Genomic DNA, 115,343 nt, shown 5'->3' on the forward strand with positions numbered 1-115,343 from the left:
ATGCAGGTGCAAGTACGACAGGCCGGTGTTCCAAAATTGCAATAATTTCCGAATATACAGGCCATAAGGTAGCGGCCCGCTCCGTACATCCGGCAGCGGCACGCATGGCATTTATTATCACATCGTTCAAAAGTGACTTATTAATGATCCCGTTTAATCATCCCTACCTTACCGGCAACGAAATAGTCAATATTCAGAAAGTGCTGGAAAACCGGAAAATTTCCGGCGATGGCGAGTTCACGAAGAAGTGCCAGGCCATGTTCGAGCACAAACTCGCCATGCGCAAGAGCTTGCTGACCACCTCGTGCACGGATGCGCTGGAAATGTCGGCCATCCTGCTCAATATCGGCCCCGGCGATGAAGTCATCCTGCCCTCGTACACCTTCGTCTCGACGGCAAACGCCTTCGCACTGCGGGGTGCAACACTGGTGTTTGCCGACAGCCAAGCCGACCAGCCGAATATTTGCCCCGCCGACATCGAGCGCCTGATCACGCCACGTACCCGGGCCATCGTCGTCGTGCATTACGCTGGCGTGGCCTGCGACATGGACCGCATCCTGGCATTGGCCACGTCGCGCGGCATCGCCATCGTCGAAGATGCGGCGCAAGCCGTCGACTCGTTCCACAACGGGCGCCCGCTGGGCACCATCGGCGACCTGTCGGCATTCTCCTTCCATGAAACCAAGAATATCCAGTGCGGCGAAGGTGGTTTGCTGGTAATCAACAAGCCGGAATACGATGTGCGCGCCGAAATCATTCGCGAGAAAGGCACCAACCGCTCGTCCTTCTTCCGCGGCGAAGTCGACAAATATGGCTGGGTAGACATCGGTTCGTCCTTCCTGCCATCGGATTTGCTGGCTGCCTTCCTGTATGCGCAGATCGACTCGCTCGAAGCCATACAGGCGCAGCGGCGCCGGGTTTGGTCGCGCTATGCGGCCAACCTGACCCAGGGCCTGCAAGGCGACTGGTTCACCTTGCCCGTCATTCCTGACTACGCCAGCAACAATGCGCACATGTTCTACCTCGTCTGCCGCAACCTTGATGAACGCTCACGCCTGATCGCCGCTTTGAAAGCGGCCGGCATCATGGCCGTATTCCACTACCTGTCGCTGCACAGCAGCCCGTATTTCGCCGCCACACACGGCACGCGCGCGCTGCCCAATAGCGACCGCTACACGGACTGCCTGCTACGCCTGCCCTTGTTCCCGGAATTGACGAACGAGCAGGTTGACCACATTTCGCACACCATCCTGACCTTCTATTCCTAAGCATGCGTTTCCTCAAAGTCGGCCTCCTGTTTGCCGCCTCGACTGTGAGCAAACTGGTCGCGGGATTGCTGATCGTCAAAATCGTCGCCATCTATCTAGGTGCCTCCGGCCTGGGACAGTTGGGCCAGTTCATGAGCCTGATGTCGATGATCACCTTGCTTGCCGGCGGCGGCATAGGCACGGGCATCATCAAGTATGTGGCCGAATTCGAACATGACGAGCGGCAGTTGAACGGCTACCTGCGGGCGGCAAGCCTGATCACGCTTGCCGTGTCGTTCCTGCTGGGCTTTGTCTTGCTGCTTGCCGCACCGCAAATTTCGCAATGGCTATTTAACAGCGGCGAGTATGCCGGCGTGATCCGGGTGCTGGCGGCCGCCCAGTTTGCGATTGCCTTCACGAATCTGTTGATGGGGATATTGAATGGACATAAGCGTGTGCATGCCTTTGCCCTAGTCAACTCGGTCAGCGTCGCCCTCGGCGCGGCGGGCGTAGCCCTAGGTTGCGCGCTGTACGGCATGCGGGGCGCCATGTATGGCTTGATCTGGATGCCCAGCTGCACCATCTTGCTGTTGCTGCCTTGGTATCGCCTGAGCCTGAAGTTCTCCTGGCAGCGCCTGAAACCGCAGTGGGATGGCGTCAAGGTACGGCAATTTGCAGGCTATTCGCTGATGATCGCCGTTACCGTGCTAAGCATGCAAATGTCGCAAATCGTGATCCGCTACATCATCGCCCACTACAATAGCTGGGTCGAGGTCGGCTACTGGCAAGCCGTCAGCAAAATATCCGACTCCTACCTGTTATTCATCACGGTCGTCCTGTCCAATTATTACCTGCCCCGCTTGTCGGCGCTGCGCGCGCGCGCGCAGATCGGCAGGGAAGTGGCAACCGCCTACAAAGTTGCCATGCCGCTCCTGCTGCTCATGAGCATCGGTATTTTCATCCTGCGTGACTCGATTGTACTGCTGCTGTTTTCTCCGGAATTCCTGGCGATGAAGGATTACTTCACCTGGCAACTGGCCGGCGACGCCTTCAAGGTGGCCGCCTACATCAGCGGCTACGTGGCCGTGGCCAAGGCCAACACCCGCTTGTATATCGCCGCCGAAATACTCCAGGCCAGCCTTCTGGTTTTGCTATGCTATTTCTTTGTGCAGGCATATGGCGCCATTGGCGCGACCTACGCTTACTTCACGACGTATCTGCTGTATTTCCCGCTTACCGTCGCCATCTTGAAGTATTACCTGTCCCAAAAAATCGAACCATGCACGGCCACGCCGTAAATCACCTTCACTGACTGAATAATCCTATGCCCTTCCCCGAAAAAATTCTGCTGCTCCATGGCGCCTTTAGCCTGGGCGGCATTGAAACCCATATTCTGCGTCTGGCAGAGGAATTGCATGGGCGAGGCATTCAGGTGCAGGTACTGCTGCTGACCAAGAAATATGAAGCCAGGCTACTGGCGGAACTGCGGCAATACGCGGTGGTGCAATTTGCCGCCGATATGCTGAACAATCCTGCCTCGCCCTTGCGCAATAATTTGCAATGCATGGCGGTCATGCCGCCGCGCGAGACCGAACTGGAGGAACTCCTCGCCGGTGTCGATTGCGTGCATGTGTGCGGCGTATGGAGCCTGGTGTACTACATCCGCCACGTCCTGCCACGCGCACCACGTACCAAGGTGGTATGCGGCGTATATCATCAGAACGAGTTCAACTTCCGCTCCATCCATCCGCGCTTTTTCCAGCAACAGCTTTTCCAACTCGTGGATCAATCGATTCCGGCCGATTCCATGCTGTTTTTTAATGAAAAATCGATCGATACAGCCGTCGAGTTATATGGCGAAAAATATACCGGCAGCGATGTTTTCCCGATCGGTATCAAATTCAGGCAAGATACAATAAATCCTTCGCAAAATTTCCAGTCCAGGAAAATTATCTCGGTTGGCAGGATTACCAGCTTCAAGACCTATAATTTTAGAATGGTCCTAGCGTTCCCGGAAATTTTGAAAATTGATCCGACATTTGAATACCATATCTATGGCGATGGCGAGCAATTGCTGGAACTGCGGCAATTCATCGAAGCCCGTGGCTTGCAACAATCCGTTATCTTGCATGGCTCTCTCCCTTATCAGGATTTTGAAAAGGTGATAGGCGAGGCATTTGCCTTTGTCGGCAGCGGTACGGCATTGCTGGAAGCGGCCGCCATGGGCATTCCGGCGATTATCGGCATCGAATCGGATGAAGAGGGATTAACGTATGGCTTGCTGAGCCAGCTAAAAGGCTATAGCTACCACGAAAAAGGTCTGGCCTTTCCCATGGAATCGTTTGCCACATGCATTGCGGCGCTTGCTAATGCTGGCCAGGAAGCCTATGCCGTGGTGTCCGAGCGGTGCAAAATGCGGGCGGCCGAGTTTTCCATCGGGGAGTTTGTCGATTTATATGTCCGCTATTTGAAGCAGCACGCCCTGCTTCCTGATCCACAACTGCGTATTAATATGCCAAAATATTTACTTGGAATTGTTTCCTGTTTCGCACTGGGCCGGCTGGACAAGAAAAAATTATTCAGCGCGCGGTATTGACCAAGATTGCCCTGCTTATCCGTCTGCCTTGACGCTAACCGTGATCGGCGCCAGCCTACCACTCCACCACACCGTCCTGCCATGAATATATCGATTACCGGCGCTTCAGGATTCATCGGCAAATTGCTATTGCAACAGCTTGCCGCAACGCCGCATGCGCTCGCCATCCTGAGCCGCAAGCAGGGTGGCGCCACACCCGGCATCCGTTGCGTGCAGGGCGACCTGCTGCAAGAGAATACAGCCCTGCATGTTTTCGCCGATAATAGCGATGTGATTGTCCATTGCGCCGGAGAAATCAAGGATGAACGCCTGATGCAGCAGCTGCATGTCGACGGTACCCGACACTTGTTAAACGCCGTCCGCGCCTCGATCAGAAAACATGGCAAGCCCGTGCATTGGGTGCAACTGAGCAGCGTCGGTGCCTACGGCTTGGACGGAGCAGGCGCACAGACAGGGCGCACCATCAGTGAAGCAAGCGAGGAGTTGCCGGTGGGTGTGTACGAGGTAACGAAAACGGCATCGGACCAGTTGGTGCGCGATTTTGCCGGACAGGAACCCTTGTTCAGCTATACCATCGTGCGGCCCACCATCGTCATCGGCGCCAGTATGCCCAACCAGTCGTTTCATGCCATGGCCCGCATGATCAAACGCGGCGTCTTTTTTCGCATAGGACGCCAGCCAGCCATGGCCACCTATGTGCACGTGGATGATGTGGTACGCGCCTTGCTGCAATGCATCAGTGATACGCGGGCGCGTGGCAAAGTATTCATCGTGGCAAATGATTGCCCGCTAGAGCAAGTCGTGACGTCCCTGGCCCAGGCGATGCGGGTTGCTCCGCCGCGATGGACACTGCCGGAAGCGCCGTTACGCTGGTTGCTGAAACTGACGCCGTCATGGATCAAGCTGCCACTGACGACAGCGCGTGTCGATGCGTTAACCCGCAAGACGCGCTACTCTTCCGCCCTGATCGGTAGTAGTCTGGACTTTTTTCCTGCGGAATCAATTCCAGAAAGCATTCCTCAGTTAATTCATGACTCAGCCCACCGCCTGTAGTCAACGCCAACACAGCGACAGCGCCTGTGCGGCAACTCAAGAGATACATTGAAGAGCAGATTAGAACATGAGCAGAAAAAAGATTTGTTTAATATCAACAGTACCGATACCTCTTCAGGTTTTCATGCGCGAGCACATCGAGAAGTTATCAGAGTACTACGATGTGACTTTGCTGTGCAGTGGCAATGGTAAGGAATTGCAAGGCATGCTTAATGAGCGCGTCGTCTTCCAATCTATCGCTATCGAACGCAAGATCAGTCTCATCGCTGATGTACTGGCCCTGCTGGCACTGCTGCGCGTGTTTCGCCAGGAAAAGTTCGACTGCGTGCACTCACTGATGCCCAAGGCCGGCCTCCTGTCCATGCTAGCCGCCTGGCTGGTGCACATTCCGGTACGCATCCATATTTTCACGGGGCAGGTGTGGTTCGCCAAGACAGGCCTGATACGCTCCATGCTCAAGTACATGGACCGGATCATTGCCGCGTGCGCCACCCACCTGATGGCGGACAGTCCATCGCAGCGCGATTTCCTCGTCGCCGAAAAAGTCGTCCCGTCCGCCAAAATTACCGTGCTGGGACGCGGCTCGATCAGCGGAGTCGACGTGGGACGCTTCAAATTTGACGCGCAGGCCCGCGCCAGCGTGCGTAGCGAACTGGGCATTGCCCCCAATGCCGTAGTCTTCCTGTTCCTGGCCCGCCTGACGCGCGTCAAGGGCATCCTGAACCTGACCCGCGCTTTTGCCGGTATCGAAGCGCAGATGCCGCACGCCCAGCTCCTGATCGTCGGCCCCGACGAAGAACACCTGATGCCGATGCTGGAACAGGAATGGGCAGGCTGCTCACAAAAGATTCATTGCGTCAACTACACCCAGCAGCCGGAGCGGTATATGTCGGCCGCCGATGTCTTTAGTCTGCCAAGCTATCTGGAAGGCTTCAGCTCGGCCACCATCCAAGCTGCCGGCGTGGGCTTGCCCGCCATCGTTTCGCATATCTATGGTCTGACCGATGCGGTCAAGGGTGGCGTGACGGGCATCTTCCATGCCACGGGCGATATCCAAAAAATGCAGGAAGCCATGCTGCTGCTGTATCACGATGAACATCTGCGCCGGCAAATGGGCCAGGCAGCGCAGCGCCGTGCCTATCAGGAATTCTCGCAGGAAGTCATCGTCGAAGCCATGCGAAAATATTATCAAAAAATCTTGGGTGGCGAAGTACACTCCTAGCGCCTGCCAATGGCAATACATACGCCACGCAGGTGGTCATTCAACAAAGGTAAAAGATGATTTTGCTTACCGGTGGTACCGGCTTCGTGGGCTCTGCCGTCCTGGCCAGGCTGGTTGCGGATGGCGCCATGCCAGTGCGCGCCGCCGTGCGCAGCGCTGGCGCGCACATTGCGCCCGGCATCGACACAGTGGCAGTCGGCTCACTGGCCGAGGAAACCGACTGGCGCGAGGCGCTGGCTGGCGTCAGCGCGCTCGTGCATTGTGCCGCGCGCGTCCACGTCATGGACGAGAGTGCGGCAGACCCGTTGGTAGAATTTCGCAGGGTCAACGTGCAAGGAACCCTGGCCCTGGCCAGGCAAGCGGCGGCTGCGGGCGTCAAGCGCTTTGTATTCATCAGCTCCATCAAGGTCAATGGCGAAATGACGGCGGTAGGCAAGCCCTTCACGGCCGAGGACATCCCCGCACCGGCCGATGCCTATGGCGTGTCGAAAATGGAAGCTGAGCAAGCCCTGCGCGCGTTGGAAAGCGATAGCGGCATGCAAGTAGTCATCATCCGGCCGCCGTTGGTCTATGGCAAGGGTGTCAAGGCCAACTTCGCCGCCATGATGCGCTGGCTGGCGCGCGGCATTCCCCTGCCCCTGGGCGCCATCCATAACCGGCGTAGCCTGGTAGCACTCGACAACCTGGTGGACTTGATCGTCACCTGCGTAGACCACCCGCAAGCGGCCGGCCAGACTTTTCTGGTATCCGATGGGCAAGATCCATCCACTACCGAATTATTGCAGCGCATGGGCCGCGCCATGGGCCGCCCCGCGCGCCTGATCCCGGTGCCCTCCGCCTGCCTGACATTCGGCGCCAGCCTGCTTGGCAAAGGCGCCGTGGCACAGCGCCTGTGCGGTTCGCTACAGGTCGATATCGACAAGACGCGCCGGATGCTGGATTGGACACCTCCCTTGACACTGGATCAAGGTTTACAAGAAGCTGCGAAAGGAACTGTACGTGAAACGCGCGTTTGACCTCATGCTGGTATTGCTGGCCTCCCTGATTCTGTTTATCCCCATCGTGCTCGTCGCGCTCCTGGTGCGGCTTACCTCGGCGGGACCGGCCCTGTACTGGTCCGATCGCGTGGGGAAGAACAACACGATATTCAAGATGCCCAAGTTCCGCAGCATGCGGGTAGGCACGCCGGCCGTGGCCACGCACCTGCTGGCCGATGCCCACTCGCACCTGACCCCGGTTGGCAACTTCTTGCGCAAGAGCAGCCTCGATGAGCTGCCGCAACTGTGGAGCATCATCCGTGGCGACATGAGCTTTGTCGGTCCCCGACCGGCGCTGTTCAACCAGGACGACCTGATCGCCTTGCGCACGCAATATGGCGTCGAGAAACTGCCGCCTGGCTTGACGGGCTGGGCGCAAGTCAATGGGCGCGATGAATTACCGATTCCGGAAAAGGTCAAACTGGATGTGGAATACCTGCAGCGGCAATCGCTGCCCTTCGATATCAAAATTATCGTGCTCACGTTCCTGAAGGTCGTGCGCCGCGATGGCATTACCCACTAATGTGTAGCAACAGTGCCACTGTGCCTGGCCGGCCCTGTCATTCATCGCGCTGTAACCGATCGAGCAATTATTCGCCCCAAACATGAAAATATTCCTTGGCTTTTCCCGACTGCACAAGAAACTGCTGGCCTCCACGCTGGACCTGTTCTTTTTGCCACTGACCTTTTTCCTGGCGATCGCCTTGCGCTACGATGTCCTCAATCGGGAGTTGCTCACGCAATACCTGTGGCTGATCATCGCCACGCCGCTGGTCTCGATCCCGATCTTCATCCGCCTGGGACTATACCGTGCCGTCATCCGTTTCATCGACCAGAAAATCGTCTATGTCGTCATACTCGGCGTGACCCTGTCCGTTGCGCTGCTGGTGGCCATGACGGCGTTTGCCACCCACATGCAGGGCTATTCGCGCGGCGTCTTCGGCATTTACTGGGTCAGCGCGATTACCTATGTGGTGGCCAGCCGTTTCCTCGCCAGGGGCATGCTGCTCAATTCAAACAAGGAAACGGACGTCGTGCGCGTAGCCATCTATGGCGCAGGCAAGGCCGGCAGCCAGCTGGCGAACGCCCTGCGCGCAGGCCAGGAATACCTGCCGGTGGCCTTTATCGACGACATGAAGGAACTGCATGGCGCCACCATTTCCGGCATCAAAGTCTACGCGACCACGGATCTGCAGCAAGTCATCGAGAAAAACAAGATCACAGAGATTTTCCTCGCCATGCCCTCGCTGAACAAGGGCAAGCAAAAGCATATCCTGCACATCGTTGAAAACCACAAGGTCAAGGTCAAGGTGGCGCCGCCGGTGGAAAGCCTGCTCAATGGCGAATTACGCATGCAGGACGTGCGCGACATCGAAATCGACGATTTGCTGGGGCGCGACCAGGTCACACCGGACCCGGCCCTGATCGCCCGCTGCATCACCGGCAAGGCCGTGATGGTGACGGGCGCCGGCGGTTCCATCGGTTCAGAATTGTGCCGCCAGATCATCAAGCTGCGCCCGACGCGCCTGATTCTGCTGGAAATGTCCGAGTTTGCCCTGTATTCGATCAAGCAGGAACTCAAGGACATCAAGCTGCTGCGGGGCTTGGATATCGAGCTGCTGCCATTCCTTGGCAGCGTGCTCGATACGGAAAAATGCAAGACCATCCTGGCCAGCTTCGAGGTCGAGACCCTATACCACGCCGCCGCCTACAAGCATGTGCCCCTGGTGGAATTCAATCCCATCGACGGCGTGCGCAACAACGTATTCGGCACGCTCAGTATCGCCCAGGCGGCCATGGCGGCGGGTGTCAAAAATTTTGTGCTGATCTCCACGGACAAGGCCGTGCGCCCCACCAACGTGATGGGCACCACCAAGCGCCTGGCTGAACTGATCTTGCAAGCGTTTGCGCGCGAACAAGCCAACACGCGTTTTTGCATGGTCCGTTTTGGCAACGTACTGGGTTCGTCCGGCTCGGTCGTGCCTCTGTTCCGCAAGCAGATTGAAGCGGGCGGGCCGATTACCCTGACGCACCCGGAAATCACGCGTTATTTCATGACCATCCCCGAAGCGGCACAGTTGGTCCTTCAAGCAGGCGCCATGGGCGAAGGCGGCGACGTCTTCGTGCTCGACATGGGCGATCCCGTCAAGATCATGGACCTCGCCATCCGCATGATCCATCTAAGCGGACTGGAAGTGCGCAGCAAATCGGCGCCGGACGGCATCGAGATCGAGCATGTCGGCTTGCGCTCGGGAGAAAAGCTGTATGAGGAATTACTGATTGGCAACAACGTAGAAGGCACGGAACACCCCTTGATCATGCGCGCCCAAGAGGCGGAGATCCCGTGGTCTGAACTGCGCACTATCCTAAGCGACATGCAACTGGCCTGCACGGACTTCAACTACGAAGAACTGCGCGCCCTGCTGCTACTGGCGGTGCAGGAATATGCGCCGCAATGCGGGATTGAGGATTTGATCTGGAGCAAAAAAAATCAGCTCGCGCAAGCGCAGCGAGACATCAAGGTGGTGGAGAATCCACGCTATCAACTACGCTAGGAAGAGATATCCCGCACGCCATTCACGGTGTGCCGGTGCCCTTCAAGAGGAGTGCGCCGGGGCATGACCTGCGCCGCCCTGGCGCACACGACACTGCCAGAATGACTGGCACTGGAGGCACGCACCACACGTGCCTGCATACCGACTGAAGTACTGGACACTAGAAGTTCACGCGCTCCAGCTCCACCACCAGCGGCATCTTACGCACCTGCGTATGGATGGAACCAATATATTCCCCCAGCACGCCAATGAAGAAAGCCTGGATGGCGCCAAAGAAGAAAATACCGATTAGGATGGGTGCAGTTCCCAGCTTGAACGAATCCCAGAACAGCAGCTTGGCAACAAAAAACATGAATGCCACCAGCAAGCTCATAAACGCAAGAAAGAATCCGCTCATTGCCATCAGGCGCAACGGCACCTTGGAATGGTTGGTAATCCCCAGCATGCCGATGTCATACAAAGTATAGAAGTTATTCTTTGTAATACCGCGCTGCCGGCGTGGCTGTTTGAATGGGACGGTCGCCACGGAAAAACCGATTTCACACAGCAAGCCGCGGAAATAAGGATAAGGATCATCAATTTTACGCAAGATATCGATCACTGCTCGATCAAACAGGCCGGCGCCAGTGGCATTTTGCACCAATGGCACGTCTGAGATTTTGGAGATAAGACGATAGTATGATTTACGCAGGAAGAACATCAGCGAGGATTCTTCGCTTTCGGGCTTCACTGCCAGCACCGTCTTGTAGCCCTCTTCCCACTTTTTCACGAACTCCGCGATCATTTCCGGAGGATCCTGCAAATCGGAGGCTATCAGCACGCAAGCATCGCCGTTAGACTGCAACATGCCGTAATAGGGAGATTTGATATGCCCAAAGTTCCGCGCATTGACGATTAGCTTTACTCTGTTATCCTTCGCAGCAAGCTCCTTGATGCGTTTTACCGTGCCGTCGGTCGATGCATTATCAATACAGATATGCTCATACTCATAGGGCAGGGTCGCCATCACGGCTGCGACACGCTGGTACAACTCGTCGATATTTTCTTCTTCGTTGTAACACGGTGTCACAATGCTAATTAATTTCTTTTCAGACATTACATCAATCCTTTTTATAAACCCAGTGGCTCATCAGAACCCAGCTCAATGCTATGCTAAACGGTATGCAAACAATCTGTCCAGCATATGGCCCCAATGAGAAATTTCGTGCCAGCAGCATCAAAAAACCAGCATTGACGACATAGATAGCCGAGTAAGCCAGAATGAATCGAAAAAATACATTCCAGCTGGTTCGCCCCTGAAAGACTACACGTCCAAAGCAAAAGTAATTAAAGATCACACCCGCAACAGTTGCCAGAAACAAGGCAAGCAGATAAGGCAGAGCAAGCAGCAATAAAAGCGCGTAGACAGCATAACCAAATGCCGTATTCAAGCCACCCGCGAACAGGAATCTCAGAATTTTCGGATCTTGCAACTTGGCCAGAAGGTTGGGGCCGCGGGCGTTCAAACGGCGGCCTCGCCAGGTACGGACAAGATCGCACGCGCCTCCTGCAGCACCCCCTGCAAGGAGGTCGTACTTGGACAATATCCAAAATCCGCAGCGCGCTTGTTTAATGAGTAATAATAAGGCTTGCCACCGGTAGCATTTACCGCCACGCTACTCCTGGTAATTTCATACTTCAAGTCGAATTCTTCCTGCATTGCCGCCAGCAAGGCAGGCTTGTCGACAGGTTCAAGGCTATAACAGTCAAGCGCGGCATTTTCAGGTGGCGCATTCAGAACCGCACTCACCAGTTGTGCAAAATCGGCCGCACTCATATAATCTCGAACAATATAATCAGCCGATGTCATGAGCACACTTCCATCGCGAATGGCACGCAATATATCGCTAATAAGAAAGCGCGCCGACATATCCTGCGTCCGGCTAAAATAATTAAAGACGCGAACGTCAACAATTGCATGATCCGGCAGCGCGCGATGGCGGCACTCCGCGTATAGCTTTGCCATCGCGTACCAGTCATGCGGCTGAAAATCGTTCAGCGCCACAATTGCCTGGCTGCTGCGCGTGACAGGCTCCTGAAAACTGCTGCCATAGGCTGCGCCACTGCTCAGGAAGATATAGCGGCAATGCGGATGGTTTTGTAAATAGGACAAAGCCATAGCGTCATACTTCAAGGTCACGTCAAAAATCGACGCGCCCATCTGCACGGCCTGGGCGGGATTTCCCACACCGACGAAATTGATGATCGCGTCATACTCTGCTCCCTCGTTGAAGTCTTCAAACGCAGCACTATGCAGCGCAGAAGCATCCAGCTTATTCGCTTCCAGCCAGGCAGTTATCGCCTCCGGGCGCCGCGAAAACAATGACAGTTCATGCTGACCGTCCGCCATGAATGATAGGATCAGGTCTTTTGCAATCTGGCTGGTTGCCCCCAAAATAGCAAGGTGCATTAACTCACCTCGTCACTTCGGCAAACCAGCGCCATGTTTTGTCGATAGTTTGCTCCAGCGTACAGGTCTGTATGACACCCAGGCTATTGTACGTAATGCTAATATCAGGGAACAGGTCATCCAGTTGGCCCGGCTTGGAAGGTGCTGTATTCAGCGACACCTCAGAACGCGTACCGCTGTGGCCGATGATCATGCGCGCAAGCTCCAGGTGACTAACTGGCGTCGGGCTGCCGATATTGTAAACCTGGCCATTCACGCCACTGACTAAGGCCGCCAGTGTCCACCACGCTGCATCACTGCCATACAGATAGCTGCGGCGTGCCCTGCCATCACCGTGAATACGAATCTCACCACCGGTCAGCACGTCGCGCAGGAAGCTATTGATGGCCCATGGCCGATCCAACGATTGATATGCACCAGCGAACGTGAATGGGCGAATTGTGCTCACCGGCAAACGCAGCTGGCTGCGATAAATCGCTGCAAGGCTTTCAGCCGCCCGCTTCGATTCAGCGTACACCGTATGCACCTGGCCGCAAGGACTGGGGAAATACTCATTTTCGCTCAATGCCCCCGGGCGATTCGGTGTACCGCTGACCAAGCATGAACTGACATTCAAAAACCGGTTTAAGTTATCGAGCTTGGTTGCCGCTTCCAATGCATTATTCAAACCGAGCAATGTCGTTTGCTGTACACGCAGGGGATCGGACGCGTGCACGCGATTGTTCGGGATGCCCGCCGCGTGGATCACGAAATTCGTGTTCCGCGCATACTCGAATGGCGAGCGCACATCCTGCGACACCAGACGAATCTCCGGACGGCCCGACAAATGCGGATAGCGCTGCGCCCACTCGTTGACGTTTCGAGCATACAGATCCAGAGTAATTCCCAAATCATATTCGTCATTCAGGGCTTTAATAGTTTCCGCAATCCAAGTTCCCAGAAAACCGGTACCGCCTGTGATAGCGAGATGCTGGCGCCCGAGCCGGGCGCGCAGTTCTGGTTGATGTGCACTGGCCAGGAGACAATCCTGACGAATTTCCTCAAAACGATCGGTAGCCATATTAGACTCTCTTAGCAGCATTCTGCGCGGCCAGATCCCGCGCGACCTCGATAATCAAGCTTTCCTGCCCAGCGACTGCATTTCGCTTGCCCAAACCGAAGAAGATGTCGCGCGGATCGACGTTATAGTCTTGCGCGGCACGGCCGACTGGCTTGGCGAAGCCAGAGAAGACACCGGCCAGTCCGCTAACAATCGACAACGGCGAAATACTCGGTGCGATCGGATTGAAGTCCCTCTCGGCAATGTCGGCTGCGTCAAGAATTTTATACAGGTCAATCCCTGTTTCGTAGCCCAGGCGGTCAAGAACAGCCACAAGCACTTCCAGCTGGGTATTGCCGGCGCCGGCGCCAAAGCCACGGATGGTGCCGTCTAGTATCGTTGCACCTGCCTCGATGGCCGTTACGGAGTTGATGACCGCCATGCCCAAGTTATTATGACCATGGAAACCGACGGGTATCGACAAACCATCAACCAAGGTCGAGACACGTTCCTTCACATCGCTGGGGAAATACGCACCAGCCGAATCCATGATCACGATGGCTTCCGCGCCGTACGATTCCATTTTGCGCGCTTCTTCCAGTAAAACGGCAGGCGTCGCCATATGGCTCATCATCAGCACGCCATAGGCTTCCTTACCGGCCTTGCGTACAAAATCGATATGCCGGTCGGTCACATCGGCTTCCGTGCAATGCGAGGCAATGCGGAAGACGTCGACGCCGGCTTCCAGCGCCTTGGTCAGATCGGACTTGATGGTGCAAAAACCTGGAATGACATGGATCGCCAACCGGGTATTGACCAGGTTCGCGCGCGATGCCTCGAAAATCTCGGCATCGCTGAGCAGACATTCTCCAATCAGCAGCGACGATGCGCCCAGGCCATTACCATGGCCCACCTCGATAATTGGCACACCAGCAGCTTCGGCTGCCTTGCAATACGAGACAAAGCTATCGCGGCTTAATTGATGGCGCACTGCATGGTTACCATCGCGTAACGTAGGGTCACTAATCAGAATTTTTTTCTTGGTCATATCAGACCTCCCGGGAAATTTCAGATTTGGCGATGAGCTCTGCCATCGCGATTGCAGCGCAATTAATGATATCCAGATTGCCGGCGTATTGCGGCAGATAGTCCCCCGCGCCCAGCACCTTGATGGTAGTGATTACTTTTCCACCTTCGAAGGTGGGCGGCACAATCAGCTTATAACCTGGAACATATTGCTTTAACTGGTCTACCATGGAGGCAACCGATGCCTGCAGAGCAGCGATATTCGGTTCCTTGATTTTGGCATAAATGGTGGTCTGCATATCAATCGGCGGATTGGCTGGATTCAGGATCAGGATAGCCTTGGTGCGTTTGGCACCCGAAAACTTGCGTAATGCATCCTGCGTCGTCTCGATATACTCGTCCAGGTTATAGCGCGTGGCCGGTCCCGCACTGCGGGAGGCGATACTGGAAGCGACTTCGATATATTCGATATCCGGATGCACTTGCGACAGCGCGTAGGCAATCGGAATCGACGACTGGCCGCCGCAGGTGATCATGTTGATGTTACGGGCGCCGCTACCTTCCGCGCACTCGGATGCGTTGATGGCGGGAATGCAAAACTCGCCGAGTTTGGCCGGCGTCATGTCAATGACCGTCTTGCCCAACCGCTCGAGGATTGCCCAATGCTCGACATGCGCTTGCGCCGAGGTGCAGTCGATGACCAGATCGCAAATCGATGGATCGGCAACAATAGCTTCAATGCCGCGGTCGGAAATCGGTACGCCGAGCGCATTCGCCCGCTTCATTCCCGCCGAGTTGAAATTACGGCCAGCAAACAACGTGCAGGTCAGGTTCTCCGAACGCATTACCTTGATCAGCAAATCCGTGCCAATATTTCCCGACCCGATTATTGCCAGTTTTAGTTTTTTCGATGAGGTCATCGTAATCCCATATATTCTATAAATAGTGCTGTGGCTCGTCTCAAGCAATAACTCGCTTACCAGATCAATCAAAACCTGTCGTATACCAGTATTTCCGGCCTGCGATGCTTACCACAGCATAGACAGTCGGCGCCCCGCCCCAGTGATTAGCCGAGCCTCCTCGCGCCCGCTTTGTTATGACAGTAACGCTTAACCGAGCGACTTCGACTTTTCATGCATGCCGTCGAGCATTGCACGCTCCAGCACAGCACGCGGCAGCAATGGCGACAAATCCTCCAACGGCGGCGACACGAGGCTACCATCCTCGCGCGATACCAGAGACAGTTTCGGCGAAAAGACCTGCTCGGGATGCATGAATACTTCACAAATGACAGGGCCGTCGGCTGCCTGTACTTTCTCAAGCGTCGTATCGCATTCATCCCATGTTCTGATCTGGAAGGTAGGAATATCGAATGCAGCGCCAATCTTCGAGTAATCGGGGCAAGAGACGCCGGACGACTTGTCCGTGCCGACATAACCGCTCTTGAACAGAGCATTTTGCGTATGCTTAATCATGAGATAGCCATCATTATTGAAGATAAACAACTTCACTTTCAGACGATAATGTACGATCGTTTGCAGCTCCTGCAAATTGAGCATCATGCCGCCATCACAATTCAAGCACATCACTTCACCACGATCTGTCGCGAAAGCAACGCCGATAGCAGCAGGCAATCCATAGCCCATTTCGCCAAGTCCGGTGGACGTCATCAGGCGTTGGGCGTCTTCAATATGCAAGGCCTGGTGTGCGCACAACAAAGCGGTGCCCATATCGGTCACAACAATCTGATCCTTCTTGAAGAAACCATTCAGCCGTTCCATAAAGCGGTAGGAATTCATGAACTCGCCCTGATCCGCGTGTTCAATACCAACCCAGGGGAACTGTTCCTGATAGTTGCGGCACATGGCCAACCATTCACCGTGGCTGGACATGACGCGCTCCTGCAAGCGCTCGGTGAGCATATCTATGAAATCGCTGGCATCGCAAACCAGCATCTGGATGGCGCGCGCCTGGTGCTTGCGGACTTCCTGGGCATCGATATCCACGATGTCGATACGGGCACCGCGCGCCAGTTCGGACAAGTCGTAGCCAATCTGAGGAATGGCGAGACGCGTGCCGATTGTCAACAGGTAGTCCGAGTTCTGCAAGATGAAATTGGCAGAGCGCTGCCCATACACACCTGCTCGGCCAAACACTAGCGGATGTTTCGAGTCAACCATGTCGATACCTGCCCATGAAACCAAGGCCGGAACACCTAATTGCTCCAGAAGAGGAACAATCTTGGCTTCGGCACCGGCAAGGCGTATGCCATGGCCGAGCCAGAGCAGCGGACGCTTGGCCGACAACAATGCCTCGACAACGCTGTCGACCTGCTCAGACAGCCCGGTGGACACAGGCGATTTCACGTCAGGCGCCACAAACTGGGCAGCGCTCTGTGCAGTGATGCGGCTGGACTGGATATCCATTGGGATTTCAATCCAGCAAGGACCAGGGCGCTGATCGAATGCTATATACACGGCCTTCTGGATCTCGTAGACCGCTTGCTCCGGCTGCATGACCCGCTGCGCATACTTGGTTACCTGACTCACCATCTGTACCGAATCGTAGCCTTGAACACCCCACATCCGCAGCGTATTTTCAGGCTTGGTGAAGCGGGAATTCTCGTTACCAGCAATAACAATTCCGGGAATCGAATCAGCCCAGGCGGAAACCACGCCGGTCACACCATTGGTCGACCCAGCACCGGTAGTCAGCAGCGACACGGCCAACTTACCATTTGTACGGTAATAGGTCTGCATGGCCATGCATGCGGCCTGCTCATTATGCACACAGACGATCTCGGTATAGCCGCGCCGTGAGATGGCTTCGAACAAATGCACGTTACCGGCGCCAATAATGCCGAACGCATGCTCAATCCCCAACTCTTCCAGCGCCGCAGCGATCAGTTCGCTAACCTTGATCTTTTCTACTGTTTGCTCTGCAATCACTTAGAACCCCACACCAAAAAATTCTTCCATTTTAGCAACTGTGAAATCCAGCATTTCACGGGCCAAGCCTGGGAACACGCCGATCCAGAACGTATCGTGCATCACACGGTCGGTATTGGTCAGCTCGCCCGACACGCGGAAATTACGGCCGATCATGTATGGCTGGCGGGTTAGGTTACCGGCGAACAGCAGGCGGGTACCGATCTTGTGCTGGTCAAGGTAGGTCAGCAGGTCGACACGGCTGACGTTGGCTTCTGGCTTCAAGGTCAACGGGAAACCAAACCACGATGGGTCCGAGTTTTCAGTCGCTTCAGGCAAGATCATGAATTCCGCACAGGATTGCAGACGGTCCTTCAGGTAAGCAAAGTTATCCTTGCGTGCTTGGATGAAGCTAGCCGCGCGGTCGAGCTGCGCCACGCCGCAGGCCGCCTGCATGTCGGTAATCTTGAGGTTGTAGCCCAGGTGCGAATAGGTATACTTGTGATCGTAGCCTTCTGGCAGAGTGCCCAGCTTGCAGCAGAAACGCTTGCCGCAGGTATTGTCCTTGCCCGGCGCGCAGTAGCAATCGCGCCCCCAGTCGCGGAACGATTCGGCGATTGTCTTCAGTTCGGGATCGTTCATGAACACGGCACCGCCCTCACCCATGGTGATGTGATGCGCAGGGTAGAAACTCAAGGTGCCGATGTCGCCGAAGGTGCCGACCATCTGGCCGTTATAGGTCGAACCGAGGGCATCGCAGCAATCCTCGATCAGCCACAGCTTGTATTTCTTGCACAGCGCAACGATGACTTCCAGATTGTATGGGTTACCCAGCGTATGCGCCAGCATGATGGCCTTGGTCTTCGGCGTAATGGCGGCTTCGATCAAGGAGGCATCGATATTGTAGGTACCCAGCTCCACATCCACGAAGACAGGCACGGCGCCAAACTGCAGGATCGGATTAACGGTCGTCGGGAAACCCGCCGCCACGCCGATGACTTCGTCACCTGGCTGGATTGCACGCGCGCCCAATTTTGGCGAGGTCAGCGTGTTGAACGCCACCAAGTTGGCCGAAGAACCTGAATTGACGGTGATCAGGAATTCCACACCGATGAGCTTTGCCAAGCGCTTCTCGAATTCATCGTTGAAGCGGCCGGTGGTCAGCCAGGCATCCAGTGAAGCGTCAACCATCATCTGCATTTCTTCAGCACCAACAACTTTGCCGGCGGGTGGAACAACGGTGACACCTGGCTCGAATGGGCGCGGGGCACTGGCCAGCGCACCATATTGGGCGACGAGCTCACGGATTTGTTCGCGGAGTTGTTCTTTGGTTTGTTGTGGAGCTGTCATGATAATAACCTTGCTTATATATTGATAATTATTAATTATTGATGTTCTGGTACGACTGAATTTGCGCCATGGTCAGGCTGCGCACATCCGCGCCGGCCTGCCGCTGCTTCGACCATTCAATGATCATCTGCAATGCCGCTTCCAGGCGCAGGGCTGGCTGCCAGCCAAGATGCGCACGGACTTTCGAGATATCCAGCTTCAGATAAGTCGCTTCATGCGGATGCTCGCCGCCGTCATTTTGCCACACTGCGCCTTCGCCCCACAAAGCGGTCATCTTCTCGACGATCCAGCCGACCGGCTTGGCATCATCCTCGTTCGGACCAAAGTTCCACCCCTCGGCGAAAGCGACACCATCCTGGTACAGGCGTTCGGCCAGCGCCAGGTAGCCGCGCAGCGGTTCCAGCACATGCTGCCATGGGCGCACGGAGTTGGGATTGCGTATGTTGACAGTGCGGCCTTGCTCGAATGCGGACAAGATATCGGGAATCAAACGGTCCAGCGCCCAGTCGCCGCCGCCGATGACGTTGCCGGCGCGCACGGTCGCCAGCGCAACGCCATGCTTGTCGTATTGCTGCGCATTGAAATACGAGGAGCGATAAGCCGACGTCACCAGCTCGGCGCATCCCTTGCTGCTGCTATAGGGGTCATAGCCGCCCATCGGCTCGTTTTCGCGGTAGGCCCAGACCCATTCGCGGTTTTCATAGCACTTGTCGGTCGTGATGTTTACCACCGCCTTGACGCCTGGCGACATGCGCACGGCTTCCAGCAGATTGACCGTGCCCATGACGTTGGTGGCATAGGTTTCGACCGGCTCGGCATAGGAATAGCGCACCAGCGGCTGCGCCGCCATGTGGAACACGATTTCCGGGCGATGCTCGGCAAACACCGCCTGCAAGGCAGCCAGGTCGCGGATATCGCCGATCACGCTGGTCATGCCTTCGGCGACACGCGCCTCCTCGAACAGGCTCGGCTGGGTAGGCGGCGCCAGCGCATAGCCCACCACGTTGGCCCCCATCGATTGCAGCCAGAGCGACATCCAGCTGCCTTTGAAGCCGGTATGGCCAGTCAGCAGCACGCGCTTACCGCGCCAGAAATCCACATTCATTTTTTCACCTTCCAGGGCGCCTCGCCGGACTGCCACAATTCTTCCAGATACATCTTGTCTCGCAGGGTATCCATCGGCTGCCAGAAACCATGATGCTGGTACGCGGCCAGATCGCCTTCGTTAGCCAGGCGTTCGAGCGGTTCGCGTTCCCAAAGGGTCTTGTCGCCCTCGATATAGTCGAGTACCGACGGTGACAGCACGAAGAAGCCGCCATTGATCATCGCGCCATCGCCCTTCGGCTTTTCCATGAAGCTGTTGACCTTGCTGCCGCGGATATCCAGCGCACCGAAGCGCCCCGGCGGCACGGTGGCCGTCAGCGTCGCCTTGACCTTCTGCGCTTTATGGAAAGCGATCAGTTCGCTGATATTCACGTCGCTGACGCCATCGCCGTACGTCAGGCAGAAAGCCTCCTCGTCCTTCACATAGTCCGCCACGCGCTTCAGGCGGCCACCGGTCATGGTTTCTTCGCCCGTATCGACCAGGGTTACTTTCCACGGTTCCGCATAACGCTGATGCACTTCCATCTTATTATGTTCCATGTCAAACGTCACATCCGACATATGCAGGAAATAATTAGCAAAGTATTCCTTGATAACATAGCCCTTGTAGCCACAGCAGATCACGAAATCATTCACGCCATGCGCGGAATAAGTTTTCATGATGTGCCAAAGAATAGGCTTGCCACCGATTTCAACCATTGGCTTCGGACGTACCGATGTTTCTTCACTGATCCGGGTACCGAGTCCGCCGGCGAGAATAACTGCTTTCATAAATTTTCCGTATTATATAGTTAAGAATTCGTAGAACAATGAACATTACCAACTATCGCAACCAACTTCCTAGAATCTCCACCAGAAATAATTGGCTGCGATACAGCTTCATTCGAAGCATCCAGCAACAAAATAGGTCTTTCATTGATCAGGTTAAAATGCAATTGTTCATTCCCAACAATTCTATTATTTTTATTATTCTCACTTCTAACAACTATTGTCGATGACAGTGAAATTTCAGGGCGCCATATTTTGAAATCAATCGCCTTGGTGCCAACAGGGCAAAGTATGGTGATCGGCTGGTCAGCCATCAACCAACCATCGCTCGCCCGCCCAGCAATAACCGGCTCTTTATTCTCAAAATGAAACATGGACAAATTATTATCATAAAGAATCCTCACTCCCTTTCTTGCCTCATCATAATTCCACAACATGGTATTCATTAAATTCGTCTTATCCTTGAGCACATCTGGAAACACCAAAAGCAATGGCGCCTGCGCCACAAACTGTTGCTTCCAGTTTGAAATATACTTTGATTTATTCCAATCTCGGTAATATCCGAACACGGCAAATAAGACAATAATCGCTAGGGATACGACTTTACAGACATCACGAATATCAATCCGCCTCCATTTAATCGTCGAAAACAAATAAAAACAAACAGAAACGGCCATTAGTTTCGTATGGACATTATACCATTGACCCAACGCCCCTTCAATTCCATTAGAAAAACGGAATAGGGAAATAAGTAGGATATTAGAAATGGAGTAAGCTGATATTGCCAGAAAAAACAGTCTTCCCTTCTTTGGGTCTCGTATAAAATTCTTATACAAAAAGATAGTCCAAAAAAACAAAATAAAGCCACAAAGATAATAGGGCCAGAATTGCGGCGAGGCTTCAAAAACTGCCTTACCCAGTACGCTTGCACCTGCCATTGTCAAGGCAAACTTCAGGATTGCGAAAAAATCAAACGTCTTCCCAGTCGGCTTGTTTTTTAGCAAAACACCATACTGTGTCAAAATAATTACGTACAAGGCAATACACAGCGCCAGGACGGCAAATGCCACGATAATTTTTTTATCAACCGAACGACTTTTTATCACTTGAGCCATACACATTAAACCAACTGCCCCAGCAACGCCAACTGCATAACCTCCTAGGAAAAAAATTATCGCCAGGGGCATCAACAGATAAAAATACATGCTGACATTTTTATTTACATCAAAGGAGCGGGAAAAAAAATATATCGCAAATAAAAACAAGGGGACGCCGACTGCTGCTGCCAGCGCCATTCCCCACTGCGGATTATTCGTAGTAGAAAACAACAGCAATGTCGCCACTACCAAAAAGGCACGCCCTAAATTTGTGTTCCCCAACTCAGAGTATTTCGTCGAAAAAACAAGGGCAATGCAGCAAAGAGCAAGTGAAATACCATACACGGCAGGATCAAAACCACCCCAAACATCAAATGCATAATAGTTTAATGCAAGGATTAAATTATATCCAGGAAATAAGTGCTCAGCAAAAACAGTAAAGAAGGATTTAAATGAAACATCTCCACGAATCAACTCATCAAGAAAGTCGACGTGCAAAAACTGCGACTCGAAAAATATCTCGGAAAACTGCCTTCGGAGAAATAAAAAGTAAGCAAAGGATAGACACAAGATCCATATAGGGATGGAATATTTAAAAATATCCGCAAATATTTTACTTTTTTTTCTTATCGCCACTGGACTTCGCCTTTAATATTCAAAAATAACGCCACGAACAGGAAAATTCAATCAAAAAGCTTGATTATTTCCCTGATAATAAAAAATCGATGAGTTGAATCAATAAAATTTTCTCCGCACTCAACCTCAGCGGCATAATGACATCGAATTTGCACGCCAGCTTTGGTTGCGGCTTCCATATCCGAATCCTTGTCACCCACCATGATTGACTGGTTCAAGTCAATCTGATGCGTGCGAGCCGCTCGCACCAGCATCCCCGGATTCGGCTTCCGATCCGCCGATTCACACTTATATCTTCCGACACCATGCTCCGGATGAAACGGGCAATACAGCACGTCTGTAATAGTGACACCCTCTTCGGCAAAGCGGCCAACCATCCACGTGGTCAGCACCTGGAAGTCCTCTTCCGTATAATAGCCGCGGCCGATGCCCGCCTGGTTCGTGACGACGATGATCAGATAGCCGGCCTGCTGGGCGGCACGGCACAGGTCAAAGATGCCGTCGATAAAATAAAAATCCTCGATCCGATGGGTGTAGCCAGAGTCGTGATTGATCACGCCATCGCGATCTAGGAACAGGGCGCGCCGCTGTTCCATCAAATCTCCGCCAACATGCTTTGCGCTAGGTCGTAGTCATCCGGCACACCGATATCAATAAACAGCCCCTGTGTGACGAAGCCGCCAACCGCTGTGGTTTGCACGGCAGGAATAAGGAACTCCGTTTCGAGCGAGAATGGCTGACCCAGCGCAAAGGCCTCTAGCGCAGCAGCAGGCAGCACGTAGCAGCCGGCATTGATCAAGCCAGGTCCCGCCGCACCTTTTTCAAGAAAGGCCACGATATGGTTATGCGCCAGGTCCACGCGGCCAAAACGCGCCGTGTCGTCCACTGCGCGCACGACGATCTGCACTTCGCGGGTGGCTTGCCATTGACGTTCCAGCTCAGCAACCTCCAGGTCCAGATAGGTATCGCCATTGAACACATACACGTGATCGCTACGGCAGTGGCCAATGGCGGCACGCACGGCGCCGCCCGTGTTGAGCGGCGTCGTTTCGATCTCGTACACCAATTCCATGCCGCAGAACTCACGGCCGAAATGACTGACAACCTTCTCCGCCATGAAGCCCAGCGACAAGATGACCCGGGTAAAGCCTTTGGCGGCCAGGGTCGTCAGCAGAATTTCAAGGAAAGGGCGACCGGCAACGGGTGCCATCGGCTTGGGCAGGTCCGGCACGACGGCGCGCAGCCGGGTACCGAACCCCCCCGCGAGAACGATCGCTTCCATCAGTTCGGCGCGGTGAAAATCGCGTTCTCGACAAGACCGCAAATAGTATGCCCCAGCACCAGATGGCCTTCCTGGACTTTCGGGGTATCCGGCGATGGCACCTCCAGCAAATGGTCGCACAGCTCGCGCATTGGGCCTCCGCGGTTACCGGTCAGGCCGATGCAAATCAGGCCGCGCGCGCGCGCTTCCTGGAAAGCCAACAGGATGTTCGGCGACTTGCCCGAGGTCGAGTAGCCGATGAACACATCGCCCTTGTTGCCGTGCGCTTGCACCTGGCGCGCAAACAACTTTTCATAGCCATAGTCATTGCCGATGGCAGTCAGGATAGACGTGTCGGTGGTCAGCGCGATCGCCGGCAAGCCTGGACGATCAAACATGAAGCGGCTGACAAATTCTCCAGCGATATGTTGCGCATCAGCGGCACTGCCGCCATTCCCGGCCAACAAAATACGTCCGCCGTTTTGCAGCGACGTGATGCATGCTTGCGCCGCTGCCAGCGTGGCGTCCTGCAACCGCTGATCGGCCAACATGGCTGTCATCACGCGCTGCGATTCCTCGATCTGCTTCTGAATATACTGTTTCATTAAACTCTCCATGCCTGTGTACCGTTTTTGGTGAAATGACAATTACTGACTTGGCCATCGAAACGGCTCAAGGTTCGCACCACGTCCATGCGCTTGTCAGGCGGTACGAAGAACATCATGAAACCACCGCCACCGGCACCCGACACTTTGCCAGCCAGCGCTCCTGCGGCGATGGCGGCGTTATAAATTTCTTCGATGTGGGGAGTTGATACCGTCTTGGCAGAACGCTTCTTGCTTTCCCAACCTTGCCGCATCGAATCGACAATCCCTTGGAAATCGCCACGAAGCAAACACTCCTTCATAACCAATGCCTCACGCTTGATACCATGCATGGCATCTTTTGCCTCGACAGAACCGGAGAGCACGTTCGCGCTTTGATCCGCGATAATCTTGGCAGACTCCCGCGATACCCCTGTATAGAACAGTAGCAGCGAAGCCTCCAACTCACAGATAATCCAATTCTTGATACGTAAGGGATTGACTACGGCACGCTCATCGGCATAGAACTCCATGAAATTGAAGCCACCAAAGGTGGCGGAGTATTGATCTTGCCGCCCCCCCTGCAAACCACAGTCAACGCGCTCGATGCGAAACGCCAGATGTGCGATCGCATAGTCATCCAGCGGCAGATTAAGTAATTCGGCAAAGGCACGAATCATCACAACAACCAACGTCGAGGAAGAACCCAGGCCAGAACCTGCCGGAGCATCGCAGAATGTACTGAGTTCAATTGCCATCGGCACGCCAGCGTTGTAATGCTGGATCATGTGCTTATATACGGCCATATGCAAACGCAGCTCACCATCCACAGGTAATGCCTTGCCGATCGCAAACGATACTTTTTCTTGCTGATCCGTGGCGACAAAACGAACCTGCGGCTCCTCTAACGTCTTGATCACAGCATAAGCATAACGATCAATGGTTGCGTTCAGTACATAACCTCCATGCAGATCGCAGAAGGGGGAAACATCGCTGCCACCACCAGCGAGGCCAAGACGCAAAGGTGCCCGGGCACGTATGATCATAACGCCCCCTTAATGTGCATAGAAAAAATATAAGCTACAGTGCGCGCATCAGTTATTGCAGCGCTGTCCAAAAGAAATAATGTCGTCATTAAGCTGTTAAAGATAGATAAATTTTATCAGGTTCAATTCTGAATAGCCCAGCGGTTCTGAGCTCTTATTTGACTATGAGCCGTTGGGTATGCTTGTGATACATATTATTTGGGCGCAATAGGAAAACGCGGCAAATCAATATCGTTCAGGATGCGTTCCAGGTTTGCCTCTCCTGCAGCAAGCCCCCACGATTGCTCGGAAAAAATGATTCCTGATCTTGAAATCTTATTCCATAAGGATTCATCTCTATATAAGCGAGCAATAACTTCTGCATACAGCTGCGGGTCATCTGCAACAAAAATATTTTCACCATCCGTCAAGCCCATGCCCTCCGCTCCAAGTTCCGTAGCCACAGTGGGCAAACCTGCTGCCATCGCTGTACCGATCTTCCCTTTCACGCCCGCACCATAACGCAATGGTGCAACAGCAACACGCATACGGTTTAAATAACTAGTCAAGTCCGGAATGAAGCCGGAAATTATAACATCGTCAGCTGCCAAAGCATGGATCTCCGCAGTAGGCTTACTGCCAACGATAAAGAACCGTATTCCTGGCAATAATGGACGTAACCGCGGCATGACTTCTGCAACAAAATGTTGGACAGCATCAATATTAGGCGGATGCTGAAAACCACCGACAAAGACAATATCGTTACGTTGCGAAAATGGAATATCGGTTCCCGGAATATCCAAAATCAGCGGTAATACATGCAATTTCTGATCAGGCAAGTCTGTACGCAGCATTTCCATCTCTGTTGGGCTAACCAGAATGGACGCGTCTACCGCACGCATCGCTGCCAGCTCGATTTTTTTCATCTCAAGCGCCGCGATTTTCTTGTCAGAATTATTTTGTAACGCTGCTTCGCGCAACATACGCAGATAATGCAAGTCATGTGTATAGAACAACACTTTAGCTTGAGGCGCATACTTTCGTACAGCCTGCAGGTGTTTTTGCACTACAGCAGGACGGAACAGGAACGCCAGATCATAGCGGCTGCCAGATTCAATCAAATGTTGTTCGACTGAGCTTTGATATGGATGATATAGAACCTCGATACCAACACGCTGCAACAAGGTTGTGTAGTCCGGCATATACAGGAAATTATCTTCAGGAATAAAAGTCACCTGATAGCCCATATTGCGCAGCAAGAGAAGAATGTTGAATACACTTACCGAACCAGCATCTTGATCTGGAGTTGGCGTGCAATGCTCTAGCACCAGCACACGACGCTGCGCCATTCTATCTTTTGCGTCATCTACATCAATACCATTTTCCTGATGATATGCCAAGCGATGCTTCCAGCGCTGGAACAACTTTTTGCTGTTTTCAATCTGATAGGCCTTGGCACCCTGGCCACCTGTATCCGTTCCTGATGTGATGCCCTCATAATGAATCACGACTGACATTGGTTGGTACAAAACGCTATAGCCGGCGTCACGAATTTTCAAGGCGAGGTCGGAATCTTCACAATAGGCAGGCAAATAATGTTCATCAAATCCGCCCAACTTTTCAAACAATGGGCGCGGTACCATGATGGACGCACCCGAGCAGTAGTCTACCTCACGGGCATAGTTATAAACCGGCAAAGATACATTTTGATTTCTACCGAAGTTCCAGGCACTACCATCTTTCCAAATAATGCCGCCAGCCTCCTGCAGGCTACCATCCGGGTAGATCAGTTTGGAGCCGACAAAGCCCACATTTGAGAACAGGTGGAAAGTATTAAGCAACTCATCCAACCAACCTTGAATCACTTCCGTGTCATTATTAAGAAAATATAAATATTTTCCGGTGGCTGCTTTTGCACCGATGTTGCACGAACGAATAAAACCTTGATTTTTCCCATTGAGCAGCAGGCGAATTCCACGAACCTGCTGCAGGACTTCCGCGGAACTATCCGGGGAACAATCATCCACGACAATGACTTCAAACGAAGCCCGCGGTAGTTGCGCTGCAACAGACATCAGGCAGCGCAAGGTGTAGTCGCACTTCCCATAAATAGGGATGATCACCGACACCAACGGCGCATCAAAGACTGGCAATTGGATACTGCGCGCGATTGCATCGAAATCATCCACTTCGATAGTTGCGACAGTAGACACATGCTCTACCGAAACACCGATAGTTTGATCTGCAGCAATACGGAATAATCGCGGCAAATGCTTTTGCAGCAGAAATCTGTGCTGTATGCGCGTGCTGATACTGATGGGCAAACGTGTATAACCGCGCTTGGCAAGTTGAACAGCGCCTTTGATGTAGCGTTTACCCTGTCTGACAGGCGCACTCACCCATCGCCGCGCCTCGCGCAGCGGCTTGGTCAAGCGCCAGGAATTGGTATTAACGATGTGCTTAAAGGCGTCGCGCGCCTCTTTGATCTCGGCGTCTAGCCTGAGGCCCCACTCGCCGCGACGCACGGTTTCGTCTATCAACGAAGATATGTGCTGATGACAGTATTCAAGATCATGCCTCAAATCCAGAATAGCCTGGTCGCGGCTTTGTAAAAGGGCGGCATCACTAGATCGTAGTCCCTCCAGTATGCGAGCGTTATGCGCCGCCGTAACAGCTTGGGCTTCCGCATAAATTTTATCGTGCAAGCTACGCATCAGAGCCAAGCCTTCGTCGCGCTCGGCAAGGCGTTCACGCAACTGTAGCAGAACGCTATCGCGATCGGCGAGCAGTTGACGCAGTGAATCTATACCGCTGTCACGGTCAGCAAGCATCTGGCGCAGTACGTCCAGGCTGGCCTCGCGCTCTACGACAACTTGATGCAAAGACAACATATCGCTATTCAGGTTGGCATTGGTGTCTACGTAACTCTGCAATTGCTGCTCGCATTCAGCCTGACTCGCCTGCAATTTCTTGATGAAGTCAAGATGCTCTTCGGCCTCGTGCTGAAGACGACGAACATGCCCATCGCATTCAGCCTGGCTCGCCTGCAGTTTCTTGATGAAGTCGAGATGCTCTTCAGCATCGTGCTGAAGACGACGAATATGACCATCGCGTTCTGCCACGGCCTCATCCTGCGCCTTGGCCCACTTGGCGAAACCGACATATTGTTTGACCAGATCCAGTTTCCCCGGATGAACAAACGACGTCATCCCCACACCGGCTTCCGGCAGAAGGTTTTCCGACGCAGCGCAGATGGCCAGAAAATACACGGGATCATGGATCAGGCCACTGCCATCCTGTATTTCTCCTGAATCCATGTGCCAGGTACGAAATGCATCAAGTCCGCTACTCAGCGGTTGAATCACCGAGCCCATCAGCATGCGTTGTCCAAGATAGCGCACTGCTGGAAACTGGACTTTCAGCAAAGCGTCAAATTCCGCAAAATCCAGTTCCTTGACATGAAACTCGTTATGCTCGCCGCTCTCTTCCGAATACACAGGGCGATTCGGCGAAGAAATGATCAGGATGCCTTCTGGTCGCAATACACGACGCAACTCCGACACCATTTCACTCTGCCCAGCCAGATGTTCAATCGTCTCGAATGACACCACGACATCAAAAGAAGCATCGGCGAAGGACAAGGCGGTCGCACTGCCTTCCAGGTAGCTCAAATTCGACTTGACGTAGGTCGCAGCTGCATGCTGCACGGCGTCTCTGGAGATATCCACACCGGTCACGGCAAGCGCCACATCGGCCAGCATCGACGCGCCATATCCTTCGCCACTGGCAACATCAAGCACGCGCTTGCCGACAACCATATCGCGCACCACCGCATAGCGATGGTAGTGTTCAAGCTGAATTTTTCCTTCTTCAGTGGGAATAAACCGCTCACCAGTAAACTGCATCTTATTCGACCTCCAAACTAATTCTTGTCATTGGCAAGCCAATCAAACCAAAGCACGCGGAACTGGCGTGCACGCGTACCATCAGAGCATCATGCAACCAGTGATGCTGAACATGCTCGTCCTGCGTACCGTCGGCGATAGCAGGCGAGATACTGTAGTCCCCCGACGGCAGCACAGGAAGACGAAATTCGAATCTTGCAGTCAGTTCCGCGCCCGCAGCCGCAGCCACCGGACTATTCTTATAAACGAGGAATGTGTTGTCGGCGAAAATCACTTGCCCCAACCTGTCCTTGAATTGAAAACCGATGATGGGGCGCACGATATCACTCTGGGCACGGCAGCGAATTTCCAATACCACTTCCTCGCCGCCGACTATCCAGGACAATGGCGCACTACTCGGTTCGAGCAAACGCACCGAGAAGATTTTTGCCTCGCCGGTGCCAAATCCAGCCTGATCAGGATCGAACTGGAACACCTCGATATCGTTGCGCAAGGTAGATCCATTGAAGAGAGATGCCCGCATGTCCACATGGGGCAGCTCCAGTGCCTTTGCCCGAGTTTCCACCGCGACCTCGCGTCCAGCCTTGGCTTGCGCGGCTTCAGTCGTCGACTCATACAGGGTCGCCAGATAATGCTCGATGACCTCCTTGGGCGTTCCTTCTTCCTTGAACTCGCCGCGCTCCAGCAATACCGCCTTATTACACAGATTTACGACGGCGCCCGTGTCGTGACTAACGAACAGGACGGTGCCATTCTTCATGAAATTACGCATAAAGCGCATGCACTTCTGCGTGAAAAAGGCGTCACCCACGGCAAGTGCTTCATCGACGATGAGGATATCGGCATCGACGTGGGCAATGACGGCAAATGCTAGCCGTACCATCATGCCGCTGGAGTACGTCTTGACTGGCTGTTCGATGAAGGTGCCGATATCGGCAAAACTCACGATATCATCAAAGCGCGCATCGATTTCTTCGTTACTCAGGCCCAATACAGAAGCATTCATATAGACGTTTTCACGTCCCGTAAACTCAGGATTGAATCCGGAGCCCAGCTCCAGCAATGCGGCAATGCGGCCATTTGTCTGCACAGAGCCGCTCGTGGGGCTCAAGGTTCCGCAGATCATCTGCAGCAGCGTAGACTTACCGCTACCATTGCGTCCGATAATGGCAAAGGTTTCGCCTTTCTTTACCTCGAAGGAAACATTCTTGAGTGCCCAGAATTCACGGAAATACTGCTTTTTCTTCAGGCCGGCCCCTTGCCACAGGCGAGGTAGCACAAATTGTTTGAGACGATCACGGGGGTTGTCATAAATTTCATAGCACTTGCTGAGATTTTCAACCCGAATAGCAATTTCTTCAGAGGACATCAGCAAAACCCTTTCTGGTCTTTTGAAACCAGATAAAACCAATCAAAGCAATCAGTATCGCCACCGCCGCATATGCCAGCAAGCCATACCAATCCGGCATATGCCCCCACACCAGCACATCACGCGCCTGTTCAATAATGAATGTCAGGGGGTTAGCCATGATAAGTGGCTTGAGCGACACAGGCACGGCACTGACAGGATAAAACACAGGTGCCAGAAACATCAGCACGGTGGTGATGACACCAATAAACTGGCCGACGTCGCGCAAGAACACGCCCAGTGATGCCAGGATCCAGACGATGCCGAGAGTCAATATGACCAATGGCAGCAAGACCAGCGGGATGAAGATCGCGGTCCACTGCAGATAACCATTAAAAATACCAAACGCCATCAATAAAACGACGATGCTCACCAGGCTATGAAATAGCGCGGCGCCCATATTTACCACTGGCAAAATTTCAATGGGAAATACTACTTTCTTGACATAATTGGCATTGCCAAGAATCAAGGTAGGCGCCCGATTCAGCATTTCGGAAAACAAGCCCTGAACGATCATGCCTACAAACAGCACGATGGCAAATTGGGTTTTGGTACCATCGCCACCGAGTCCGTTCCAGCGCGACTTGAAAATCTCGGAGAACACGAAGGTGTACACCAAGAGCATGAAAACCGGATTAAAAAACGACCATGCCAGACCCATTGCCGAGCCTTTGTAGCGGCCGACCACTTCGCGCTTGGTCATTTGCATGGCCAGCTGGCGATTGCGCCACAGGCTTTTTACCAAGGCGACGGGCGATGTGGGATGCGCGGCATGCGGATTAACACTCACAGGATGCTGACTCATGCAAAACACTCCGCAGCATCAAAGCTTTTTCCTACCTGATCCTTCGCCGACAACTGTGGCGCGCCATCCAGCGGCCATTCAATCGCTAGTGCAGGGTCATTCCATAACAAGGAACGCTCGAACTCAGGCGCCCAATAATTCGTTGTCTTGTAAAGAAATTCCGCGGTCTCGGAAAGCACGACAAAGCCGTGCGCAAAGCCTGGCGGTATCCAGAACATGCGCTTATTTTCCGCAGACAGTTCCAAACCGACATGCTGGCCGAACGTAGGGGAGCTGCGCCGCAAATCCACCGCGACGTCAAATACCTTGCCATGGACCACACGGACCAATTTCCCCTGTGGCTGCTGAATTTGATAATGTAGCCCGCGCAAAACATTTTTTGCCGAGCGGCTATGGTTGTCTTGGACGAAATCTACATCCAGTCCGGTCAGATCTTGAAACTGACGTTGATTGAAACTTTCGAAAAAAAACCCACGATCATCACCAAAAACTTTTGGATCAAGAATCAAAAGGTCAGGAATATGTGTGCTGATTAATTTCAATGCGGCACTCCCTCTTTCAACAAACGCAGTAAATATTGGCCATATCCATTCTTCGCCAGCGGCGCCGCCAGCTTGGCGACTTGCGCAGCGTCAATAAAACCCTTACGGTAAGCAATTTCTTCGGGGCATGCCACTTTCAGCCCTTGGCGATGTTCGATCGTGGCAATGAAATTGCTCGCTTCAATCAAACTCTCATGCGTGCCCGTGTCTAGCCAAGCATAACCACGCCCCATGATCTCGACGTTCAACTGCTTGCGCTGTAGGTAGATTCTATTGACATCGGTAATCTCAAGTTCTCCGCGGGCGGACGGCTCCAAACTTGCAGCAATATCGAGCACCTGGTTGTCATAGAAATACAGGCCCGTCACGGCATAATTGCTCTTCGGTGAAGATGGCTTTTCTTCCAGACTAGTGGCCTGGCCGTCTTCGCCAAAGTCGACCACACCATAGCGTTCCGGATCCTGGACATGATAGGCAAAGACCGTGGCGCCCCCAGTCTGCGAGGTGGCACGTTCCAGTTGGCCCTGCAGGTCATGACCATAAAAAATATTGTCTCCCAGTACAAGCGCGCAGGAATCCTTGCCGACAAAGTCCTTGCCAATAATGAACGCCTGCGCGAGCCCCTCTGGCTCTGGCTGCACGGCATACTGCAGATTGATGCCCCATGCCCGTCCATCCCCAAGCAATTGCTCGAAACGCGGCGTATCTTGCGGTGTGGAAATAATTAATATATCGCGTATTCCAGCGAGCATTAAAGTGCTCAGCGGATAATAAATCATCGGCTTGTCGTACACCGGCAACAACTGCTTCGACACGGCTTGGGTCACTGGATACAGGCGCGTCCCGGAGCCTCCGGCGAGAATAATACCTTTGCGTTTATTCATGACTATCCCTCAATTATTTCAGTAAGCATGCGCTCCACGCCTGACTGCCATCGCGGCATCAGCAAGCAGAACGCCGTTTGTAATTTGTGCGTATCGAGACGAGAATTTTTCGGCCTCGGCGCGGGCGCGGGGAAGGCCGTGCTGTCGACTGCGGTAATGGCATCCGCATGCACCTTCAATGCGACGCCCTTCTGGCGTGCAACTTCCAGCACAAAGCGTGCATAACCATGCCAAGAGGTGTGACCGCCGGCAGCGAGATGATAGATACCCGCCAGTTGCGGGTCCCGCTGCGCCGCGATAATCGCATGCGCGGTGACGTCGGCGATGAGATCAGCACCGGTGGGGGCGCCAATCTGGTCATCGACGACGGACAACTGTTCACGCTCGCTTGCCAGGCGCAGCATCGTCTTGACGAAATTGCCGCCACGTGCGGCATATACCCAACTCGTACGAAAGATCAGATAGTGGCAGCCAGAGGCCCGGATCAGTTGCTCGCCTTGCAGCTTTGTGGCTCCATAGACGCTCAGCGGACCCGTAGCATTCTCTTCCTGCCATGGGGCAGTACCGCTGCCATCAAACACATAATCGGTAGAATAATGCACGAGCAGCGCACCACAACGCTTGGCTTCTGCGGCAAGCACACCGGGTGCCGCCGCATTGATTTGCTGGCAGCTTTCGGCATCGCTCTCGGCCTTGTCGACCGCCGTGTAGGCGGCGGCATTGACAATCACGTCTGGTGCGATGGCGCGAACGGTGGCCACGATGCCATCGAGGTCACGAAAATCACCACACAATGGCTGGCTATCCGTGCCCATTATAGTCAAGCTTCCCAAGGCGGCCAGACTACGCTGCAGTTCCCAGCCTACCTGCCCACCTTTGCCAAAGAGTAAAATCTTCATGCCTGGCGTTCGGCATAATTTGCCGTTACCCAATCACGATAACTGCCAGACTGCACGTTGGCGACCCAGGATGCATTCGCTAGATACCATTGGACCGTCTTGCGGATGCCGGTGGCAAAGGTTTCTGCGGGCTTCCAGTTCAACTCACGCTCGATCTTGCTCGCATCAATAGCGTACCGGCGGTCGTGACCAAGACGATCGGTCACGTAGGTGATCTGTTCACAATAGCTCAGCCCATCCGCACGCGGACGCAATTCGTCCAACAAAGCACACACGGTATGCACGATTTCCAGGTTGGGCTTTTCATTCCAACCGCCCACGTTGTACACATCGCCCAAAGTACCTGCTTCCAGCACGCGCCGGATGGCGCTGCAATGATCTTTCACGTATAGCCAGTCTCGCACCTGCTGCCCATCGCCATAAATAGGCAGCGACTTGCCGGCCAGAGCATTGACGATCATCAGGGGGATCAATTTCTCAGGGAAATGATATGGCCCATAATTATTCGAACAATTGGTGGTTAACACAGGCAAGCCATACGTGTGATGATAGGCACGCACCAAATGGTCGCTGGCAGCCTTGCTAGCGGAATACGGGCTATTCGGCTCGTAACGATGCGTTTCCGTGAAAGCGGGCGCATCCGGAGCGAGCGAGCCATACACTTCATCGGTAGAAACATGAAGAAAACGGAATTCTGTCTTCTGCGCAGGCGGCAGAGCGCCCCAATAGGCACGCACGGCTTCAAGCAAGTTAAATGTACCAACGATATTGGTTTGAACAAACTCGCCAGGGCCCAAAATGGAACGATCCACATGGCTCTCTGCGGCAAAATTCAGTACGGCACGCGGCTGGTGCTGAGCAAACAATGCAGCGAGCAGATCGGTATCCGCAATATCACCCTTTACAAACTGATGAGAGGAATTATCTCGCAGACTACTCAAGCTTTCCAGGTTGCCCGCGTAGCTCAGCTTATCAACATTGATCACCGTTTCATCGGATTGAGCAAGCCAATCGAGAACAAAATTACTACCTATGAATCCCGCGCCACCCGTTACGATTATGCTCATTTTTATATCTTTTTAAATATTGCGGCCACGATTAAACCTAAATTACCAAATATCGTTTGACGATAAATTCCGGTTTGCCACAGCCCCCACATGCGCGGCAACAGCCAGCGATTCCGCGAAGTTGCCCAACGATCCAGCAGCAAACGGTTCTCGGGGGTCAGCCTGTCGCGTATCAGTTGCAACGAAGCGATGTGCTCATCATTCCATTGCCTGAATCGTCCTTGGAACAGCATCCGTATCCGCGCAAGCCTGGCGAGCCAACTGGAATTCATCCCCACCAGATTGCCACTATGCTGCCGATAACGCAACGAGGGATGGGCATCATAAAAGACTATGCCACCACAGCCGCTGATTACAAGATAGTTCCACCAGTCGTGCGTAAGCACCGACAAGCCATTGCATACATCACGCAGCAACTCACTCGCCGCCGCATTGAACACCATGGTATTACCACCGCCAATACTTTGTACCAGTGCATTGGCAAAATCAGGTTTTTTGGGAAACAAGGGAGACAATCCGATCTCGCAGTCATCCCCATCGACTATACGAGTGCGGGAACAATACAAGGCAGGGACACCTTCGGGCACTGTACTCAGCCACTCCAAAGCACGCTGTAGCTTATCGGCCTCCCATATATCATCCTGATCGGAATAGGCAAAGTAGTCAGCGGATATATCTGCCTTGCAAGTCAGTGAAAGAAAATTAGCGGCAAAACCTTCGGCCGGACCGGAGTGTATCGAAAGCCGACCCCCACCCCACTTCCCCCTGTACATTTCCAGAATGTCATGCGTGGCGTCCTTCGAGCCATCGTCAGACGCCCACACTTGCCAGTTAGGATGGGTTTGTGCGGCAAACGAATCAAGCTGCCCAGCAAGATAGCGCTGCCCATGGTATGTGCACAGCAAAATCGCTACCTTGGCCACAGCTGCGTTCTCACCACAAGCATCTGCCGCCACTCTGGCACAATTAATCTCTTTTTTACCAGCTGTTGCAAAGCGCTCGGCAGATCCACGGACCTTGCAAAGAGTATCGTTTGAAAGCGTCTCACTTACTGGACTCACCAACTTGCCTCCACGTTTAACATTCCAATAGGACGCCCAGAGCACGCTCAGCACGTCAAGTAGACGAAGTATCGCAGACGCAGCAACTATTTAACAAGCTTGTAACACAAGGTAACAATGAAATTTCATCGCCCACTTAAAGTAAGGTAGGCGAATTGCCCGTTACTGTTAAGGCAATTATAATTTACTGAGCGTTGGATTACCATATAAAATCTTCCAGATATCTAGGAACATTTACAAGCAAAGCAGTTTCCCAAAATATAGAGTACAGATGAAATAAAGCTATTGTCAGCAGCGATAAAGAATATACAGAAGTGCGACATTTTATGTCGCACAAGATGAAAATGCCTACAGAAAAGTAGGCGAAATAACAACAAATCTAGCGCTTCGTCAACCCACCCAGCAAGGCCGCCACCTTCTGCTTCGGCTTGACCGCGACCGGCGCCGTACTGGCGACAGCCGGGGCTGCCGCCTTGGCTGGCTCATACGGCTTCAGGAACCAGGGATCGGCCTTTTCGCGGCGTGCGCCGGGACCAAAGGCAGGGCGCGCACTACGCTCGACCGAACGGCTATCGCGACTGTCGCGGCTGTCACCAGCCGGGCGGCTCTCGGGCGCGCGCACGGGACGCGCTTCGCCACCTTCGCTGCGACGCGGCGGACGGCGTTCACTGTCGCTGCTGCGGGCGGGAGCGGGATTGAAGCCCGTCAATTCACCGCGCTTGATGCTTTGCTTGATGAGTTTTTCGATATCGGCCAGCAAGCGCTCGTCTTTATCCGAATAAATCGAAATGGCGTCGCCCGAAGCGCCGGCGCGGCCCGTGCGGCCGATGCGGTGCACATAGTCTTCGGCGTTGTAGGGCAAGTCGAAGTTGATGACGCACGGCAAGTCGGAAATATCGAGGCCACGCGCGGCCACGTCGGTAGCGACCAGCACGTCGATTTCGCCCTTCTTGAACGCTTCCAGCGCCGCCATGCGTTCCTGCTGGCTCTTGTCGCCATGAATCGCCGTGGCGCTCATGCCTTCCTGTTCCAGCACGCGGGCCAGGCGCGAGGCGCCGATCTTGGTGTTCGAGAATACGATGACCTGCTTCAGGTCGCGCTGGCGCAGCAGATGGGCAACCAGGGCATGCTTCTGGTCTTCGCTCACCTTGTAGACCACTTGCGTGACCTTGTCAGCCGTCTGGTTGCTGCGCGCCACTTCGATCGTCAGCGGATCGTTGAGGAAAGTTGCCGCCAGCTTCTTGATTTCTGGCGAGAACGTCGCCGAGAACATCAGGTTCTGGCGCTGTTTCGGCAGCAAGTTGATGATGCGCTGCAAGTCCGGCAAGAAACCCATGTCGAGCATGCGGTCCGCTTCATCCATGACCAGCATCTGCACCTGGCTCAGGCTAATGTTTTTTTGTTCGATATGATCGAGCAAGCGGCCCGGCGTGGCGATGACGATTTCCACGCCCCCGCGCAGGAGGACGGTTTGCGGTTTCATGTCCATGCCGCCGAAAACGACAGTCGAACGCAATGGCGTGTGCTTGGCGTAGGCCTTGACGTTTTCAGCCACCTGCACCGCCAGCTCTCGGGTCGGCGTGAGGATCAGCGCGCGCACCGGATGGCGCGCCGGCGACATGCTGCTGCTGGCATGCGCCATCAGCAACTGGATGATCGGCAAGGAAAAGCCGGCTGTCTTGCCGGTGCCCGTTTGCGCGGCACCCATCACATCGCGGCCTTGCAGCACCACGGGAATCGCCTGTTCCTGGATCGGTGTCGGGTGGGTGTAGCCTTGATCGGTCAGTGCGCGCTGGATTTCAGGCGCGAGGCCAAAGTCAGCAAAAGTCAGGCCAGGGGCAACGGGTGCGGCAGGTGCGGGGGCAGCGGTAACGGGCGCAGCTTCAGGGGCAATCGCCGGACTGGGCGTAGGAGTCGATTCGGTTTCAGACATAAATTTTCTGGTGTGCCTCCGCACTGCGGAAGCCATGCTTTCTCAATAAACAACATTTCGGGGCACAGGCAGCTCCGTCTTGCAAGCCATGGATCATCGTTCTTGCGGCACCTCCGTGCTCCGGGACATGCTATAGGGCGTATGCGGGAGCGTCGAAGAGATGTGCTGCGATGGCGGCGGAGATCGCGCCGGCGGAACATCGCGCGCAGAAGATACAATATCAGTGCTGTAAACGATACCCTAATTCACCGCAACTGTACACGGAAACCGTGATTTTCGAGCAAAAAGCGTTCCAGCGATGGCAAGCCCGAATACCATCGATACCAGCGCCCATGCCAACGCCGATTGAGGGCACGGCAGCAGCGCCAGCAACGGCATCCAGAAACCGCGCAAACGCGCTTAATTTAGCTTAATTTAGCTTAATTAAGCGACATTAGAAGCTTTCCCACTCATCTACTGGCGTCGTACCACGCACTGTACCGGACAATTGACGCGTTGCCACTGCCGGCGCCTTGACGCGCGCGCGCGGCACGCTCATGGCAGCATTGGCACCGTCGAGCTTGAAAATGCTCACCACGGCACTCAGGCTGGCCGCCTGCTCCTGCATGGCTTCGGCCGCCGCGGCCGCCTCTTCCACCAAGGCCGCATTTTGCTGCGTCACTTGATCCATTTGAGCGATGGCCTGGTTGACCTGCTCGATCCCGACGCTCTGCTCGCTGCTGGCAGCCGTGATCTCGCTCATGATGTCCGTCACCCGGGTAATGCTGGCAACGATGTCATCCATCGAGCGGCCCGCCTGGTCCACCAGTTTTGAGCCCGCCTCGACTTTCTCGACGGAATCACCGATCAAGACCTTGATATCCTTGGCCGCCGCTGCCGAGCGTTGCGCCAGGTTGCGCACTTCCGTGGCCACGACAGCAAAGCCGCGTCCATCCTCGCCGGCACGCGCAGCTTCGACGGCGGCATTCAGGGCCAGGATATTGGTCTGGAAAGCAATACCGTCGATGACAGCGATGATATCGACGATCTTGCGCGACGACGCATTGATCGACGCCATCGTGCCGACCACTTCGCTGACGACCTTGCCACCCTCGATGGCGATGCTCGACGAGCTCAGCGCCATGGTGTTAGCCTGGCGCGCATTGTCCGCATTCTGCTTCACGGTCGAAGTCAGCTCTTCCATCGATGAGGCCGTTTCTTCCAGGGAACTGGCCTGCTGCTCCGTGCGCGACGACAAATCCTGGTTGCCAGCGGCAATCTGGCTCGACGCCGTGGCGATGTTATCAGTGCCGCTACGCACCTGGCCTACCAGGTTCTGCAGGCTGGCATTCATGTCTTTCAGGGCTTGCATCAATTGCCCCGTTTCATCTTTCGATTGCACAACAATATGCGCCGTCAAGTCGCCGGCCGCCACCTGGCGCGCCACGCCCACGGCCGCAATCAGCGGACGCGCCACGCTGCGCGCGACCCACAGCGCCAACAATATGCCGATGACGACGGCGCCGATCAGCAAGCCGATCAGGCTGGCGCGCGAGGCCGCATACGTGGCATCGGCACTGGCAGTCGAGCGCGCGCCGCCGTCCGTATTGATGGACACCATTTTATCGAGGACCAGCATCATCTCTGTCATGACCTTGGCCGACGTCCCTACAGCCAGCGCGCGCGCGTCTTCCTTTTTCATCTCGCGCGACAGGCTCAACATGCTTGCGTGCAAGCGCATGAATTCATCGTTGAGCGCCAGGAAGCGATCAAAGATTTCTTGCTCACCCGGTTCCGAAATCAGGCGTCGATAGTTGTCACCATCGGCTTTCAACTTGGCCTGCGTTTGCGTCATGCGCGCTTCATTCAATGCCATGTCGGCATCCTGCGCGGCCAGCATATGCGCCAGTTCCCAACGGCGAAAATCGCTGACATCGCTGCGCATGGACATGGCTGCCAGCACGCTGGGCATCCAGTTGGCGGATAGATCCGTCGACGCGGTATTGATGCGTGCCATGGAAAAGATCGCCGACACGCCCAAAGCCGCCGTCAACAACAGCACGGCACCAAACGACAAAATCAGCTTGGTGGCGATTTTCAAATCAAAAAACCATTTCATGTGTTGCTTTCTTCATTAGGCGGACATACGGGACAAGACAGGCGCACACAGCGGCACAGGCGCGGGGCGGGCAGTGAGGCGACCATGGCAAGCGTCGCAGGAGGAAGCGGAAGTGGGCAAGACTGAAGAGTAGGCGCCGTATCTCCTATCGAAACGCGCGTCAAATTTCTTCGTGCCAACATTTTATCACCGTCGTCGTAGCACGCAGCGTGGTTTGCCTGCTGCCTGCGGCCTAAATTCGTGCCTGGCGCGCTGCACATCACACTTTTCGCAGCCACCGTTGTTTCCAATCGCGGAAAAATGAAAAGCCGTGCGTAGGAGTCGGATGACACGAGGCAATGTTCCTAGCCTACATAAGCACGTCGGCTCATCTGATGCCCATCCACGTCCCCGGGTCCTATAGTGAATAGCAGATTGAGCACAACGCTAGCAAGCCAGAAAAGCAGCGCCATCCAACAAGATCATAAGATGAGGCCCTACCATGTACAAAGCTTATAGCAACCTGACACCAGCAACAAATAGCCACGCCGCCGCCCAGCACAACTGGCTCGCCGCGCGGGCAACGCCGATGATCAGCATCACGGGCGCGCAACAGAACGAATTACTGCGCGCCCTGTCGCGCGCCGACTTGGAACGCCTGTTTTGCCAGTTGGAACTGGTCGCCTTACCTGCCGGCAAGCATTTATTCGATTGCGGCGGCAAGATTGAATACACGTACTTCCCTACCAATGCCATCGTTTCCCTGTTGTATGTCATGGAAGACGGCGCCACCACCGAAATCGCCGTCATCGGCCGCGAAGGCGTCGCTGGCGTGGTGCTGTACGAGGCCGAGCGCGCCACCTGTACCGCCATCGTGCAAACCGCTGGCTACGGCTATCGCCTGAAAACCACGTTCCTGCGCGAAGTGTTCAATGAAGGCGGCGCGCTGGCGCAATTGCTGATGCGCTACACCAGCGCCATGTTTGCGCAAATGGCACAGAACGTGGTGGGCGGGCGTCATTGCAGCATCGAACAGAAACTGTGCCGCTGGCTGCTGGACCGCCTTGACCGTTCCCTGTCGAACGAGCTGAAGGTCACGCAAGACACCATGGCCAATATGCTGGGTGTACGCCGCGAAAGCGTTACCGTCACGGCGCGCAAGCTGCAGGACGAAGGCTTGATCCAGTACCGCCGCGGCACGGTCGAGGTACTTGACCGGGAAGGCCTGGAAAAGGCCGCCGGCAATTGCTACAAGGCCGCCCGTGCCGGTTTCGAGCAGTTTCGCAACGGCATCAGCGCACCAAACTAAGCAGCACGAAGTACACAACTGCAGGGCGTTGCGACAGGAAAGCAACACCTTGCAACGCCAGTCTTGCCTTGCACTATTTCAGCCTCTATGATCCCCATAGAAATTGCAGCATGGAAATACTGACTTTCATCGGCTTATTTACTACGTGGTTTGACTAACAACTGGAGAGCGTCAGCATGAAACAGCCCCCTATGATTGTCGCCTTGCTGGCTGGCATATTCTGTGCAAGCCAAGCCCAGGCGGAAGTAGGCATCACGGCCGACCTGGGTACGACTGGCGTCGGCGCGCACCTCAGCGTACCACTGCCATCGAATCTGCATGCCCGTTTTGGCGTCGGCTTCCTGAACTACTCCTACAACTCCAGCACCGACGATGTCGACTACCAGCTGAAACTCAAGCTGCGAACCTTCGATGCCCTGCTCGACTACTTCCCCACGGACGGCGCCTTCCGCGTGAGCGCAGGCGTGGTGTATAACGGCAATAAAATCGATGCCAAGGGTAAACCGAACAAGACTGGCAGCTACACACTGAACGGCAACACCTACACGGCGGCCAGTGCGGGCCAGCTGGACGGCACCATCGATTTTCGTAAAGTCGCGCCCTACATTGGCATCGGCTGGGGCAATGCTGTGAAAGAGGCTGGCTGGGGTATTTCCAGCGACATCGGCGTCCTGTTCCAGGGCGCGCCCAAGACGGCGCTGAGCAACAGCGGCTGCGACCCGTTGGTGTGCGCTGCGTTGAAAACAGACGTGGCTGCTGAAAACGCCAAACTGGCCGACAAGGTCAAGGATTTCAAGGCCTACCCAGTACTGCGCATCAGCCTCAGCTATCGCTACTAAGCGGGTTCTTCGGCCTGGCATATCGGCCGCCAGGCGCGCGCTCAAGGCACGCTGCGGCGTGCTTTTTTTATATTCCGTATTCTGAAGAGCGCTGCAGGCCGGGCAGCGTCAAACGCGTGGTACTCGGGCACAAAGGCGCGCCTGGAATACGCGCAACAGCGGCAAATGGTCGATACACCGGCCGTACCCGGCCAACTGGCAAGTAGCCGGTACAATGTTGCCACCCCCCCCCCCCCTGGCGCGACGCACATCGCAAGACGCAGGCACGATGAAAGAATGAATGGAAGACATCAATTGCGAAGGCTTGCCGCATATCCGCGTATTGGCAGGAGAGAACACAAACGGCCCCGTGTATGAATCCCTGCCGGCACGCCAGATTGACGAACACGTCTACGAACTACTGGCCTCGCCCGGCCTGACCCTGAACCTGGCGCGCGGCGACATCGTCAGCATCGCCGACCCGCTCGCCCCCGCCGAAGTACTGAAGCGCGGCGGCAACTTCTGCATCCAGATCTACGCCGACGACGTGCCGCAAGAAGCGGTGGAGCAGCTCGAACGCGAGGTGCAAAGCCAGCTGGGTGGCACCATGGATGGCCAATACAATGGCAATCTCACCTTCAGCGTGCCCGGACACCACGGCATCTACAACGTCAACGGCCCCTTCGACGCCTTCCGCACGGCGACGGGCGTGGAATGGTACTTCTCCAATATCTACGCCAATCTCAATGACGACGATGATGAAACCTTGCTGTACTGGTGGGTAGATAGGTAAGCATGCTCGTGCGCCAGGCAGGACCATGGCACAAGGCTGTGCTCCTACCAGCCCCACTCAGACTGCAGCGGCTGGCCAGCGTCGCCGCCCAAGCATCCTACGATTGGCATATCTCAAGGTAGCGGCCGAGTACCTTTTCCATGCCCAGTTCCAGGCATTCCACCACCAGCGCGTGGCCGATCGACACTTCCAGGATGCCGGGTATGTCGAGGAAACGCGCCAGGTTGTGCAAATCGAGGTCGTGCCCGGCATTGACGCCCAGGCCCAGCGCCTGTGCCCGCCGCGCCGCCTGTAGATACGTGTCAAATACGGCATCGGCCTGCGCGCTGCCGTAACTCTCGGCAAACCGCTCCGTGTACAGTTCCACGCGCGCCGCCCCCACCTCGCGCGCCCACTCCAGCGCAGAATAGTCGGCATCGACAAACAGGCTGACGCGGATGCCCAGGTCGTTCAATTGCGCAATGGCGGGACGCAACAACGCCGCATGCTGTTCAATATCCCAACCGTGGTCGGACGTCAACTGGCCCGGCATGTCGGGCACCAGCGTGCATTGCGCCGGACGCGCGCTTTTCACCACATCCAAAAACTGCGCCGTCGGGTAGCCCTCCACATTCAGCTCGCGTCCCCGCTGCGCGCACAGGCGCTGCAACGGGGCAACATCGTCGTAGCGCGCATGGCGCTGATCAGGGCGTGGGTGCAGCGTGATGCCGGCGGCGCCCAGGTCGAGAAAGCGCTCGGAAAACGCGAGCAAGTCGGGGAAATTGCGGCCGCGCGAATTACGCAGCAGGGCGATTTTATTAACGTTAACGGAGAGCTGGGTCATGGGCAGGTATTGAGTGAAAGTGACGAGTCTGACAGCGATTGTAGCGGATCGCGCGCGCAGGCGATGGCCAACCGAACGCGTCGCTACGTGCTACGATGCAAGACAAATTTCCACGAATTCAACACATACCATGACCTACCAGCTATTCCTGCTTGACCTGGACGATACCCTGCTCGATTTCAAGGCTTCCGAAAAACGCTCGTTCCTGCACACCATGCACGAACTGGGGCTGCGCGACGACATCGAGGCCCTGTTCGCGCAATACCAGGCGATCAACGTCGACCTGTGGAAACGTTTCGAAACGGGCGACGTGAGCAAGGACTTCCTGAAAGTGGAGCGCTTCCGCAAAACGTTTGCACTGAGCGGCATAGACCTCGCTCCAGAACTGGCCAGCCGTCTGTATCTGGAATCGCTGCCGGACACGGTCGTACTGATCAATGGCGCCAAGCAAGTGTGCGAAACGCTGTCGCGTATCGGCGAAGTGGGCATCGTCACCAATGGCGTCGAATCCATCCAAAACCGCCGCATCGCCGCCTCCGGCCTGAGCGACTTCATCTCCTTCGTCGCCACCTCCGAAGCATGCGGCCACGCCAAGCCGGACGTGCGCTTCTTCGAGTATGCGACCAAGATGGCGCGCACCTTCAGCAAGGAAACATCGATCATCATCGGCGACAGGCTGGACGCCGACATCCTCGGTGCCAACCGCTATGGCATAGACAGTTGCTGGTTTAATCCGGATGGCCTGGCCAATACCTCAGCCGCCTTGCCCACCTATGAAGTGGCCAGCCTGCATGACATCGTGCCAGCGCTGGACATAGTGCAAGTCAAGCTCAAGCAGGCTTGATCTTGCACCAGCGCAGCACCTGACATACGTTGGCAGCGGCACGCAGCACATCAATCGCGCGTCAGCACTTCCAACAATGCAATCTCGAAGATCAAGTTGGAATGTGGCGCTATCAAGCCCACCTGGCGCTCACCATACGCCAGCGCCGCCGGCACCCACAGCTTGCGCGTACCACCGACCTGCATGCCCTGCAAACCCACAATCCAGCCCTGGATGACCTTGTTATTGCTCAGCACACAGCGAAAAGGCTCACCCCGCTTATGCGACGAGTCAAACTCCGTGCCGTCTTCCAGCCAGCCCCGGTAATGGGCAGTGATCAGGGCACCACGCGCCGCCGCCTTGCCATCGCCCAGCACGATATCGTCAATCTTCACTTCAGCCGTCATCTCGTTTCATCTTTCATCAATCAGCAAGCCGCGATTGTACGGCAGCACGAAAAAAGCCCCGGCAGTCACCCGCCGGGGCTTGATCTATTGCTGCGAAATTCTGGTGGGCCTCCCGTGAGTCGAACACGGCACCAACGGATTATGAGTCCGCCATATCCCCCCGTCCGAAACCAGCATTCCACCGCTAAAAAACACCTAAGGAGGCACTGATTTATTCATCTGGTACCGTTCCCTGCTGCGGTTTGACCTGAGACAATAACGGTATCGCCACCGTCCGCCATCGATCATGCAAAAGAGCTTCTCCGACCTCGAATACGCCGCCAAGAAGAAACTAACGCGGCGCGACCGCTTCCTGGCCGAAATCGACAGCGTGACGCCGTGGGGCAAGCTGCACAAGCTGATCGAGCCGTTCTATCCGAAGGTCGAGGGTGCTGGCCGGCCACCGATTGGATTGGCGCGCATGCTGCGCATGTATGTGGCCCAGCAATGCTTTGGATTGTCTGACGAAGGCATCGAAGACGCAATCTACGACAGCCAATCGATTCGCGCCTTTGTCGGCATCGATCTGGGCCGCGAGTCGGCGCCGGACGCGACGACCTTGCTGAAGTTCCGCCATCTTCTGGAAGCCAACGCGCTGACGCGCCAGATTTTCGACACGATCAACGGGCACTTGGCCGAGAAGGGTCTGATGATGCGCGAAGGCACCATCGTCGACGCCACGCTGATCGCCGCGCCGCCGTCCACCAAAAACAAGGACGGCAAGCGTGATCCGGAGATGCACCAGTCGAAAAAGGGCAATGACTGGCACCTTGGCATGAAGGCCCACGTCGGCGTGGACGCCGCGTCTGGCCTGCTGCATACCGTCATCGGCACGGCCGGCAACGTTGCCGACGTGACGCAGGCGCACGCGCTGCTGCACGGCGGCGAGAGCGCCGCGTTCGGCGACGCCGGCTACCAGGGCGTGGAAAAACGACCCGAAAACATCGGCAAGTAGGTGACATGGCACGTGGCCATGAAGCGCTCCAAACGCAAGGCGCTGCCCAACAATAAACTGGGGCGCCTGACGGAAAAGTTGGAGCATCTGAAAGCCTCGATACGCCTTGAGTTCACCGACGACTTGCTGCGGCGTGTTTGACGATTGACTGGCCTCCTTATAGTTCATGATCGCACTGCGGCGTGAAGCCGCACCGTCAAATCAAATCCCCCGCTTCCGAGAATACTCTCGGAGCCGTAGATAACGGGCATCTTGCGCAAGCTGCGGTACTGCTTGGACGACCTCGTCCAGGCATTGCCCCAACTCCCGGGGGCCCCACTGTTGGTCGGCAATCACGGCATTCAGTAGCTGTAATGCTTCCACAGGGAATCGTCTGCACAGGTCAGATTCGTGCAGTTTATGTACGACGTAGTGCGGGTGTTCAATAGGTCGCAGCCAGTCCTTCACAGCAGCCAAGGCCGTCGAGAATTCGCCCCGGGCGGCAACGACCAGCCGGGCCAGTGATTCAGCGATTCTTGGGGTGGCCAGGTCGCGAGACTTAGGCCAGACCTGTTGCCAGAACGGCTGGGCGCGGTTCTTCCAATAGTCCTCACGCTGATCGGCGGCACTTTCAAGCGCTTGCGAAAGCGCCGTTGCGGATTCTTCCAGCCCTGCTTGCGGCAGCTTGCCAATCGCCGATCGGAATTCCTCCACTGCATATCCATCAGTCGGGCCCAATGCCGCATATGTTAGAAACGCCGCGAACTGCTGGCGGTGCTCGCCAAGATCGGCATAGTGGTTTGCGCTATCCAGGAACTGCGGTTTGAAAGCCGCCAACAAGGGCTGGTACAAGCGTGGCGACCAGAGGAAGCCTTCCCACACGGCTTTTGCTTCGACTGGATTGCTCCAGCTGAACAGCTGGCAACAAGTATTGCTCGGTCCAAGGGCGATCTACACGGAAAAATGCGATCAGTCGCGATCCCAGCAGTACACGGCCGTGGCGGAACCGGTCCACACGCATATCGCACAAGTTGGTGAAGACGGGGCCAATATCGGCTGGAAGTAGATCATTGTCGTTGGGGTTCCGTTTGAACCACAGATTGATTAGGGCTTGCGTGACATGCCCGACGGGGTGGTTGATCGCGGAACCGACAGGGTCATAGGTTTCGACGTCATTTCGGATGATGCGAGAACCTGCGTCTGCTTCCAGCGGTAACTCCAGCACACGGCGGCACAGATCAAGCAGAATGTCCTCGTGGCGGCTGCTCGACTTGGATGCGGCCTCTATCCACCAAGTGACAGCATGTGCAGTCTCCTGAAGTACGGTATCGGGCATGGTCCGCACCAGCGGTGCGGCGTACTGCCAGGAGCGCAAAACCGCGCCTTCTTCGGCCCAGGCCTGCAGTGCCTCGCGCCAGCGGCCGGCCGGCCATACGCCATCCTGTGCCAGATCGCTTAGCGCGAGCAGGCTGTGAAAGAAGCGGGTGCTGCAAACGTCGCGCCATGTATCTTCGTAAAACGGCCGCTGTTCGGATACCGGCTTTCTCAGCCATTGAACAATATCACGCCGCTTTCGAGGTGCAATATCGACATCACGACTGTCCTCATAGTCCGGATCACCGATACCACTCATCCAGTGCGAGAACTCGTCACGCTCGTTGGCTGCCAGCTGCCATTGTGGATTATCATTGGACAGGTCTGCCAGGCGAGCCGCTGCGGTCGCCCCCAACGCGAGGCCCGATACGTTCAGTTTGGCCAGATGCAACCAAACGGAGCGAGCCACTATTTCTTGCCACCGATCCGGCTCCAAATCATCCCGATACATTTCGCGTGGCGGGCCTGCAAGGAGGGCCGCCTCCAAACGTTCCTGAACGCTTCCCGCCAACTGCCGCCCCTGCAGAACGAACAATCTAAACACCTCCCGTCCGGTGTCCGTGGACCACAGCCACCACGTGCCGTCGGCCAATAGCCAATCTACCCAATGCTCAGGCGGGATGCAGTCATCCTGGCTGGCGGCAAACAGGGCCAAGCGTTTGAAGGAAGGATACGATAACTCGAACCAGGCATGCGCAATTCGCGTCGCGCGCGCACCGTCGTTTCCACGAACTGCGATCCACGCATCTCGCAGCAATTCGATCAGACTCACCCAGTCGTGGAAACCCCGGTTTTGCCAGTGTGGTGTGATGGAGGGAAGATGCCAGTGAGAGCGGTCGCTGCGGTCATCGGCCTCACCCAGCTCGCGCGAGAGGTCCAACGCATCCCGCAGCAGTTGCTGTAAGTCCTCAAGCAGCAATGGCAAGGCAGTCACCCAGTGCTCGTCGGCGAGGTCACGCAGAGTCGAATGCACATGATCAACGGCCAGCACGAGTTCCAAGTCCACTAAATGCCTGATCCGCGTGGGTTCGTCAGTACTCGTGTCGCCCTCGGTCCAGCGAAACGGCTTCTTCAAGGCTACCATAGGCGCGAGCAGTTCGCGCAACTCCAGGCGCAGTGTGGTGGTCAGCCCCTCTCGCTTGAGACGTCCCTGCCAGCGATACAGATCGGGATCGTGCCACGGTGATTTCACTCGACCGCTCAGCAGAAGGCGCCATAAGGTGCGCATCAAGGGGCTAGGAACGGACATGGGGGCGTGCAAGCGAATTTCATTCAACTCGGATGTTTTGCCGTCACGCTCCAGTGAAGCAAAGCGATCTAGTTCGTGTTCGATCAGCCAAGTCCAGCGGTCGTGCAACTGCCCACCTCGCTCAGCAACCCATATGAGCAGTCTCGCGTCATTCAGATGACGCACCAGCCAGCGGGCCAAGTGGAACATAACGTCATCCCACTGGCTGCCGGTGACGCCTCCTGAGGCCAGCAGCATAGGTTGGGCGTGGTCATACGGTGCGGGCCTACGAATCAGGCTGAAGCGCAGTTTCGCATCGGTCTCTTCGCGCGGCGGCACATCAAATCGCGCCAGGTCGCCGTGCCCAAAACGCTCATCCGCCAAAGATTCCAGTAGCCAATCCAGTGATGGGACCGGGTTGAAATCAGCAAATCGTTTGGCCGGCAGTCCAGATTTATCCGACAAGGACCACAGCATCCGGCCGACGAAGTTGTCTGACTGCGCGCTGTCTTGTGGCCGGGCTAGGGCATGTTTGACGATGATTGCTTCCTTGCCCTGCACTCCATCTCGGTAAGTGTCTGCCCAAGCGTGCAGAGTCTGGTGCAACGCTGAATGACCGTCGCTACCTGCATGTACGTTATAGAGGATGGGCGTGACGCCCTTGGCTTCCCAATCGATTGTCTTCCTAGACTCCTGCCCTGACTCACAATCACCCAGCGCCCAAGCCTGAGGCGTGGCTTCGCCCAGCATCCGGTCTGCTGCTAGTGCATCCATCATATAGCGCAGTACCGGGTCGTTGATGCATGTAGCCTACAAAGCAGACCACGTAGTTGCGAAACAGCTCACTCACAAAGCGTGCCGCCCAGCGTTCGGTGAGGTAGGCCAAACCGAAATCACCACTGGTAACAACTAGGCGGTTCAGGTCCGTGTCGTCCACCTTCTCGGATAATAGACCGTGCAGATAGACCAGCCCGTTCCAGCGACTGTTTTTTGGGATCGGCAACATCGGTGCTGCGTAGGTTTGAAAAATTTGGCCCGTGCGTTTGCCCGCCACGTGAAATACGCGGTCGAAGTTGGTGGTGACCAGACGAAGCGCCCCCTCGCGGCTGCGAGCCAGGCGCAACAGCGCCGTCTGTGTATCGATGGCCCCCTTGCGGCGGAGTTTAGGCTTCAATGCCTGCACCAATGCACGACGGACGGCCAACCGCTGTCCAGGTAGACGCCGCTCCAGCAGATCTAGTGTGGCATCGAACTGCCCGCGCTCGAACGCCGCGTGCTCGACATCTGAGAGCGCCGTGCCGCTCAGCCGGTAGATATCTTCCACCAGACCTTTGAAACTTGGCAGACCGGCGGGATAAGAAACGCCAGCGCCACAGAAAAACACCACACGGCCTTCCTCGTGCGCTTGCAAGAGTGTATCGGGGATATCGGGACCGTGGGGGACGAACTGCACTCAATGCCTTTCAGTAAAAAACTGCCCAAGCGTCGCGAACAGCGGTGCGACATTGACAAATGTATTAGTGAACAGCAGCACACATTGATTCATTGATAGGTGGAAGACGTTGAAAAATTATAGAAATATAATCAGTTTGATAGCTATTACGGCAATGTTCGGCAAGAAAATTCTTGATGTCCAGGAAACCACCGTTTTTTGAACACTTTCAAGCTCAGCTAGCGGTCAAACAGAGAAGACGGAGCTGACCTATGGCAGCGAAACCACATAGGAATTTCGGAATGTGATTTCGCCTCTAGCCCTATGTGTCAGACTACCTGTCCGGTATCCTCCTGATCAATTTTATCGCTGTAGCGGCGTGTTGATTGGTCGAGTCGGAACTGAGTTCAGCGCAGTGGCGCAGATTTGAATGCCAGCTGGTTGTTGCCTCGGAAGTGACTATCAACGAGAGACAACAATGACGACAAAATACCCTGAAGCATTTATTGAGCAAGCCTTGGTGAAGGTATTTTCACGCGGCAGCAAATCGGTCAATGCGGTGGCCGAGGAGCTGAACGTGAATCACCATACGTTAAAATATTGGATGAAAAATAAATCAATCAACGCCAGTGCCGTCGCTGGCGCAGTAGAGAAACGGCCACAGGATTGGACAGCTGCCGAGCAGCTTGCGGCACTGCAGGAAACTCATGGGCTATCGATGGAAGCGAAGCAGGCCTGGTGCCGCGAAAAAGGCATCTTCTCGCACCATTTAACGAGCTGGCAGGCCGCCTTTTGCGCGCCAAGCAAAGACGCTGTTTCCGGCACCGCCGAGTTGCGAGTACTCAAACAGGAAAACGAGGACAAATGACCTCGATCCTGCAGCGCGACAATGTGATGACGATGATCGCCGAAGCAGGAGCGTGCGTGCGAGGTCATTTCGTTAAGCGGACGCACCTTGCAGCGCTGGAAGAACGACGCGATCAAGGGCATTGGCGATGGCCGTCCAGAGCGGGTGCAGACGCCGAAAAACCGTCTCAGCGATCAGGAACGAGAACAGGTTCTGACGGTCGCCAACTCGGTCGAATTTGGTCATCTTCCACCGGGCCAGATCGTGCCGCGCCTGGCCGACCAGGGCGTGTATATCGCATCCGAATCGACGTTCCACCGCTTCTTGAAGGCGACAGGTCAACTCAAGCACCGTAGTGCCATGCAGCCGGCCAAGGCACGCAGCAAACCGCGCGCCTTGAGGGCGACTGCGTCCGGCCAGTTGTTCAGCTGGGATATCACCTATTTGCCTACAGACGTCAAAGGCATTTACTTTTACCTGTACCTGTTCATGGACATTTACAGCCGTAAAATCGTTGGCTGGCAGATCTACAACGCTGAAAGCTCGGACCTGGCGAGCGAAGTGATGCGCGACATCTGTGCCCGTGAGCGAATCGCCCCTGACCAGGTGGTGCTGCACTCAGATAATGGTAGCCCTATGAAAGGTGCAAGCATGCTGGCCACGTTACAGGAGCTTGGCGTGGCGCCATCGTTCAGCCGACCGGCCGTCAGCAATGACAGCCCGTACTCCGAAGCGCTGTTCAAGACGTTGAAGTATCGACCAGCGTATCCGCGACGCCCGTCTGCAACCTTACTGGCAGCACGCCAATGGGTCGGTTCCTTTGTGCACTGGTATAACCGGTAGTTGTCAACAAAGATGTCGCGTCAAGTCATGCAGCTTTTCTTAATTCCTCTGGTGGTTTCCGTTCTGGATTCAGCCAGACTTCATCGTTCAATTCCCAATCCCGCGTAGTCCCGGCCCAGCGCTCAGGATGGCGTTGTTTGGCGGCCTCGTAGACTTGCTTGCGGTATTTTAGGATCGCTCCGTCCCGACCATCATGGCGCTGCGCAGGCGTCACGAATTTCAGGCCGCTGTGCTTGTGCTGATGGTTGTACCACTGCACAAATGACAGCGTCCATTGTCGCGCCTTTTCGATACTTTCAAACGGTTTGCTCGGATAGTTTGGCCGGTATTTGCAAGTCCGGAACAGCGACTCGGCGTAGGCGTTATCGTTGCTCACACGGGGTCTGCTGAACGACGGCATGATCCCAAGCTTTTCCAGCGTCGCCAACATTGTGGAGCCTTTCATTGAGCTGCCATTATCCGAGTGGAGCACCACCTCACGCCCGGCCAGCCCCTCGGCCAAGCTGGCCTTGCGCATCAGCAGCGACGCCATTTCCGCAGACTCGGCGACGTTCACTTCGTGCGCGACGATCTTGCGGCTGTAGACGTCAAGAACCATGTACCAGTAAAGATACAAGCCTCGCACGCTGGTCGGCAGCCAAGTGATGTCCCACGCCCACAAGCGGTTCGGCTCGGTTGCGCAGTGGCTTGTGACGACCCTTGTGCTGGGCTTCTTGGCTCGGCCGCGGTGATGCTGCTGCTTCTCGTCTTTCAATATCCGGTAGACGGTCGATTCTGATGCTAGATACTCGCCCCGATCAGCCAAGGTCGGCACGATCTGGCTAGGTGGACTACTGGCAAATTCAGGGCTGTTGGCAACCTTCACAATCTGCTGGCGTTCCTCTTCGCTCAATTTGTTGGCCGGTGCCACGCGCCGACTGCCTTTGCGCCCGTCCGCCTGACTGCCATCACTGCCCTGCATCCAGCGCTGGTAGGTTCGAAGGCTGATCTCCAGCGCACCACACGCCTGCGCACGGCGACATCCGCCGTCAACAGCTTCTTCAACTAGCGTAATCACTTGCTGGCGATCTGGGGCGCAGATCAATCGTCCTCTGGCTCCCCCCAGATCGCCTGGGCTTTTTTTCTGAGAATGATCAGCGCCGCCGCCTCCGCCAGTGCCTTCTCTTTACGCTGCAAATCCTTCTTCAATTGCTTGATTTCCTTGCGGTCGCTTTTGCCTTGCGCGCGCAGTTCGCGGTGACGCTCGGCCGGCGCTTCATTGGCCTGCTGGCAGGCCTCGCGCCAATCGGCAACCTGCTCGACGAACAAGCCTTTGCTCCTGCAGTATTGAGCCAGTTCGGCCTCGTTCATGCGTGCTGTCTCCAGCACCACCCCAAATTTATCCGCCGACGACCACACCACGGCATTCTTTCCATTTCCCGGCACCGCCACTCCCTGAGATTGTAGATTTCGTCGCCAAGTATAAAGTGTCTGTTCCGAGATACCATTCTCCTTTGCCAAGGCCGATACCGGCCTGTTCTCCGGCGGCATCATTTGCCGAAGGATGGCTTCCTTGCGCTCTGCTGGATACTGATTCACTATACGTCTTTGCTCCGCCCCCGGATGGATTAAAGTGATTCAAGTGACGCGACATCTATCCTGACATAGGGGGTAACGAAGAACACCGCCACAGCGCCATCGGCTTCGTGACGCCAATGCAGCGCCACGCCGGCCTTGATACGGCCCTTCTGGCCGCGCGCAACGACGTGTATGAGGTTGCGAAACGCAATCGCCCTGAGCGCTGGAGCGGTCCGACGCGCAATTGGAAACCGGTCGCCGTCGTGCATTTAAATCCGGACAAAACCACTGACAACCTTGAAGGAAAAACGCAATTACGAAAAGCTGCATGAATGGCCTAATAGGCAACAACTAGCTTGCAAGATTCCGACCCCGCCGACAAAATGCCTAGCAGCTCACGGTCGCGATGCTCCCCCCGGTTCGGAGATTGACCCCAATCCAGCATCGGTAGCCGTTTCCATCCCCCTTCGGGCTGAAGGTGCACTGCACGCCGCCCTTGCGGCGATCACGGTCGCCCTTCTCCTGACTACATGTCGGGTGGCGATCAGGGCCAATCGAATCAAAAATCTCTCTCGCAGGCTGGCCTTCAATAGCGATAGCCAGCTTGCGGTCTTTCGCCGTTGGCGCTTCACGCTCTGCCAGTTGATGTCCGGCGAAAATGGTGAAGCTCGCACGAAGTGGTTTCCAGGCAGCCGACGGCTCTGCGGCATACGCCCACGATAGCAGTGCTGTTGCGCCGAAGGCCAGCCATGTCGATATTCGCATCTCAACCTCGAAGTAGTACATGGAAATGGTCGTCGTGTTTGACCATCTTGCTGACGCCCGGAACGAGAGGGTCGTTGAAATAGACCAGGACGACCGGGGCAAAGATACGGAATAGCCCAATTAGTATGGCAGTTGCGTCCTTGTCATAGTGCTTAGTTGTTTAGATATGGGTGATCATATTCCAACTCGCAGCCTGCCATTTTTCAGGGCCAGGTTGCTTTTGAGTACACTGTTGAATCCTGTCACCTAACTACCAGCGCCATGAGCCAAGCCCTTCACAGCCAAGCCCGCACTACTCATCTGATCCGTGACGAATTCCGCAAATCGACGCTCTCTCAACGGGAACTGGCTGAGCGCTACAACGTTAGTCGTCTGACGATCCGCAAATGGCAGAACCGCGACAGCGCCGAGGATCTTTCGCACCGGCCACGTATCATGCACACCACGCTCACGCCTGCGCAGGAATTGATCGTCGTGGAGCTGCGCACCACGCTGCTGCTGCCCACCGACGACCTGCTGGCGGTGGCCCGCGAGTTCGTCAATCCAGCGCTTTCGCGCGCCGCCCTGGGGCGCTGCCTGCGTCGCCATGGTGTCTCCAGCCTGCTTGAACTGGCCGCCCGGGAAACCGATAAGCCCGTCACCAAAAAGTCGTTCAAGGACTACGAGCCCGGCTTTTTACATATGGATATCAAGTACTTGCCGCAGATGCCTGACGAAACCGAACGCCGTTACCTGTTCGTCGCCATCGACCGCGCCACGCGTTGGGTCTTCATGGAGATCTATGCCGACCAGTCCGACAGTAGTAGCACCGACTTCCTGATCAAGCTCAACAAAGCCTGTCCGATCGCCATCGTCAAGCTGCTCACCGACAATGGCAGCCAGTTCACCGACCGCTTTAGCAGCAAGAAAAAAGACCCGGAAACGGGCGACCGGATTCCCAGCGGCAAGCACGCGTTTGACGTGCTATGCAGACAACTGGCGATCGAACATCGCCTGATCCCGCCACGTCATCCGCAGACCAACGGCATGGTGGAACGCTTCAACGGCCGCATCAGCGAGGTCGTCAATCAGACCCGTTTCGCATCCAGGGCCGAGCTCGAATCAACACTACGCAATTACCTGAAAATCTATAACCACAACATCCCACAGCGTGCTCTCAACAACGAAACGCCGATTCAGGCAATGAAGAAATGGCAGGCAAAAAAGCCACAATTATTCGTTAAACGTGTTTATAACCAGGCGGGTCTTGACACTTAGTGTCCGTCCAGCGTACCCCCGCCTCACGCCCATCTTTACGTAAAGGGCGCACGTCCACCTCCAGCCCGTTCTTATGTGTTTGGTGGTCCGGTGTCGCTATGCCACCTGCCAAACTGATATCTCCGACGCCAAACCGGCGATCATCGATGGCCTGCCATTCTCTTTCCACCCGTAGAATCGCGGTCATCATCGAAGGATGCGCATACTGATACTCTCCGCCACTTGGCCTACCATTCAGCAAGCCGTAGACGTAGTAGCCAGCATCCTGCGGGGCTTGGGGAAGCATGAAGTATTTGCGTGAATCCTTGGGTTGGAGCTGAAGAATTTTTGATTCCATCACGCCACCCTGTTGGTTGAGAGATCCCAGCCGCCGGCCGTGTTGCCGCCGGCACCACCAGCGATTTTCTGCTGAGTGTAGCGCCACTTCACCTTCGAGAATTTCAGGCCGATAGAATCGTGCAGAATGCTACCCTCGGTCACCACTTGATCCATGTTACCGATCAGCACATTCTCCAACTCGACTTCGTAATACCTCACCGGCGTGCCTTGACCGTCGGCACGCATGAACTCAAGCTTGGCTTTCGGGATCGTCCGACCCATCGAGCAAGTCTGCATCAAGATCGGCGAGGCCAGATCCGCGAGCTTGCTGATCGAAAGCGTTCGGTGTTGGCACCTTTCGGCCGTGTGACCGCCACCCGTTGATGCCGTGGCGCTTTTGGGTTGCGCCACTCCCCAATGGGCCGACGTTATCTCGATCCAACCCTGATGCGCCGAGTCTGCCGACTCGCCTTTGATACCATCAATTTGCAGGTACACATCGATTGCCATAATGCCTCCCGAATGTAATTTGGGGAATACCAAAGACATTGTTGGTCAGGCTTCACCTGGTCGAATTGGGACGTGTCAAGCACTGTGCAATAAACGAGTATTTTCAAGACACCACGCCATCCGCAAACCAATAGCATGGTCGAGCGCTTCAATGACCGCATCAGCGAGATCGTCAACCAGACCCGTTTCGGCTCTAGGGCCGAGCTCGAGTCGACGCTACGAAGCTATCTGAAAATCTACAACCACAACATCCCCCAACGCGCCTTGGATAATGAAACACCGATTCAGGCGATGAAAAAATGGCAGCAAAAGAAGCCGGATTTATTCGTTAAACGCGTCTATAACCAGGCAGGTCTTGACATCTATTGCCTCAGATTCAGTATATGTCTCAGGGGAATATACTTGGGGGTATTTTCCGCAAGTGGGCACATGGCCGTTATTTTTCCAACAACTCTCGTTGCCTTGTGGCTTGAAATCTAGATGGGTACAACTTTGCCGTACAACAGGACGTAAAGAAAAGCCGCAACATGTTTCCATGCTGCGGCTTTGTTGTCTGGTGGGCCTCCCGTGAGTCGAACACGGCACCAACGGATTATGAGTCCCTAAAATAAGCCAGCTATAACACCGCAATACCCATCAAATCAACAGCTTACAAAACCAACCGCCGCATTGATACCGCTTTAAAAAGCTATGCCGTTGACACTTAGTTGACGATTCCACAGGCAACAGCTGTCGCCCTGGAGGGGCGACATGAAACGTCAAGTGATCCCCTGAACGGGGATCAGGCCGCTAAAGCGAAAGACCGGCCCGCTGGCGCGCTTTCTTATGGGTTCAACCTTTTACATCAGTTTTGCAAGTTACCATATTTGCCGCATTCTCGATACGATTTCGGTCCACAGCTTTTCTTTCAATCAGTGATTGCTCGTAGACGTGCGAGTGCGTCATCTACAACAAACTCTGGTGCTGTCTCAACGCGCTTTGCTTTGCGGGCGTCAAGGTCCAGCATGCGAATCTGATTAACCAACGCAACGCCTTGCGTTTTCGTCCCAGCACCAGACAGTGACGCCGCGAACCCAGCATGGCGAGCAAAATCGCCGCCTTGTGTGATTGGTGCGACAAGAATGACACCAAGCGCGTTGAATCCACTCGTAGAGAGCACGAGTACGGGCCGCATTCCCTTCTGTTCGTGGCCCTCAGTAGGATCGAGATTGACCATCACGATATCACCACGCCCAAACTTGGAACGGCTCACCACACTTCACGCCCAACAGGCTTAACACCGGCCCAAGCTGCCATGTCGGCAGGCTCTGGGGCCGAAAGATCACACTGCCCCACCAGATCGGCCAGCGCATACGCGGGCCGAGCCGCCTTCAATAAGACGCCCTCTGGCTTAACATTGACACTAAGCTTATCGCCTAACGAGACTTTGAGCATGCCCAGCAACTCGGTTGGCAGACGAACCGCTGCGCTGTTGCCCCACTTCTGTACTGATAATTCCATATAAGCCCCCTAATGTTGATACATTGTAGATCCTTTTTTCCTAATATGTCAAGGCCTTGAGGATAAACATTGTATATACATAACGACAACTATAAAATTCTACAAAGCATCACATGCGCTCCCACATCAGGACACCACTTAGAAGCAGTGAAAACCTATTTAATTATAGTTAACTGCGGCCGAACCTTCGCTGGCGCAGACGCAGTCGGCAGCACAATATCTTTTTTATCCGGCACAGCTCCCACTTTCAATAATCCATAGGTAAGTTCATCTATCTCATAGGTCGTAACATGAATATCTCGCGCAATATCGGCACGCCCCACCCCCTCGTCACGAAGTACATCAAACACTTTCTCCAAAAGCTGCGACGTCTCCCTCGGTACAGACTGTGGCTCGCTTGTACGATAACCAGCCTGGGCGATCTGAATGCATAGATTCCTATTGATCCATTCGGTAGTGAGGCCAACTGAACGCAAACGATAATTCAATGCAGCTACAGACACAGCCCAATGCTTTTTAACACGTATTAAAGTTTCCAACGTAGGAAATCGCAAACCAGTTGCAAGTACGCTTTTGGCAGGCATCAAAAACGCCGAAGCAAAAGCATTTGCCTCCTTCTCTGCCTCAAGTCCATGTGGCTGGCCATGTCGATGCATTACCAAATGCCCCAGCTCATGCGCAGCATCAAACCTGCTATGCTCCGCTGTTTTCAACGTATTAAGAAACACGAAAGGTGTTCCATTCCACCACATTGAAAATGCATCAACTTCTTTCGCATCAATCGCCAAAGAAAATACACGAATACCTTTTGCCTCCAAAAGATGAACTAGATTTTTGACCGATTGCTCACCCAATGACCAATGACTACGTAACGCCTCTGCTGCAGCCTCAGGGCTGCTGTGGCGTCCTAATTCGGGTAAATCAGGTGACGGCAAGTTAAAACGCTTCTCGATCCACTCATTCAATTGAACAGCAATCGCCCCTGCCCCGAGAGCGACATTCCTCAGTGTCGCACTCATCTTCGTCATTGCTCTAAAACTTACAGCATCCGCCTCAAGCTCTTCAACTGCTTCATCTTGATAGAAAAAAGTTTCTGGAAATTTGAGCAACTGAGCAAGAGACCTCAAACGTTCAGCATCCGGGGGGAACTCTCCTGTTTCATATGCCGTAATTGATCGCGGCGTTATCCCTGCTTGCTTTGCAAGATCAGTTTTCTTTAAGCCACGTCTAGTACGGGCAAAGGTCAACCGTGCAGGGTTGAAAGTTACAGAGCCCTGATCACCCTTTCCTCTCGACAGATACGTCAAATTGGGGGCCATCGTCATCTCCAAAGTTAATCTCAATACCATCCAGCGGAATCGCTGGAAAAATAATACGTTCCTTCCAAGAGCGAATTTTTCCGCCTACCATCTGCATCGGCAGAGAAAGTTCAAAACGAACCTCATTCTGAGCGACGTGGTAGAGCAGAATCCACATACTGCGAAGGGATTCATCATCTCGGCCAGGTAACATGGGAATTCCATCAAACAGGGATAGCTGGCGTTGATTCACAGCAATTGCATCCTCTGTACTTGCCCCCTTAGGAGCACGATTAGAAGGAGTAGCGCTCGTACCAGTTTCCCGATCGCCAGTCTGCACAGCTATCGAAATTTTCCGTTCATCATGAACACACAAGGGAAAATTATTCTCATCCGTAGGAAACCATCCTAACGGCACGCACTTGTCTCGCAACGCACGTACAGTCTCACCCCACTGGGCATATCCAGGATAAGTTTTTGGATGATGTGAGGTGCCGGCAGTACGAGCGTGCACCCCTTCCATAACAACATCCTGAAACAGACCTACCGTCAAGCCAAAGAGTTCTTCAAGACGTGAAACTTCAGTACTATTTTGCTGCTGTTGATGCGCGCTCATAGGGTTCCCCAAAGTATTTACTTCCTGAATTTTAACCTCAAATGAGGTTAAAAAACAAGAAGTGTTGAAAAAAATGGACCTCACGGCAAAGAGCAGTACATGCAAGTTAAAAAAAGCTCGGCAGATGCCTCTCTCAAACTAGCCATGTCAACGAAGGGGCTAAACACTCAGAATGCAACGAATAAACACTCAGATATCTTGCGCCGCTAGCGGTAGTTGTCAACAAAGATGTCGCGTCAAGTCATGCAGCTTTTCTTAATTCCTCTGGTGGTTTCCGTTCTGGATTCAGCCAGACTTCATCGTTCAATTCCCAATCCCGCGTAGTCCCGGCCCAGCGCTCAGGATGGCGTTGTTTGGCGGCCTCGTAGACTTGCTTGCGGTATTTTAGGATCGCTCCGTCCCGACCATCATGGCGCTGCGCAGGCGTCACGAATTTCAGGCCGCTGTGCTTGTGCTGATGGTTGTACCACTGCACAAATGACAGCGTCCATTGTCGCGCCTTTTCGATACTTTCAAACGGTTTGCTCGGATAGTTTGGCCGGTATTTGCAAGTCCGGAACAGCGACTCGGCGTAGGCGTTATCGTTGCTCACACGGGGTCTGCTGAACGACGGCATGATCCCAAGCTTTTCCAGCGTCGCCAACATTGTGGAGCCTTTCATTGAGCTGCCATTATCCGAGTGGAGCACCACCTCACGCCCGGCCAGCCCCTCGGCCAAGCTGGCCTTGCGCATCAGCAGCGACGCCATTTCCGCAGACTCGGCGACGTTCACTTCGTGCGCGACGATCTTGCGGCTGTAGACGTCAAGAACCATGTACCAGTAAAGATACAAGCCTCGCACGCTGGTCGGCAGCCAAGTGATGTCCCACGCCCACAAGCGGTTCGGCTCGGTTGCGCAGTGGCTTGTGACGACCCTTGTGCTGGGCTTCTTGGCTCGGCCGCGGTGATGCTGCTGCTTCTCGTCTTTCAATATCCGGTAGACGGTCGATTCTGATGCTAGATACTCGCCCCGATCAGCCAAGGTCGGCACGATCTGGCTAGGTGGACTACTGGCAAATTCAGGGCTGTTGGCAACCTTCACAATCTGCTGGCGTTCCTCTTCGCTCAATTTGTTGGCCGGTGCCACGCGCCGACTGCCTTTGCGCCCGTCCGCCTGACTGCCATCACTGCCCTGCATCCAGCGCTGGTAGGTTCGAAGGCTGATCTCCAGCGCACCACACGCCTGCGCACGGCGACATCCGCCGTCAACAGCTTCTTCAACTAGCGTAATCACTTGCTGGCGATCTGGGGCGCAGATCAATCGTCCTCTGGCTCCCCCCAGATCGCCTGGGCTTTTTTTCTGAGAATGATCAGCGCCGCCGCCTCCGCCAGTGCCTTCTCTTTACGCTGCAAATCCTTCTTCAATTGCTTGATTTCCTTGCGGTCGCTTTTGCCTTGCGCGCGCAGTTCGCGGTGACGCTCGGCCGGCGCTTCATTGGCCTGCTGGCAGGCCTCGCGCCAATCGGCAACCTGCTCGACGAACAAGCCTTTGCTCCTGCAGTATTGAGCCAGTTCGGCCTCGTTCATGCGTGCTGTCTCCAGCACCACCCCAAATTTATCCGCCGACGACCACACCACGGCATTCTTTCCATTTCCCGGCACCGCCACTCCCTGAGATTGTAGATTTCGTCGCCAAGTATAAAGTGTCTGTTCCGAGATACCATTCTCCTTCGCCAAGGCCGATACCGGCCTGTTCTCCGGCGGCATCATTTGCCGAAGGATGGCTTCCTTGCGCTCTGCTGGATACTGATTCACTATACGTCTTTGCTCCGCCCCCGGATGGATTAAAGTGATTCAAGTGACGCGACATCTATCCTGACATAGGGGGGAATGCGGAAAATCCACTGGGAAAATTACGGCAGTTCAAGGTTCAGCAAACTGAACTTTCATATCTGACCTACGAACAGATAGAAGAGCTGTTGTTAGAACTAAAAACGGCACAAAACCCACATGTTCGCTTGGTGACCCGAGTGTGCTTGAGTACGGGCGCGCGCTGGAGCGAAGCGGAAGAGCTACGCGCCACCCAAGTAAGAGACGGACAAATTCAATTCGCTAAGACGAAGTCCGGCAAGGTAAGGTCAGTTCCAATCTCAGATGAATTGCAAAGCGACCTCGAAGCACACTACAAAGTACACGGGAATGGCGCACGAATATTTAGCTATGCATATTCTGCATTTCGGGAGGGAATTGGAAGAACTGGAATCGAACTTCCAGACGGCCAACTGACACACTGCCTTAGGCATTCGTTTGCCAGTCATTTCATGATGAATGGCGGCAACATATTGGTCTTGCAGCGTATTCTTGGACATGCAAGTCTCACAATGACAATGCGCTACGCACACCTGGCCCCAGAACATCTACAAGAGGCAAAACACCTCAACCCATTGGCCAACCTTAAAGCAGCTTGAGTCTCAAATCTGAAATACCAAGAGAACTAGCTAAACGATAAAACTCGGTTGACACTTTGTTGACAGTAGAAATACAAAAGGACTTAGGTTTTCACCTAAGTCCTTGATTTTATTGGTGGGCCTCCCGTGAGTCGAACACGGCACCAACGGATTATGAGTCCGCTGCTCTAACCAAGCATGAGCTAGAGGCCCTAGGGGGACTGCGGCGTGACGGCGTTATTGATGCCCGCCTCGCGCGGCCGTTTTGGAAACGGACACGCGAGGATAGGGGTATCAGGGGCGTACGTCAAGCCCTATTGGCGACTAGTTGCCTTCCAAGAAGCTTTTCAGCTTATCGGAGCGCGATGGGTGGCGCAACTTGCGCAGCGCCTTGGCTTCGATCTGGCGGATGCGCTCGCGCGTCACGTCAAATTGCTTGCCCACTTCTTCCAGGGTGTGGTCGGTGGACATCTCGATGCCGAAACGCATGCGCAGCACTTTCGCTTCGCGTGGCGTGAGGGAATCGAGCACGTCCTTGACCACGCCGCGCATGGATGCGTGCAGGGCGGCGTCGGCCGGCGCCAAGGTGTTGTTGTCCTCGATGAAGTCGCCCAGGTGGGAATCGTCGTCGTCGCCGATCGGCGTTTCCATCGAGATCGGCTCCTTGGCGATTTTCATGATCTTGCGGATCTTTTCCTCGGGCATCTCCATCTTGACCGCCAGGGTGGCCGGATCGGGTTCTGCGCCTGTTTCCTGCAAGATTTGGCGCGAAATCCGGTTCATCTTGTTGATCGTCTCGATCATGTGCACGGGAATACGGATCGTGCGGGCCTGGTCGGCGATCGAGCGCGTGATGGCCTGGCGTATCCACCAGGTTGCATAAGTCGAGAACTTGTAGCCGCGGCGATACTCAAACTTGTCGACGGCCTTCATCAGGCCGATATTGCCTTCCTGGATCAGGTCGAGGAATTGCAGGCCCCGGTTCGTGTATTTCTTGGCGATCGAAATAACCAGGCGCAAGTTGGCCTCCGTCATTTCGCGCTTGGCCTTGCGCGCCTTCATTTCACCGGCCGCCATCTGGCGGTTGATGTTGCGCAAGTCCGGCAGCGGCAAGACGACGCGCGCCTGCAGGTCGATCAGGCGCTGCTGCAGTTCCTTGACGGTAGGAATGTTGCGGCCCAGGATGGCGCTATAGGCGTGTCCTGCGTTGACTTCGCCATCGACCCAGTCGAGGTTGGTTTCATTGCCCGGGAAGACCTTGATGAAGTGTGCGCGCGGCATGCCGCAGCGGTTCACGGCCACGTCGAGAATCTGCTTCTCGATATGGCGCACCTCGTCGACCTGGCCGCGCAAGGTGTCGCACAACTTTTCTACTACTTTGGCCGTGAAGCGGATGCCGAGCAACTCTTGCGAAATGGCTTGCTGCGCCTTGGCGTAGGGCTTGGAGTTGTAGCCTTCTTTTTCAAAGGCGCGGCGCATCTTGTCGAACTGCTGCGAAATGACGGCAAATTTTTCCAGCGCCGTGCGTTTCAAGGTTTCCAGCTGTTCGGCCGAGAAGCCGGCCGCGCCGGAAACGCTGGCTTCTTCCTCTTCGCCAACTTCCTCTTCTTCCGCTTCGCCTTCTTCCTCGTCATCTTCGACGGCAGCGGCCACGACAGGAGCGGCGGCGACCGGTTCGTTTTCATCGACTAAGCCGTCAACGATTTCGTCGATCTTGATTTCTTCGTTGGCGATGCGGTCGGCGGCGGCGATGATTTCGGCGATCGTCACTGGGCAGGCGGAAATGGCCTGGATCATGTCTTTCAAGCCATCTTCGATGCGCTTGGCAATCTCGATCTCGCCTTCGCGCGTCAGCAGCTCGACCGAGCCCATCTCACGCATATACATGCGCACGGGGTCGGTGGTGCGGCCAAAGTCGGAGTCGACGGTCGACAGTGCGGCCTCGGCCGCCGCTTCCGCTTCGTCATCGCTGGTGACAACGGCAACGTTATCGGACAGCAACAGCGTTTCCGCATCGGGCGCGTGTTCGTAGACGGCAATGCCCATGTCATTGAAGGTACCGATGATGCCTTCGATGGCTTCCGGATCGACGATGTTTTCGGGCAAGTGATCGTTGATTTCCGCGTACGTGAGGAAACCGCGTTCCTTGCCGAACTTGATCAAAGTCTTGAGTTTCTGACGCCGGCGTTCGAGCTCTTCCTCGCTCGCTTCCGTGTCGGACGAGAAGGCGTCCTTCAGCAGCGCGCGCTCTTTTGCCTTGCGGTCCTTGGCCTTGGCCTTGTCGACGGCCTTCAGCTCGGCCCGCTCGACGGCGTTCAGGGCGGCGACTTCATCATTTTCTGGCTGGAATTCTTTTGGCTTGCGGCCGCGGCGGCCTGGTACTTTCACCGACGGCAAGACATAACCGGACGTATCGATGGCCGCCAGGGTGGCGGCGTCGGTGGTCTGGCTGACCACGGGCGCGCTGGTCACGCGCGTTTCGGGCCGGTCGAGCGCCTTTTCGGCTTTCGTGGTAACTTTACTGGGCTTTGCAGCCGCTTTGGATTCGGGTTTCTTGATTGGCACAGGCGCTTTCGATTACACAACGACTTGCTTTACGGTGGATTAGGATAAAGTTTGCTGCCAGTTCCCCCTCTGCCGGCGGGAACCACCATCTTCGAACCTGCCGACAACGCAAGTTCGACACTGTTACGTTACTTACACCTCATCGGCCACGATCCGCGGGAAGCGCAGCAATTCCTGTCCACCAGCTGTTGCCAGCCGCCTCGGCAAAAATTGCTGCATCGACCGCGTTGGGAGCGAGAGCCTGGCGCGGCTTGCCAGCGTCTGCGAGCCTTGCCCGCAACGCCGAAAACGCCATTTGGCTCTGGCTGCCGACACGATCCACCGCGCCGATCAAGAGCCTAACTTACTGAAAACAAACACTATTTACGAAATAGAACTAGCTTGCCAAAGCACACAATACTTAGCATTTAATTATAGCACGCGAAAAATGTTTTTCCAGTGCGCGCCATACCCCTAGAGCAAGATTAGCGATTCACCAACTCAGCATCGCGCTCACGCTCCAGCTCGCCTTGCTCTTGCGTGATTTCGCGGTAGCGTACACCAATTTTCTCCGATGGCAAACCCGACGCAAACAATTGCTGCAATTCCGCCTTCAAGGCATTCAATTTGATCTCGCGGATGGTGCTTACCAGCCACGACAACTCGCTGTCGTAATCGGATTCCGTGCCGGCCGCGATCTCGCCGATGATCTCGTCGTATTCGCTGCCCAGCTCCTTCAACTGCTGCGCCAAGGCGGCAAAACTGCCGTGCTCGCCCAGCGCCTGGCCCACGGCTACCAGCTGCCCCAGGCTGTGGGCTGCGTCCGGCCCCAGGTGCTGGAAGGCCGTCAGCGCGGCTTCGTCTATGCGCATGGTCAGCGGTGGATGCGCCACCAGCATGCGCATGATCTTCAATTCCAGCCCGACAGGAACAGGGCGACCCGATTTGGGCGGCGCGCGGCGCGCCACGGCGACGGGCTTGGCCAGCTCGAACAGGGCTTCGATCTCGGCCGGCGTGGACTGCGTCAACTGCGCCAGGCCCCGCACGATCTGCAGGCGCAGGGATGACGGCGCCATCAGTTGTAGCAGGGGCTTGGCGTCGAACTGCACGCGGGCGCGCCCTTCCGGCTCGGACAAATCATGCTCGCCCGTCACTTCTTTCAGCAAAAACTGCGACAGCGGCATGGCTTCATGCACTTGCTGCTCAAAACCTTCGGCACCGAATTCGCGGATATAGCTGTCCGGATCGTGTTCCGATGGCAAGAACAGGAATTTGATGGTTTTATTATCCGACACGTGGGCCAGGCTCGCTTCGAGCGCACGGCGCGCGGCGCGGCGGCCAGCCTTGTCGCCGTCGAAGCTGAAAATCACGCTATCGGTCTGGCGCAGCAGTTTTTGTACGTGCGTGGGCGTGCACGCGGTGCCCAGCGTGGCCACCGCTTGCGGGAATCCCATCTGCGCCAGCGCCACCACGTCCATATAACCCTCGGTCACCAGCACATAGCCGGCGTCGCGGATCGCCTGGCGCGCCTCGAACAGCCCATATAGTTCGAAGCCCTTGGAAAACAAGGGGGTTTCAGGCGAATTGAGGTATTTCGGTTCGCCATGGTCGAGCACGCGGCCGCCAAAGGCGATGACCTGGCCCTTGGTATTGCGAATCGGAAACATGATGCGTTCGCGGAAACGGTCATAGCGCTTGCGGTTGTTGCCATCCTCGTCGACCTTGTCGATCACCAGGCCGGCCTCGACCAGGGCCACGACGTCGTAATCGGGGAAGACGGAACGTAGGTTGTCCCAGCCACCGGGTGCAAAACCCATGCCGAAGCGAGCGGCCACTTCGCCCGTCAAGCCCCGGTTCTTCAGGTAGGCGATGGCTTCCGGGGCGTGGCGCAATTGCCCCCGGTAATAATCGCAAGCCTGCGTCATGGCGTCGGACAGGGCCATGCTTTGCGCCTGGATTTGCGCGCGCTGGGCGGGCGGGATCTTGTCGTCCGCCTCCGGTACGACCATGCCCACGTTCTGCGCCAGGTCCTTGACGGCATCGACAAAGCCCATGCCCGAGTACTCGATCAAGAAGCCGATCGAGGTGCCATGCGCGCCACAGCCGAAGCAGTGATAGAACTGCTTGGTGGGGCTGACGGTAAAGCTGGGCGATTTTTCACTGTGGAACGGGCACAAGCCCATGAAATTGGCGCCACCTTTTTTCAGTTGCACATAGCGGCCCACGACATCGACGATATCGACGCGGTTGAGCAAATCGGAAATGAAGGATTGAGGTATCACTGGCTAGGGCGGGTCTTGTTATAGGTCAGACTATACTACCGCACGCGGCCTGAAGTTGAGCCAGGTCAACGTGTGGGCGATTTGAGCGGCTGCCGGCATGGGCCGGCAGCCGCGTACTACTATTGTATGCTTACGCTGCCGGCGTCAAGGCTTGCTTGACCAGCGCGGACACCACGGTCATGTCGGCGCGGCCAGCCAGCTTCGGCTTGACGATGGCCATCACTTTACCCATGTCTTGCGGACCAACGGCGCCCGAGGCGGCCACGGCGGCAGCCACTTCAGCCGCCACTTCTTCGTCCGACAGGCCGGCAGGCATGTAGCCCGCCAGATGCACCAGCTCGGCTTTTTCAATGTCGGCCAGGTCGGCGCGACCACCGGCTTCGAACTGGGTGATCGAATCCTTGCGCTGCTTGATCATCTTTTCCACGATGGCCGTCACGTGGGCATCCGTCAATTCGATGCGTTCGTCGACTTCCTTGCGCTTGATTTCCGCCAGCAACAGGCGAATCGTGCCCAGCTTGCCCGCTTCCTTGGCGCGCATGGCGTTTTTCATGTCTTCGGTAATTTGTTCTTTCAAGCTCATGGCAATCCTCGTGTTGGTAAGTGGAATTCGATGCTGGTGTGCGCGCACTAAGAGCACCTAATAAAAGTTACTGGCTACTGGCTACTGGCTACTACGGGTCGCGATTTGCGACCGCCTCGGCGGCCCCGTGCATTCGCGCAGCTGCGCTTCTCAGCGCAATTCACCGCGCTTCGCTACGCTTCTGTTAAGCGCTCTCAGCAGGCAGCCACAAAAGCGAAAACCCGCTGCGGCGAACCGGAGCGGGCATGCGACTCATCTGAAGTATCACTTCAGGCGAATCAAAACAAAACCCGTGGCGTACAATGCGCCGAACTACCCGGGTTGGTTCTGACTGAACAGTCTTAGAATAATTTTTTCGGCAGTTGTTGGCTGCGGATGCGTTTGTAATGACGCTTTACGGCAGCTGCCAGCTTGCGCTTGCGCTCAGCCGTTGGCTTTTCGTAGAATTCGCGTGCGCGCAATTCGGTCAGCAGACCCGTTTTTTCGATGGTGCGTTTGAAGCGACGCATTGCGACTTCGAACGGCTCGTTTTCTTTAAGGCGAATAGTGGTCATGTAAAATTCAAACCGTTGAGGTGGTGTATAGGAAGAGATAGATAGTAGCAGCTTTTATTCGAAAAGGGAAGCCCCGCCCCCACTTGCATGCGGCATGCAGCGTGCGATCGCTGCCGGAATGTGGCGTAAACCACGCATGGGAGACGGCGCACCTGGCGCCAGCACCCCATGTTACAGATTAGCTTACTGCAAGGCAATACCAGCCGCCATGCCAGAAGCCCAAGCCCACTGGAAGTTGTAGCCACCCAGCCAGCCCGTGACGTCGACCGATTCGCCGATGAAATACAGGCCCGGCACCTTGTTGGCCATCATGGTCTGCTGCGACAGCTCGCGCGTATCGATGCCGCCGCGCGTCACTTCCGCCTTGCGATAGCCTTCGGAGCCGTTCGGCACGATGGACCAGGCATTGATGGCCTGCGCCAGCTTGCGCAGCTGCGCGTCGGGCATGTCGGCGATGCGCGCGTCCGGCGCCAGGCCGTTGACGGCCAGCAGGCAATCGGCCAGGCGCTGTGGCAGCCACTGCGCGACGATATTGCCCAGCTGCTTCTTCAAGGTACCCTTGCCTTCGATCAAGGTCTGCGCCACATCCACTTCCGGCAGCAGGTTGATGACGATGGGCTCGCCGGGCAGCCAGTAACTGGAAATTTGCAAAATCGCCGGCCCCGACAAGCCGCGATGGGTGAACAACAAATCTTCGCGGAAACGCGCGCCGGTCGCCTTGCGGCCTTTCAGGCTGCCCGTCTCCACATCCACTTCCAGGGCGATGCCGGACAGTTCCGCGAACGGCGCCCAGCTTGCCGCATCGAACGTCAGCGGCACCAGGGCCGGACGGGGCTCGACCATGCGCAAATCGAATTGCTTGGCAACGCGGTAAGCAAAATCGGTGGCGCCGATCTTCGGGATCGACAAGCCGCCCGTGGCGATGACGATGCTGGCCGTCTCGATGTCGCCGCTGTCCGTCTGCAGCACGAAGCCGCCATCGTCTTGCGGGATAATATTATCGATCTTGCATGGCATGCGCCAATGCACGCCGCCAGCGGCGCACTCGTCCTTGAGCATCTCAATGATCTGCTCGGCCGATTCATTGCAAAACAACTGGCCCTTGTGCTTTTCTTGATAGCCGATCCGGTGTTTTTTCACCAGCGCGAGGAAATCTTGCGGCGTGTAGCGCGAAAGCGCACTCTTGCAGAAATGCGGATTTTCCGAAAGAAAATTTTGTGGGGTGGTGCTAACGTTGGTGAAATTACACCGCCCACCACCGGAGATGCGGATCTTTTCGGCCAGCTTGGCCGCGTGATCGATCAACACCACGCGCTTGCCTTGCTGGGCGGCAACAGCCGCACACATCATGCCGGCCGCGCCCGCGCCGATCACTGCCACATCAAATTGTTTTGCCATAGGAATTCCGCTCACCGCTGATTACAAAGACGCCATTGTAAACTGCGGCGACGCGGCTAGCGCGGCCGCGATGCAATCTGCCGCGATGCCATCAGGCATTGCTCCACCTGTTCGGCAATCGACGGCGGCACCGGCGTCTCGCCGCGCAGCACGGCAGCGATCCAGGCAGCGGTGGTGGCCGCATCACGCTCGGCGGGCAAATCCGACAAGCTCGCCACCAGCAACTGTTTTTCCACCAGCACAGTACGCTCAGCGCCATGGAACCAGTCGATCTGCTGTGCCTTGTTGGCATTGGCCACCGTCTCGCCTTCCGTGCCGCGCATCAGGAAAGCGTCGCCGCGCGCAGGATCAGAGGCGGTCAGGAAATATTCACCGAGCATTTCCAGGTATTCCGGATGCGTGTACGACACCAGGCGCAGGGCAGGCCCGGCGAAGGGCTGCATGATTTTCACCAGCGTATGCGTGCAATTGCGCACGCCCAGCACGCGCCGCAGCGACAGCATGTGTGCCAGGCGCGGCGCCAGTGCATCTATCGGCAAGAAGGCCACTGCGCCGCGCGCCATGGCGGCCTCGGCTTGCGCATGGTCCAGCGAGGCCGGCACGCCCAGCGCGGCCAGCACTTCAGCCGTAGTGATGCGGCCCGGGTCGCTGGTGACGCCATGCACGAGCACGGGCGCGCCCGCGCGCGCCAGCAGCAGCGCCAGCAAGGCCGTCAGATTGGCCATCTTGCGCGCGCCGTTGTAGCTGGGAATGATGATGGGCGCGAACCCGGATGCATGTTCACGTGAGGGCGCAGCCACGGGCACAAAGGATGCTTCGGCTGCGTCGAGGAAACCGGCGATCTCGTCCACAGACTCGCCCTTGATGCGCATCGCCAGCAAGATGCCGCCCAGTTCCAGGTCCGACACGCGCCCCTCGAGCATGGCGCGGTACAGGGCGCGGGCGTCGTCACGCGTCATGCTGCGCGCACCGTTCTTGCCGCGTCCTATTTCCTTGATGAAACGTGCAGCAGGGAATGGCTCTCCGGCCACATCGGTATGGGGTATGGAAACAGTGGTCATGGCGCCAGCTTACACGGATTTTCCCGTGCCGACGGGCCCGCGCCGCGCTTGGACGCCTGTGCAAGGCCTTCACGCCATTTTTGCACGAGCGGCAGTGCGGCTGCAGCCAGACACGCCGCCAGGCGGCATTTCCGCTACACTAATGCCTCTTAAAGAACGCATTAGCGAAAGCCGAGCCAGAATCATGAATACGCCAGACATCGAAAATATCAACGTCACCTCCTTCGCGCCCATGCCGACGCCGGCCGAATTGCACGCCAAGCTGCCACTGTCCGAGAGCGCCTTCGACACCGTCAGCCGCGGCCGCGAAGCACTGCGTAACATCATCGACCGCAAGGACCAGCGCCTGTTCGTCGTCGTCGGCCCCTGCTCCATCCACGACCCCGCCGCCGGCCTCGATTACGCGCGCCGCCTGAAAGCGCTGCAAGAGGAAGTCAAGGATACGATGCTGCTGGTGATGCGCGTGTATTTCGAAAAACCGCGTACCACCACGGGTTGGAAGGGCTATATCAACGACCCGTATATGGACGATTCGTTCAAGGTCAACGAAGGCATGGAAAAGGCGCGCCAGTTCCTGCTCGACGTGTGCGAACTGGGCCTGCCCACCGCCACCGAAGCGCTGGACCCGATCTCGCCGCAATACCTGGGCGACCTGATCGCCTGGACCGCCATCGGCGCGCGCACCACCGAATCGCAGACGCACCGCGAAATGTCGTCGGGCCTCTCGACGCCCGTCGGCTTCAAGAACGGCACCGATGGCGACATCAGCATCGCTGTCAACGCGATCCTGTCGTCGGCGCACCCGCACTCCTTCCTCGGCATTAATGCCGAAGGCAATGTGGCCATCGTGCGCACGCGCGGCAATGCGTATGGCCATGTGGTCCTGCGCGGCGGTGACGGCCGCCCGAACTACGATTCAGTGTCGATCGCCATCGCCGAACAGGCACTGGCCAAGGCCAAGCTGCCGGCCAACCTGGTAGTGGACTGCTCGCACGCGAACAGCTATAAAAAGCCGGAACTGCAGCCACTGGTGATGGCTGACGTGGTCAACCAGATCTGCCAGGGCAACCGCTCGCTGGTGGGCGTGATGATCGAATCGAACATCGTTAGCGGCAACCAGAAGATCCCGCAAGACCTGTCGCAACTGACCTACGGCTGCTCCGTCACGGACGGCTGCATCGACTGGGACACCACGGCGACCATGCTGCGCCACGCGCATGCGCATTTGCTCAATCGCCCGAAGTAAACAGCTGGGGTCAGACCCCCTCTTGCGTTGGCGCTGAACCTGGCGTTACCGGCATTGAGGGTCTGACCCCAAACACCTATGCCATCTGCACATGCGGCAGCACGGCGAACGCTCCCGCCAACGCCTGTTCGGCCTTGCTGGCCGGGATATTGAGTGCATTGACATCCAGATAGATGCGCCCGTCCATGATGCGCACTGCGTACAGGCGCGCCAAGCCCTGCACAGGGGCCACCAGGCGGCCCGATTCGAGCTCGATGATCCAGCTATTGTTGGGCCCCACCAGGGTTTTCCCCATCAGCACCCCGTGCGCCAGCGGGCCTCCCAGGCAGGGCAGCGTGTCGAGCAGCGCGTACACCGTGTCATCGAAGGCGCGCAACAGCGCCACAGCGGGCAAGTCCTGCCACGCCAGGCCGCGCTGCACCATGCGCGCGCGCGCCAGCGGCATGTCCTTCAGGCGGCATATCATTTTCCATTGTTCTGGCATCGCGAACTCCCGTGAAAAAGGCACACGCTAGCCTAAGCAAGAGCGGTGCCAGCTCCAGCACCGGCAGATAATGGGAAAAACAGGGAGCAAAACGGTACGGCTGCGCACTGCGCAAGTGCACACTGCCGCCGAAATGGTGCGCCTGCCACACGGTGGATTGCCCGGCTTTCCTTTACAATGGCGGATTACTCCTCCCTACTTAGCACCTTCATGATTGTTCTTGGCGTCGAATCCTCCTGTGACGAAACCGGCCTGGCCTTGTACGACACGCAACGCGGCCTGCTGTCGCACGCCCTCTATTCGCAAGTGGCCATGCACGAGCAATATGGCGGCGTGGTACCGGAACTGGCGTCGCGCGACCATATCCGCCGCGCCATCCCGCTGCTCGATGAAACCCTGGCCAAGGCCGGCATCAGCCTGGCCGAAATCGACGCCATCGCCTACACGCAAGGTCCGGGCCTCGCCGGTGCGCTGCTGGTCGGTTCTTCCGTCGCCTGCAGCCTGGGCCTGGCCATCAACAAGCCGGTACTGGGCATCCACCATCTGGAAGGTCATCTGCTGTCGCCGCTGCTGGCGTCCGAGCCGCCCGAGTTTCCCTTCATTGCGCTGCTGGTGTCGGGTGGTCATACGCAGCTGATGCGCGTCGATGGCGTGGGCCAGTACACGATGTTGGGCGAAACGCTCGATGATGCGGCCGGCGAAGCGTTCGACAAGTCGGCCAAGCTGCTGGGCCTCGGTTATCCGGGCGGCCCCGCCATTTCGCGCCTGGCTGAATTGGGCGACCCGCTGGCGTATAAACTGCCACGCCCGATGCTGCATTCGAAAGACTTCAATTTCAGTTTTTCGGGCTTGAAGACGGCCGTGCTGACGGTGGTGAAAAACCATGAAAAAAAAATCATCGCCAATATCTGCGAGCAGGACAAGGCGAATATCGCGCGCGGCTTCGTCGACGCCATCGTCGACGTGCTGACGGCCAAATGCGTGGCGGCCCTCAAGCACACGGGCTTGAAACGCCTGGTGATCGCCGGCGGCGTGGGCGCCAACGCGCAGCTGCGCGCCTCGCTCAACGCGGCCGCCGCCAAGAAGCGTTTCAAGGTGTATTACCCGGAGCTGGAATTCTGTACCGATAACGGCGCCATGATCGCCTTTGCCGGCGCCATGCGCCTGCAAATCAACCCGCAGGCCGCCAAGTACGATTATTCCTTCAATGTGCGCCCGCGCTGGCCACTGGACGACATCCGCGAGATCTGATCGGCGCTTCACTCTCGCAAGAAATTGCGCGTGCCCGCCAGGGCCGCGCCCTCCACCAGCGTTTCATCCTTCTAGTCGACGCCCGCCAACTGCCGGTTGAACGCCTGCGCCAGCCAGTCCTGCAGCCAGGCGAAGGCATCGGCATGGCTGGCGCGGGGCATGGATTGAACGCGAATTCACCACCCATGCTCCCACTCTACGCCGCACTACAGGCTGCGCAGTGCGCCTTCGAGCTGCGGATAGCGAAAGACAAAGCCGTCGCCCAGCATGCGCTGCGGCGCCACGCGCTGGCCTTCCACCAGCAGGTCGGCTTGTTCACCCAGCAGGGCACGCATGAGCAATGCGGGCGTCGGCATGATGCTCGGGCGATGCAGCACCGCGCCCGCCACCTGGGCGAAGCGGCGCTGCTCGATGGCCTCTGGCGCGCAGAAGTTATACGCGCCGCTCACCGCGCCCTGTTCGCTGCGGCGCGCCAGGTGGGCGATGCCGCGGATGACATCGCGCACATGCACCCATGACATCCATTGCTTGCCGCTGCCGAGCGGGCCGCCCGCGCCGAAGCGTATCGGCAGCAGCATTTGCGGCAGCGAACCCTGGTGGCCGAAGACCAGGCCCAAGCGCATGCAGCCGACCTGCACGCCATATTGCTGCGCCTGGCGCGCAGCCGCTTCCCATTCCTGACACAGCTGCGACATGAAAATAGCTTGCGGTGCGCTGTCTTCATGAAGCTCGGTCGCGTCACCCTGCGGCTGCACGCCGTAGTAGCCGATGGCCGACGCCGACAGCAGCACGCGCGGCTTGTGCTGGGCGCGGGCGATCCACGCCACCAGGTCCTGCGTCAGCGCCACGCGGCTGCGGCGCAGGTCCGCCTTGCGCGCGTCTGTCCAGCGCAGCCCGACGATGCGGGCGCCTGCCAGATTGACCACCATGTCGATGTGCTGTGTGGCGGGCAACTCGTCGAACGCGGTGATGCAGCGCACCTGACCGTCGAACCGCCACGCGGCCTGCTTAGGCTGGCGCGTCAGCACCGTCACCGCGTGGCCGTCGGCCAGCAAGGCGGCCACCAGTTGCTGGCCAATGAAACCGGTGGCGCCCGTCACCAGCACGGACTGCGGCGCGGTGGCAAAGCTCAGCTGTTCTTTTTGCTCTGCCGTTTCCTGCACTGTGCGCCGCCCCAGCTGCCACACGGCATACGCGTCGCGCAGGCCGGACAAGCCCACACCCACGCCACATAGCGCGAGGAAGACGCTAAGCCAGCCATACGGCTGCCACACGAGGGCCGTCGGCAGGCTCGCCCATAGGCTGCTATTTAGGACCAACAGGACGATGAAGGCGCCCGCGTTAATCGCCAGCAGCGTGTGCGTGACGCGCTCCGTGGCGGGCAAGAGGCGGCTTTTATCTTCCACCACAAAATCCCACAGGGTCAGCACGATTTCTACGCCAAAGACGATCACCAGCACCCAAGCCCAGGCGCCATGCCATTCCCAGGCGGCCAGCCCCAGGAACAGCAGGCTGTAGATCAGGGCGCGCGTGGCATGGATGCTCAATTCCCGGCGCGCCGAAGTCTTTTGCGGCAGCGCCTCCGTGATTTCATGGTGGTAGATGGTGTCAAAGGCGCCAAGGCAGCCTTGCGCCGCCATCAGTTGCAGGGCCAGCAGATGCGTATTCATGGTATCTCCTTGTGATGGGCGGGCGCCGCGCTTTCGCGAAAAACGCCGACCTGGGTAAACGTGGTGCCGAACAGGGCGTGGCGAATCTCGATGCGGATATTGAACTGCTGTGGCGTATCGTTACGGTGCGACAGATAAGTCTTGCCGGGCGTGAGCACGCCGGGCAGCGGCAGGCGCCAGCCGAAAATTTCCCAAAAATAGCCATCGCTGGTGAAATGCAAATTGCCATCCTCGACGTGGAGCACGAGCTTCATGCCCAGGCCCATGCCCACGTATTCGAGCACTTCGCCGCGCTCACTTTCAGCCATGTAGGAGGTGAAGCGGATCGGCGCGCGACCATGCAGGTGGTAGGTGCGCTGCTTGAAGATGAACGGACAAGCGGTGTGCGAATAGACTTCGATATCGACAGGGAAGTCATGATCGTCATACGGAATCAGGGTGCCGTCGATAAAGGGGCGCGTGAGCCAGCCCAGCACCTTGCCCAGGCGCGAGCTGGTCAGTTCACTGAGTTCGCCCCGATAATACAGGGGCTGGCCTGGGACGGGATTTTTCTCGAAGCGGCGGCGGATATCCGGATGCAGGGCCTGCCACTGCGTCCCCATCACTTTTTTGAACAGCTCTCCCTCGGATGGAGCGTTCATGCGTTCCCCGGCTTATTTGGCTTATTTGGCTTGTCTGGCTTGTCTGGCTTGCCTGGCTTGCCTGGCTTGTCTTCCGGACTGAGGAACTTGGCCACCTTGCCGCCCATGGACAGCATGTGCTGCAAGGTCGCCGGTGGCAGGTTTTTATAGTCGCTGTAAGTACTGCTGAGCATTTCCAGGAAGGCCAGCACTTCGCCCATGCGCGCCAACGTCTCTGGCGCTATCGCCGCATCCTGTTCGCCCTCGATCGCGCATTCGCGCAGCACCGTCAGGGTGGGATCGATCTCGCGCCGCTTGCGCTCTTCCATGATGACGCGGAAGATTGCCCACACATCCTGCAAGGCGACAAAATGGTCGCGCCGGTCTTTCAATACGTGCGTGATGCGCACCAAGCCCCAGCTTTGCAATTCTTTCAAGCTATTGCTCACGTTCGAGCGGGCCACGTTCAGGCTGGCCGCGATATCTTCCGCCGTCAGCGCTTCGTTGGCCAGGAACAGCAGCGCGTGGATTTGCGCCACGCTGCGATTGACGCCCCAGCGCGTACCCATTTCGCCCCAGTGGAGAATATACTTCTGCGTGGTTGGACTCAGTTCCATGGCCTTCCCTTATTTCTGTCACTACAGAAATGTAAGACGAAACAGAAACCGAGTCAAGCACGATTCATCATAACTTGGCGGGCCGCTGGCCCATGGCGCGCAGGAATTGCTGCTGCGAAGCGTGCAGCTGGGCATAACTGAGTTCGCGGTACACGAGGCCATGGCGCGGCGCCAGCTCGGCGATGATGCGCGCCAGCGCCGGGTAGTGGCGGTGATTCCAGGTGGGGAACAGGTGGTGCGTCAGGTGCAGATTCAGGCCGCCCAGCCAGTAGCCGAGCCAGCGCAGGCGGCGCGGTTGCGGCGTCCAGTCGCAGGCTGTGTAAAACGTATGCTGGTACCAGTCGTGCGGCAGGGTGCCGTCCGCGCCCGGCTGGAAGAATGCCACTTCGGCCCAGTGCGTGCCCAGTATCAGCGCCACCAGAGCGCACGAGGCGATCATCTGGCCGACGAAATACGCGCCCAGCACCACGCCCCAACCCATGCCGTGCTGCTGCAGCACCCACATGGGCAGCGCCAGCACCAGCGCCACGTGACCGAGCTTCCAGCCCAGGAAAGAGCGCCAGCCGCGCCAGCCCTGCAAGCGGCTGTGCGCCGCCACGGGCGTCTTGCCGAAGCGGTCCAGCCAGTCGCCATACCAGTTCAAATAAGGCAGCGACAGGGCCGCCACCACGGGCCAGTACAGGTATTGATAGCGGTACTGCGGCGACCAGCGTTGGTAAGGCGTCTGGCACAGGAAGGGGTTCGGCTGCGTATCGAGGTCATAGCCTTCCACGTTGGCATAAGTGTGATGAAAGTGCACGTGGCGGATGGTCCAGAAATCCGTGTCCACGCCCACAGGCAAGCCCACCAGGCGGATCAGGATGCGGTTCAGGCGTCCCTGGCGAAAGACGGCGCTGTGGGCCGCGTCGTGCAGGGTATTCATGGCCAGCGCCATGGCCGTGACCAGGCAGGCGACATAGCTGCAGACAAAGCCCATGGTGCTGTCAGCGCGCAGCGCCAGTACATACAACGATATCGTCAGCACGGCCAGGAAGGCCGCTTTCGCATGCATGCGCAGGTCGCCAAAGCGGTGTTTTCCTTCGTCTGCCAGATAGGCGTCGGCGCGCGCGCGCAGTTCGCGGCGCAAGGCGGAGTCGCGTGCGCGCTGGAAGCGCAACGGCGGCAAGGGAGGCACAGGCGTCACGCGCGCGTCCCCGTCACTGCCGGCCACCACAGGCGGCGCGCGCCATCGAGACCATGCGCCAGCAGCGCGGCCAGGCAGGCCATGCCCCAGGCATCGCGTGCGCCGTACCAGCCGAGGAACGGCAGCGGCATGACCAAGGCGATGAACACCCAGGCGATGGCACCCCAGCGCCGCGCATCCGACAGGCCGCCCAGCGCCAGCGTGCCGGCGAAGATCAGCGCGAACAGGATCGCTTGCTGTGCGCCAGCCAGCGCCGCTTCGTGGTTCACGTAATGGATCACCAGGCCAAACAAAATCACGCCGCCAATGCCGATGAACAGCTCGGGCACGTGAAAGGTAGCGCGCGACTGGCAGTGGGGAAAGCGCGCGCGCAGCCAGCCAAATAATTTTCCATTACTGGCTAACAGGGGATTATGCGTGGCCGTCATGCCTTTCACGCCATAGCGCATTTCCACGCCCGCAAGTTCGGGCTGGAAGCTGCCGAACAGCTTATCCCACAGCAGCAGGGTGCCACCGAAATTGCGATTGAGGTAGCGCTTGTCGGTGCCGTGATGCACGCGATGGTGCGAGGGCGTGACCATGAACTTGTCGAGGATGCCGGATTTATTGACCAGCGCATTGTGGTTATACAACTGCACCGTGTAATGCAGGGACGAGACGACGAGGAAGATTTCCAGCGGTAGGCCCAGCACGGCCAGGATGGCGATGAAGGGGAAATTCGTCAGCGACGAATACCAGGAATTGCGCACGCCCAGCGACAGGTTGAAATGCTCGCCCTGATGGTGCACCACGTGCACGGCCCACAGCAGGGGAATTTTATGGTGCAGCCGGTGCATCCAGTAAAAGCACAGGTCCCAGGCAAAAAAGGCGAAGCCCCATTGCGCGGCCACGGGCCACTGGTCGACGATATGCAGGTTCACATGGCGCAGCAGCAAAGCAAACGCGGCCAATTCCACGCCACGGAACACCCACATCAATATATGCCCGGAATTGAGGTTGAAAATGACGTCTTTCCACGGCACCGGCGTCTGGCGCAGCCATTTCAGAATCAGCAGTTCGGCCAGCACGCAGGCCAGCATGACAAGGAAAGAGAGGGCAAAGGGATTCATCATGATACGGTTTGACTGGAAATGGTGCGGCGGGCAGACCAGAATAGCGGCATTTTCGCCAGCATGCCGGCGGCCAAGCCCACGGCCAGGCCGGCGGCCAGGTCGATGCTGACATGCCGGCGCAGCGCGATGATCGCATAGCAAATGCTGATCCCCAGCAGCACGGCCAGCGCGCAGCGCAGCAGGTGGCGCCTGTCGCACAAGGCCCACACGCACAACAGTGTCAGGGCGCCATGCAGCGATGGCAGGCAGTTTTGCGTGGAGTCCGCCGCCTGCAACATGCGCAGTGCCTGCGTGCTCCAGGCATTCCCGTCACCCACGGGCGGATACACGAGAGTGCTCGGGTACAGCAGGAACACCACGCCGCAGGCCAGCGCACAGAGCGCCATGGCGCGCGCCAGCCAGCGCACGCGGGCGGCATCGGCCACCAGGTAAGCGTACGGGATCAGTATGAAGAAGGATAGGTACAGCCAGATGGCGGCGTCGCTGTAGGCAATGGCGCGGTCAAGCGCCGTCTCGGGCAGCAGCATGCCCGGCCCTTGCAGCAGATCGCTGGAAAAATACACGAGGCCGACGCTGCCCCAGCCGGCCAGCAGGTGCAGCAGACGGCTGCGCAGCGTCATGCACGTGGCAGTGGAATTCATGCGCTCGCAAGGCGCCGGATGCGACGCCGTTTCATGCTGGGGTCAAACGGAGGCAGTTCGCTGCTCATCGTCCAGGCCAGGGCCTCGACCGCCACGCCCAGCCCGCGCAGCACTGCTGCCAGGTGTTCGCGCAAGGCGGCAAGGCCGGCGGCGTCCAGGGCCGCATGCAGTTGCAAGGCGCTCTCGCCCTGCTGCACCAGGCGGTAGTCGGCATCTGCTGGCAAGGCTTGCGCGAAGGCGCGCGTCAGCACGTCGGCAAACACGGCGACTGGGGCGCCACCGTTCGCCGATAACATGGATGGTAGTGATGGCAACAACAGCATATCATCACAGCGCCCTTCGATGCCGGCGATGGCGCGCGTGGCGCGGCCGCACGGGCATGGCGTGGCGCGCGCGAGCAGGATGTCATCGAGGCGGTAGCGCACGATGGGCTGCGTGATGCGCGTAAAGTCCGTAATCACGGGCACAAAACGACGTTCTTCAGCGTCGAGCCATTGCGGTTCGATGTGCACAAATTCCTCGTTCAGGTGCAGCACGCCGTGTTCGCAGCTGCTGGCCAGAAAACCCTCGGTGGCCTGGTAGATTTCATGCACGGCGCCGAACGCCTGCACGATCAGCGCGCGGTCTTGCGCTTCCAGCACTTCGGCAACCGAGATGACTTTTTTTGGCGCCAGCGCCAGGCTGCCATCGATGACGCGCAAGGCCAGCTGGCGCAGCACCTGGGCCGGCGCGACGATGACAGTTGCCTGATAGCGCGCCAACTGCGCGCACAGGCTGTCGAACGGTTGAAACAGATCGTAGAAGGCAAACGTGAGCCACGGCGAGCGCACGGCCGTATACAGATTGCTGTTCGCGCGCAGGAACAGGGCGACTCTTTCGCCGGAAAACAGGCCCTCGGGCAGCGCCTTGGCCAGCATCACACCCGCCCATTGGGCCTTTTCGCGGGGGCTGACGGTAAACACGGCGCGGCGCGACGAGGTGCCCGATGACAGGCCCACGGTGATGTCGCCCACGGCGGGCGTGAAATCGCGGCTATGCTCGGCGGCCATGGCTGCGGCCATCGCCTGCGCCAGGGTGATGCCTGCCGTGTTCATGGTATCGAAATGCTCAAGCATCAGCGCCTTGTTCATGAATGGCCACTGCGCCAGGGGCAAGCTGCGGCAAGGCGCAAAGTAGCGGCTGCGCGCGCACAGGGTGTCGATGAAGCCCGCCAGTTGCTGCTGTTGGTAACTTTCCAGCTGCGTGCGGTCGGCAAAGCGCAGGCGGCGCGTGCGCCAGTACGACAATAACAGCCAGACGATGCGCTTCACGGGCGGCCCGCCACAGGCAAATAGTCGAGCGTATCTTCATGCGTGATGCGGATCTGCGCATTCCCCGACTGGTGCAACTGATGCAAGCGCTTCAGGGTCGCGTAATACGGCGCGCGCTTATGCTGGATGATAAACGACAACTCCGACGGCCCGCGCAGTTGCTGGAAGCTTTCCGGCACCCAGGCCGCGTCCGACGCCAGCAAAGTCCAGCCGCCCTCCTGCAGCACGAAGGCGCCGAGATGGCCGATGGCGTGGCCGGGCAAGTCGACGATGTAAATTTCGCCCGTGCCACTGACGTCGCGCCCGTGCGTAAACGGCAACAGGGACGCCGGCAAGGCCGACTCGGGCACGCTTTCAACAAAAGCCAGGCGCTCGGCGATATCGTCTGGCAGCAGTTCGGGCACGAAGGCCTGGCGCACGGCAGCCACGCCGGACAGGCGGCGCACGGCGTCCCAGCCGACTTTTGACGCCATCAGCCGCGCGCCAGGAAAGTCGCGCAGGCCGGCGATATGGTCGGCGTGAAAGTGCGACAGCAGCAGGGTAAGGATATCGCCGGGCACTACGCCATGCGCGCGCAACTGGCCCCGCAGCGATTCATTCTCGTCGAAAGAAATCGGCGTCACCCACGCATACATCCGGTACACGCCCTTCGCCGTGGCGGCGCGGAAGTGTTCGGCGTAACCGGTATCCCACAGGTACAGGCCAGCGCGCGTTTCGATCAGGTAGGCGCGCGAGGGGAAGCAACGGCTGGCCAGCCCGCTGCCTTTCAAGACCATGCAGGACGGGTGGCTGCAGTGGCCAACGCGAAACGCAGTGATACTAGCCATTGCGTTCCTTGCCCACCTGCTGCGCGGCCGCTTCCTGGCGCATCCACTGGGCCGTCAAGGCGATGCCTTCTTGCAGGCTGACGATGGGACGGTAGCCGAGTACCTTGCGCGCCTTGGCATGATCGAGCGTCATGTCGAAACTGAGCGCGCCGACGCTGTAGGGCGTGAGAGCAGGCTCGCGCCGCGTAAAACGCGCAGTGAACTGCATCAGACGGGCAAGCAGCGCCAGCACGCGATATGGCACGCTAACGATCTCGAACGGCTGCTGCAGATGCTCGCAAAACAGGCTGCGCAAAATGTCGCACAGGCGCGCCGGTTCGCCGTTCGTAATATTGAAGGCGGCGCCCGAAACGATGTTCTTGTGCACGGTGGCCAGCCACATCGCGTGCACGACGTTGTCGACATAGGTGACATCGATGCTGACCGCACCGCCCCTGGGCAGTGGCAGCTTGCCGCCGCGCGCCTGCAGCACGCGCGCCAGACGCGGGATCAGCACCTGGTCGTGCGGGCCGAAGATGGCGCGCGGGCGCAGGATCACGCACGTCATGGCGCGATGACGGTCCACCGACTCCTGCACCAGCTTTTCCGCCATCGCCTTGGAGCGCGCATAGGCGTTGACGAAAGTGTCGGGGCGGAAGGTTTCCGGTACCTCGTAACGGTTGCGATAATCGAAATACATGGCCGGCGTGGAAATATGCACGAAGCGCGCCACGTGCACGCTGGCGGCCGCGCGCAGCAGCTGGCCCGTGGCCGTGACGTTGGCGGCGATGAAATCGCACTCGGGGCCCCACGGCGACGACAGCGCGGCGCAATGCCAGACAGTGTCCATGCCACGCACCAGCTCATCGACCTGGCGCGGCGATGCTTGCGCCAGGTCGAGCGCGACGAATTGCGCGCCCATTCGTTCGAGTTCGCGTCCCACGGCGACGTTACGCCCGGTGGCGCGCACTTCCACCCCCTGCGCCAGCAGGGTACGCACGGCATTGCGCCCCAGCCCGCCCGTCGCTCCCGTGACCAGTATCCGCCTCATCACATTACCTTCACAGATCAAGAATCATGGCACCGATGGTCAGGCCTGCGGCCGTGCCCATCATCAAAAAACGCTGGCCCGCCACGGCCCGCCCCGTCATCACCGCCTCGTGCAGGGCGGTGGGCAAGGACGCGGCCACCTGGTTGCCATGCGTTTCAAATATCTTGATGATTTTAGCATCGGGGACATCGAGGATACGCGCCGCGTGCGCCAGGCCCAGCGGGCTGGCCTGGTGCGGCACAACCACATCGACGCGCTCCAGACCGGAACCCGATTCCTGCATGAGTTCAGCAAGGAAATCTGGCATCACCTTGACGGCCAGGCGGAACACGGCCTTGCCATCCATGCGAAACAGATAGTCGCCCGGTTCGCAGCCGTTGCGCGGATTGCGCTCGGTGCCGCCACCGCGGATTTCGCAGTAGCGCCGCCCTTCCGGATACGTGCCCATCTTGTAGGCGCGGATGCCGGCGCTGCCGTCACCACGCTCGACGATGACGGCGGCGGCGCCGTCGCCAAAGATCATCGACGCTTCCGGCTCGCTCCAGTCGACCCCGCGCGAGGCGAGGTCGGACGAGACGATGGCGATGCGCCGGTAGGCGCCGCCGGCCAGCATGGAGGCGGCCACGCGGAAAGCGGCCATGAAACTGAGGCAGCTGGCATTGACGTCGAAGCTTTGCGTACCTGACGGCAATCGCGCGTGTTCGGCAATGAAACAGGCGGTGTTGGGCAAAGCTTGCTCGGGCACGCCGCAGGCACAGATCAGCAAGTCGATGTCGGACGGACGCAGGCTGGCGTTCTTCAGCGCGTCGAGCAGGGCGGCGGCGCCAAGCTGGCTTTGCGACTCATCGGGCGTGGCGACAAAACGCGACAGCACGCCGCTCTTGCGCAGGGTGTAGCCGGCCGGATGGCCCAATTTCAGGTCCAGGCTTGCCGAGGTCACACTATGCGAGGGAACGGCTTTGCCCGTCGCGATCAGGCGAACTGGAATCATGTCAGCTTTTATAAGTTGGTGCGCTAAAGCGCAAAAACACCTGATGCCGCCTACTGCGCGGCGCGATTGATGGCCTGCGATGCTCACCGTGCATGCGCACAGCTGCGCGTCTCGGCAAGCACTCAGCTGCGCTCGCTACGCTGGCATCAGGCGAGATTAATCGGCACTAATCGTGTACCAGCGGCGGCAAATCAACGCCGCAGTTCTTGCAGAAATTGGCATCGTCATCGAGCCCTTCTTTCAGGCACGTGGGGCAGGTGCGCGTGGTGACCAGCTTGGAACTGCGCTGTACCGTCATTTCGGCACTGATAATGCCGGTAGGCACTGCCAGGATGCCCCAGCCGAGCAGCATCATCAGGGAGGCGATAGCGCGTCCAGGATCGGTGCGCGGCGTGATATCACCAAAACCCACCGTGGTCATGGTGCTGATGGCCCAGTAAATCGACGTGGGAATGCTGCTGTAGCCGTGATCCGGCCCTTCCACGACATACATCACAGTACCCAACAGAAAGACCACCATCATGACAAAAGACAAGAAAATGAGGATCTTGCGCCGGCTCGCCACCAAGGCCCGCCCCAGCACCGTGTATTCATGCACATAGGACGTGAGCTTGAGGATACGGAACATGCGCAGCAGGCGCAAAATACGCACATCGATCAGCACATGCGCGCCCGGCAGCAGCAAGCCGATGTAAGTCGGCACGATGGCGAGTAAATCAATCACGCCGAAAAAACTCTTGGCGTAGCGTACCGGATGCTTCAGGCACGACAGGCGGGCACAGTATTCGATGGTAAATAAAATGGTGAAAAACCATTCCAGCGCCGTCAGCCAGGCGCCATAGCGCTCTGCCATGGCGGCAATGCTGCTCAGCACGACTACCGTCACGCTGAGCAGGATGGCGGCGATCAGCAGCAGGTCGAAGGCACGCCCCGTGCGCGTTTCCGCCTCGAAGATGACGGTGTACACCTGCTCGCGCCAGCCCCGCTCGGGCTTGCCAAATTTTTGCTGCGTTTCCTGCGCCGCCAGCTGCTGCGGCGTCAAGGGTGCCGCGCCACGCTTCGTCGCGGCTTTCATGTCGATAGTGTACTCATAGACTATTATTGTATAGATAATTGAACGAGCATGGCGACACGCAAGTTTGCCGGACAATTTTCACGACGACAACACTACAACAACTTCTGCGCCAGCAGCACCGCATTACGCCGGTCGCGCTCGGCTTGCACGATGTCCGCCGTGCGCGCCTCCGACAGTCCTACGGTGTGCAGCACAGTGGCCGTCAGCTGCAGCGCCGATTCCAGCGCCTCGGGCACGACCAGGGTGGCGCCCGCCTGTATCAGGGCCACCGCATGCGCCTCGTCGCGGGCGCGCGCAAATACGGGCAGCAACGGATACTCGCGGCGTATCGATTTCACGGCATGCAGCACGGAGGCCGCATGGTCCATCGTCAGCACCACGGCGGCAGCGCGGTCGGCGTTGACTTTTTGCAACAGTTCCGCGCGCGAGGCATCGCCGAAATACACGGGAAAGCCGCGCGGATGCAGGGTCGTCACCAGGCGCGCATCATTTTCAATCGCCACATAAGAGATATCGTGCTCCGTCAGCACCTTTGCCAGCAACTGCCCCACGCGGCCGAAACCGGCGATGATGACGGTGCTGCCCTGCGGCGGCAGCGCGCCGCGCGACAGGTCTGCCAGTTGATGCTGGTGGCGCTTTTCCCACCAGCTGCCGAAAGCGCGCGCCGCCTTCGCCAGCGCCGGCGTGGCAAACAGGCTCAGGCCCACCACCAGCATGACGAACTGCGCCACCTGCGGGTCGACCAACTTCTTGCCCAGCGCATAGGCGACGACGATAAAGGCAAATTCGCCGCCCTGCCCCAGCAGCACGCCCGTTTCCACGGCGCGCCCCCAGTGAAAGCGGCCAATGCGAAAAATCACGCTGATGACCAGGGTTTTCACCGCAAACAGGCTCAGCACGGCCAAAGGAATCAAAATCGGTGACTTGATGATTTCGCGCACGTCGATCTGCATGCCCACCGACATGAAGAACAAGCCCATCAACAAGCCCTTGAAGGGCTCGATCGTCACTTCCACTTCGTGGCGAAATTCCGTCTCCGCCAGCAGCAAGCCGGCCAGCAAGGCGCCCAGCGCCATCGACAGGCCCGCCAGATACGTCAATCCCGCGATGCCCAGGGTGCTGAGCAAGGTCAGGGCCATGAAGACGTCGGGCTGGCGTTTCTTGACGAAAAACTGGAATAGCGGACGGATCACGCGGCGCCCCAGCAGATAGATCAGCAAGATGGCGCCCGCCGATTTCAAGACTGCAAAGCTGAGCAGATACGCCAGGTCGTCGCTGCGCCCGCTGGCGAACACGTCGATCAAGATGAAGAGCGGCACCACCATCAAATCCTGGAACATCAACAGGGAAAAACCGGCCTGCCCGGCCGGCGTCTGCAAGGTGCGCTGGTCGGTCAGTAGTTGCATCACCACCGCCGTGGATGACAAGGACAGCACCAGGCCCAGCACGATGGACGCTTCCAGCGACAGGCCGAAGTAATACGCGACGCCGCCGATCAGGCAGGCGCTGACGAGCACTTGTCCCACGCCAGCACCAAACACCCAGCGCCGCAGCGCCCACAGGCGTTCCGTCGACAGTTCCAGGCCGATCATGAACATCAGGAACATGACGCCCAGCTCGGCCAGGCCGCTGACCTGCTCGGCTCGCACGAAGGAAAAATGCGTCAGCCAGCTAAATTCAGCAGCCCACAGGCCAAAGCCGAAAGGGCCGAACAAGGCACCGACGGCCAGGAAGCCGAGCACCTGGCTGACTTTCAGGCGTTGCAATAGCGGAATAAAAATCCCGGCCAGGGCGAGAAACAGCAGGGTTTCTCGCAAGTAAGGTAAGGCGTGCTGCTCTTCCAAGATAATCCTAACTTAATGACATCAATGCTCAATGGCTAGTGTCGCATGGACGGCCACGGCAAAGTAAGTGCACAGACGATATTTTTCCGTAAGGCAATATCTATGCTATTCGCCCCCATGAGCGGGCTGCGCCAGCATGTCGGCACGCGGGCGGTCCCAGCCCGGCACGTAGGCAGGACAAGCTCGGCCATGGAACTGTTGCAGTTCGACGGTCGTAAAATTGGGCAACATGCCGGGATTGAAACGCACATCCGTCAGCTTGTCCGCCTTCAATCTGGGCATACGGGCAAAGCGCAACCAGGCGTCCGCATAGCAATTGTCCGATTGCAAGGCGCGCAAGGTGGACAGGCTACCTTGCGCCTGGACGGCAACGGCGATGCCGGGTGCCAGTTGCTGGCCCTGCTTGCTGGTTTCGGCCAGGCCGGCCGGGCAGGCGGCAGGCGCCAGCAAGGTGGGCAGCAGGCTCAAGGTGCCGCGCCGCAAGGTATACACATCGGTCTTGCTGTCGAGCGAAACATAGATCCAGCACAGCGGGCTGCTGGGAAACGCCGTCATCGCCACATCCCACACGCGCGTGCCGGGGTCCAGGCGCTGCACGGCCGCCTCGATGCGGCCGCGCCCGATGGCCGATGCCACGCCCTGCGTGCCGATGAAGGTGGCCGCCAGCGCGAAAGCCAGCAGCAGCGCTCCGCGTCCCCGTTCGCCGGCCCGCCCTTGCAGCACGGCCAAGAGCACGCCCAGTGCCAGCAAGAAAGCCAGCGAGGCGGGCGCCAGATAGGTTTTATAGGTGAAGAAACACAGGGCCGCCGCCAACCCTGCCAGCAGCACGCTTTTGACAATGCCGTAGCGCAAGGACATGATCACGGGCACGCCCAGCAACACCCAGAACATGGGTTCGACGATGAAGACCATGTCGCCGTACAGCCAGCGGCTGTTAAAGGGATAAAACGGGTGCAAGCCATAGGAATTGAGGAAATCCATACCCATGTGCAGACAGAATCCCAGCAGCAGACAGGCCGCCAGGCCCAGCCGGGCGGGGGCGCTGTCCTTGAGCAAGCGGCGCGCACCGGGCCACAGCAGCCACAGCAAGGCCAGCAACAGCAGCGCCTGCGGCAAGGCCAGCAGCAAGGTATGCGTGTGGCCGCGGTGATGCAACATATAGCCGAACGGGCGCGGCAGCAGCGTGGTCAGTAGCAGGTCCAGGTCGGGCGCGTTGCTGGCAAACCAGGCCGAAAAGAGAAACAGCGCGCGCCGGGTGCGCTGGGCGGGGGCTTGCGGCTCGGGCGGCAGGCTGCGGTGTAGCAGTTCACCGACACCGAGGCCGATGACTGAGTGCGTAATATTATCCATCGGGCAATTTTACAGGATGCAGCCGGCCCAACAGCAAAGGCTGGGGGCACCCTCAGGGCACGCCCCCGGATTCTGCCATTGGGCTTGTTCATATCAAGCGTCTACAGCGCCTGTAAATCTTCCCCACGCATGCCCACCAGCAAGGCGCGGCCATCGGGCAGCACGCGGAACTCGCCATAGCGGGCCTTTTCCCAGCGCGCCGCCTCGCCTTCCTTGAAGAACCAGGCATCGCTGACCAGCACCCAGCTCCCACCCTTGGGCGTCAGTTCGAGCAGGAATTCGCCGGGCGCCAGCGCCTCTTTTGCGTACGGGCGCAGCAGTTCTGCCACGCCGCGCGCATCGCGCATAGCTACCACGCGGGGCCGCTCAGCTGCCCTGTCCACGCTGACCAGGGTGCTGAGGATGCCGAGGCCCTGGAAATTGAGGCGCATGTAGTCGCCCTGCATCAGCGAACGGGGATCGACGGGCGCCAGTTCCACGAACACAGGCGCGCCCTTGGCAATCAGCTGCTCTTTTTGCCAGATGCCGATATTGGCCACCAACAGCACCAGCAGCAAGCCTACCGGCAGGCCCAGGCGCACGGTGCGGGTTTCGGTCAGCGCGGCCGCTGGCGGGTTCTGCACCAGATGCAATACCGTGCCGCGCGTCGCCAGCCACGACAGCGCGCACAGCAGCGCGCCCGCCGTGGCCAGCAGCGCCGCCTTGCTGGCCAGCGGCCAGGCCAGCTGGTAATAAAAGCTGCCGAGTATCCACGCCGCCGCCAGCGCGGCCGCCAAGGCAACGCGCGAGCGCCCGCTCGTCAGGCAATACGCGAGGATCAGCAGCACGGGGCCCAGCGCCGGCATGCACCACGCCAGCACGATCAGCACCAACGCCACGCCGATGGCGGGTAACTGGCGCAACGCCGGCCAACGCCATCCCATCCAGGCAGCGGCCGCCATGGCCAGCACGAGCGAGACGCCATTCAACGCTTGCGCATACCAGGCAGCGGCTTGACGCCAGCTCGCTTCGCGCACCACGTCGCCAGTAAGGCCAATGCCCAAGGCACCGCCGAGCATGAAAGTCAGGCCAGACCAGAAGACCAGGCCCAGCAAGATGGCCAATACCCACCCCGTCGACAGCGATTCCAGGAAGGTGGCGACGGGCGCGCCACGGCCATCGTTGAAAGCCTGCTTCTGCAGCCAGTGGGTACCCAGCCAGCATGCCAGGGCCAGCATCCAGGCGATATACAGCTCGGTGGCATCATTGTGCAAAATCGCGTCGCTCACGCCTAAGGCCAGCAAGCCGCAAGCGAACAGTCCCAGCAGTACGCGCAGCCAGTCGCGCGGCAGGGCAGCAGCCACCACCAGGCATGCCAGACACATCAGCAGCGGGGCAATCTGCGTCGCATAGTCGCGGAACAGCGCGTAGCCCAGCAAGCCGCCGCCCACCAGCAGGCAGGGCACGGCCAGCTGCTCGACAAACAAGGCCACGCCGCGCATGCGGATCAGCAGCACGGCCGCCACCAGCACGCTGCCCGCCACGACATACGCGCCGGGACCGTGGCGCAACACGCTTTCCAGGCCCGCCCACAACGCAATCATCAGGGGAATGGCAGCCAGCCAGGCGCCGAAAGCCGTCATCAGCACCAGCGGCCACGGCCGCACGTCCTGCACCGGCCGGACAGCGCCGGGCGGCAGCAAGCCGGCGCGCGTGGCATCGTCGATCAGGGTCGCAAGCGCATCGGCGCGGTTTGCCTGCTTCATGCTGCCCCCTGGCGCGTGCGCCACAGGATGGCTTGCACGGTCACCGCCAGCAGCACGGCCGCGAACAAGCCCAGCATCAGCAGCCTGCCGGTGCCATCGCCACTGCCACTACCAATGAACAGCGCGCGCGCCAGGCCGCCCACCAGCAAGATATTGACGCCCAGCGCGACGGCGCTCAGGCAAAAACCATCAAACAACTGGCGCGTGGCCAGCACGATTGCGGCGATGGCCAGCAAGCCCAGTCCAGCCCAGTAAGGCGATGCAACCTCGCTGCCGAACAGGGCGCTGACGGCCGTGCCGCTAATGAGAATGGTGGCCAGCACCAGGCCCAGGCGCAAGGCCCAGTTGCCAGCCCCCGTCCAGCGTGCCAGCAGCGGCGAGACAAACGCACAGGCGGCCAGCATGGCCAGCCAGCCGCTGATGAAGATGGACAGATCGCTGGCATCGATGCGCCAGCTGTGGTGCGCGTGCGCCTGCATCCACAGGGCGGTGGCCGTGGCCAGCACCAGCATCCACGGCGTCCACAGCACGTCGCTGCGCGCCACCAGGCACAGGGGCAGCGCCAGCGCGGCCCACAGGGCGAATAGCTGCCATGGATCGGCGCCGGTCTGGTAGGTTTGGCCGAAATACGCGAACAGGCCGCCGATGGCCAGCAAGGCCAGCAGCAGCAAGGGCACGCGCGCCTTGGGCGCAGCGAAGGCGCCCAAGCAAGCGGCAACAAACACGCCTTGCAGCAGGGAAAAACGGCCCGTGCGGCCCAAGTTGTCCCAGTTGGCGGCGACCCAGCAGATCAAGCCCATGCCCAGCAGCGCGGCGCCCAGCACCGCCACACCGCGCGGCAGCCAGTAAGCCAGGCGTGCGGGGGCGCGCTGGAAACCGGCCGCTTCCTGCAACTGCCGGCTTTGTTGGGCATCGAGCGCATATTTCGAGGCGAGTTGATACACGGCGAGGCGTAGATCCATCGTCTGCTTTCTGCTGGTTTTTATTGACTATGCAATACGTCAACGCTCAACGCTCAACGCTCAACACTCACGCCGCGCCAAAAGGCGACGTGGCCGGCAATTTGCTTGGCGGCATCCTTGGGCTGGGCGTAATACCAGGCCGCGTTGGCATTCGTCTGGCCATCGACGACAAGGTCGTAATAGCTGGCCGTGCCCTTCCATGGGCAGCTGCTGCTGTGGCTACTGGGACGCAGATAATCCTGCTTCACCTTGGACAAAGGAAAATACACATTGTTTTCAACGATTTGCACCTGATCGTCGGTAGCGTGCGCGATGACGGCACCGTTCCAGCTGGCTGTTGGCATTTGACTATCCTCCCTTTACAACGAGTGTAGCGCAAAAAGTCTGTCATGGCGCGCGCCGTTGGCGCCCCATTCAGGTACCGGCGATGATCTGGCGCAAGGCTTGCTCAAACACTTCGGGCGGCTGGCCGCCGGAAATCAGGTGGCGCTCATTGATGATGACGGCGGGTACCGAGTTGATGCCGTTCTGCTGGTAGAACTGCTGCTGTGCGCGCACCTCGTCTGCATACGCATCGGACGCCAGCACCTCGGCCGCCTTCACGCTGTCCAAGCCCGCCTGGCCGGCCACGGCCAGCAACAGTTCGTGTGACGAAGGGTTCTGGCCTTGCGTGAAATAGGCATCGAAGAGGGCCATCTTGAGTGCTTTCTGGCGCCCCTCGATCTGGGCCCAGTGCAGCAAACGGTGCGCATCGAAGGTGTTGTAGATGCGGCCGCGCTGGTCCATGGCAAAGGTAAAGCCCAGCTGCTCGCCGCGCACGCGGATCGCTTCGCGCGATTGCGCCATCTGTTCCGCAGTGGAGCCGTATTTGCGGGCGATGTGTTCGCTGATATCCTCGCCTTCCGGCGGCATATTGGCGTTCAGTTCGAAGGGCTGGAAGTGGATCTCGGCCTGGACGGTACCGTGCAATGTGTCCAGCGCCTGTTCCAGCGCTTTCAAGCCAATCACGCACCAAGGGCAGGAAACGTCGGAAACGAAGTCGATACGGATGGCAGTGGGTGTGGCGGGAATGGAACTCATGGTCGACAGCCTTTGCGCGATTCGGTGGCGGCCGCACCGCGCGGCGGCGCAAGGTTGCGGGTCAGACCCGACGGGCCTGACCCCGGTATTTTACTTCTTCTTCGCAGGCGCCTTGGCGGCGTCCTTCTTGCCGCCAATTTTGCTTTCCTTACCAGAGAGCAAGTTCGCAATGTTCTGGCTGTGGCGGTAAGCCAGCAATACGCTCATGACGACAACTGCCAGCAAGATGGGATCGATGCCGAACAGCAAGCCATAATAAAACGGCGCGAACAGCGCTGCCACCAGAGCTGCCAGCGAAGAGTAACGAAAGGCGTAGGCAATGATCAGCCAGGTCGCCAGGGTCGCCAGGCCCAGCCATGGATTAATACCCAGCAACACGCCGAGGGCCGTGGCCACACCCTTGCCGCCGACGAAGCGGAAGAACACGGGCCACAAATGGCCGAGGAAGACAGCGATGGCGACCAGCGCCACGGCCATGTCACCCACGCCCAGCGCGCTGGCAAAATGGTCGGCCAGGAACACGGCCAGCCAGCCCTTGGCGCCGTCGCCCAGCAGGGTCATGATGGCGGCGCCCTTGTTGCCACTGCGCAGCACGTTGGTAGCACCCGGATTTTTCGAGCCATAGGTGCGCGGATCGGCAATGCCGTAGACCTTGCTCATCACCACGGCAAACGATATCGAGCCGAGCAAGTAAGCGGCCACTGTCATTGCCACAGTCATCATTAGTGGATTCATTTCTTCCCTTTATTGTATTTTCAACATCAGCATCAAGGCTGGCGCAGCAGAATATACACCAGCGCTCAGTCCAGGGACAGGGCAGTGTATGGTTTTCTTAATCCTGCAACGCGCACTGCACCGGCTTGGCTTTGAGCAAATCGAGCAGCACCTGTGGCGCCAGCGAAATGAGAAAACCGCGCCGCCCGCCATTGATATAGATACGTTCGAGCGCCAGAATCGATTGCTCCACGTACACGGGCATGGCCTTCCTGGTGCCGAAGGGCGACGTGCCCCCTATCATGTAGCCGGAATGGCGCTGCGCCACCTCGGGCTTGCACGGCTCGACGGACTTGCAGCCGATGCCACGCGCCAGGTTTTTGGTCGATACCTTGCAATCGCCATGCATGAGCACGATCATCGGCCGCGCCGCCTCATCCTGCATCACCAGGGTCTTGATGACAGCATGTTCCGCCACCCCCAGCTCGCGTGCCGAGACGCTGGTGCCGCCGTGCTCCTCGTAGGGATACGGGTGTTCTTCAAAGGAAACCTGATGCTTGCGCAGCAGCTGCGTCGCCTGAGTTTCGGAAATATGCTCTTTTTTAGCCATGCGTGATACGCTGATCGTTCAGTGAGGAGTACTAATTATGCAGGAAGAAATCCGCTTTGCCACATTCAATGTCTGCAACCTGGCCCCGGCCGGGGAGAAATTATATGACAACCTGGAACCGTTAAGCCCGGCGCAATACGAGGCCAAGGCGGAGTGGACAGCGCGGCAAATCGATCTGCTCGACGCCGACGTGATCGGTTTCCAGGAAATTTTCTCAATAGCGGCCCTGCGCGACGTGCTGTCGCGCACGCGCCACTACCGCGACGCCACCCTGGCCGGCTACGATGCGCCCGATGCGGCAGGACGCATGCTACCCACGGTGGCGCTGGTGTCGCGGCTGCCGCTGGCCGGCGCTGGTGTCGCCTGGGAAAACTTTCCCCCCGGTGTGACCGTGTCTGCCGACAGCCATGCCGCCGCTGACAACAATGACCGTTTTGCCCGCGCACCGCTGCACGTGCAGGTGCACTTGCCCGGAGGGCAACTCACCGACGTCGTCGTGGTGCATTTGAAATCGCGCCGGCCCGATTACCGCCAGGGCGATGCCAGCGCGGCCGCCTACGCGCTGGCCGAGCTGCGTTCGCTGCAGCGGCGCGGCGCGGAAGCGGTGGCCCTGCGCGTGCTGGCAAGCGAGCTGGGTCGCAGCGGCCGTCCGCGCATCGTACTGGGCGACTTCAATGACATCGCCAATGCCGTCACCACCTCCATCGTCATGGGAACGGGAGCGCCGTGCGACGCCCATGGTGAGATGCCGGAAATGCGCGCGCGCCTGTACGATGCCAACGCCATCCAGTTGCGCCAGGATGCCGTGCGCCACGTGGGTTACACGCATATCCACAACAGCACCTATATGACGATCGACCACATACTCGTGTCCGAACATTTCCACGCCGCCTCACCGCGCGCCATCGGCGTGGTGCAGGAAGTGAGCTGCCTCAATGACCATTTGCTGTTGGACCTGCCGCACGCATCGGACCATGGCCAGGTGCTGGCGCGCATCAAGCTGCTGGGAAACATTAATTAATCAATCAATGCAATGACTGATGTCACCACGTCGCCCAGCGCAAGCAGCGTGACGTGCGCAGTATCCATGCCGGCAGTGGTCTTTAGTCGCCGTTTTTTGCATTCCAGCCCCGATTTTGTGCAATCTGTCGCACGGCGATGGCGGCCAGACTTGAATCTTCCTAAAGTGGCAACATGCGCATCGCCGTGAACGGCCGCAGCGGCAGGCGTGCTGCCTGCGGCCGCTAGGGTGATGCGCTACCCGAATTCCCCCGGCTCGCGACAGGCCGGGTCCGCACCGAGACCTGGCGCCAAGCCCCGCGCCGCTCCTGACTAAACAAACTATGAAAAACGAGACCCTGCCCCCCGCCTCTCTCCTTGCCACCACACGCCGCAGGCGCTGGCGCACCGCGCTACTGATCCTGCTCCTACTGGCCCTGGCCGGCGGCGGCTGGACAGTCATGCAATCGAAGCAGCAAGCGGCCAAGGCGGCCCAATTGCAAGCGAGTAAAAAGAAGGAACAGCTCAAGACGCCCGTGCATGAACTGGCGCAGGGCGACGTGGCCGCCATCAATGCGCGCGCGCTGAGCATCAGCCTGCCACTGGCCGGTTCGCTGACGCCCGTGACCCAGGCCACCATCAAGGCCAAGGTCTCCGGCGTGATCGAGGAAACAACCTTGCAGGAAGGCCAGCAAGTGGCCAAGGGGCAAATCCTCGTGCGCCTGGATGCGGCCGACCTGCACGCCCGCCTGACGCAACAGCAAGCCATGCTGGACGAAGCGCAGGCGCGCCTGTCCATGGCGGCCAAGAATGAAGCGAATAGCCAGGCACTGCTGAAGCAAAAATACATTTCGCAGACGGCCTACGACACCACGCAAAACTCGGTCGACCTGGCGCGCGCCAGCGTCAAGTCCGCCGCCGCCATGCTCGATATCGCCCGCATCGCGCTGGCCGACGCGGTAATACGCGCACCGATGGCCGGCATTGTCAGCAAGCGCCATCTGCAGGCTGGCGAAAAAGTGTCGCCAGACATGCCCGTCTACACCATCGTCAACCTGGCCCAATTGACCCTGGAAGCGCCCGTGCCCAGCGCCGAAATCCCCCGCATCAAACTGGGCCAGGACGTGCACTTCAAGGTCGACGGCTTCGGCGCGCGCGACTTTGCCGGCAAGGTCACGCGCATCAATCCGACTACCGAGAATGGCTCGCGCGCCATGCTGGTCTACATTGCCGTCGACAATGGCGATGGCGCGCTGCGCGGCGGCATGTTCGCCAAGGGCAGCATCGTTACCGAACGATCAATCGTGGCGCCGCTGGTACCGCTGACGGCCGTGCGCGATGAAAAACAGGGCCCCGTGGTGTACGCCCTGGTCAACAACAAGGTGGTGGCGCAGCCCGTCACTCTGGGCTTGCGCAACGACGAAGAAGGCTATGCGGAAGTGAGGTCCGGCCTGGTGGCGGGTGCCAAAGTCATCGTCGCCAGGCTCGATGGCGTCAAACCGGGACACAGCGTGACCTTCGCCGCACAGCCAGGCACGCCCGCCGCGCCGGCGGCCGTACTGGCACGCAAGGAATAAGCCATGTGGATGACCAAAGTCAGTATTCAAAACCCCGTCTTCGCCACCATGGTCATGGTGGCGCTGGTAGTGCTGGGCATCTTTTCCTACCGGGGCCTGGGCGTGGAAAGCATGCCCAGCGTGCAATTTCCATTCGCCGCCATTGAAGTCAATTACCCTGGTGCTTCGCCCGAGGCGGTGGAAAACGATATCACGCGCCCCATCGAAGATGCCGTCAATACCGTCAGCGGTATCAAAACCATTCGCGCCAACTCGTGGGAAGGACGCGCCGGCGTGTACCTGGAATTCGAGCTGTCGACGAATATGGACAAGGCCATGCAGGACTTGCGCGACAAGGTCGCCATGGTGCGCCCGCGCTTCCCGAAAGAAGCCAAGGACCCGTTCATCGCGCGCGCCGAGGGCGACAATGAGCGCCCCATCGCCACCATCGTGCTGACCTCAAGCGGGCATGACCTGCGTTCGCTGTCGACCTTGACGGAGCAGATCATCAGCAAACGCTTCCAGGGCGTGGCCGGCGTGGGACAAGTCAAGCTGCGTGGCCTGCGCGCGCGTCAGATCCTCATCAGCATGAAGCCGACCGAACTCAATGCCCAGGGCATCGGCGTCGATGAAGTCATACGCGCCATCCAGGCCACGAATACCAACCTGCCGGCCGGTTCCATCAGCCATGGCGCGAGCGAACAACTGGTGCGCGTCGAAGGCAAGATCAAGGATGCGCGCGAATTCGGCAAAATCATCGTGGCACGCCGCGCCATCGGCCCCATCTACCTGGACCAGGTGGCCAGCGTCGTCGACGGCGAGCAAGAAGAGCTGTCGATCTCGCGCATGAACGGCCAGCAGGCCGTGACCATCGAAATCACCAAGGTACAAGATGCCAATGTGGTCGAAGTGGGCACAGGCATCCTGAAAGTGGCGGCGGATCTGCAAAAGACGCTGCCATCGGACATCAAGCTGCGCGTACTGGACGACGAATCGGAGCGCGTGCAAAGTCAGCTCAATAACGTCAAGCGCACCATCATCGAGGGCGCCGTGCTGACCATGGTGATCGTCTTCCTGTTCCTGCACTCATGGCGCTCAACCATCATCACCGGCTTGACCCTGCCGATCTCCGTGCTGGCCAGCTTCATCGCCATGAAGGCCTTCGGCTTCACGCTGAATTTTCTGACCCTGATGGCGCTGTCCTTGTGCATCGGCCTCTTGATCGATGACGCCATCGTGGTGCGCGAAAACATCGTGCGCCACCTGGGCATGGGGAAAAATCACTACAAGGCGGCCAACGACGGCACCAATGAAATCGGCCTGGCCGTGATGGCCACCACGTTCGCCATCGTCGCCGTGTTTGTACCGGTGGCCTTCATGGACGGCATCATCGGCCGCTTCTTCCTGCAGTTCGGCATCACCGTCACCGTCGCCGTGCTGGTGTCGCTGTTCGTCAGCTTCACGCTCGATCCGATGCTGTCGTCGGTCTGGCGCGACCCTGTCAAGGACCGCTTCAAATACGCACCATGGCTGGGCCGCTTCATGGCCTGGTTAGAGACAGGCATCGACCGCCTGCACGTCTGCTACGGCAAGGTATTGAAAGTGGCGCTGCGCTGGCGCAAGACGACCCTGGCCACGGCCATGGCACTGTTCGTGGGCAGCCTGATGCTCGTCCCCATGATAGGCGGCGAGATGTTCCCGGAAACGGATCAGGGCTGGATCAACCTGCGCTTCAAGACGCCCGTCGGCTCCAGCCTCGAATACACGGACAGCAAGGTGCGCCAGGTAGAAGCGGCGCTGCGGGAGTTTCCCGAGATCGACAGCGTGGCGGCCAACATCGGCACGCCGGATGGACGCAACGCGGCCGAGGTTAACCTGAAGCTGACAGATATCAAGACGCACAAGCGGCGCTCGCAGCAGGAACTGGAAAAGCTGATCCGCGAACGCCTGGCGCCGATTGCCGGCATCACCCTGTCGGTGGGCAACCGCCCCATCTTCATCGCCATCCTGGGCACGGACGAAGGCAAGCTCGATGCTGTGGCGCACAACCTGATGGACAAGATGCGCAGCATCAAGGGCCTGGCCGACATGGAATACAGCCAGGAAGGCGCCAACCCGTCAACCACCGTGAAGATCAACAACGAACTGGCCAGCGACCTGGGATTGTCGGTGCAGCAGATAGGCAATGCCCTGCGTCCATTCGTGGCCGGTGATACGGTCAGCCACTGGCTGGCCAGCGACGGGCAAAACTATGACGTCAACGTACAACTGCCCAAGTCGGGCCGGCAAAAAGTGGCCGACCTGGCCGACCTGTCGCTGGCGTCGAGCAAGCTCGACGCAAACGGCAAGCCGGTCATGATTCCACTGCGCCAAGTGGTGCAGTTCGTGCCGTCGTCCAGTCCACAGGTGTTGAAACGCCAGGCCTTGCAACGCCGCGTCGCCATCTATGCTGGCGTGCAGGGTCGTCCTGCCGGCGACGTCGACGCCGACGTGCAGAAAGCCATCAAGTCCATCGACCTGCCGGCAGGCGTGCGCTTCGATGTGGCCGGCAATGCGCAGCAGATGGCCGAGACCATGGGCGGCGCGATGATGGCGCTGGGCATCGCCGTGATCTTCATCTACCTGGTACTGGCGTCGCAATTTGGCAGCTTTTTGCAGCCGATCGCCATCATGGTGTCGCTGCCGCTGTCCTTGATCGGCGTGCTGGCAGCCCTCCTCATTACGGGCAGCACTCTGAACATTTTCTCCGTCATCGGCTTCATCATGCTGATGGGCCTGGTGACCAAGAATGCGATCCTGCTGGTCGACTTCAGCAACCAGCGCCAGCGCGAAGGACTGGGGCAATTCGAGGCGCTGATGGAAGCGGGACAAGTGCGCTTGCGCCCCATCCTGATGACCACCCTGGCGATGGTCTTCGGCATGCTGCCGATGGCCATCGGCATGGGCGACGGCGGCGAATCGCAGGCGCCGATGGGCCGCGCCGTCATCGGTGGCGTCATCACCTCGACCCTCTTGACGCTGGTGGTGGTGCCCGTCGCCTACACCTACCTCGATAGCCTGGGCAAGCGCGCCGCACGCTTTTTCGGTGGCAGCGGCGGCGAGCATGCTGAATCCGCCGACGACGGAAAAGCGCACGCTCACTGATGTACCAGTCGCCTTCAGCGTCCCCGCATTGGCGGGGACGGCGCGGCGGCTGCCTGAAGAGAGCTTCAGTTGACGCAAACGGCCCCACTGGCTAGACTGTCCCCGTTATCAATGATATGGAGTAACTCGTGGGTGCTTGTTCCAGTGACAGTAGTCGATTGACCATCGGCGATCGGCCTTAGGCAAGACGCGCGCATTACGCCCGCCTTGCCCGTGGCAAGGTGCGGTTTTACCAGCGGCGATACCCATTCGCCGCCACTTCCCTCCTCATCGTTCCAGCGTTACCGCCTGCTGCCCCCTTTCGGGGCGAATTGTCTTCGCCCTCGCACTCGCCTGTTGCTCCCCAGCCGGGAGAAACTCATGGTGGTATTTGACTTTGCGCTGCGCGTTGCCGCAGCTTTGACCCTGGGCGCCATGATAGGCGCCGAACGCCAGCTGCGCCAGCGCATGGCGGGCCTGCGCACGAATGCGCTGGTCGCCGTCGGCGCCTCGCTGTTCGTGATGGTCTCCGTGCTCGAAGGCGACCCCGATGGCCACCTGCGCATCGCCGCCCAGGTGGTGTCGGGCATCGGCTTTCTTGGCGCCGGCGTCATCATGCGCGAAGGGATGACGGTACGCGGCCTGAACACGGCCGCCACCCTGTGGTGCTCGGCCGCCATCGGTGTGCTGTGCGGCCTTGGCTTTGCGCTGGAAGCGGCCATCGGCACGGGCTTCGTACTGGTCGCCAACCTGGTGCTGCGCCACCTGGCGCAACGCATCAACGCCCACGGCAGCGAAGCGGGCATCGAGACGGAAAGCATTTACCGCGTCACGGCCGTATGCGAAGCGGAGCAGGAAGTGCAGGTGCGCAAGCTGATGCTGCGCTTGATCAGCGGCATGCCGGCGCTGATGCTGCAATCCTTGCACAGCGAAGACGCGGCACAGGCGGGACGCATTGAAGTGCGCGCCGACCTGCTCACGCCTTTATCCAGCCTGGGATTGCTGGAGCAAATCGTCAGCCAGGTCAGCCTGGAAGGCAGCGTCTCGGCCGTGCGCTGGGCGCTGGTCAACAACGCGGAATTTGTCGCCGAGCGGGGAGTGTGATGATGAAAAAATTCTTCCATTGGTTTGCCAGGCGCGCTCCCATCGTGGCCACCTACCGCCTGAGCATCACCTGCCCTGCGGCGCAGGCCGACCACGTGGTGCGCCTGCTGCTGGCCGAACTCAAGGGCGCTGGCCTGGCGCCGTCGCAAATGCTGCGCAGCTGGGACGCAGCCAGGCAAGTGGTGCAGCTGATCGCCACGGTGCTATGCCAGGCCGTACAGCGCGCCGTGCTGGTGCGCTTCGTCAACCGCGCGGGCGCCTGGCCACAAGTGCGGCAAGTGCGCTGGGAAGGCGTGGCACCCTCAATCTGACGCTGGCAGGCGTATGCTGAACAGCGCGCCGCCAGCGGGGAGATTCTGCGCCTCGATACTGCCGCCATACGCGTGCACGATGGCTTGCGACAGGGCCAGGCCCAGGCCGAAGCCGGGTGCCTCGCCCGCGCGCGCCTTGGCGCCGCGGTAAAAACGCTCGAACAAATGCGGCAAGTCTTCCACGCCGATGCCCGCTCCTGCGTCCGCCACGCCCACCAGCGCATGCTCGCCCTCGCGCCTCGCATGGACGCTGATGACGCTGTCGGGCGGCGAAAACTTCACGGCGTTATCGAGCAGGTTGGCCAGCACCAAGTCCACCGGACCGGCCGCCACCCGCGCGTGCACGGCCACGCCTTCATCGAAGACGATACGGATGCCGCGCTGCGCTGCCGGCCTTTCCAGGCGCTGCACGGCCGCGCGCACGAGCGGATTGAGTGCGATGGTTTCCACGGCATTGCGCTCCTGGCCCGCATCGAGGCGCGTGAGCATCAGCAATTCTTGCACCAGGGTCGTCAAGCGCTGCACTTCATCGAGACAAGAGGCCAAGGCATCGACATATTCAGCGGCCTCGCGCGGGCGGCGCAAGGTGATTTCGATTTCCGTGCGCAGGCGCGACAGCGGTGAGCGCAGTTCGTGCGAGGCGTCAGCCGTGAAGCGGCGCTGCGCATCGTAGCCATGCTGCAGGCGTTCCAGCATGGCATTGAGGGTATCGACCAGGCGGCCGATCTCGTCTTGCGTACCGGGATGCGGCAGGCGCTGGTGCAAGCTCGCTTCGCCGATCGAATGGGCCTGCCGCACCACGTCGTCGATGGCGCCCAGCACACGGCGCGTGAGCATTTCGCCTGCCAGCCCCACGGCCGCCAGCAAGGCCAGCGCCATGGCGCCAAACAGCACGGTGGCCGCAGCCAGCACATGGTTGGCGTCGTCCAGCGAACCGGCCACCTGCACCGCCAGGCGCGAGCCGGATGTGGCTACGGGGATGTAAACCATGCGCAGCGGCTCCTCGCCAAACTTGGGTAGCGTTTCAAAGACAGTCTCGCCGGCCGCCAGGCGCGCCAGCAAGGCCGGTGGCGCCGGTAACTGCGCCGCTTCCAGGTTGCGGCTGCGCGCCAGCACGCGGCCTTCATTATCGATGATCTGTACCAGGCGATCGAGCCGCGTCAAAGAAGGCGGCGCCTGACCCGACGCCACCTCGTGCACCTGCACGGGCTGGCGCGGCGCAGCGGGCAGCATGGCCATTTCCGTCTCGGCCAGTGCCAGCAGGGCCGCGTCGAGCTGGCCATGCACGGCGCGCGACAGGCCCCAGTAGCCGGCCAGCGCGGTACAGGCGACGATGGCAAGGATGGCGGCCAGGTGCACCCGCAGCAGGCGCTTGCGAAAGCTAGCCACCGTTATTTTCCGCCAGCCGGAAACCGCGTCCGCGCACCGTATGTATCAATGGCGGCAAGCCAGGCGCATCCACCTTGCCCCGCAAGTTGCGTACGTGAACATCGATCAAGTTGTCGATACCAATCAGGTCCGCCTGCCATATTTGTTCGGCCAGGCGAGCGCGACTGACTACTTCGCCCGCCTGGCGCAGCAAGATCAATAGAATCGCATATTCCTTGGGCGTAAGCACCAGCGGCACGCCAGCGCGCGTCGCCTGATGGCTGACAGGATCGAGCGTCAAGTCGGCCAGCGCCAGCACCAGCGGGCGGCTGATATCGGAGCGGCGCAGCAAGGCGCGGATACGCGCCAGCAGTTCCTCGAATTCGAACGGTTTGGTAAGGTAATCGTCGGCGCCCGTGTTCAGGCCCGCCACCCGGTCGGCCGTGGCGTCGCGCGCGGTGAGCATCAGCACGGGCGTCTGAATGGCGCGCGCGCGCAAGTCACGGCAAAAATCGATGCCCTGCTTGCCCGGCAACATCCAGTCCAGCACGATCACATCGTAATCGACGGCGTAGCTTTCGTCCTCGCCTTGCTCGGCGCTGTGCGCTACGTCGACCACGAAGCCTTCTTCCTGCAAGCCGCGCGCCAGCAGGCGCGCCGCCTTGCGGTCGTCTTCCACCAAGAGGATTCTCATGCCTGCTTTTCCTGTTGCGCTGCGTTTTACATGCTCGCATTTTACCGCGCCGCACCATCTGCGCACGGAACCTGAAGAATGATTCAGGCATTCTTGGGCGCTTCTTCAGGACGGCATTGCTATGCTTTCGCGGCGCTGTAGTGCGCCCGTTCTCATGACGCTACCCGCCCCCCTGACCGCCCGCCTGGGCATGGCAGCGACGCATGCCCCATCATCATCAACAAGAAGGAAACAAGGGATGAACACGACCACCCCCAACACCATCGGCGCCTGCTACGCGCTCGCCGTGGCCGTCAGTTGCTCACTGCTCTGCGGCTGCGAAAAACCGACGCTAGCGCTCACGCCGCCGGCCCAAGGGACGCATCTGGACGACGGCAGCATCGCCGTCGACAACATGTCTCCCCTGCGCCAGCGCTTGCAGATCGCCGCCGTGCTGGAACAGGATATCGCCACCCAGACGGAGGCGCCGGGCAGCATCGAAGCGATGCCGGAAAAAATGGTAAAAATCACCGCGCCCCTGGCCGGGCGCATCACCAGCTTGCAGCGTTCGCTGGGCGACAGCGTCAAGGCGGGCGACCCGCTGTTCACTCTGGACTCCGCTGAACTGAGCGCCGCCTACGCAGACGACAGCAAGGCGCGCTCCGCCCTGCTGCAGGCGCGCCAGGAATTGGCGCGCCAGAAAATCCTGTTCGAGGCGCAGATCGCCGCGCGCAAGGAATACGAAGCGGCGCAGGCGATTTACGACCAGGCCGGCAGCGACGCCCAGGCCAGCGCCGACAAGCTGGCCCAATACGGCGCCAGCGCGCGCGGTTCGCACCGCAACTACGTCCTGCACTCGCCCATCGCCGGCACCGTGATCGCCATGGATGGTGCCCAGGGCGGCTACTGGAACGATATCAATGCACCCATCATGACGGTGGCCGATCTGTCCACCGTGTGGCTGTCGGCCAACGTGGCCGAAAGGGACTTGGCGCAAGTGGCAGTGGGACAACAAGCGCGCATCAGCGTCGATGCCTGGCCCGGCAAGAACTTCGAGGGCAAGGTCGCTTATGTCGGCGCGGTGCTCGATCCCGAGACGCGCACGGTGAAAGTGCGCGTGGCCATCGACAACCGCGGCGGCACCTTCAAGCCCGGCATGTTCGCCCGCGCAAATTTTGCCGGCGCCAGCCGCCGCGCCATTCTGGTGCCCGCGTCCGCCGTGCTGCAAAGTGGTTTGTTGACGCGTGTGATGGTCGAACGCGACCCGTTGCACTTCGCGCCGCGCACGGTGGAAGTGGGTGCCAGCCATGGCGGGCAGGTGGAAATCCTCGCTGGCCTGAAGGCGGGCGAGCGCATCGTCGTCAAAGAAGGAGTGCTGCTCAATGATTGAACGTTTCATCGCTACCTGCTGCCAACGGCGCGGCATCGTCTGGCTGATACTGCTGTTCGTCGCCGCCTATGGCGTCTACTGCTGGAAGCAGCTGCCCATCGAAGCCTATCCCGACATCGCCGACGTCACCTCGCAAATCGTCACGCAGGTGCCGGGCCTGGGCGCCGAGGAAATCGAGCAGCAAATCACTATTGCGCTGGAGCGCGCCCTGCTGGGCACGCCGGGCATGCATGTGCTGCGCACGCGCAGCCTGTTCGCGCTGTCGCTGGTCACGGTGGTATTCGACGATGGCAGCGATGGCTACTTCACGCGCCAGCGGCTGCAGGAGCGCCTCGCCAGCATCAACTTGCCATACGCGGCCAAGCCGGGGCTAGACCCCTATACCTCGCCCACGGGCGAAATCTACCGCTACACGCTGGAATCGAAAAAACGCTCCTTGCGCGAACTGTCCGAACTGCAGTTCTGGAGCGTGATGCCGCGCCTGCAGCAAGTGCGCGGCGTGGCCGACGTCAGCAATTTCGGCGGCCTGACGACACAGTTCATGCTGGAACTCGACCCAGAAAAACTGGACAGCTACGGCTTGTCGCTGGCGCAGGTCAAGGACGCCATCAACGCCAACAACATCAGCGGCGGTGGCAGCACCATCGACCGCGGCCAGCAATCGTACGTGGTGCGCGGCGTGGGCTTGCTCCATTCGCTGGGCGACATGGGCAACGTCGTCGTCAGCAGCAAGAACGGCGTACCCGTGCTGGTAAAGGACCTGGGCAAACTCGCCTACGGCAACGTGGAGCGGCGCGGCATCCTGGGCAAGGATGACAACCCCGACACCATCGAAGGCATCACCTTGCTGCTGAAGGACTTCAATGCATCCGAAGCGCTGGCCGGCATCCATGCGGCCGTCGATGACTTGAACACCAATGTGCTGCCCAAGGATGTGAAAGTGGTGCCCTACCTGGACCGCAGTTCGCTGATCGACGCCACCGTGCACACGGTCGGCCTTACCCTGGGCGAAGGCATGCTGCTGGTCGCCCTGGTGCTGCTGCTGTTCCTGGGCAGCCCGCGCGCGGCGGCCATCGTCGCGCTGACGATCCCGCTGGCACTGCTGATCGCCTTCATCTTCATGCACCATTTTAAAATTCCCGCCAATTTGCTGTCGCTGGGGGCGATTGACTTCGGCATCCTCGTCGATGGCTCGGTGGTGGTGCTGGAAAACATGCTGCGCCGCCGTGAACGGGAACAGGAGCGGGCCCTCACGCTGCAGGATGCCATCGAGGCGACCCTGCAAGTAGCGCGCCCCATCATGTTCGGCATGGCCGTCATCATCGCCGCCTATTTGCCCCTGTTCGCCTTCCAGCGCATTGAGTACAAACTGTTTTCGCCCATGGCATTTACGGTGGGCGCAGCGCTGGTGGGCGCGCTGGTCGTGGCGCTGCTGCTGATTCCGGGCCTGGCCTGGCTGGCTTTGCGCAAGCCGCAGCGCACCTTCCACAACCGCGTGCTGGAACAGCTGGCGGCCGCCTATGGCCGCTTCCTCGAACGCATGGTGGGTCGCAAGCGCTGGGTGGTGGTGGTGTGCGCCGCCTCGCTGGCAGGATTGGTGTTCCTGGGTGGCAGTATCGGACGCGACTTCCTGCCCTATCTCGATGAAGGCTCCTTGTGGCTGCAGGTGCAGATGCCGCCCGGCATCACCCTGGGCAAGGCCTCCGCGATGGCGAGTGAACTGCGCCGCGCCGCGCTGGAGTTTCCGGAGGTGTCGAGCATCGTCACGCAGACGGGGCGCAACGACGACGGCACCGATTACTGGACGCCATCGCACATCGAGGCGAGCGTGGCCCTGCATCCGTACAAGAGCTGGAAGTCGGGCCTGAGCAAGCAGCAGCTGATCGCAAAAATGCAGCAGCGCTTCGCCCGCATGCCAGGCTATACGGTGGCCTTCATGCAGCCGATGATCGATGGCGTGCAAGATAAATTATCGGGCGCGCACAGTGACCTGACGGTGAAAATCTTCGGCAACGACCTCGACGAAGTGCGCGCCATCGCTGGCAAGGTGGCGCGCATATTGCAAGGCGTCCCCGGCGCCTCCGACGTGGCGGTGGACGTGGAGCCGCCACTGCCGAACCTGAAAGTGGAGCTGGACCGGGCCAAGGCAGCCCGCTACGGCATCAACGCGGCCGAGGTGGCCGACCTGATTTCCACCGGCATCGGCGGCGCGCCCATCGGCCAGGTCTACGTGGGCGAGAAAAGCTACGACATCGCCGTGCGCTTCCCGCCCGCCGCGCGCGCCGACCCGGATGCCATCGCCAAACTGATGCTCACCGCTGCCAACGGCGCCAGGATTGCACTGGCACAGGTGGCAAGCATTAGCACCACCTCGGGCGAAAGCGTGATCGTACGCGAAATGGGACGGCGCCACATCATCGTGCGCCTGAATGCCCGCGGGCGCGACCTGGCCGGCTTCCTGGCCGAAGCACGGCCCCTGGTGGAGCAAGCCGTGGCAGAGGAGCACCAGCGCATCAGCGTCGAATGGGGCGGCCAGTTCGAAAACCTGCAACGCGCGCAGAGCCGATTGGCCCTGATACTGCCGATGACCCTGGGTGCCATGTTCCTGCTGCTGTTGGGCCAATTCGGCAACCTGCGCCAGGCCGCACTGGTCTTGCTGGCCGTGCCACTGGCGATGCTGGGTGGCTTGGCCGCGCTGCACCTGCGCGGCATGAGCTTGAATGTTTCGAGCGCAGTAGGCTTCATCGCCCTGTTCGGCGTGGCGGTATTGAATGCCGTCCTGATGCTGGCGCAAATCAATCGCTTGCGCGCCGACGAGGGCCGCAGCCTGCGCGACGCCGTGCTTGAAGGCGCGCGTGAGCGCATGCGTCCCGTGCTGATGACGGCCACCGTGGCTGCCCTGGGCCTGACGCCGGCCATGCTGGCGACGGGCCTGGGCAGCGACGTGCAGCGCCCGCTCGCTACCGTGGTAGTGGGCGGGCTGGTGACGGCGACGGCGCTAACCCTGCTGCTGTTGCCAGCCCTGTATTACCTGATCGAGGCGCGCATACAAAAACGCCTGAACGACAAAGGAGTGAAGCATGACACGTTTTAATCTACTGCTGACGGCCTGGCTGATCGCGCCCAGCGCCATTGCCACCCCCTTGAACTTCGACACCTATCTGGCTGCCGTGGAAAAAAATAGCCTGGAGTTGCAGGCGCAGCAGACCAGCATCGTCTCGGCCAAGGCCGGCATCGGCATCGCCGGCTTGCGTCCCGATCCCGAATTCACGCTCGGCGCCACGCGCGAGACGGTGCGCAGCGTCGAACACCGTCCCGTCACGTGGAACCCGGCCATCAGCATGGCTATCGAGACGGGCGGCAAGCGCGCTGCGCGCATCAAGGCCGCGCACAGCAATGTCGCGCTGGCCGAGGCAACGGTGGCCGGCTTCAAGTACGAGCTGTATGCGACGGCCGCCGCTGCGTTTACGCAAGCGTGCCGCACGCGCGAAGTCGCCGCGCGCAAGCAGCAGACCATGGCAGCGCTGTCGACAGTGGTGCAAGCGAACGCCGTGCGGCGCAAGGCCGGCGATGTGGGCGGCATCGAGCTGCTGCAGTCGCGCGTGGAACGCGACCAGTTTCAGGCCGACCTGGCGCAGGCACTCGGCGAGCTGGACAGCGCCATGCTGGCCCTGTCGCCGCCGCTGGGACGCCAGTTCGAGACGCTGTTTCCAGACGCCCAGCTGGCATGCGACTTCGCCGCGTATGAGAACAAGGATGCCAGCGTACTGGTGCCGCAGGCACTCGACGCGCGCAGCGACGTGCGCATTGCCCGCGCCACCCTGGACAAGCTGCGCGACGGCGCGGCGCTGGTGCGCGCCAACCGCTACGTCGATCCTACCGTCACGCTGGGCCTGGCAGCCGCGCGCGGCTACCATGACGGCGTCGATGGCAGCGGCAATCGCGTCGATGGCGCGGCACGTTCGCGCGCCCTCTCCCTCTCTTTGGCCATCCCCATCCCCCTGTCGCGACGCGACGAGGGTGACATAGTGCAAGCCGAAGCGGACGTGACACAGGCGATGCTGGCCTTGCGCCAGGCGCAATTGCAAGCGGAAACGCAGGTGCGCACGGCGCAGCGTCAGCTGCGTGCGGCGCAGGACAGGCTGGCGCGCTACCGCGATGGCGTGCTGGTCGATGCGCAAACGGTGGTCGATGGCATGCGCCTGTCTTACGTCAAAGGCAATGCCTCGCTGCTGGAGTGGCTGGCGGCGCAGCGTTCGGCCGATGAAGCTTACCAGGGCTATGTGCAGGCGCGCGCCGATGCCGCCGTCGCCAGTACACAGCTGCAACTGGCGATCGGCCAGCGGCCGCGCTTGTAGCGGGGGAAGGTAGAAGGTAGAACGAAGAGATGCCGGCGCGGCGTGGCCGCACCGGTCACCAAGGACAGGCGATTACTGCGGCTGGGCGGGCGCGTCGCCTTCGGCCGGCGCATCTGCGGCGTCATCAGCGTCGTCCGCGTCCGGCTCATCGCCCTCGCTGCCGTCAGCTGGCTTGGGATTGTTTTTCGCTTCCAGCTTGCGCCTGGCTTTTTCCTCGGCTTTCTTCTTCTTTTCCAGCTCTTTTTGCCGTTTTTCGTATTGGAAATTTGTCTTGGCCATTTACTACCTCTTTAGTTTTTAGATGTTACAGATCAGCACATAAGACACATTATGACGTAGTTAGAGCAAACACCAAATGTTTAGCCTCGCGGATGATGCTGGGCATGCAGCAGTTTCAACCGTTCACGCGCCACATGCGTGTAAATCTGCGTGGTGGAAATATCGGAGTGCCCGAGTAACAATTGCACCACACGCAAGTCCGCGCCGTGGTTCAGTAAATGCGTAGCGAATGCGTGGCGCAGGGTGTGCGGCGACAGCGGCGCCGTGATGCCGGCATGCATCGCATGTTTCTTGATCAGCACCCAGAACATTTGCCGCGTCATGGCGCCCCCGCGCCGCGTGACGAACAGCGCATCATCCATCTGGCCATCGAGGATCACGCCGCGCGCCTGCTTCAGGTAGCGCTCGATCCACAGCCGCGCCTGCTCTCCGAACGGCACCAGGCGCGTCTTGCTACCCTTGCCCGTGATGCGCAGCACGCCATCGTTCAAGCTCAATTCCACCGACTTCAAGTCCACCAGTTCCGACACGCGCAAGCCGCTCGCGTACATGAGTTCGAGCATGGTGCGCTCGCGCAGGCCCAGCGGCGTGCTCACGTCGGGCGCCGCCAGCAGCGCTTCCACCTGCGCTTCGCTCAGGGCATGCACGAAGCGCGCGGGCTGCTTGGCCGAGACCATCTTCAGGCAGGGGTCAGCGGCGATATGCTTGTGGCGCAGGGCCAACTGGTAAAAGCGCTTGAGCACGGACAAGCGCCGGTTCGACGACGTCGCCTTGCTCTCGTCGTGGCGGGCGGCGAAATACGCTGCGATATCGGCCGCGCAAACCTCGTACAGGCTCTCGCGCCCGGGCCGCGCCACTTCCAGCCAGCGTGCGAACAGACGCATATCGCGCCGGTAAGCGTCGAGCGAGTTTTTCGACAAGCCATCCTCGAGCCACAGGCTGTCGCAGAATTCATCGATGAGTGTCGTATTATCGGGTGCCAGCAGGCTGTTCATGATCGTTTTGACCATCCTATGCCCATGGCGCCAAATGGCGCGGCCACGATGGCGCTGAACAGCGCACTACCCTGTTGTTTTTTCATCTACTAATTAAAGTTTAAGTGTGGCAAATATACAACTTCATGCGCTTGGTACGCGCTGCCGATTATGCACCGTCTGCGGGCAGATGGGCGGACGTTATCCGCGCACGAAAAAAAAGCGCACCGTCGGTGCGCTTCAAATATTGCTTCACGTTCCCGGTCGTTTGAGCCCAGCTGTGCCGACTTGTGGCCGCAGACAGCGATGACCCAACGACTTCTGTGAAACGTGTGTCTCCTCAATATATCCCCGGCATCAATACCGTTTTTATAGACCACTCCCCCACTAAGCTTGTTACCAATTCTGCATTTCAGCCTTGCTACCGAGACGCATAAGCATAGACGTTTTTCCCCTCAAGGCGCCCCATCATAGCGCATATATTCGGCGGAATCGACTTTTTTTGCGCCATGACGGGGACAACCATTTTAGTTGTAAATTAAATTTGGCAGCCACAGCGAGATTTGTGGTACGTAAGTAATCAGCATCAGGAAGGCCAGCATTGTCATCAGCCATGGCATCACGGCCACGGTCAACTCCGAGATACCCATCTTGGTGATGCCGGACGCCACGTACAGATTTAAGCCCACCGGCGGATGGCACATGCCGACCTCCATATTGACCACGATCAAGATGCCGAAGTGCACAGGATCGATACCGAGCTTCATGGCGACGGGGAACAAAATCGGCGCCATGATCAGCACGATGGACGACGGCTCCATGACGTTACCAGCCAACAACAGCAGCACGTTCACTACGAGCAAGAAGCTGATCACGCCCAAGCCCTTGCCCGTGATCCACTCGGCCATCGCTTGCGGGATGTTTTCGCTGGTCATCAGGAACGAGAACAGCACGGCATTGGTGATGATGTATAACAGCATCGCCGACATGGCGGCCGAATCGAGCAAGACCTTGCCCACTTGCTTGATCTTCAAGTCCTTGTAGACGAAGACGGCAATGATGAAGGCATACACGGCAGCCATGGCAGCCGCTTCGGTCGGCGTGAAGGCACCCGAGTAGATGCCGCCCATGACGATGACGATCAGCAGCAAGCCCCAGGCGCTCTTCTTGAACGTGACGAAGCGCTCCTTCCAGCTGGCCTTCTTCATGCGCGGATAGTTGTTCTTGCGCGCCAGGAACCACGTGGTCAAGCCCAGCAGCATGGCCAGCATCAAGCCGGGAATCACGCCCGCCATGAACAGTTTGCCCACCGAGGTGTTGGTGCTGACGGAATACATCACCATCACGATCGACGGTGGAATCAGGATGCCCAGCGCCCCCGAAGTGGTGATGACGCCGGCGCCAAAGCCGCGTGGGTAACCCTGCTTGACCATGGCCGGCAGGATGATGGAGCCAATCGCCACCACCGTGGCAGGGCTGGAGCCGGAAACGGCGGCAAACAGCGCGCAGGCCATCACGCCAGCCAGCGCCAGGCCGCCATGCCAGTGACCGACCATGGAGCTGGCGAAGTTGATCATGCGCCGCGCCACCCCGCCATGCGTGAGGAAGTTACCCGCCAAGATAAAAAATGGAATGGCCATGATCTCGAACTTCTCGATGCCCGTGAAAATCTTCAGGGCCACCGACTCGATGGGCACACTGGTCATGGTAAACAAGAAAGTGAGCACCGTCAGGCCCAGCGAAATGGAGATCGGCATGCCGGTCAGCATCAGCGCCAGCAGCAACACAAAAATAATCAGCGCGTTCATGCCTTGGCTCCTTTTTCTTCCGCCGTCAATTCTTCTTCCAGCCCCTCGACATGCGAATGGTCATGTTTTGGCAAAGCGCCGGTCTGGATGAAATGCACCATCACTTGCAGGAAGCGGAAGCACATCAGGTAGGAACCCAGCGGCACGGCCAGATAGACCAGCCACATCGGCACTTCCATGTCGGCCGAGGTCTGGTCCGTGTGGCCAATCGACCACACGAAGCTGGCGCCCAAGGTACCGACGATGCCCGTAAACAGGGCGCCGGCGGCCAGGCCAAAGACGATGAAGCGGTCGCGCCAGCGCGGGTTCATGCGGTTGACCAGCACGTCGACGCCCACGTGAATACCGGTGCGCACGCCATACGCGGCGCCAAACTTGGCCATCCAGACAAACATGTAGATGCACAGTTCCTGGGCCCAGCTGGTGTTGATTTGTATCAGGAAGTCTTGCAGGCCAGGTATCGGCAGGCCTGCCAGGTAGCGGTGCACGACCGCGACGAAAATGATGAAGGTGGCGGCGCCCATCAGGGACGCAATCAGCCACTCTTCCAGATGATCCAGAAATTTCATGGTGGACTTTCAAAGAATGCGGGTACACGCACTCCCGCGCAGGAGGCGCAGGAGCGGTTCATGCAAGTGGCAGGGGCTGCCCTGCCTGCCGCGCCGGAAGGCGCAGCCAGCGCGACTTACTTCGCACTTTCCTTGTTGATGGCCGAGATCAGATCCTTGCCGATGCGCGCTTCCATGGCCTTTTGCACGGGCGCCAGGGCCTTGCGCCATTCCGCCTGTTCCTGCGCCGTCAAGGTATAGATCTGCGTCTTGCCGGCTTTCTTGATGGCGTCGATGGCCTGGTCGTTATCGCGCTGGGCGATGGCTTTTTCAAACGTGGTCGTTTCGCGCATGGCTTTTTCCAGCTGCGCGCGTATATCGGGCGGCAAGCCATCCCAGAATTTCTTGTTGACGATGACGGCATAACCGAGGTAGCCGTGGTTCGACACGGTCACGTGCTTTTGCACTTCATGCATCTTTTGCGTATACATATTCGATGGCGGATTTTCCGTGCCGTCGACCACGCCCGTCTGCAGCGCCTGATACACTTCCGAGAAGGCCAGCACTTGCGGATTGGCACCCAGCGCGCGCATCTGCGCGTCGAGTACCTTGGACGACTGGATGCGCATTTTCAAGCCCTTGAAGTCGGCCGGGTTGTGCAAAGGCTTGTTGGCCGACATCACCTTGAAGCCATTGTCCCAGTAGGCCAGGCCCGTGATACCCTTGGGCTCCAGCTTTTTCAGCAGACTCTTGCCGATTTCGCCTTCGGTGATGTTGTACAAGGCCGTCTTGGTAGGAAAGATGTAGGGCAAGTCGAAGGCTTCGAATTCCTTCACGCCCAGCGGGCCGAACTTGGCCAGCGATGGCGCCAGCATTTGCACGGCGCCCAGTTGCAGGGCTTCGAGTTCTTCCTTGTCCTTGTACAGCTGGCTGTTCGGGTACAGTTCGACCTTGACCTTGCCATTCGTGGCTTTTTCGGCCAGCTGCTTGAAACGCTCGGCGGCCTGGCCTTTCGGCGTGTCGGTGGCCACGACGTGGCTGAACTTGATGACGATGGGCGCTTGCGCGTAGGCGTGAACGCCGGCGGTGGTGCCGATGGCGGCGCACAGCGCGACGAACAGGGTTTTCATTTGTGGCAGTTGCATGCTTGTCTCCTCAATGGTTTTAAGAACACTTTATTATTTGTCTAATTCGATACTCTGACAAAGAAACCGCCCCGGCTATTGTGGTTAACCACAATAGCCGGCTGCCGATAAGCCGCTACCCTGCCAGCCATGCCGACACCCCCCACCCTTGCGCGCCGCTTCAAGCTATCGAGCCCGATGCGCTGGCTGCTGCCCGTTATCCTGCTGCTGCTGTTCCTCTCCATCCTGTTCTGGCTGCCCTGGCAGGCGCGCCAGATGGAGAGCAACGAGCGCCAGGAGCAGCTCATCGCCGACACGCTGTGGGTGGAGCAAACCATCCGCTTTCAACTGGCGCGCAACGAGGAAAGCCTGTTTAACCTGGGCGTCGATATCGCCAGCGCCTCGCTGGGTACGGAAAAAGTGCACGAACGGCTGCAGCAGATGCTGCGCAATGGCCGCGAATTGCAACGCGTGCTGTGGCTCGACGCCAGCGGCAAGATGCTGGCCAGCAGCGACAACAGCCTGCCCCCTGCCGTATCGTTTTCACCGGCCTCGCTGACGGCGTCCGACAATGCGCGCCGTTTGCACCGGGGCCAATATGCGCAGCCGGCGCAGCAGAGCGGCTTTCCCGACGCGCCGCCAGGCGCCATGCTGATGGATTACTACCAGCCCCTGTTCGATGGCCAGCGCTATGTGGGCAGCCTGGTGGCCACCTACCAAATCAGCAGCCTGCTCGATGAAATGGTACCGTGGTGGTTCGCCCAGGATAACCAGATTTCACTGATCGACCGTGACGACAAGGTGCTGGCGCGACGCGCCGCCGCCGGTCCCGGTCACGGCGTGTACACGCACAAGCGCGCGCTCGATGTGCCCGGCGCCAACATTATCCTGTTTACCGACAGCGTGAAAAGCCAGCCCAAGCTGCTACCCAATTTGCTGGTCGGCTCGGTTATTGCCCTGTCGCTGGGTTTGCTGTGGAGCTTGCTGGCCCTGTGGCGACATATTTCTCGCCGTCTGGTGGCCGAAGGGGCACTGCGCCAGCAGATGCTGTTTCGCACGGCGATGGAAAACTCGCTGGTGACGGGCATGCGCGCGCGCGACCTGGAAGGCCGCGTCACGTATGTGAATCCGGCGTTCTGCCAGATCGTTGGCTACCCGGCCGAGGAAATCCTGGGCTGCCTGCCGCCCATGCCCTACTGGGTACCGGAAGCACTTGAGCAATACCAGCAGCGCTTCGTCAAGGCGATGGCCGGCAATGCCACACCGCAGTTCGAAACCTATTTCCAGCGCCCCGACGGCACGCGCGTGCCCGTGCTGATCTTCGAAGCGCCGCTGGTGGACAAGAATGGCCAGCAAACAGGATGGATGGGCTCCGTGCTCGACATTTCGGAGCAAAAAAGGGTCGAGGAACTGAATCGCCAGCAGCAGGAGAAACTGCAAACGAGTTCGCGCCTGGCCACCATGGGCGAGCTGGCCTCGATGCTGGCGCATGAACTGAACCAGCCGCTGGCGGCAATTTCCAGCTACACCACGGGCGCGCTGAACCTGATCCAGCGCGCCATCGAGCATGGCGCGCCCGTTGATCCGAACACCCTGAAGCCGGCGCTGGAACAGGCCGGCGCGCAAGCGCAACGGGCCGGCCAGATCATCCGCAGCGTGCATGATTTTGTGCGCAAGAGCGAGCCGCAGCGCCAGGATATCGCCATCCGCACCCTGATCGACGGCATCCGCGCGCTGATCGACCTGCAGGCGCGCAAATACTATGTCAGTATCCAGGAAGACCTGCCACCGGACCTGCCGCTGCTGCGCGCCGACCCCGTGATGATCGAGCAAGTGCTGCTAAACCTGACGCGCAACGCCATCGAGGCCATGCAGGATGCCGCGCCCGGACGGCGTATCCTGCGCCTGCGGGCCAGCCACGATGCGCAGCAAGGCATGGTGACGGTGGACGTGATCGACCATGGCCATGGTATTGCGCAAGACGTGGCCGAGCGGCTGTTCTCGCCATTTTTCTCGACCAAATCCGAAGGCATGGGCATGGGCCTGAACATCTGCCGCACCGCCATCGAATTTCACGGCGGCGCGCTGACCTTCAGCACCAACCCTGCTGGCGGTACGATCTTTACATTCAGCGTGCCGGCTGCGCCGTGCCCGCAGCACCAAGCACCAAGCACTGACGAATAACGAATAACGACGAGCCGGAGACACCATGCTACACATCATCGATGACGAAGAGGTCGTACGCGACTCCCTGTCCTGGCTGGCCGCCTCGCGCAGCATCGAGGCGCGCATCTACGCCAGCGCCCAGCAATTCCTCGATAGCCTCGACGGCAGCTTCGACGCCGCCGGCGACTGCGTGCTGCTCGACGTGCGCATGCCCGACATGAACGGCATCGCCCTGTTTGACCAGCTGGTCAAGCGCGACCTGACGGCGCGCCTGCCCGTCATTTTTCTCACCGGCCACGGCGACGTGCCGATGGCCGTCGACAGCCTGAAGCGCGGCGCCTTCGATTTCTTTGAAAAGCCATTCAACGACAACGACCTGATGGACCGCGTGCAACTGGGCCTGGCCAACTCGCGCCAGGCGGGCGAGCTGGCCGCCGTGCACGCGCGTCTGGCCACCCTGTCGACGCGCGAACGCGAAGTACTGGAGCTGATTTTGGCGGGCAAGATGAACAAGGTGGTGGCCGACAAGCTGGGCATCAGCATGCGCACCGTGGAAGTCCACCGCGCGCATATCTTCGACAAGATGCAGGTCAAGACGGCGGTGGAGCTGGCGGGGTTGTTGAAGTAAATCTCAAACCCAAGTTCTTGACGCCGGGGTCGGACGGGGATGCCGAATCCCTCAGGGTCCGTCCCCAGTCTTCGCTTTGGGGCTCAGGCAGGTCCATCAGTCATCATGCAGCTGCGCTGCGCCTGCCGGCGGCGCAGGCGTGCCTGATGCTTGAAGCAGGCTTGCGCGCAGCCGATGGTGTCACGGTCTAGGCGAGGTCCAGGTGAAGTCTAAGCGATGCCGTGCAGGGCCAGCGCCCATTCCACGTGCTCGCGCACGATGGCCGACGGGTGCTCGCGGCGCGATAGCAGGGCCGCGACGATGTCCTCCTGGCCCTTGGCCTTGGCGGCCGCATTGCCCATGCCGACGGCCAGGTTGCGCAGCCAGCGTTCGTGGCCGATGCGGCGGATCGCGCTGCCTTCCATGCGGCGATTGAATTCCTCTTCGGTCCAGGCGAACAGTTCCAGCATGCCGGCGCTGCCCAGGCTGTGACGCTCATCGAAATCGGGCACCACGGCGCGCTGGGCGAACTTGTTCCACGGACAGACGGTCTGGCAATCGTCGCAGCCATACACCTTGTTGCCGATCAAAGGGCGCATCTCGACGGGAATGGCGCCCTTCAATTCGATCGTCAGGTAAGAGATACAGCGGCGCGCATCGAGCTGGTGCGGCCCCAGGATGGCTTGCGTCGGGCACA

At 58.5% G+C, this 115,343-nt stretch carries 102 protein-coding genes, 1 tRNA gene and 3 pseudogenes (1 of these 106 running past the window's edge); 32 read left to right on the top strand and 74 right to left on the bottom strand.

The features are described 5' to 3' along the window. The first annotated feature begins 143 nt into the window (after positions 1 to 143). The 8 genes from rffA (at position 144) to H4V96_RS17550 (ending at position 9,710) form a co-directional block, all read left to right on the top strand. Positions 144 to 1,268: a dTDP-4-amino-4,6-dideoxygalactose transaminase gene (gene rffA / locus H4V96_RS17515; protein ID WP_196854652.1), complete on the top strand. Its 1,125-nt coding sequence runs from the start codon at positions 144 to 146 to the stop codon at positions 1,266 to 1,268. Positions 1,269 to 1,270: 2 nt separating this feature from the next. Next, a complete protein-coding gene (wzxE, locus tag H4V96_RS17520) occupies positions 1,271 to 2,545 on the top strand; it encodes a lipid III flippase WzxE (RefSeq protein ID WP_196854651.1) in 1,275 nt (424 codons plus the stop codon). Positions 2,546 to 2,571: 26 nt separating this feature from the next. Further along, complete coding sequence (locus tag H4V96_RS17525; RefSeq protein ID WP_196854650.1) at positions 2,572 to 3,843, top strand: glycosyltransferase family 4 protein; 1,272 nt, start codon at positions 2,572 to 2,574, stop codon at positions 3,841 to 3,843. A gap of 81 nt (positions 3,844 to 3,924) precedes the next feature. Continuing rightward, positions 3,925 to 4,896 carry an NAD-dependent epimerase/dehydratase family protein gene (locus H4V96_RS17530; RefSeq protein WP_196854649.1) on the top strand — a complete coding sequence of 324 codons (972 nt, stop codon included), beginning with the start codon at positions 3,925 to 3,927 and terminating at the stop codon, positions 4,894 to 4,896. 67 nt (positions 4,897 to 4,963) lie between these two features. After that, complete coding sequence (locus H4V96_RS17535) at positions 4,964 to 6,118, top strand: glycosyltransferase (RefSeq protein WP_196854648.1); 1,155 nt, start codon at positions 4,964 to 4,966, stop codon at positions 6,116 to 6,118. Between the two features lie 56 nt (positions 6,119 to 6,174). Further along, positions 6,175 to 7,134 carry an SDR family oxidoreductase gene (locus tag H4V96_RS17540; RefSeq protein ID WP_196854647.1) on the top strand — a complete coding sequence of 320 codons (960 nt, stop codon included), beginning with the start codon at positions 6,175 to 6,177 and terminating at the stop codon, positions 7,132 to 7,134. Continuing rightward, on the top strand, positions 7,118 to 7,678 hold the full coding sequence (locus H4V96_RS17545; protein ID WP_196854646.1) for a sugar transferase: 561 nt from the start codon (positions 7,118 to 7,120) through the stop codon (positions 7,676 to 7,678). The genes H4V96_RS17540 and H4V96_RS17545 overlap by 17 nt, the downstream gene beginning before the upstream one ends. 82 nt (positions 7,679 to 7,760) lie before the next feature. Continuing rightward, complete coding sequence (locus H4V96_RS17550; protein WP_196854645.1) at positions 7,761 to 9,710, top strand: nucleoside-diphosphate sugar epimerase/dehydratase; 1,950 nt, start codon at positions 7,761 to 7,763, stop codon at positions 9,708 to 9,710. A gap of 160 nt (positions 9,711 to 9,870) precedes the next feature. Here the strand turns inward: H4V96_RS17550 and H4V96_RS17555 are convergent, their stop codons facing one another. The 25 genes from H4V96_RS17555 to H4V96_RS17675 form a co-directional block, all read right to left on the bottom strand. Then, the gene (locus H4V96_RS17555) at positions 9,871 to 10,806 is read right to left on the bottom strand and encodes a glycosyltransferase (RefSeq protein ID WP_196854644.1); all 936 of its coding nucleotides are present in this window, start codon (positions 10,804 to 10,806) and stop codon (positions 9,871 to 9,873) included. A gap of 4 nt (positions 10,807 to 10,810) precedes the next feature. Next, positions 10,811 to 11,215: a GtrA family protein gene (locus H4V96_RS17560; RefSeq protein WP_196854643.1), complete on the bottom strand. Its 405-nt coding sequence runs from the start codon at positions 11,213 to 11,215 to the stop codon at positions 10,811 to 10,813. Next, the gene (locus H4V96_RS17565) at positions 11,212 to 12,159 is read right to left on the bottom strand and encodes an NAD-dependent epimerase/dehydratase family protein (RefSeq protein ID WP_196854642.1); all 948 of its coding nucleotides are present in this window, start codon (positions 12,157 to 12,159) and stop codon (positions 11,212 to 11,214) included. Before H4V96_RS17565 ends, H4V96_RS17560 begins: the two co-directional genes overlap by 4 nt. Positions 12,160 to 12,163: 4 nt before the next feature. After that, positions 12,164 to 13,219 carry an SDR family oxidoreductase gene (locus H4V96_RS17570; RefSeq protein ID WP_196854641.1) on the bottom strand — a complete coding sequence of 352 codons (1,056 nt, stop codon included), beginning with the start codon at positions 13,217 to 13,219 and terminating at the stop codon, positions 12,164 to 12,166. Between the two features lies 1 nt (position 13,220). Then, positions 13,221 to 14,246: a 4-hydroxy-2-oxovalerate aldolase gene (gene dmpG, locus H4V96_RS17575; protein WP_196854640.1), complete on the bottom strand. Its 1,026-nt coding sequence runs from the start codon at positions 14,244 to 14,246 to the stop codon at positions 13,221 to 13,223. Between the two features lies 1 nt (position 14,247). After that, on the bottom strand, positions 14,248 to 15,144 hold the full coding sequence (locus H4V96_RS17580) for an acetaldehyde dehydrogenase (acetylating) (RefSeq protein WP_196854639.1): 897 nt from the start codon (positions 15,142 to 15,144) through the stop codon (positions 14,248 to 14,250). 189 nt (positions 15,145 to 15,333) lie between these two features. After that, entirely contained in the window at positions 15,334 to 17,172 is a 1,839-nt protein-coding gene (locus H4V96_RS17585) for a thiamine pyrophosphate-binding protein (protein ID WP_280721079.1), read from the bottom strand. Next, complete coding sequence (gene rfbH, locus H4V96_RS17590) at positions 17,173 to 18,501, bottom strand: lipopolysaccharide biosynthesis protein RfbH (RefSeq protein WP_280721080.1); 1,329 nt, start codon at positions 18,499 to 18,501, stop codon at positions 17,173 to 17,175. It abuts the gene before it with no gap. 31 nt (positions 18,502 to 18,532) lie between these two features. Beyond that, entirely contained in the window at positions 18,533 to 19,606 is a 1,074-nt protein-coding gene (gene rfbG, locus H4V96_RS17595) for a CDP-glucose 4,6-dehydratase (RefSeq protein WP_196854637.1), read from the bottom strand. Next, complete coding sequence (gene rfbF, locus H4V96_RS17600) at positions 19,603 to 20,376, bottom strand: glucose-1-phosphate cytidylyltransferase (protein WP_196854636.1); 774 nt, start codon at positions 20,374 to 20,376, stop codon at positions 19,603 to 19,605. Before rfbF ends, rfbG begins: the two co-directional genes overlap by 4 nt. Positions 20,377 to 20,396: 20 nt before the next feature. Then, entirely contained in the window at positions 20,397 to 21,968 is a 1,572-nt protein-coding gene (locus H4V96_RS17605) for a hypothetical protein (RefSeq protein WP_280721081.1), read from the bottom strand. A 185-nt stretch (positions 21,969 to 22,153) separates the two neighbouring features. Then, the gene (locus tag H4V96_RS17610) at positions 22,154 to 22,702 is read right to left on the bottom strand and encodes an HAD family hydrolase (protein ID WP_196854634.1); all 549 of its coding nucleotides are present in this window, start codon (positions 22,700 to 22,702) and stop codon (positions 22,154 to 22,156) included. Further along, positions 22,702 to 23,388: a nucleotidyltransferase family protein gene (locus H4V96_RS17615; RefSeq protein WP_280721082.1), complete on the bottom strand. Its 687-nt coding sequence runs from the start codon at positions 23,386 to 23,388 to the stop codon at positions 22,702 to 22,704. The genes H4V96_RS17610 and H4V96_RS17615 overlap by 1 nt, the downstream gene beginning before the upstream one ends. Next, complete coding sequence (locus H4V96_RS17620; protein ID WP_196854633.1) at positions 23,388 to 23,984, bottom strand: D-sedoheptulose 7-phosphate isomerase; 597 nt, start codon at positions 23,982 to 23,984, stop codon at positions 23,388 to 23,390. Before H4V96_RS17620 ends, H4V96_RS17615 begins: the two co-directional genes overlap by 1 nt. Continuing rightward, positions 23,972 to 24,997 (bottom strand): dehydrogenase, encoded by a 1,026-nt coding sequence (locus H4V96_RS17625; protein ID WP_196854632.1) that lies wholly within the window; start codon positions 24,995 to 24,997, stop codon positions 23,972 to 23,974. Before H4V96_RS17625 ends, H4V96_RS17620 begins: the two co-directional genes overlap by 13 nt. 194 nt (positions 24,998 to 25,191) lie before the next feature. Continuing rightward, positions 25,192 to 28,881, bottom strand: a complete 3,690-nt coding sequence (locus H4V96_RS17630; RefSeq protein ID WP_280721083.1) for a glycosyltransferase — start codon at positions 28,879 to 28,881, stop codon at positions 25,192 to 25,194. Position 28,882: 1 nt separating this feature from the next. Continuing rightward, positions 28,883 to 30,250: an ABC transporter ATP-binding protein gene (locus H4V96_RS17635; protein ID WP_196854630.1), complete on the bottom strand. Its 1,368-nt coding sequence runs from the start codon at positions 30,248 to 30,250 to the stop codon at positions 28,883 to 28,885. Continuing rightward, positions 30,240 to 31,094, bottom strand: coding sequence for an ABC transporter permease (locus H4V96_RS17640; RefSeq protein WP_196854629.1), 855 nt, complete (start codon positions 31,092 to 31,094; stop codon positions 30,240 to 30,242). Before H4V96_RS17640 ends, H4V96_RS17635 begins: the two co-directional genes overlap by 11 nt. Then, complete coding sequence (rfbC, locus tag H4V96_RS17645) at positions 31,091 to 31,636, bottom strand: dTDP-4-dehydrorhamnose 3,5-epimerase (protein WP_196854628.1); 546 nt, start codon at positions 31,634 to 31,636, stop codon at positions 31,091 to 31,093. Before rfbC ends, H4V96_RS17640 begins: the two co-directional genes overlap by 4 nt. After that, a complete protein-coding gene (gene rfbA, locus H4V96_RS17650) occupies positions 31,633 to 32,520 on the bottom strand; it encodes a glucose-1-phosphate thymidylyltransferase RfbA (protein WP_196854627.1) in 888 nt (295 codons plus the stop codon). Before rfbA ends, rfbC begins: the two co-directional genes overlap by 4 nt. Before the next feature lie 2 nt (positions 32,521 to 32,522). Further along, positions 32,523 to 33,419 carry a dTDP-4-dehydrorhamnose reductase gene (gene rfbD / locus H4V96_RS17655; RefSeq protein WP_196854626.1) on the bottom strand — a complete coding sequence of 299 codons (897 nt, stop codon included), beginning with the start codon at positions 33,417 to 33,419 and terminating at the stop codon, positions 32,523 to 32,525. Continuing rightward, positions 33,416 to 34,486 carry a dTDP-glucose 4,6-dehydratase gene (gene rfbB, locus H4V96_RS17660; protein WP_196854625.1) on the bottom strand — a complete coding sequence of 357 codons (1,071 nt, stop codon included), beginning with the start codon at positions 34,484 to 34,486 and terminating at the stop codon, positions 33,416 to 33,418. Before rfbB ends, rfbD begins: the two co-directional genes overlap by 4 nt. Before the next feature lie 2 nt (positions 34,487 to 34,488). Continuing rightward, complete coding sequence (locus H4V96_RS17665; RefSeq protein WP_280721084.1) at positions 34,489 to 35,601, bottom strand: glycosyltransferase family 2 protein; 1,113 nt, start codon at positions 35,599 to 35,601, stop codon at positions 34,489 to 34,491. Between the two features lie 325 nt (positions 35,602 to 35,926). Further along, the gene (locus H4V96_RS17670) at positions 35,927 to 37,480 is read right to left on the bottom strand and encodes a DEAD/DEAH box helicase (RefSeq protein ID WP_196854623.1); all 1,554 of its coding nucleotides are present in this window, start codon (positions 37,478 to 37,480) and stop codon (positions 35,927 to 35,929) included. Positions 37,481 to 37,913: 433 nt separating this feature from the next. Then, positions 37,914 to 39,578, bottom strand: a complete 1,665-nt coding sequence (locus tag H4V96_RS17675; RefSeq protein ID WP_196854622.1) for a methyl-accepting chemotaxis protein — start codon at positions 39,576 to 39,578, stop codon at positions 37,914 to 37,916. Between the two features lie 568 nt (positions 39,579 to 40,146). Between H4V96_RS17675 and H4V96_RS17680 the strand changes: the two genes are divergently transcribed. From H4V96_RS17680 to H4V96_RS17690, 3 genes are all read left to right on the top strand, one after another. Further along, the gene (locus H4V96_RS17680) at positions 40,147 to 40,866 is read left to right on the top strand and encodes a Crp/Fnr family transcriptional regulator (RefSeq protein ID WP_196854860.1); all 720 of its coding nucleotides are present in this window, start codon (positions 40,147 to 40,149) and stop codon (positions 40,864 to 40,866) included. A gap of 176 nt (positions 40,867 to 41,042) precedes the next feature. Beyond that, positions 41,043 to 41,705, top strand: a complete 663-nt coding sequence (locus tag H4V96_RS17685) for a hypothetical protein (RefSeq protein ID WP_280721085.1) — start codon at positions 41,043 to 41,045, stop codon at positions 41,703 to 41,705. Between the two features lie 280 nt (positions 41,706 to 41,985). After that, entirely contained in the window at positions 41,986 to 42,477 is a 492-nt protein-coding gene (locus H4V96_RS17690) for a DUF4265 domain-containing protein (RefSeq protein ID WP_196854621.1), read from the top strand. Between the two features lie 97 nt (positions 42,478 to 42,574). Here H4V96_RS17690 and H4V96_RS17695 read toward each other — a convergent pair whose 3' ends face one another. Next, the gene (locus H4V96_RS17695; protein ID WP_196854620.1) at positions 42,575 to 43,300 is read right to left on the bottom strand and encodes a pyridoxine 5'-phosphate synthase; all 726 of its coding nucleotides are present in this window, start codon (positions 43,298 to 43,300) and stop codon (positions 42,575 to 42,577) included. 130 nt (positions 43,301 to 43,430) lie between these two features. Between H4V96_RS17695 and H4V96_RS17700 the strand changes: the two genes are divergently transcribed. Continuing rightward, entirely contained in the window at positions 43,431 to 44,144 is a 714-nt protein-coding gene (locus H4V96_RS17700; RefSeq protein ID WP_196854619.1) for a YjjG family noncanonical pyrimidine nucleotidase, read from the top strand. Positions 44,145 to 44,194: 50 nt separating this feature from the next. On the opposite strand, the gene H4V96_RS17705 is transcribed toward H4V96_RS17700, so the two are convergent. After that, positions 44,195 to 44,530 carry an FKBP-type peptidyl-prolyl cis-trans isomerase gene (locus H4V96_RS17705; RefSeq protein ID WP_010401140.1) on the bottom strand — a complete coding sequence of 112 codons (336 nt, stop codon included), beginning with the start codon at positions 44,528 to 44,530 and terminating at the stop codon, positions 44,195 to 44,197. 286 nt (positions 44,531 to 44,816) lie between these two features. On the opposite strand from H4V96_RS17705, the pseudogene H4V96_RS17710 reads away from it, so the two are divergent. After that, a pseudogene (locus tag H4V96_RS17710) lies at positions 44,817 to 45,521 on the top strand (IS5 family transposase); the annotation flags it as partial. 21 nt (positions 45,522 to 45,542) lie between these two features. Beyond that, on the top strand, positions 45,543 to 45,665 hold the full coding sequence (locus H4V96_RS17715) for a hypothetical protein (protein ID WP_280721086.1): 123 nt from the start codon (positions 45,543 to 45,545) through the stop codon (positions 45,663 to 45,665). A gap of 60 nt (positions 45,666 to 45,725) precedes the next feature. Here H4V96_RS17715 and H4V96_RS17720 read toward each other — a convergent pair whose 3' ends face one another. From H4V96_RS17720 to H4V96_RS17730, 3 genes are read right to left on the bottom strand one after another with little or no spacing between them, the layout of a single operon-like run. Then, a complete protein-coding gene (locus H4V96_RS17720) occupies positions 45,726 to 46,343 on the bottom strand; it encodes a hypothetical protein (RefSeq protein WP_280721087.1) in 618 nt (205 codons plus the stop codon). Next, entirely contained in the window at positions 46,309 to 48,855 is a 2,547-nt protein-coding gene (locus H4V96_RS17725; protein WP_280721088.1) for a hypothetical protein, read from the bottom strand. Before H4V96_RS17725 ends, H4V96_RS17720 begins: the two co-directional genes overlap by 35 nt. Then, positions 48,815 to 49,558: an SIR2 family protein gene (locus tag H4V96_RS17730; RefSeq protein WP_280721089.1), complete on the bottom strand. Its 744-nt coding sequence runs from the start codon at positions 49,556 to 49,558 to the stop codon at positions 48,815 to 48,817. The genes H4V96_RS17725 and H4V96_RS17730 overlap by 41 nt, the downstream gene beginning before the upstream one ends. A gap of 457 nt (positions 49,559 to 50,015) precedes the next feature. Here H4V96_RS17730 and H4V96_RS17735 point away from each other — a divergent pair, with 457 nt between their 5' ends. Further along, positions 50,016 to 50,405 carry a transposase gene (locus H4V96_RS17735; protein WP_280721090.1) on the top strand — a complete coding sequence of 130 codons (390 nt, stop codon included), beginning with the start codon at positions 50,016 to 50,018 and terminating at the stop codon, positions 50,403 to 50,405. 87 nt (positions 50,406 to 50,492) lie between these two features. After that, the gene (locus H4V96_RS17740) at positions 50,493 to 51,227 is read left to right on the top strand and encodes a DDE-type integrase/transposase/recombinase (protein ID WP_196854618.1); all 735 of its coding nucleotides are present in this window, start codon (positions 50,493 to 50,495) and stop codon (positions 51,225 to 51,227) included. A 25-nt stretch (positions 51,228 to 51,252) separates the two neighbouring features. Here H4V96_RS17740 and H4V96_RS17745 read toward each other — a convergent pair. After that, positions 51,253 to 52,760 (bottom strand): IS3 family transposase gene (locus H4V96_RS17745; protein WP_280721166.1). Its coding sequence is split into 2 segments (ribosomal slippage): positions 51,253 to 52,343 and positions 52,343 to 52,760, totalling 1,509 coding nucleotides; the frame shifts between segments, so codons are not numbered across the junction. A 119-nt stretch (positions 52,761 to 52,879) separates the two neighbouring features. On the opposite strand from H4V96_RS17745, the pseudogene H4V96_RS17750 reads away from it, so the two are divergent. Further along, positions 52,880 to 53,116, top strand: a pseudogene (locus H4V96_RS17750) (hypothetical protein); the annotation flags it as partial. A gap of 55 nt (positions 53,117 to 53,171) precedes the next feature. Here the strand turns inward: H4V96_RS17750 and H4V96_RS17755 are convergent. Continuing rightward, positions 53,172 to 53,570: a hypothetical protein gene (locus H4V96_RS17755; protein WP_280721091.1), complete on the bottom strand. Its 399-nt coding sequence runs from the start codon at positions 53,568 to 53,570 to the stop codon at positions 53,172 to 53,174. A gap of 240 nt (positions 53,571 to 53,810) precedes the next feature. On the opposite strand from H4V96_RS17755, the gene H4V96_RS17760 reads away from it, so the two are divergent. Beyond that, positions 53,811 to 54,806 carry an IS481 family transposase gene (locus tag H4V96_RS17760; protein WP_280721092.1) on the top strand — a complete coding sequence of 332 codons (996 nt, stop codon included), beginning with the start codon at positions 53,811 to 53,813 and terminating at the stop codon, positions 54,804 to 54,806. On the opposite strand, the gene H4V96_RS17765 is transcribed toward H4V96_RS17760, so the two are convergent. Together H4V96_RS17765 and H4V96_RS17770 are read right to left on the bottom strand one after the other, a co-directional pair. Continuing rightward, complete coding sequence (locus tag H4V96_RS17765) at positions 54,769 to 55,143, bottom strand: penicillin-insensitive murein endopeptidase (RefSeq protein WP_196857155.1); 375 nt, start codon at positions 55,141 to 55,143, stop codon at positions 54,769 to 54,771. The two genes, H4V96_RS17760 and H4V96_RS17765, sit on opposite strands and share 38 nt — an antisense overlap. Continuing rightward, complete coding sequence (locus H4V96_RS17770; RefSeq protein WP_196857156.1) at positions 55,143 to 55,634, bottom strand: type VI secretion system tube protein Hcp; 492 nt, start codon at positions 55,632 to 55,634, stop codon at positions 55,143 to 55,145. The genes H4V96_RS17765 and H4V96_RS17770 overlap by 1 nt, the downstream gene beginning before the upstream one ends. A 111-nt stretch (positions 55,635 to 55,745) precedes the next feature. Here H4V96_RS17770 and H4V96_RS17775 point away from each other — a divergent pair. Further along, positions 55,746 to 56,114 (top strand): annotated as a pseudogene (locus H4V96_RS17775) (integrase core domain-containing protein); the annotation flags it as partial. 427 nt (positions 56,115 to 56,541) lie between these two features. On the opposite strand, the gene H4V96_RS17780 reads toward H4V96_RS17775, so the two are convergent. The 5 genes from H4V96_RS17780 to H4V96_RS17800 form a co-directional block, all read right to left on the bottom strand. Continuing rightward, positions 56,542 to 56,889, bottom strand: a complete 348-nt coding sequence (locus H4V96_RS17780; RefSeq protein ID WP_196857157.1) for a type II toxin-antitoxin system ChpB family toxin — start codon at positions 56,887 to 56,889, stop codon at positions 56,542 to 56,544. Then, on the bottom strand, positions 56,883 to 57,134 hold the full coding sequence (locus H4V96_RS17785) for a PbsX family transcriptional regulator (protein WP_280721093.1): 252 nt from the start codon (positions 57,132 to 57,134) through the stop codon (positions 56,883 to 56,885). The genes H4V96_RS17780 and H4V96_RS17785 overlap by 7 nt, the downstream gene beginning before the upstream one ends. A 155-nt stretch (positions 57,135 to 57,289) precedes the next feature. Beyond that, positions 57,290 to 58,453, bottom strand: coding sequence for an XRE family transcriptional regulator (locus tag H4V96_RS17790; protein WP_196857158.1), 1,164 nt, complete (start codon positions 58,451 to 58,453; stop codon positions 57,290 to 57,292). Beyond that, positions 58,413 to 59,048 carry a hypothetical protein gene (locus tag H4V96_RS17795; RefSeq protein ID WP_196857159.1) on the bottom strand — a complete coding sequence of 212 codons (636 nt, stop codon included), beginning with the start codon at positions 59,046 to 59,048 and terminating at the stop codon, positions 58,413 to 58,415. The genes H4V96_RS17790 and H4V96_RS17795 overlap by 41 nt, the downstream gene beginning before the upstream one ends. Positions 59,049 to 59,289: 241 nt before the next feature. Then, positions 59,290 to 60,797 (bottom strand): IS3 family transposase gene (locus H4V96_RS17800; protein ID WP_280721166.1). Its coding sequence is split into 2 segments (ribosomal slippage): positions 59,290 to 60,380 and positions 60,380 to 60,797, totalling 1,509 coding nucleotides; the frame shifts between segments, so codons are not numbered across the junction. Between the two features lie 182 nt (positions 60,798 to 60,979). On the opposite strand from H4V96_RS17800, the gene H4V96_RS17805 reads away from it, so the two are divergent. Then, positions 60,980 to 61,495 carry a tyrosine-type recombinase/integrase gene (locus H4V96_RS17805; protein ID WP_280721195.1) on the top strand — a complete coding sequence of 172 codons (516 nt, stop codon included), beginning with the start codon at positions 60,980 to 60,982 and terminating at the stop codon, positions 61,493 to 61,495. Positions 61,496 to 61,608: 113 nt separating this feature from the next. Here the strand turns inward: H4V96_RS17805 and H4V96_RS17810 are convergent. The 7 genes from H4V96_RS17810 to ybiB form a co-directional block, all read right to left on the bottom strand. Next, positions 61,609 to 61,687 (bottom strand) — tRNA-Ile (locus H4V96_RS17810). 111 nt (positions 61,688 to 61,798) lie between these two features. Continuing rightward, entirely contained in the window at positions 61,799 to 64,039 is a 2,241-nt protein-coding gene (gene rpoD / locus H4V96_RS17815; RefSeq protein WP_010401156.1) for an RNA polymerase sigma factor RpoD, read from the bottom strand. Between the two features lie 464 nt (positions 64,040 to 64,503). After that, positions 64,504 to 66,300, bottom strand: a complete 1,797-nt coding sequence (dnaG, locus tag H4V96_RS17820; protein ID WP_196855061.1) for a DNA primase — start codon at positions 66,298 to 66,300, stop codon at positions 64,504 to 64,506. A gap of 130 nt (positions 66,301 to 66,430) precedes the next feature. Further along, positions 66,431 to 66,883: a GatB/YqeY domain-containing protein gene (locus H4V96_RS17825; RefSeq protein ID WP_010401159.1), complete on the bottom strand. Its 453-nt coding sequence runs from the start codon at positions 66,881 to 66,883 to the stop codon at positions 66,431 to 66,433. A 341-nt stretch (positions 66,884 to 67,224) separates the two neighbouring features. Then, the gene (rpsU, locus tag H4V96_RS17830) at positions 67,225 to 67,437 is read right to left on the bottom strand and encodes a 30S ribosomal protein S21 (RefSeq protein WP_008451879.1); all 213 of its coding nucleotides are present in this window, start codon (positions 67,435 to 67,437) and stop codon (positions 67,225 to 67,227) included. 183 nt (positions 67,438 to 67,620) lie between these two features. Then, positions 67,621 to 68,850 (bottom strand): NAD(P)/FAD-dependent oxidoreductase, encoded by a 1,230-nt coding sequence (locus H4V96_RS17835; protein ID WP_261980869.1) that lies wholly within the window; start codon positions 68,848 to 68,850, stop codon positions 67,621 to 67,623. Positions 68,851 to 68,891: 41 nt separating this feature from the next. Then, positions 68,892 to 69,896 carry a DNA-binding protein YbiB gene (gene ybiB, locus H4V96_RS17840; protein WP_196855060.1) on the bottom strand — a complete coding sequence of 335 codons (1,005 nt, stop codon included), beginning with the start codon at positions 69,894 to 69,896 and terminating at the stop codon, positions 68,892 to 68,894. Positions 69,897 to 70,080: 184 nt separating this feature from the next. On the opposite strand from ybiB, the gene H4V96_RS17845 reads away from it, so the two are divergent. After that, the gene (locus H4V96_RS17845) at positions 70,081 to 71,142 is read left to right on the top strand and encodes a 3-deoxy-7-phosphoheptulonate synthase (RefSeq protein ID WP_196855059.1); all 1,062 of its coding nucleotides are present in this window, start codon (positions 70,081 to 70,083) and stop codon (positions 71,140 to 71,142) included. 76 nt (positions 71,143 to 71,218) lie between these two features. Here the strand turns inward: H4V96_RS17845 and H4V96_RS17850 are convergent, their stop codons facing one another. Further along, positions 71,219 to 71,626: a nitrite reductase (NAD(P)H) small subunit gene (locus H4V96_RS17850; RefSeq protein WP_196855058.1), complete on the bottom strand. Its 408-nt coding sequence runs from the start codon at positions 71,624 to 71,626 to the stop codon at positions 71,219 to 71,221. Between the two features lie 210 nt (positions 71,627 to 71,836). Between H4V96_RS17850 and tsaD the strand changes: the two genes are divergently transcribed. Beyond that, a complete protein-coding gene (gene tsaD / locus H4V96_RS17855) occupies positions 71,837 to 72,877 on the top strand; it encodes a tRNA (adenosine(37)-N6)-threonylcarbamoyltransferase complex transferase subunit TsaD (RefSeq protein ID WP_196855057.1) in 1,041 nt (346 codons plus the stop codon). A gap of 206 nt (positions 72,878 to 73,083) precedes the next feature. Here the strand turns inward: tsaD and H4V96_RS17860 are convergent, their stop codons facing one another. The 19 genes from H4V96_RS17860 to ybaK form a co-directional block, all read right to left on the bottom strand. Further along, positions 73,084 to 74,547, bottom strand: a complete 1,464-nt coding sequence (locus tag H4V96_RS17860; RefSeq protein ID WP_010401174.1) for a TIGR01777 family oxidoreductase — start codon at positions 74,545 to 74,547, stop codon at positions 73,084 to 73,086. Further along, positions 74,544 to 75,188: a DUF4166 domain-containing protein gene (locus H4V96_RS17865; RefSeq protein WP_070346261.1), complete on the bottom strand. Its 645-nt coding sequence runs from the start codon at positions 75,186 to 75,188 to the stop codon at positions 74,544 to 74,546. The genes H4V96_RS17860 and H4V96_RS17865 overlap by 4 nt, the downstream gene beginning before the upstream one ends. Then, on the bottom strand, positions 75,185 to 75,784 hold the full coding sequence (locus H4V96_RS17870; protein WP_280721094.1) for a MarR family transcriptional regulator: 600 nt from the start codon (positions 75,782 to 75,784) through the stop codon (positions 75,185 to 75,187). The genes H4V96_RS17865 and H4V96_RS17870 overlap by 4 nt, the downstream gene beginning before the upstream one ends. A gap of 67 nt (positions 75,785 to 75,851) precedes the next feature. Continuing rightward, complete coding sequence (locus H4V96_RS17875; RefSeq protein ID WP_280721095.1) at positions 75,852 to 76,967, bottom strand: acyl-CoA desaturase; 1,116 nt, start codon at positions 76,965 to 76,967, stop codon at positions 75,852 to 75,854. After that, complete coding sequence (locus tag H4V96_RS17880; RefSeq protein WP_196855054.1) at positions 76,964 to 78,079, bottom strand: sterol desaturase family protein; 1,116 nt, start codon at positions 78,077 to 78,079, stop codon at positions 76,964 to 76,966. Before H4V96_RS17880 ends, H4V96_RS17875 begins: the two co-directional genes overlap by 4 nt. After that, positions 78,076 to 78,720 (bottom strand): phosphatase PAP2 family protein, encoded by a 645-nt coding sequence (locus H4V96_RS17885; protein ID WP_082260970.1) that lies wholly within the window; start codon positions 78,718 to 78,720, stop codon positions 78,076 to 78,078. Before H4V96_RS17885 ends, H4V96_RS17880 begins: the two co-directional genes overlap by 4 nt. Next, positions 78,717 to 80,030 (bottom strand): F390 synthetase-related protein, encoded by a 1,314-nt coding sequence (locus H4V96_RS17890; protein ID WP_196855053.1) that lies wholly within the window; start codon positions 80,028 to 80,030, stop codon positions 78,717 to 78,719. Before H4V96_RS17890 ends, H4V96_RS17885 begins: the two co-directional genes overlap by 4 nt. After that, positions 80,027 to 80,857: an MBL fold metallo-hydrolase gene (locus H4V96_RS17895; protein ID WP_196855052.1), complete on the bottom strand. Its 831-nt coding sequence runs from the start codon at positions 80,855 to 80,857 to the stop codon at positions 80,027 to 80,029. Before H4V96_RS17895 ends, H4V96_RS17890 begins: the two co-directional genes overlap by 4 nt. Next, positions 80,850 to 81,887, bottom strand: a complete 1,038-nt coding sequence (locus H4V96_RS17900; RefSeq protein ID WP_196855051.1) for an NAD(P)-dependent oxidoreductase — start codon at positions 81,885 to 81,887, stop codon at positions 80,850 to 80,852. Before H4V96_RS17900 ends, H4V96_RS17895 begins: the two co-directional genes overlap by 8 nt. Before the next feature lie 10 nt (positions 81,888 to 81,897). Continuing rightward, positions 81,898 to 82,878: a 3-oxoacyl-[acyl-carrier-protein] synthase III C-terminal domain-containing protein gene (locus H4V96_RS17905; RefSeq protein ID WP_196855050.1), complete on the bottom strand. Its 981-nt coding sequence runs from the start codon at positions 82,876 to 82,878 to the stop codon at positions 81,898 to 81,900. Positions 82,879 to 83,044: 166 nt separating this feature from the next. Beyond that, the gene (locus H4V96_RS17910; protein WP_010401187.1) at positions 83,045 to 83,953 is read right to left on the bottom strand and encodes an ion transporter; all 909 of its coding nucleotides are present in this window, start codon (positions 83,951 to 83,953) and stop codon (positions 83,045 to 83,047) included. Positions 83,954 to 84,045: 92 nt separating this feature from the next. Next, positions 84,046 to 85,797: a cation:proton antiporter gene (locus H4V96_RS17915; protein ID WP_196855049.1), complete on the bottom strand. Its 1,752-nt coding sequence runs from the start codon at positions 85,795 to 85,797 to the stop codon at positions 84,046 to 84,048. A 105-nt stretch (positions 85,798 to 85,902) separates the two neighbouring features. Continuing rightward, entirely contained in the window at positions 85,903 to 87,147 is a 1,245-nt protein-coding gene (locus H4V96_RS17920; RefSeq protein WP_196855048.1) for a metal-dependent hydrolase, read from the bottom strand. A 101-nt stretch (positions 87,148 to 87,248) separates the two neighbouring features. Beyond that, positions 87,249 to 88,892 (bottom strand): GDYXXLXY domain-containing protein, encoded by a 1,644-nt coding sequence (locus tag H4V96_RS17925; RefSeq protein ID WP_196855047.1) that lies wholly within the window; start codon positions 88,890 to 88,892, stop codon positions 87,249 to 87,251. Next, positions 88,889 to 89,854, bottom strand: coding sequence for a DUF2157 domain-containing protein (locus tag H4V96_RS17930; RefSeq protein WP_196855046.1), 966 nt, complete (start codon positions 89,852 to 89,854; stop codon positions 88,889 to 88,891). Before H4V96_RS17930 ends, H4V96_RS17925 begins: the two co-directional genes overlap by 4 nt. A gap of 53 nt (positions 89,855 to 89,907) precedes the next feature. Further along, positions 89,908 to 90,198 (bottom strand): DUF427 domain-containing protein, encoded by a 291-nt coding sequence (locus H4V96_RS17935; protein ID WP_010401194.1) that lies wholly within the window; start codon positions 90,196 to 90,198, stop codon positions 89,908 to 89,910. A gap of 70 nt (positions 90,199 to 90,268) precedes the next feature. Further along, positions 90,269 to 90,934: a DsbA family oxidoreductase gene (locus H4V96_RS17940; protein ID WP_196855045.1), complete on the bottom strand. Its 666-nt coding sequence runs from the start codon at positions 90,932 to 90,934 to the stop codon at positions 90,269 to 90,271. Positions 90,935 to 91,024: 90 nt separating this feature from the next. Then, positions 91,025 to 91,657 carry a glycerol-3-phosphate 1-O-acyltransferase PlsY gene (plsY, locus tag H4V96_RS17945; protein WP_196855044.1) on the bottom strand — a complete coding sequence of 211 codons (633 nt, stop codon included), beginning with the start codon at positions 91,655 to 91,657 and terminating at the stop codon, positions 91,025 to 91,027. Between the two features lie 109 nt (positions 91,658 to 91,766). After that, entirely contained in the window at positions 91,767 to 92,258 is a 492-nt protein-coding gene (gene ybaK, locus H4V96_RS17950) for a Cys-tRNA(Pro) deacylase (RefSeq protein ID WP_010401197.1), read from the bottom strand. Between the two features lie 37 nt (positions 92,259 to 92,295). Between ybaK and H4V96_RS17955 the strand changes: the two genes are divergently transcribed. The 5 genes from H4V96_RS17955 (at position 92,296) to H4V96_RS17975 (ending at position 99,351) form a co-directional block, all read left to right on the top strand. Beyond that, positions 92,296 to 93,279, top strand: a complete 984-nt coding sequence (locus H4V96_RS17955) for an endonuclease/exonuclease/phosphatase family protein (RefSeq protein ID WP_196855043.1) — start codon at positions 92,296 to 92,298, stop codon at positions 93,277 to 93,279. A 322-nt stretch (positions 93,280 to 93,601) separates the two neighbouring features. After that, a complete protein-coding gene (locus H4V96_RS17960) occupies positions 93,602 to 94,834 on the top strand; it encodes an efflux RND transporter periplasmic adaptor subunit (protein WP_196855042.1) in 1,233 nt (410 codons plus the stop codon). Positions 94,835 to 94,837: 3 nt separating this feature from the next. Further along, positions 94,838 to 97,957: an efflux RND transporter permease subunit gene (locus H4V96_RS17965; RefSeq protein ID WP_010401203.1), complete on the top strand. Its 3,120-nt coding sequence runs from the start codon at positions 94,838 to 94,840 to the stop codon at positions 97,955 to 97,957. A 363-nt stretch (positions 97,958 to 98,320) separates the two neighbouring features. Continuing rightward, positions 98,321 to 99,040, top strand: coding sequence for an MgtC/SapB family protein (locus tag H4V96_RS17970; RefSeq protein WP_196855085.1), 720 nt, complete (start codon positions 98,321 to 98,323; stop codon positions 99,038 to 99,040). 2 nt (positions 99,041 to 99,042) lie between these two features. Beyond that, positions 99,043 to 99,351 carry a hypothetical protein gene (locus H4V96_RS17975; protein ID WP_280721096.1) on the top strand — a complete coding sequence of 103 codons (309 nt, stop codon included), beginning with the start codon at positions 99,043 to 99,045 and terminating at the stop codon, positions 99,349 to 99,351. On the opposite strand, the gene H4V96_RS17980 is transcribed toward H4V96_RS17975, so the two are convergent. Both H4V96_RS17980 and H4V96_RS17985 read right to left on the bottom strand, forming a co-directional pair. After that, entirely contained in the window at positions 99,343 to 100,740 is a 1,398-nt protein-coding gene (locus H4V96_RS17980; RefSeq protein WP_196855040.1) for an ATP-binding protein, read from the bottom strand. The two genes, H4V96_RS17975 and H4V96_RS17980, sit on opposite strands and share 9 nt — an antisense overlap. Then, entirely contained in the window at positions 100,733 to 101,413 is a 681-nt protein-coding gene (locus H4V96_RS17985; RefSeq protein ID WP_196855039.1) for a response regulator transcription factor, read from the bottom strand. Before H4V96_RS17985 ends, H4V96_RS17980 begins: the two co-directional genes overlap by 8 nt. Positions 101,414 to 101,651: 238 nt before the next feature. On the opposite strand from H4V96_RS17985, the gene H4V96_RS17990 reads away from it, so the two are divergent. Genes H4V96_RS17990 through H4V96_RS18000 form a run of 3 tightly spaced genes read left to right on the top strand, consistent with a single transcriptional unit; the run spans position 101,652 to position 107,140 of the window. Next, positions 101,652 to 102,782, top strand: coding sequence for an efflux RND transporter periplasmic adaptor subunit (locus tag H4V96_RS17990; RefSeq protein ID WP_196855038.1), 1,131 nt, complete (start codon positions 101,652 to 101,654; stop codon positions 102,780 to 102,782). Then, positions 102,775 to 105,876, top strand: coding sequence for a CusA/CzcA family heavy metal efflux RND transporter (locus tag H4V96_RS17995; protein WP_196855037.1), 3,102 nt, complete (start codon positions 102,775 to 102,777; stop codon positions 105,874 to 105,876). Before H4V96_RS17990 ends, H4V96_RS17995 begins: the two co-directional genes overlap by 8 nt. Beyond that, complete coding sequence (locus tag H4V96_RS18000) at positions 105,863 to 107,140, top strand: TolC family protein (RefSeq protein WP_196855036.1); 1,278 nt, start codon at positions 105,863 to 105,865, stop codon at positions 107,138 to 107,140. The genes H4V96_RS17995 and H4V96_RS18000 overlap by 14 nt, the downstream gene beginning before the upstream one ends. 72 nt (positions 107,141 to 107,212) lie before the next feature. Here H4V96_RS18000 and H4V96_RS18005 read toward each other — a convergent pair whose 3' ends face one another. From H4V96_RS18005 to H4V96_RS18025, 5 genes are all read right to left on the bottom strand, one after another. After that, entirely contained in the window at positions 107,213 to 107,419 is a 207-nt protein-coding gene (locus H4V96_RS18005; RefSeq protein ID WP_010401211.1) for a hypothetical protein, read from the bottom strand. Positions 107,420 to 107,499: 80 nt separating this feature from the next. Further along, positions 107,500 to 108,429 (bottom strand): site-specific tyrosine recombinase XerD, encoded by a 930-nt coding sequence (xerD, locus tag H4V96_RS18010; RefSeq protein ID WP_196855035.1) that lies wholly within the window; start codon positions 108,427 to 108,429, stop codon positions 107,500 to 107,502. A 491-nt stretch (positions 108,430 to 108,920) separates the two neighbouring features. Next, positions 108,921 to 110,201: a TRAP transporter large permease subunit gene (locus tag H4V96_RS18015; protein ID WP_010401213.1), complete on the bottom strand. Its 1,281-nt coding sequence runs from the start codon at positions 110,199 to 110,201 to the stop codon at positions 108,921 to 108,923. Continuing rightward, entirely contained in the window at positions 110,198 to 110,770 is a 573-nt protein-coding gene (locus H4V96_RS18020) for a TRAP transporter small permease (RefSeq protein WP_010401214.1), read from the bottom strand. The genes H4V96_RS18015 and H4V96_RS18020 overlap by 4 nt, the downstream gene beginning before the upstream one ends. Positions 110,771 to 110,886: 116 nt before the next feature. Further along, positions 110,887 to 111,894 (bottom strand): TRAP transporter substrate-binding protein, encoded by a 1,008-nt coding sequence (locus H4V96_RS18025; protein WP_196855034.1) that lies wholly within the window; start codon positions 111,892 to 111,894, stop codon positions 110,887 to 110,889. A 129-nt stretch (positions 111,895 to 112,023) separates the two neighbouring features. Here H4V96_RS18025 and H4V96_RS18030 point away from each other — a divergent pair, with 129 nt between their 5' ends. Together H4V96_RS18030 and H4V96_RS18035 are read left to right on the top strand one after the other, a co-directional pair. Further along, positions 112,024 to 114,057, top strand: coding sequence for a PAS domain S-box protein (locus tag H4V96_RS18030; protein ID WP_029496656.1), 2,034 nt, complete (start codon positions 112,024 to 112,026; stop codon positions 114,055 to 114,057). Between the two features lie 25 nt (positions 114,058 to 114,082). Next, entirely contained in the window at positions 114,083 to 114,667 is a 585-nt protein-coding gene (locus H4V96_RS18035; RefSeq protein ID WP_196855033.1) for a response regulator, read from the top strand. Positions 114,668 to 114,876: 209 nt separating this feature from the next. On the opposite strand, the gene queG is transcribed toward H4V96_RS18035, so the two are convergent. After that, positions 114,877 to 115,343, bottom strand: the end of a protein-coding gene (queG, locus tag H4V96_RS18040) for a tRNA epoxyqueuosine(34) reductase QueG (RefSeq protein WP_196855032.1). 625 nt of this gene lie beyond the right edge of the window; the window shows 467 of its 1,092 coding nt (coding positions 626-1,092); the start codon falls outside the window, past its right edge — the gene reads right to left on this strand; it ends in the stop codon at positions 114,877 to 114,879.

Source organism: Janthinobacterium sp. CG_23.4, assembly GCF_029892305.1.
GTDB lineage: Bacteria > Pseudomonadota > Gammaproteobacteria > Burkholderiales > Burkholderiaceae_D > Janthinobacterium > Janthinobacterium lividum_D.

Excerpts from the sequence above, each read along its gene's own strand:
- H4V96_RS17765 (WP_196857155.1), bottom strand. The coding sequence starts at position 55,143 with ATGGAATCAAAAATTCTTCAGCTCCAACCCAAGGATTCACGCAAATAC.
- dmpG (WP_196854640.1), bottom strand. The coding sequence starts at position 14,246 with ATGACCAAGAAAAAAATTCTGATTAGTGACCCTACGTTACGCGATGGT.
- H4V96_RS17625 (WP_196854632.1), bottom strand. The coding sequence starts at position 24,997 with ATGATCATACGTGCCCGGGCACCTTTGCGTCTTGGCCTCGCTGGTGGT.
- H4V96_RS17760 (WP_280721092.1), top strand. The coding sequence starts at position 53,811 with ATGAGCCAAGCCCTTCACAGCCAAGCCCGCACTACTCATCTGATCCGT.
- H4V96_RS18000 (WP_196855036.1), top strand. The coding sequence starts at position 105,863 with ATGACACGTTTTAATCTACTGCTGACGGCCTGGCTGATCGCGCCCAGC.
- H4V96_RS17715 (WP_280721086.1), top strand. The coding sequence starts at position 45,543 with ATGAAGCGCTCCAAACGCAAGGCGCTGCCCAACAATAAACTGGGGCGC.
- ybaK (WP_010401197.1), bottom strand. The coding sequence starts at position 92,258 with ATGGCTAAAAAAGAGCATATTTCCGAAACTCAGGCGACGCAGCTGCTG.
- H4V96_RS17885 (WP_082260970.1), bottom strand. The coding sequence starts at position 78,720 with ATGAATTCCACTGCCACGTGCATGACGCTGCGCAGCCGTCTGCTGCAC.
- H4V96_RS17680 (WP_196854860.1), top strand. The coding sequence starts at position 40,147 with ATGATCAGCATCACGGGCGCGCAACAGAACGAATTACTGCGCGCCCTG.
- H4V96_RS17555 (WP_196854644.1), bottom strand. The coding sequence starts at position 10,806 with ATGTCTGAAAAGAAATTAATTAGCATTGTGACACCGTGTTACAACGAA.
- H4V96_RS17940 (WP_196855045.1), bottom strand. The coding sequence starts at position 90,934 with ATGAGTTCCATTCCCGCCACACCCACTGCCATCCGTATCGACTTCGTT.
- H4V96_RS17705 (WP_010401140.1), bottom strand. The coding sequence starts at position 44,530 with ATGACGGCTGAAGTGAAGATTGACGATATCGTGCTGGGCGATGGCAAG.
- H4V96_RS17615 (WP_280721082.1), bottom strand. The coding sequence starts at position 23,388 with ATGGAAGCGATCGTTCTCGCGGGGGGGTTCGGTACCCGGCTGCGCGCC.
- H4V96_RS17900 (WP_196855051.1), bottom strand. The coding sequence starts at position 81,887 with ATGAGGCGGATACTGGTCACGGGAGCGACGGGCGGGCTGGGGCGCAAT.
- rfbF (WP_196854636.1), bottom strand. The coding sequence starts at position 20,376 with ATGAAAGCAGTTATTCTCGCCGGCGGACTCGGTACCCGGATCAGTGAA.
- H4V96_RS17965 (WP_010401203.1), top strand. The coding sequence starts at position 94,838 with ATGTGGATGACCAAAGTCAGTATTCAAAACCCCGTCTTCGCCACCATG.
- rffA (WP_196854652.1), top strand. The coding sequence starts at position 144 with ATGATCCCGTTTAATCATCCCTACCTTACCGGCAACGAAATAGTCAAT.
- H4V96_RS17985 (WP_196855039.1), bottom strand. The coding sequence starts at position 101,413 with ATGAGAATCCTCTTGGTGGAAGACGACCGCAAGGCGGCGCGCCTGCTG.
- H4V96_RS17725 (WP_280721088.1), bottom strand. The coding sequence starts at position 48,855 with ATGCTGGGCGAAGCCACGCCTCAGGCTTGGGCGCTGGGTGATTGTGAG.
- H4V96_RS17675 (WP_196854622.1), bottom strand. The coding sequence starts at position 39,578 with ATGAAATGGTTTTTTGATTTGAAAATCGCCACCAAGCTGATTTTGTCG.
- H4V96_RS17550 (WP_196854645.1), top strand. The coding sequence starts at position 7,761 with ATGAAAATATTCCTTGGCTTTTCCCGACTGCACAAGAAACTGCTGGCC.
- H4V96_RS17920 (WP_196855048.1), bottom strand. The coding sequence starts at position 87,147 with ATGGATAATATTACGCACTCAGTCATCGGCCTCGGTGTCGGTGAACTG.
- H4V96_RS17880 (WP_196855054.1), bottom strand. The coding sequence starts at position 78,079 with ATGATGAATCCCTTTGCCCTCTCTTTCCTTGTCATGCTGGCCTGCGTG.
- H4V96_RS17770 (WP_196857156.1), bottom strand. The coding sequence starts at position 55,634 with ATGGCAATCGATGTGTACCTGCAAATTGATGGTATCAAAGGCGAGTCG.
- H4V96_RS17530 (WP_196854649.1), top strand. The coding sequence starts at position 3,925 with ATGAATATATCGATTACCGGCGCTTCAGGATTCATCGGCAAATTGCTA.
- H4V96_RS17610 (WP_196854634.1), bottom strand. The coding sequence starts at position 22,702 with ATGGAACAGCGGCGCGCCCTGTTCCTAGATCGCGATGGCGTGATCAAT.
- H4V96_RS17540 (WP_196854647.1), top strand. The coding sequence starts at position 6,175 with ATGATTTTGCTTACCGGTGGTACCGGCTTCGTGGGCTCTGCCGTCCTG.
- H4V96_RS18025 (WP_196855034.1), bottom strand. The coding sequence starts at position 111,894 with ATGCAACTGCCACAAATGAAAACCCTGTTCGTCGCGCTGTGCGCCGCC.
- H4V96_RS17925 (WP_196855047.1), bottom strand. The coding sequence starts at position 88,892 with ATGAAGCAGGCAAACCGCGCCGATGCGCTTGCGACCCTGATCGACGAT.
- H4V96_RS17870 (WP_280721094.1), bottom strand. The coding sequence starts at position 75,784 with ATGGAACTGAGTCCAACCACGCAGAAGTATATTCTCCACTGGGGCGAA.
- H4V96_RS17865 (WP_070346261.1), bottom strand. The coding sequence starts at position 75,188 with ATGAACGCTCCATCCGAGGGAGAGCTGTTCAAAAAAGTGATGGGGACG.
- H4V96_RS18020 (WP_010401214.1), bottom strand. The coding sequence starts at position 110,770 with ATGAAATTTCTGGATCATCTGGAAGAGTGGCTGATTGCGTCCCTGATG.
- H4V96_RS17930 (WP_196855046.1), bottom strand. The coding sequence starts at position 89,854 with ATGGATCTACGCCTCGCCGTGTATCAACTCGCCTCGAAATATGCGCTC.
- rfbD (WP_196854626.1), bottom strand. The coding sequence starts at position 33,419 with ATGAAGATTTTACTCTTTGGCAAAGGTGGGCAGGTAGGCTGGGAACTG.
- H4V96_RS18005 (WP_010401211.1), bottom strand. The coding sequence starts at position 107,419 with ATGGCCAAGACAAATTTCCAATACGAAAAACGGCAAAAAGAGCTGGAA.
- H4V96_RS17630 (WP_280721083.1), bottom strand. The coding sequence starts at position 28,881 with ATGCAGTTTACTGGTGAGCGGTTTATTCCCACTGAAGAAGGAAAAATT.
- H4V96_RS17895 (WP_196855052.1), bottom strand. The coding sequence starts at position 80,857 with ATGGCTAGTATCACTGCGTTTCGCGTTGGCCACTGCAGCCACCCGTCC.
- ybiB (WP_196855060.1), bottom strand. The coding sequence starts at position 69,896 with ATGACCACTGTTTCCATACCCCATACCGATGTGGCCGGAGAGCCATTC.
- H4V96_RS17670 (WP_196854623.1), bottom strand. The coding sequence starts at position 37,480 with ATGTCTGAAACCGAATCGACTCCTACGCCCAGTCCGGCGATTGCCCCT.
- H4V96_RS17620 (WP_196854633.1), bottom strand. The coding sequence starts at position 23,984 with ATGGAGAGTTTAATGAAACAGTATATTCAGAAGCAGATCGAGGAATCG.
- H4V96_RS17955 (WP_196855043.1), top strand. The coding sequence starts at position 92,296 with ATGCAGGAAGAAATCCGCTTTGCCACATTCAATGTCTGCAACCTGGCC.
- rpsU (WP_008451879.1), bottom strand. The coding sequence starts at position 67,437 with ATGACCACTATTCGCCTTAAAGAAAACGAGCCGTTCGAAGTCGCAATG.
- H4V96_RS17785 (WP_280721093.1), bottom strand. The coding sequence starts at position 57,134 with ATGGAATTATCAGTACAGAAGTGGGGCAACAGCGCAGCGGTTCGTCTG.
- H4V96_RS17700 (WP_196854619.1), top strand. The coding sequence starts at position 43,431 with ATGACCTACCAGCTATTCCTGCTTGACCTGGACGATACCCTGCTCGAT.
- rfbG (WP_196854637.1), bottom strand. The coding sequence starts at position 19,606 with ATGAATGTGGATTTCTGGCGCGGTAAGCGCGTGCTGCTGACTGGCCAT.
- H4V96_RS17935 (WP_010401194.1), bottom strand. The coding sequence starts at position 90,198 with ATGCCAACAGCCAGCTGGAACGGTGCCGTCATCGCGCACGCTACCGAC.
- H4V96_RS17860 (WP_010401174.1), bottom strand. The coding sequence starts at position 74,547 with ATGAATACGCATCTGCTGGCCCTGCAACTGATGGCGGCGCAAGGCTGC.
- rfbH (WP_280721080.1), bottom strand. The coding sequence starts at position 18,501 with ATGACAGCTCCACAACAAACCAAAGAACAACTCCGCGAACAAATCCGT.
- H4V96_RS17975 (WP_280721096.1), top strand. The coding sequence starts at position 99,043 with ATGAAAAAATTCTTCCATTGGTTTGCCAGGCGCGCTCCCATCGTGGCC.
- plsY (WP_196855044.1), bottom strand. The coding sequence starts at position 91,657 with ATGATGACTGTGGCAATGACAGTGGCCGCTTACTTGCTCGGCTCGATA.
- H4V96_RS17570 (WP_196854641.1), bottom strand. The coding sequence starts at position 13,219 with ATGGCTACCGATCGTTTTGAGGAAATTCGTCAGGATTGTCTCCTGGCC.
- rfbA (WP_196854627.1), bottom strand. The coding sequence starts at position 32,520 with ATGAATAAACGCAAAGGTATTATTCTCGCCGGAGGCTCCGGGACGCGC.
- H4V96_RS17995 (WP_196855037.1), top strand. The coding sequence starts at position 102,775 with ATGATTGAACGTTTCATCGCTACCTGCTGCCAACGGCGCGGCATCGTC.
- H4V96_RS17635 (WP_196854630.1), bottom strand. The coding sequence starts at position 30,250 with ATGTCCTCTGAAGAAATTGCTATTCGGGTTGAAAATCTCAGCAAGTGC.
- H4V96_RS17960 (WP_196855042.1), top strand. The coding sequence starts at position 93,602 with ATGAAAAACGAGACCCTGCCCCCCGCCTCTCTCCTTGCCACCACACGC.
- H4V96_RS17685 (WP_280721085.1), top strand. The coding sequence starts at position 41,043 with ATGAAACAGCCCCCTATGATTGTCGCCTTGCTGGCTGGCATATTCTGT.
- H4V96_RS17850 (WP_196855058.1), bottom strand. The coding sequence starts at position 71,626 with ATGCCAGAACAATGGAAAATGATATGCCGCCTGAAGGACATGCCGCTG.
- H4V96_RS17795 (WP_196857159.1), bottom strand. The coding sequence starts at position 59,048 with ATGAGCGCGCATCAACAGCAGCAAAATAGTACTGAAGTTTCACGTCTT.
- H4V96_RS17825 (WP_010401159.1), bottom strand. The coding sequence starts at position 66,883 with ATGAGCTTGAAAGAACAAATTACCGAAGACATGAAAAACGCCATGCGC.
- wzxE (WP_196854651.1), top strand. The coding sequence starts at position 1,271 with ATGCGTTTCCTCAAAGTCGGCCTCCTGTTTGCCGCCTCGACTGTGAGC.
- H4V96_RS17580 (WP_196854639.1), bottom strand. The coding sequence starts at position 15,144 with ATGACCTCATCGAAAAAACTAAAACTGGCAATAATCGGGTCGGGAAAT.
- H4V96_RS17695 (WP_196854620.1), bottom strand. The coding sequence starts at position 43,300 with ATGACCCAGCTCTCCGTTAACGTTAATAAAATCGCCCTGCTGCGTAAT.
- H4V96_RS17525 (WP_196854650.1), top strand. The coding sequence starts at position 2,572 with ATGCCCTTCCCCGAAAAAATTCTGCTGCTCCATGGCGCCTTTAGCCTG.
- H4V96_RS18030 (WP_029496656.1), top strand. The coding sequence starts at position 112,024 with ATGCCGACACCCCCCACCCTTGCGCGCCGCTTCAAGCTATCGAGCCCG.
- H4V96_RS18035 (WP_196855033.1), top strand. The coding sequence starts at position 114,083 with ATGCTACACATCATCGATGACGAAGAGGTCGTACGCGACTCCCTGTCC.
- tsaD (WP_196855057.1), top strand. The coding sequence starts at position 71,837 with ATGATTGTTCTTGGCGTCGAATCCTCCTGTGACGAAACCGGCCTGGCC.
- H4V96_RS17565 (WP_196854642.1), bottom strand. The coding sequence starts at position 12,159 with ATGCACCTTGCTATTTTGGGGGCAACCAGCCAGATTGCAAAAGACCTG.
- H4V96_RS17735 (WP_280721090.1), top strand. The coding sequence starts at position 50,016 with ATGACGACAAAATACCCTGAAGCATTTATTGAGCAAGCCTTGGTGAAG.
- H4V96_RS17990 (WP_196855038.1), top strand. The coding sequence starts at position 101,652 with ATGAACACGACCACCCCCAACACCATCGGCGCCTGCTACGCGCTCGCC.
- H4V96_RS17790 (WP_196857158.1), bottom strand. The coding sequence starts at position 58,453 with ATGGCCCCCAATTTGACGTATCTGTCGAGAGGAAAGGGTGATCAGGGC.
- H4V96_RS17755 (WP_280721091.1), bottom strand. The coding sequence starts at position 53,570 with ATGTACTACTTCGAGGTTGAGATGCGAATATCGACATGGCTGGCCTTC.
- H4V96_RS17640 (WP_196854629.1), bottom strand. The coding sequence starts at position 31,094 with ATGAGTCAGCATCCTGTGAGTGTTAATCCGCATGCCGCGCATCCCACA.
- xerD (WP_196855035.1), bottom strand. The coding sequence starts at position 108,429 with ATGGTCAAAACGATCATGAACAGCCTGCTGGCACCCGATAATACGACA.
- H4V96_RS17845 (WP_196855059.1), top strand. The coding sequence starts at position 70,081 with ATGAATACGCCAGACATCGAAAATATCAACGTCACCTCCTTCGCGCCC.
- H4V96_RS17690 (WP_196854621.1), top strand. The coding sequence starts at position 41,986 with ATGGAAGACATCAATTGCGAAGGCTTGCCGCATATCCGCGTATTGGCA.
- H4V96_RS17910 (WP_010401187.1), bottom strand. The coding sequence starts at position 83,953 with ATGAAAGCCGCGACGAAGCGTGGCGCGGCACCCTTGACGCCGCAGCAG.
- H4V96_RS18015 (WP_010401213.1), bottom strand. The coding sequence starts at position 110,201 with ATGAACGCGCTGATTATTTTTGTGTTGCTGCTGGCGCTGATGCTGACC.
- H4V96_RS17535 (WP_196854648.1), top strand. The coding sequence starts at position 4,964 with ATGAGCAGAAAAAAGATTTGTTTAATATCAACAGTACCGATACCTCTT.
- rfbB (WP_196854625.1), bottom strand. The coding sequence starts at position 34,486 with ATGAGCATAATCGTAACGGGTGGCGCGGGATTCATAGGTAGTAATTTT.
- H4V96_RS17905 (WP_196855050.1), bottom strand. The coding sequence starts at position 82,878 with ATGATTCCAGTTCGCCTGATCGCGACGGGCAAAGCCGTTCCCTCGCAT.